This window comes from Citrobacter sp. CK180 (assembly GCF_030333655.1).
GTDB classification, from domain to species: domain Bacteria; phylum Pseudomonadota; class Gammaproteobacteria; order Enterobacterales; family Enterobacteriaceae; genus Citrobacter_B; species Citrobacter_B koseri.
In genome coordinates this window covers 56,699-172,041 of sequence record NZ_JAOWFM010000056.1, presented here as the reverse complement: position 1 = coordinate 172,041, position 115,343 = coordinate 56,699, and the positions used below count along the sequence as shown (strand labels likewise).

Annotated in this window: 103 protein-coding genes and 1 riboswitch (1 of these 104 cut by a window edge); of the genes, 53 read left to right on the top strand and 50 right to left on the bottom strand. The window is 55.2% G+C overall.

Annotation, left to right across the window (positions count from 1 at the left end; all coding sequences use genetic code 11):
* Window positions 1–673, bottom strand: the 5' portion of a protein-coding gene (dacC, locus tag OGV50_RS21840; RefSeq protein ID WP_024130500.1) for a serine-type D-Ala-D-Ala carboxypeptidase. It extends 530 nt beyond the left edge of the window; the window shows 673 of its 1,203 coding nt (coding positions 1–673); its start codon is at window positions 671–673; its stop codon lies off the left edge, out of view.
* 244 nt (window positions 674–917) lie between these two features.
* On the opposite strand from dacC, the gene OGV50_RS21835 reads away from it, so the two are divergent.
* Window positions 918–1,544, top strand: coding sequence for a glutathione S-transferase family protein (locus OGV50_RS21835; RefSeq protein ID WP_049008548.1), 627 nt, complete (start codon window positions 918–920; stop codon window positions 1,542–1,544).
* Here the strand turns inward: OGV50_RS21835 and OGV50_RS21830 are convergent.
* Window positions 1,541–2,656 (bottom strand): PQQ-dependent sugar dehydrogenase, encoded by a 1,116-nt coding sequence (locus OGV50_RS21830; protein ID WP_286488770.1) that lies wholly within the window; start codon window positions 2,654–2,656, stop codon window positions 1,541–1,543. The genes OGV50_RS21835 and OGV50_RS21830 overlap by 4 nt on opposite strands.
* Window positions 2,657–2,759: 103 nt before the next feature.
* Window positions 2,760–3,143, bottom strand: coding sequence for a biofilm formation regulator BssR (bssR, locus tag OGV50_RS21825; protein WP_024130501.1), 384 nt, complete (start codon window positions 3,141–3,143; stop codon window positions 2,760–2,762).
* A gap of 231 nt (window positions 3,144–3,374) precedes the next feature.
* Here bssR and rimO point away from each other — a divergent pair, with 231 nt between their 5' ends.
* The gene (gene rimO / locus OGV50_RS21820; RefSeq protein ID WP_286488768.1) at window positions 3,375–4,700 is read left to right on the top strand and encodes a 30S ribosomal protein S12 methylthiotransferase RimO; all 1,326 of its coding nucleotides are present in this window, start codon (window positions 3,375–3,377) and stop codon (window positions 4,698–4,700) included.
* Between the two features lie 111 nt (window positions 4,701–4,811).
* Here rimO and gsiD read toward each other — a convergent pair whose 3' ends face one another.
* The 5 genes from gsiD to iaaA all read right to left on the bottom strand — a co-directional run bounded on the left by gsiD (window position 4,812) and on the right by iaaA (window position 11,149).
* Complete coding sequence (gene gsiD, locus OGV50_RS21815) at window positions 4,812–5,723, bottom strand: glutathione ABC transporter permease GsiD (RefSeq protein WP_012133126.1); 912 nt, start codon at window positions 5,721–5,723, stop codon at window positions 4,812–4,814.
* Between the two features lie 2 nt (window positions 5,724–5,725).
* Window positions 5,726–6,646 (bottom strand): glutathione ABC transporter permease GsiC, encoded by a 921-nt coding sequence (gene gsiC, locus OGV50_RS21810; protein ID WP_049010826.1) that lies wholly within the window; start codon window positions 6,644–6,646, stop codon window positions 5,726–5,728.
* Window positions 6,647–6,751: 105 nt separating this feature from the next.
* A complete protein-coding gene (gene gsiB, locus OGV50_RS21805; protein ID WP_286488767.1) occupies window positions 6,752–8,290 on the bottom strand; it encodes a glutathione ABC transporter substrate-binding protein GsiB in 1,539 nt (512 codons plus the stop codon).
* A 35-nt stretch (window positions 8,291–8,325) separates the two neighbouring features.
* Window positions 8,326–10,197, bottom strand: a complete 1,872-nt coding sequence (gene gsiA, locus OGV50_RS21800) for a glutathione ABC transporter ATP-binding protein GsiA (RefSeq protein ID WP_024130503.1) — start codon at window positions 10,195–10,197, stop codon at window positions 8,326–8,328.
* 10 nt (window positions 10,198–10,207) lie between these two features.
* Window positions 10,208–11,149 carry a beta-aspartyl-peptidase gene (iaaA, locus tag OGV50_RS21795; protein WP_012133130.1) on the bottom strand — a complete coding sequence of 314 codons (942 nt, stop codon included), beginning with the start codon at window positions 11,147–11,149 and terminating at the stop codon, window positions 10,208–10,210.
* Window positions 11,150–11,354: 205 nt separating this feature from the next.
* On the opposite strand from iaaA, the gene moeA reads away from it, so the two are divergent.
* On the top strand, window positions 11,355–12,590 hold the full coding sequence (gene moeA, locus OGV50_RS21790) for a molybdopterin molybdotransferase MoeA (protein ID WP_286488765.1): 1,236 nt from the start codon (window positions 11,355–11,357) through the stop codon (window positions 12,588–12,590).
* Window positions 12,590–13,351, top strand: a complete 762-nt coding sequence (gene moeB, locus OGV50_RS21785) for a molybdopterin-synthase adenylyltransferase MoeB (RefSeq protein WP_049009968.1) — start codon at window positions 12,590–12,592, stop codon at window positions 13,349–13,351. The genes moeA and moeB overlap by 1 nt, the downstream gene beginning before the upstream one ends.
* A 133-nt stretch (window positions 13,352–13,484) precedes the next feature.
* On the opposite strand, the gene fsa is transcribed toward moeB, so the two are convergent.
* A complete protein-coding gene (gene fsa / locus OGV50_RS21780) occupies window positions 13,485–14,147 on the bottom strand; it encodes a fructose-6-phosphate aldolase (RefSeq protein ID WP_286488764.1) in 663 nt (220 codons plus the stop codon).
* Between the two features lie 135 nt (window positions 14,148–14,282).
* On the opposite strand from fsa, the gene OGV50_RS21775 reads away from it, so the two are divergent.
* The 7 genes from OGV50_RS21775 (at window position 14,283) to OGV50_RS21745 (ending at window position 23,560) form a co-directional block, all read left to right on the top strand.
* Window positions 14,283–15,182 (top strand): glycyl-radical enzyme activating protein, encoded by a 900-nt coding sequence (locus OGV50_RS21775; protein ID WP_012133135.1) that lies wholly within the window; start codon window positions 14,283–14,285, stop codon window positions 15,180–15,182.
* Window positions 15,183–15,186: 4 nt separating this feature from the next.
* Complete coding sequence (locus OGV50_RS21770; RefSeq protein WP_012133136.1) at window positions 15,187–17,619, top strand: glycyl radical protein; 2,433 nt, start codon at window positions 15,187–15,189, stop codon at window positions 17,617–17,619.
* A gap of 225 nt (window positions 17,620–17,844) precedes the next feature.
* Window positions 17,845–19,830, top strand: coding sequence for an Hcp family type VI secretion system effector (locus tag OGV50_RS21765; RefSeq protein ID WP_200092224.1), 1,986 nt, complete (start codon window positions 17,845–17,847; stop codon window positions 19,828–19,830).
* Entirely contained in the window at window positions 19,827–20,507 is a 681-nt protein-coding gene (locus OGV50_RS21760) for a DUF2931 family protein (RefSeq protein WP_200092221.1), read from the top strand. Before OGV50_RS21765 ends, OGV50_RS21760 begins: the two co-directional genes overlap by 4 nt.
* A gap of 5 nt (window positions 20,508–20,512) precedes the next feature.
* A complete protein-coding gene (locus OGV50_RS21755) occupies window positions 20,513–21,193 on the top strand; it encodes a DUF2931 family protein (RefSeq protein ID WP_115614928.1) in 681 nt (226 codons plus the stop codon).
* Window positions 21,194–21,331: 138 nt separating this feature from the next.
* Entirely contained in the window at window positions 21,332–22,147 is an 816-nt protein-coding gene (locus OGV50_RS21750; protein WP_049010113.1) for a Cof-type HAD-IIB family hydrolase, read from the top strand.
* Between the two features lie 150 nt (window positions 22,148–22,297).
* Window positions 22,298–23,560 (top strand): DUF1479 domain-containing protein, encoded by a 1,263-nt coding sequence (locus tag OGV50_RS21745; RefSeq protein ID WP_049010115.1) that lies wholly within the window; start codon window positions 22,298–22,300, stop codon window positions 23,558–23,560.
* On the opposite strand, the gene OGV50_RS21740 is transcribed toward OGV50_RS21745, so the two are convergent.
* Window positions 23,557–24,630, bottom strand: coding sequence for a LacI family DNA-binding transcriptional regulator (locus OGV50_RS21740; RefSeq protein WP_286488763.1), 1,074 nt, complete (start codon window positions 24,628–24,630; stop codon window positions 23,557–23,559). The genes OGV50_RS21745 and OGV50_RS21740 overlap by 4 nt on opposite strands.
* Window positions 24,631–24,922: 292 nt before the next feature.
* Here OGV50_RS21740 and OGV50_RS21735 point away from each other — a divergent pair, with 292 nt between their 5' ends.
* Both OGV50_RS21735 and OGV50_RS21730 read left to right on the top strand, forming a co-directional pair.
* Window positions 24,923–26,224: an MFS transporter gene (locus OGV50_RS21735; protein WP_012133145.1), complete on the top strand. Its 1,302-nt coding sequence runs from the start codon at window positions 24,923–24,925 to the stop codon at window positions 26,222–26,224.
* A gap of 17 nt (window positions 26,225–26,241) precedes the next feature.
* Window positions 26,242–28,605, top strand: a complete 2,364-nt coding sequence (locus OGV50_RS21730; RefSeq protein ID WP_200092218.1) for a glycoside hydrolase family 31 protein — start codon at window positions 26,242–26,244, stop codon at window positions 28,603–28,605.
* Between the two features lie 82 nt (window positions 28,606–28,687).
* Here the strand turns inward: OGV50_RS21730 and OGV50_RS21725 are convergent, their stop codons facing one another.
* Entirely contained in the window at window positions 28,688–30,283 is a 1,596-nt protein-coding gene (locus OGV50_RS21725) for an ABC-F family ATPase (RefSeq protein ID WP_047457942.1), read from the bottom strand.
* Between the two features lie 218 nt (window positions 30,284–30,501).
* On the opposite strand from OGV50_RS21725, the gene ldtB reads away from it, so the two are divergent.
* Window positions 30,502–31,422 (top strand): L,D-transpeptidase, encoded by a 921-nt coding sequence (gene ldtB / locus OGV50_RS21720; RefSeq protein WP_012133148.1) that lies wholly within the window; start codon window positions 30,502–30,504, stop codon window positions 31,420–31,422.
* An 80-nt stretch (window positions 31,423–31,502) separates the two neighbouring features.
* Here ldtB and OGV50_RS21715 read toward each other — a convergent pair whose 3' ends face one another.
* Together OGV50_RS21715 and mntR are read right to left on the bottom strand one after the other, a co-directional pair.
* On the bottom strand, window positions 31,503–32,612 hold the full coding sequence (locus tag OGV50_RS21715; protein ID WP_047457947.1) for an anion transporter: 1,110 nt from the start codon (window positions 32,610–32,612) through the stop codon (window positions 31,503–31,505).
* On the bottom strand, window positions 32,609–33,082 hold the full coding sequence (gene mntR, locus OGV50_RS21710; protein WP_012133150.1) for a manganese-binding transcriptional regulator MntR: 474 nt from the start codon (window positions 33,080–33,082) through the stop codon (window positions 32,609–32,611). The genes OGV50_RS21715 and mntR overlap by 4 nt, the downstream gene beginning before the upstream one ends.
* Before the next feature lie 186 nt (window positions 33,083–33,268).
* On the opposite strand from mntR, the gene mntS reads away from it, so the two are divergent.
* Together mntS and OGV50_RS21700 are read left to right on the top strand one after the other, a co-directional pair.
* On the top strand, window positions 33,269–33,397 hold the full coding sequence (gene mntS, locus OGV50_RS21705; protein ID WP_047457949.1) for a manganase accumulation protein MntS: 129 nt from the start codon (window positions 33,269–33,271) through the stop codon (window positions 33,395–33,397).
* A 287-nt stretch (window positions 33,398–33,684) separates the two neighbouring features.
* The gene (locus tag OGV50_RS21700) at window positions 33,685–35,271 is read left to right on the top strand and encodes a phosphoethanolamine transferase (RefSeq protein WP_200092215.1); all 1,587 of its coding nucleotides are present in this window, start codon (window positions 33,685–33,687) and stop codon (window positions 35,269–35,271) included.
* A gap of 134 nt (window positions 35,272–35,405) precedes the next feature.
* On the opposite strand, the gene ompX is transcribed toward OGV50_RS21700, so the two are convergent.
* The gene (gene ompX / locus OGV50_RS21695; RefSeq protein WP_012133153.1) at window positions 35,406–35,921 is read right to left on the bottom strand and encodes an outer membrane protein OmpX; all 516 of its coding nucleotides are present in this window, start codon (window positions 35,919–35,921) and stop codon (window positions 35,406–35,408) included.
* Between the two features lie 353 nt (window positions 35,922–36,274).
* Here ompX and rhtA point away from each other — a divergent pair, with 353 nt between their 5' ends.
* The 6 genes from rhtA (at window position 36,275) to ybiO (ending at window position 42,906) form a co-directional block, all read left to right on the top strand.
* Entirely contained in the window at window positions 36,275–37,159 is an 885-nt protein-coding gene (rhtA, locus tag OGV50_RS21690; protein ID WP_012133156.1) for a threonine/homoserine exporter RhtA, read from the top strand.
* A gap of 305 nt (window positions 37,160–37,464) precedes the next feature.
* Window positions 37,465–37,968, top strand: a complete 504-nt coding sequence (dps, locus tag OGV50_RS21685) for a DNA starvation/stationary phase protection protein Dps (RefSeq protein WP_012133159.1) — start codon at window positions 37,465–37,467, stop codon at window positions 37,966–37,968.
* Between the two features lie 364 nt (window positions 37,969–38,332).
* A complete protein-coding gene (gene glnH, locus OGV50_RS21680) occupies window positions 38,333–39,079 on the top strand; it encodes a glutamine ABC transporter substrate-binding protein GlnH (RefSeq protein ID WP_012133160.1) in 747 nt (248 codons plus the stop codon).
* Window positions 39,080–39,174: 95 nt separating this feature from the next.
* Window positions 39,175–39,834, top strand: a complete 660-nt coding sequence (gene glnP, locus OGV50_RS21675) for a glutamine ABC transporter permease GlnP (RefSeq protein ID WP_012133162.1) — start codon at window positions 39,175–39,177, stop codon at window positions 39,832–39,834.
* Window positions 39,831–40,553 (top strand): glutamine ABC transporter ATP-binding protein GlnQ, encoded by a 723-nt coding sequence (glnQ, locus tag OGV50_RS21670; protein ID WP_012133163.1) that lies wholly within the window; start codon window positions 39,831–39,833, stop codon window positions 40,551–40,553. The genes glnP and glnQ overlap by 4 nt, the downstream gene beginning before the upstream one ends.
* A 118-nt stretch (window positions 40,554–40,671) precedes the next feature.
* Window positions 40,672–42,906, top strand: a complete 2,235-nt coding sequence (gene ybiO, locus OGV50_RS21665) for a mechanosensitive channel protein (protein ID WP_200092212.1) — start codon at window positions 40,672–40,674, stop codon at window positions 42,904–42,906.
* Here the strand turns inward: ybiO and rlmF are convergent.
* A complete protein-coding gene (gene rlmF, locus OGV50_RS21660; RefSeq protein ID WP_047457955.1) occupies window positions 42,903–43,829 on the bottom strand; it encodes a 23S rRNA (adenine(1618)-N(6))-methyltransferase RlmF in 927 nt (308 codons plus the stop codon). The genes ybiO and rlmF overlap by 4 nt on opposite strands.
* A 287-nt stretch (window positions 43,830–44,116) precedes the next feature.
* Between rlmF and mcbA the strand changes: the two genes are divergently transcribed.
* From mcbA to ybiJ, 3 genes are all read left to right on the top strand, one after another.
* Window positions 44,117–44,377 carry a DUF1471 family periplasmic protein McbA gene (gene mcbA / locus OGV50_RS21655; protein WP_012133167.1) on the top strand — a complete coding sequence of 87 codons (261 nt, stop codon included), beginning with the start codon at window positions 44,117–44,119 and terminating at the stop codon, window positions 44,375–44,377.
* Window positions 44,378–44,569: 192 nt separating this feature from the next.
* Window positions 44,570–44,836: a DksA/TraR family C4-type zinc finger protein gene (locus OGV50_RS21650; protein WP_047457957.1), complete on the top strand. Its 267-nt coding sequence runs from the start codon at window positions 44,570–44,572 to the stop codon at window positions 44,834–44,836.
* Window positions 44,837–45,123: 287 nt separating this feature from the next.
* Window positions 45,124–45,384 carry a DUF1471 family protein YbiJ gene (ybiJ, locus tag OGV50_RS21645; protein WP_012133170.1) on the top strand — a complete coding sequence of 87 codons (261 nt, stop codon included), beginning with the start codon at window positions 45,124–45,126 and terminating at the stop codon, window positions 45,382–45,384.
* Window positions 45,385–45,505: 121 nt separating this feature from the next.
* On the opposite strand, the gene ybiB is transcribed toward ybiJ, so the two are convergent.
* Complete coding sequence (gene ybiB / locus OGV50_RS21640) at window positions 45,506–46,474, bottom strand: DNA-binding protein YbiB (RefSeq protein ID WP_286488762.1); 969 nt, start codon at window positions 46,472–46,474, stop codon at window positions 45,506–45,508.
* Window positions 46,475–46,727: 253 nt separating this feature from the next.
* Between ybiB and OGV50_RS21635 the strand changes: the two genes are divergently transcribed.
* From OGV50_RS21635 to OGV50_RS21615, 5 genes are all read left to right on the top strand, one after another.
* Window positions 46,728–47,264, top strand: coding sequence for a fimbrial protein (locus tag OGV50_RS21635; protein ID WP_047457960.1), 537 nt, complete (start codon window positions 46,728–46,730; stop codon window positions 47,262–47,264).
* Window positions 47,265–47,333: 69 nt separating this feature from the next.
* Window positions 47,334–48,008, top strand: coding sequence for a fimbrial biogenesis chaperone (locus OGV50_RS21630; protein ID WP_199971389.1), 675 nt, complete (start codon window positions 47,334–47,336; stop codon window positions 48,006–48,008).
* 30 nt (window positions 48,009–48,038) lie between these two features.
* Window positions 48,039–50,582 (top strand): fimbria/pilus outer membrane usher protein, encoded by a 2,544-nt coding sequence (locus OGV50_RS21625; protein ID WP_286488760.1) that lies wholly within the window; start codon window positions 48,039–48,041, stop codon window positions 50,580–50,582.
* A gap of 22 nt (window positions 50,583–50,604) precedes the next feature.
* Window positions 50,605–51,594: a fimbrial protein gene (locus tag OGV50_RS21620; RefSeq protein ID WP_049011137.1), complete on the top strand. Its 990-nt coding sequence runs from the start codon at window positions 50,605–50,607 to the stop codon at window positions 51,592–51,594.
* Between the two features lie 5 nt (window positions 51,595–51,599).
* Window positions 51,600–52,103: a fimbrial protein gene (locus tag OGV50_RS21615; protein WP_115615344.1), complete on the top strand. Its 504-nt coding sequence runs from the start codon at window positions 51,600–51,602 to the stop codon at window positions 52,101–52,103.
* Here OGV50_RS21615 and dinG read toward each other — a convergent pair.
* The gene (gene dinG / locus OGV50_RS21610; protein ID WP_200092207.1) at window positions 52,090–54,267 is read right to left on the bottom strand and encodes an ATP-dependent DNA helicase DinG; all 2,178 of its coding nucleotides are present in this window, start codon (window positions 54,265–54,267) and stop codon (window positions 52,090–52,092) included. The two genes, OGV50_RS21615 and dinG, sit on opposite strands and share 14 nt — an antisense overlap.
* Before the next feature lie 96 nt (window positions 54,268–54,363).
* A complete protein-coding gene (gene rhlE, locus OGV50_RS21605; protein ID WP_286488759.1) occupies window positions 54,364–55,731 on the bottom strand; it encodes an ATP-dependent RNA helicase RhlE in 1,368 nt (455 codons plus the stop codon).
* A gap of 229 nt (window positions 55,732–55,960) precedes the next feature.
* Here rhlE and cecR point away from each other — a divergent pair, with 229 nt between their 5' ends.
* The 5 genes from cecR to OGV50_RS21580 all read left to right on the top strand — a co-directional run bounded on the left by cecR (window position 55,961) and on the right by OGV50_RS21580 (window position 61,698).
* On the top strand, window positions 55,961–56,638 hold the full coding sequence (gene cecR / locus OGV50_RS21600) for a transcriptional regulator CecR (protein WP_071259642.1): 678 nt from the start codon (window positions 55,961–55,963) through the stop codon (window positions 56,636–56,638).
* Window positions 56,635–57,630, top strand: coding sequence for a secretion protein HlyD (gene hlyD, locus OGV50_RS21595; protein ID WP_200092205.1), 996 nt, complete (start codon window positions 56,635–56,637; stop codon window positions 57,628–57,630). The genes cecR and hlyD overlap by 4 nt, the downstream gene beginning before the upstream one ends.
* A complete protein-coding gene (locus OGV50_RS21590) occupies window positions 57,623–59,359 on the top strand; it encodes an ATP-binding cassette domain-containing protein (protein WP_112002203.1) in 1,737 nt (578 codons plus the stop codon). The genes hlyD and OGV50_RS21590 overlap by 8 nt, the downstream gene beginning before the upstream one ends.
* The gene (locus tag OGV50_RS21585; protein ID WP_012133183.1) at window positions 59,352–60,485 is read left to right on the top strand and encodes an ABC transporter permease; all 1,134 of its coding nucleotides are present in this window, start codon (window positions 59,352–59,354) and stop codon (window positions 60,483–60,485) included. The genes OGV50_RS21590 and OGV50_RS21585 overlap by 8 nt, the downstream gene beginning before the upstream one ends.
* Window positions 60,486–60,591: 106 nt before the next feature.
* The gene (locus tag OGV50_RS21580; RefSeq protein ID WP_112002202.1) at window positions 60,592–61,698 is read left to right on the top strand and encodes an ABC transporter permease; all 1,107 of its coding nucleotides are present in this window, start codon (window positions 60,592–60,594) and stop codon (window positions 61,696–61,698) included.
* On the opposite strand, the gene OGV50_RS21575 is transcribed toward OGV50_RS21580, so the two are convergent.
* Window positions 61,660–62,070 (bottom strand): YbhQ family protein, encoded by a 411-nt coding sequence (locus OGV50_RS21575; RefSeq protein WP_024130510.1) that lies wholly within the window; start codon window positions 62,068–62,070, stop codon window positions 61,660–61,662. The two genes, OGV50_RS21580 and OGV50_RS21575, sit on opposite strands and share 39 nt — an antisense overlap.
* A gap of 133 nt (window positions 62,071–62,203) precedes the next feature.
* On the opposite strand from OGV50_RS21575, the gene OGV50_RS21570 reads away from it, so the two are divergent.
* The 3 genes from OGV50_RS21570 to OGV50_RS21560 are packed head-to-tail and all read left to right on the top strand — an operon-like array spanning window position 62,204 to window position 65,165.
* Window positions 62,204–62,965: an endonuclease/exonuclease/phosphatase family protein gene (locus tag OGV50_RS21570; RefSeq protein ID WP_012133186.1), complete on the top strand. Its 762-nt coding sequence runs from the start codon at window positions 62,204–62,206 to the stop codon at window positions 62,963–62,965.
* On the top strand, window positions 62,962–64,203 hold the full coding sequence (clsB, locus tag OGV50_RS21565; protein ID WP_286488757.1) for a cardiolipin synthase ClsB: 1,242 nt from the start codon (window positions 62,962–62,964) through the stop codon (window positions 64,201–64,203). The genes OGV50_RS21570 and clsB overlap by 4 nt, the downstream gene beginning before the upstream one ends.
* Window positions 64,203–65,165, top strand: coding sequence for a lysylphosphatidylglycerol synthase domain-containing protein (locus OGV50_RS21560; protein WP_047457979.1), 963 nt, complete (start codon window positions 64,203–64,205; stop codon window positions 65,163–65,165). The genes clsB and OGV50_RS21560 overlap by 1 nt, the downstream gene beginning before the upstream one ends.
* A gap of 69 nt (window positions 65,166–65,234) precedes the next feature.
* On the opposite strand, the gene OGV50_RS21555 is transcribed toward OGV50_RS21560, so the two are convergent.
* From OGV50_RS21555 to moaA, 6 genes are all read right to left on the bottom strand, one after another.
* Window positions 65,235–65,939: a Bax inhibitor-1/YccA family protein gene (locus OGV50_RS21555; protein WP_024130511.1), complete on the bottom strand. Its 705-nt coding sequence runs from the start codon at window positions 65,937–65,939 to the stop codon at window positions 65,235–65,237.
* A gap of 51 nt (window positions 65,940–65,990) precedes the next feature.
* Complete coding sequence (moaE, locus tag OGV50_RS21550; RefSeq protein WP_058668823.1) at window positions 65,991–66,443, bottom strand: molybdopterin synthase catalytic subunit MoaE; 453 nt, start codon at window positions 66,441–66,443, stop codon at window positions 65,991–65,993.
* 1 nt (window position 66,444) lies between these two features.
* Window positions 66,445–66,690: a molybdopterin synthase sulfur carrier subunit gene (gene moaD, locus OGV50_RS21545; RefSeq protein ID WP_286488756.1), complete on the bottom strand. Its 246-nt coding sequence runs from the start codon at window positions 66,688–66,690 to the stop codon at window positions 66,445–66,447.
* Window positions 66,683–67,168, bottom strand: coding sequence for a cyclic pyranopterin monophosphate synthase MoaC (gene moaC / locus OGV50_RS21540; protein WP_012133192.1), 486 nt, complete (start codon window positions 67,166–67,168; stop codon window positions 66,683–66,685). The genes moaD and moaC overlap by 8 nt, the downstream gene beginning before the upstream one ends.
* A 2-nt stretch (window positions 67,169–67,170) precedes the next feature.
* Entirely contained in the window at window positions 67,171–67,683 is a 513-nt protein-coding gene (gene moaB / locus OGV50_RS21535; RefSeq protein WP_047457988.1) for a molybdenum cofactor biosynthesis protein B, read from the bottom strand.
* 24 nt (window positions 67,684–67,707) lie between these two features.
* Window positions 67,708–68,697 (bottom strand): GTP 3',8-cyclase MoaA, encoded by a 990-nt coding sequence (gene moaA, locus OGV50_RS21530; protein ID WP_024130512.1) that lies wholly within the window; start codon window positions 68,695–68,697, stop codon window positions 67,708–67,710.
* Window positions 68,685–68,831, bottom strand: a riboswitch (molybdenum cofactor riboswitch). It overlaps the preceding gene by 13 nt.
* Before the next feature lie 286 nt (window positions 68,832–69,117).
* On the opposite strand from moaA, the gene yvcK reads away from it, so the two are divergent.
* Window positions 69,118–70,026 carry a uridine diphosphate-N-acetylglucosamine-binding protein YvcK gene (yvcK, locus tag OGV50_RS21525; RefSeq protein ID WP_024130513.1) on the top strand — a complete coding sequence of 303 codons (909 nt, stop codon included), beginning with the start codon at window positions 69,118–69,120 and terminating at the stop codon, window positions 70,024–70,026.
* Between the two features lie 102 nt (window positions 70,027–70,128).
* On the opposite strand, the gene uvrB is transcribed toward yvcK, so the two are convergent.
* The 5 genes from uvrB to bioB all read right to left on the bottom strand — a co-directional run bounded on the left by uvrB (window position 70,129) and on the right by bioB (window position 76,330).
* On the bottom strand, window positions 70,129–72,150 hold the full coding sequence (gene uvrB / locus OGV50_RS21520) for an excinuclease ABC subunit UvrB (RefSeq protein ID WP_047457991.1): 2,022 nt from the start codon (window positions 72,148–72,150) through the stop codon (window positions 70,129–70,131).
* 567 nt (window positions 72,151–72,717) lie between these two features.
* On the bottom strand, window positions 72,718–73,404 hold the full coding sequence (gene bioD, locus OGV50_RS21515; protein ID WP_286488755.1) for a dethiobiotin synthase: 687 nt from the start codon (window positions 73,402–73,404) through the stop codon (window positions 72,718–72,720).
* Window positions 73,397–74,152, bottom strand: a complete 756-nt coding sequence (gene bioC / locus OGV50_RS21510; RefSeq protein ID WP_286488754.1) for a malonyl-ACP O-methyltransferase BioC — start codon at window positions 74,150–74,152, stop codon at window positions 73,397–73,399. The genes bioD and bioC overlap by 8 nt, the downstream gene beginning before the upstream one ends.
* A complete protein-coding gene (gene bioF, locus OGV50_RS21505; protein WP_286488753.1) occupies window positions 74,139–75,293 on the bottom strand; it encodes an 8-amino-7-oxononanoate synthase in 1,155 nt (384 codons plus the stop codon). Before bioF ends, bioC begins: the two co-directional genes overlap by 14 nt.
* Window positions 75,290–76,330, bottom strand: coding sequence for a biotin synthase BioB (gene bioB / locus OGV50_RS21500; RefSeq protein ID WP_286488752.1), 1,041 nt, complete (start codon window positions 76,328–76,330; stop codon window positions 75,290–75,292). The genes bioF and bioB overlap by 4 nt, the downstream gene beginning before the upstream one ends.
* Window positions 76,331–76,416: 86 nt before the next feature.
* On the opposite strand from bioB, the gene bioA reads away from it, so the two are divergent.
* Together bioA and OGV50_RS21490 are read left to right on the top strand one after the other, a co-directional pair.
* Window positions 76,417–77,706: an adenosylmethionine--8-amino-7-oxononanoate transaminase gene (gene bioA / locus OGV50_RS21495; protein WP_200031535.1), complete on the top strand. Its 1,290-nt coding sequence runs from the start codon at window positions 76,417–76,419 to the stop codon at window positions 77,704–77,706.
* A 65-nt stretch (window positions 77,707–77,771) separates the two neighbouring features.
* Window positions 77,772–78,248: a kinase inhibitor gene (locus tag OGV50_RS21490; protein ID WP_047458005.1), complete on the top strand. Its 477-nt coding sequence runs from the start codon at window positions 77,772–77,774 to the stop codon at window positions 78,246–78,248.
* Between the two features lie 42 nt (window positions 78,249–78,290).
* Here the strand turns inward: OGV50_RS21490 and hutH are convergent, their stop codons facing one another.
* From hutH to hutI, 5 genes are all read right to left on the bottom strand, one after another.
* The gene (gene hutH / locus OGV50_RS21485) at window positions 78,291–79,811 is read right to left on the bottom strand and encodes a histidine ammonia-lyase (protein WP_012133205.1); all 1,521 of its coding nucleotides are present in this window, start codon (window positions 79,809–79,811) and stop codon (window positions 78,291–78,293) included.
* A 1-nt stretch (window position 79,812) separates the two neighbouring features.
* Complete coding sequence (hutU, locus tag OGV50_RS21480) at window positions 79,813–81,498, bottom strand: urocanate hydratase (protein ID WP_012133206.1); 1,686 nt, start codon at window positions 81,496–81,498, stop codon at window positions 79,813–79,815.
* Between the two features lie 139 nt (window positions 81,499–81,637).
* The gene (locus OGV50_RS21475; protein ID WP_012133207.1) at window positions 81,638–82,357 is read right to left on the bottom strand and encodes a histidine utilization repressor; all 720 of its coding nucleotides are present in this window, start codon (window positions 82,355–82,357) and stop codon (window positions 81,638–81,640) included.
* 88 nt (window positions 82,358–82,445) lie between these two features.
* Window positions 82,446–83,387 (bottom strand): formimidoylglutamase, encoded by a 942-nt coding sequence (gene hutG, locus OGV50_RS21470; RefSeq protein ID WP_012133208.1) that lies wholly within the window; start codon window positions 83,385–83,387, stop codon window positions 82,446–82,448.
* Entirely contained in the window at window positions 83,384–84,607 is a 1,224-nt protein-coding gene (gene hutI, locus OGV50_RS21465; protein WP_024130514.1) for an imidazolonepropionase, read from the bottom strand. Before hutI ends, hutG begins: the two co-directional genes overlap by 4 nt.
* 231 nt (window positions 84,608–84,838) lie before the next feature.
* Here hutI and OGV50_RS21460 point away from each other — a divergent pair, with 231 nt between their 5' ends.
* On the top strand, window positions 84,839–86,122 hold the full coding sequence (locus OGV50_RS21460) for a putative acyl-CoA thioester hydrolase (protein WP_012133211.1): 1,284 nt from the start codon (window positions 84,839–84,841) through the stop codon (window positions 86,120–86,122).
* Window positions 86,123–86,194: 72 nt separating this feature from the next.
* On the opposite strand, the gene OGV50_RS21455 is transcribed toward OGV50_RS21460, so the two are convergent.
* The 3 genes from OGV50_RS21455 to OGV50_RS21445 form a co-directional block, all read right to left on the bottom strand.
* Window positions 86,195–88,453 carry a hydratase gene (locus OGV50_RS21455; protein ID WP_286488751.1) on the bottom strand — a complete coding sequence of 753 codons (2,259 nt, stop codon included), beginning with the start codon at window positions 88,451–88,453 and terminating at the stop codon, window positions 86,195–86,197.
* A gap of 84 nt (window positions 88,454–88,537) precedes the next feature.
* Window positions 88,538–89,971 (bottom strand): anion permease, encoded by a 1,434-nt coding sequence (locus OGV50_RS21450; RefSeq protein WP_071259654.1) that lies wholly within the window; start codon window positions 89,969–89,971, stop codon window positions 88,538–88,540.
* A gap of 84 nt (window positions 89,972–90,055) precedes the next feature.
* Window positions 90,056–91,111, bottom strand: coding sequence for a 4-oxalomesaconate tautomerase (locus OGV50_RS21445; protein ID WP_130028166.1), 1,056 nt, complete (start codon window positions 91,109–91,111; stop codon window positions 90,056–90,058).
* 198 nt (window positions 91,112–91,309) lie between these two features.
* Between OGV50_RS21445 and OGV50_RS21440 the strand changes: the two genes are divergently transcribed.
* Window positions 91,310–92,248, top strand: coding sequence for a LysR family transcriptional regulator (locus tag OGV50_RS21440; protein WP_047458020.1), 939 nt, complete (start codon window positions 91,310–91,312; stop codon window positions 92,246–92,248).
* 59 nt (window positions 92,249–92,307) lie between these two features.
* Here the strand turns inward: OGV50_RS21440 and pgl are convergent, their stop codons facing one another.
* On the bottom strand, window positions 92,308–93,303 hold the full coding sequence (gene pgl / locus OGV50_RS21435; protein WP_024130516.1) for a 6-phosphogluconolactonase: 996 nt from the start codon (window positions 93,301–93,303) through the stop codon (window positions 92,308–92,310).
* Between the two features lie 163 nt (window positions 93,304–93,466).
* Between pgl and OGV50_RS21430 the strand changes: the two genes are divergently transcribed.
* On the top strand, window positions 93,467–94,285 hold the full coding sequence (locus OGV50_RS21430; RefSeq protein WP_049009608.1) for a pyridoxal phosphatase: 819 nt from the start codon (window positions 93,467–93,469) through the stop codon (window positions 94,283–94,285).
* Here OGV50_RS21430 and modC read toward each other — a convergent pair whose 3' ends face one another.
* The 4 genes from modC to OGV50_RS21410 all read right to left on the bottom strand — a co-directional run bounded on the left by modC (window position 94,286) and on the right by OGV50_RS21410 (window position 97,199).
* On the bottom strand, window positions 94,286–95,344 hold the full coding sequence (modC, locus tag OGV50_RS21425; protein WP_012133219.1) for a molybdenum ABC transporter ATP-binding protein ModC: 1,059 nt from the start codon (window positions 95,342–95,344) through the stop codon (window positions 94,286–94,288).
* Between the two features lie 2 nt (window positions 95,345–95,346).
* Window positions 95,347–96,036, bottom strand: a complete 690-nt coding sequence (gene modB / locus OGV50_RS21420; protein ID WP_047458025.1) for a molybdate ABC transporter permease subunit — start codon at window positions 96,034–96,036, stop codon at window positions 95,347–95,349.
* Window positions 96,036–96,809, bottom strand: coding sequence for a molybdate ABC transporter substrate-binding protein (modA, locus tag OGV50_RS21415; RefSeq protein ID WP_012133221.1), 774 nt, complete (start codon window positions 96,807–96,809; stop codon window positions 96,036–96,038). Before modA ends, modB begins: the two co-directional genes overlap by 1 nt.
* A 240-nt stretch (window positions 96,810–97,049) precedes the next feature.
* A complete protein-coding gene (locus tag OGV50_RS21410) occupies window positions 97,050–97,199 on the bottom strand; it encodes an AcrZ family multidrug efflux pump-associated protein (RefSeq protein ID WP_024130518.1) in 150 nt (49 codons plus the stop codon).
* 128 nt (window positions 97,200–97,327) lie between these two features.
* On the opposite strand from OGV50_RS21410, the gene modE reads away from it, so the two are divergent.
* The 7 genes from modE to gpmA all read left to right on the top strand — a co-directional run bounded on the left by modE (window position 97,328) and on the right by gpmA (window position 105,107).
* Window positions 97,328–98,116: a molybdenum-dependent transcriptional regulator gene (modE, locus tag OGV50_RS21405; RefSeq protein ID WP_012133223.1), complete on the top strand. Its 789-nt coding sequence runs from the start codon at window positions 97,328–97,330 to the stop codon at window positions 98,114–98,116.
* A gap of 67 nt (window positions 98,117–98,183) precedes the next feature.
* A complete protein-coding gene (gene modF, locus OGV50_RS21400) occupies window positions 98,184–99,656 on the top strand; it encodes a molybdate ABC transporter ATP-binding protein ModF (protein ID WP_115614944.1) in 1,473 nt (490 codons plus the stop codon).
* Between the two features lie 218 nt (window positions 99,657–99,874).
* On the top strand, window positions 99,875–100,891 hold the full coding sequence (gene galE, locus OGV50_RS21395) for a UDP-glucose 4-epimerase GalE (protein WP_024130520.1): 1,017 nt from the start codon (window positions 99,875–99,877) through the stop codon (window positions 100,889–100,891).
* 9 nt (window positions 100,892–100,900) lie between these two features.
* Window positions 100,901–101,947, top strand: a complete 1,047-nt coding sequence (gene galT, locus OGV50_RS21390) for a galactose-1-phosphate uridylyltransferase (RefSeq protein ID WP_049010127.1) — start codon at window positions 100,901–100,903, stop codon at window positions 101,945–101,947.
* Window positions 101,948–101,950: 3 nt separating this feature from the next.
* Window positions 101,951–103,099, top strand: a complete 1,149-nt coding sequence (galK, locus tag OGV50_RS21385; protein ID WP_286488750.1) for a galactokinase — start codon at window positions 101,951–101,953, stop codon at window positions 103,097–103,099.
* Window positions 103,093–104,133, top strand: a complete 1,041-nt coding sequence (gene galM / locus OGV50_RS21380; protein ID WP_200092177.1) for a galactose-1-epimerase — start codon at window positions 103,093–103,095, stop codon at window positions 104,131–104,133. Before galK ends, galM begins: the two co-directional genes overlap by 7 nt.
* Window positions 104,134–104,354: 221 nt before the next feature.
* A complete protein-coding gene (gene gpmA, locus OGV50_RS21375; RefSeq protein ID WP_012133230.1) occupies window positions 104,355–105,107 on the top strand; it encodes a 2,3-diphosphoglycerate-dependent phosphoglycerate mutase in 753 nt (250 codons plus the stop codon).
* 102 nt (window positions 105,108–105,209) lie between these two features.
* Here gpmA and OGV50_RS21370 read toward each other — a convergent pair whose 3' ends face one another.
* From OGV50_RS21370 to aroG, 5 genes are all read right to left on the bottom strand, one after another.
* Window positions 105,210–105,986 (bottom strand): ABC transporter ATP-binding protein, encoded by a 777-nt coding sequence (locus tag OGV50_RS21370; protein ID WP_286488749.1) that lies wholly within the window; start codon window positions 105,984–105,986, stop codon window positions 105,210–105,212.
* Window positions 105,983–107,065 (bottom strand): FecCD family ABC transporter permease, encoded by a 1,083-nt coding sequence (locus OGV50_RS21365; protein ID WP_052194398.1) that lies wholly within the window; start codon window positions 107,063–107,065, stop codon window positions 105,983–105,985. The genes OGV50_RS21370 and OGV50_RS21365 overlap by 4 nt, the downstream gene beginning before the upstream one ends.
* Entirely contained in the window at window positions 107,062–108,048 is a 987-nt protein-coding gene (locus OGV50_RS21360; protein ID WP_286488748.1) for an ABC transporter substrate-binding protein, read from the bottom strand. The genes OGV50_RS21365 and OGV50_RS21360 overlap by 4 nt, the downstream gene beginning before the upstream one ends.
* Before the next feature lie 11 nt (window positions 108,049–108,059).
* Window positions 108,060–110,228: a TonB-dependent receptor gene (locus OGV50_RS21355; RefSeq protein WP_200092169.1), complete on the bottom strand. Its 2,169-nt coding sequence runs from the start codon at window positions 110,226–110,228 to the stop codon at window positions 108,060–108,062.
* Window positions 110,229–110,411: 183 nt separating this feature from the next.
* Window positions 110,412–111,464, bottom strand: coding sequence for a 3-deoxy-7-phosphoheptulonate synthase AroG (gene aroG / locus OGV50_RS21350; RefSeq protein ID WP_286488747.1), 1,053 nt, complete (start codon window positions 111,462–111,464; stop codon window positions 110,412–110,414).
* 315 nt (window positions 111,465–111,779) lie between these two features.
* Here aroG and OGV50_RS21345 point away from each other — a divergent pair, with 315 nt between their 5' ends.
* Together OGV50_RS21345 and zitB are read left to right on the top strand one after the other, a co-directional pair.
* Window positions 111,780–112,154: a YbgS-like family protein gene (locus OGV50_RS21345; RefSeq protein WP_012133236.1), complete on the top strand. Its 375-nt coding sequence runs from the start codon at window positions 111,780–111,782 to the stop codon at window positions 112,152–112,154.
* 112 nt (window positions 112,155–112,266) lie between these two features.
* On the top strand, window positions 112,267–113,208 hold the full coding sequence (gene zitB, locus OGV50_RS21340) for a CDF family zinc transporter ZitB (protein WP_104868906.1): 942 nt from the start codon (window positions 112,267–112,269) through the stop codon (window positions 113,206–113,208).
* Here the strand turns inward: zitB and pnuC are convergent.
* Together pnuC and nadA are read right to left on the bottom strand one after the other, a co-directional pair.
* Complete coding sequence (gene pnuC / locus OGV50_RS21335) at window positions 113,205–113,924, bottom strand: nicotinamide riboside transporter PnuC (RefSeq protein ID WP_047458055.1); 720 nt, start codon at window positions 113,922–113,924, stop codon at window positions 113,205–113,207. The genes zitB and pnuC overlap by 4 nt on opposite strands.
* Before the next feature lie 24 nt (window positions 113,925–113,948).
* Window positions 113,949–114,992, bottom strand: coding sequence for a quinolinate synthase NadA (gene nadA, locus OGV50_RS21330; protein ID WP_024130522.1), 1,044 nt, complete (start codon window positions 114,990–114,992; stop codon window positions 113,949–113,951).
* Window positions 114,993–115,343 lie beyond the last annotated feature (351 nt).

Here is a 115,343-nt window from a genome sequence, read left to right as displayed (position 1 = left end):
ACAGCAGGCGGTTACGGTTCGGCTGGCGAATCTTGTTGAAAGTGAACTCTTTTTCTTTGTGAATGGCGTACTCTTCCGGCACATCATGGATCAGCGCTTTGCCCAGCAGCGCCATATCACGCGCGGTACTAAACTGCCCCGGCGCATCCAGGCCGTGAACCGTCTGGAACGTTGTGTTGGTCAGCCCCAGTTTTTTCGCGTAACCATTCATCAAACCAATGAACGACTCCTGGCTCCCGGCAACATAATCCGCAAGCGCAATACAGGCGTCGTTACCCGACTGAATAATCACACCCTTGTTGAGATCGGATACCGAGACCTGATCTCCGGGTTTAAGGAACATGACCGACGAACCGCGCAGAGCCGGGTTGCCCGTGGCCCAGGCGTCTTTTCCTACCGTCACCATATCCGTAAGCTGAATTTTTCCGGCCTTCAGCGCCTGCCCGACGACGTAACTGGTCATAATTTTGGTCAGGCTGGCAGGGTCCAGTTTCTCGTCGGCGTTGCCTTCCGCCAGCACCTTGCCGCTGGAATAGTCCATTAAAATCCACGCGCGCGCATCAACGCTCGGCGGCGCCGTTGTCTGCTCAGCCGCCTGTAACGTCGGCGCAAAAAGGAATAAGAGTGCTGAACCCGCAGCAAGACTACGAAGGGAAGAAGAGTATTGCGTCATAAATGCCACCCGAGTATCCATTCCAAAAAAACACGCCATACCACCGTGTTATAAGTGCGGTGAGTAATAACGCACTAACGAACTTAAAGAAACCGTAAGTTGGTAAAGTTTTTAAAGTTTATGCAATAACGCCACGCTGCGCTGCCTCCGTGAGGATTTTTTTGCAAGCTGTTGCGTAAATGTTAGCTTTATCCCACCATGGGACGAGTTGGATACCGATTGCAGAACAATTTGAGGGGTAACTATGATTACGCTGTGGGGACGGAATAACTCAACCAACGTCAAAAAAGTGCGATGGACGCTCGACGAACTGGAGCTGCCTTATACGCAAATTCTGGCAGGCGGGCAGTTCGGGCTGAATCATGACGCTGACTATCTGGCGATGAACCCGAATGGCCTGGTGCCGTTGCTGCGCGATGATGAAACGGACGTTTTGCTCTGGGAGTCCAATACCATCGTCCGCTATCTGGCGGCGCAGTATGGGCAAAAGCGTCTGTGGGTAGACTCTCCGGCGCGACGGGCAGAAGGGGAAAAGTGGATGGACTGGGCAAACCAGACGTTAAGCCCGGCGCATCGCGTGATCCTGATGGGTTTAGTCCGCACCCCGCCGGAGCAGCGCGACCAGGCGGCGATCGACGCCGGCGCCAACGTCTGCGACGGCCTGTTTGGCATTCTTGATGAGGCACTGGCCAGCCAGACCTGGTTCTCCGGCGCGGAGTTCGGCACGGCGGATATCGCGATCGCCCCCTTCGTCTACAACCTGTTTAACGTTGGCCTGAGCTGGACGCCGCGCCCTCACCTTGAGCGCTGGTATCAGCAACTTACCGAACGCCCGGCGTTTCGTAAAACGGTGATGATCCCGGTCAGCTAAGCGCGTGGGCTGACTTTCAGCAGTTCTCCGTCGGACTCGTCGGTTAAGACATATAAATAACCGTCGGGTCCTGCGCGCACATCGCGAATACGTTTCCCTCTGTCGCCCAGAATCCGTCCGTCCTCCGTCACCTTATTGCCGTTAACGCTCAGGACAATCACATCCTGCTCTTTCAGCGCGCCGATAAACAGTTTCTGCTTCCATTGAGGGAACGTGTCGCTGTTATAAAACGCCATACCGCTGACCGCTGGCGATTTTTTCCAGTAGAAGATCGGCTGTTCCGTTCCCTCGACAATTTCACCTTTCGCTTCCGGGATTTTAAAGCCGCTGTAGTTGATGCCCCAGGTTGCCAGCGGCCAGCCATAATTTTTACCTTTTTCGGGGATATTGATTTCATCGCCGCCGCGCGGGCCATGCTCATTCAACCACAACGCATCGCTCCACGGGTTTATCGCCATACCCTGCGGGTTACGTATGCCGTACGACCAGATCTCAGGGCGCGCGCCGGTCTGATTCACAAAGGGATTATCCGGCGGCATGCTCCCCTGGTCGGTCAGGCGCACCACTTTGCCCTGCAACTTGTCCAGATCCTGTGCGGTAGGGCGCTGATTATTTTCGCCAAGCCCGATAAACAGATGGCCTTTGCCATCAAAAACCAGTCGTCCGCCGAAATGATTACCGGTTGAGAGTTTCGGCATCTGACGAAAAACGGTCTGGAATTCCTCCAGATGCTTCAGGTCATCGCTGAGTCGCCCGAAGCCTACCGCCGTTCCGGCTTTCCCCTCGCGATCGGCCTCAGAAAAACTGAGCCAGACGCGGCGAGACTGCTCAAAATCAGGCGCGAGCGCCACGTCCAGTAATCCCCCCTGCCCGTTCGCCCAGACCTTCGGCACGCCCGTTATCGGATCGGAAAGCCCTTTATCCGCCTGCCAGTGACGAAGCTGGCCGCCTCTGAGAGTTATCAACATACCGCGATTATCCGGCAGAAAAGCCAGCGCCCAGGGGTGATCAAGTTTGGTCTGCAAAACCTCCACCTTCACCGCCGGGGTTTCTGCATTCACGAAGGGAGAAAACAGTGCCAATAAGGCAACAGAGAAAAGTGTCCGACGCATACCGCCTCCTGTATGACCCTGCGTTAAAGCGTAGTCAGCAAGGGACAGCGCGGAATGATTTTTACAAAAACTTAACGAAAAGGGGGAGTCGCCTCCCCCTGACTTAGACCTGTTCAAGCGGTGATTGCGCTTTCAGGCTCTGGATACTCAGCGTCAATGTTGTCAGACAGTTTTCAAGTTTCTCTGCGTTGACGGCGATAAACGTCGGACAGTCATGGTGTCCGCTCATGAGACATACTGCGGCGGCTGCCAGTGCGCCTTCAGCACGATGTAAAGCATTCCATTCTTCCTGATCCAGATGCAGACCTTGCAGCAGTGATTTATCGTGAAGCCCACGATTCAGTTCAAAAAAGTTGTCACGCAGATGATCACTTTCGCTGACTGACATATAGCCTTTCGCCTTTCTTAACTGCAAATAAGCGGCGAGATCGATTCGGGCGTTTATCAGCTTGTTAAGTAGCTCGGTTCTTAGTCTGTCAACGACCATACCTTGTTCCTCCTCTTTCCAACCATACTGCAACTTAATAGTATGGTCATTTTTTGAACAAAGTGCTGCCTGAGATCAATAATTCACTCGGTATTAACATACTTTACATATTTGCTATAAACCCCGTGGCGCGCTTACCCGCACAGGCGATGAGATAGCGATACATTTTTTGCCCGGATCTCTGTAGAATCCCTGCCCTGACCATTCCAATAACTGAACAATTTTTAAGCTATGAGCAATGTAACCCACCAGCCGAAAATCGGCTTCGTTTCCTTGGGCTGCCCGAAAAACCTGGTTGATTCGGAGCGAATCCTGACTGAACTGCGTACCGAAGGCTATGACGTCGTACCGAGCTACGACGACGCCGACATGGTGATCGTCAATACCTGTGGCTTTATCGACAGCGCCGTACAGGAGTCTCTGGAAGCGATTGGTGAAGCGCTGACTGAAAATGGTAAGGTGATTGTCACCGGCTGCCTGGGCGCGAAAGTCGATCAGATCCGTGAAGTGCACCCTAAAGTGCTGGAAATCACCGGGCCGCATAGCTATGAGCAGGTTCTGGAACACGTTCACCATTACGTACCAAAACCAAAGCACAACCCGTTCCTGAGCCTGGTGCCGGAACAGGGCGTTAAGCTGACCCCGCGTCACTACGCCTACCTGAAGATTTCTGAAGGCTGCAACCATCGCTGCACCTTCTGCATTATTCCGTCCATGCGCGGCGATCTGGTCAGCCGTCCGATTGGCGAAGTGTTAAGCGAGGCCAAACGTCTGGTCGATGCGGGCGTGAAAGAGATCCTCGTCATCTCCCAGGATACCTCCGCTTACGGCGTGGATGTGAAGCACCGCACCGGTTTCCACAACGGCGAGCCGGTAAAAACGAGCATGGTCGACCTTTGCGAGCAGTTGTCAAAACTGGGCATCTGGACGCGCCTGCACTACGTCTACCCTTATCCGCACGTTGATGACGTGATCCCGCTGATGGCAGAAGGCAAAATCCTGCCGTATCTGGATATCCCCCTGCAACATGCCAGCCCGCGCATTCTCAAACTGATGAAGCGTCCGGGCGCTGTCGATCGCCAGCTGGCGCGCATCAAACAGTGGCGTGAGATTTGCCCGGAGCTGACCCTGCGTTCGACCTTTATCGTCGGTTTCCCTGGCGAGACGGAAGACGATTTCCAGATGCTGCTCGACTTCCTCAAAGAGGCGCGCCTGGATCGCGTCGGCTGCTTCAAGTACAGCCCGGTCGAAGGCGCTGGTGCGAACGCGCTGCCAGATCAGGTGCCGGAAGAGGTGAAAGAAGAGCGCTGGAACCGCTTTATGCAGCTGCAACAGCAGATCTCCGCAGAACGTCTGCAAGAGAAAGTGGGTCGCGAAATCCTGGTCATTATCGACGAGGTTGACAAAGAAGGCGCGATTGGCCGCAGCATGGCTGACGCACCGGAAATCGACGGCGCGGTCTACCTCAACGGTGAAACCAACGTTAAACCCGGCGACGTTATCCGCGTGAAAGTTGATAACGCCGACGAATATGACCTGTGGGGCAGCCGCGTTTAATTCGCCCAAATTATTGTAAAACCCGTAGGCCGGATAAGACGCTTCAGCGTCGCCATCAGGCATTGCGCCGGATGGCGGCATAAATGCCTTATCCGGCCTACGGTTCTACATTCACCCCTTAATCTTCGGGTCCAGCGCGTCGCGCAGCCCGTCGCCCAGCAGGTTAAACGCCAGCACCGTCAGGAAAATCGCCACCGCCGGAAAAATCGCCACATGCGGCGCGATGACCATATCCGCCCGCGCTTCATTGAGCATTGCCCCCCACTCCGGCGTTGGCGGCTGCGCGCCTAACCCCAGAAACGACAGGCTTGCCGCAGAAATAATCGACGTCCCGATGCGCATAGTGAAAAAGACCACGATCGACGAGACCGTGCCGGGCAAAATATGGTTGAACAAAATCGTCGCATCGCTGGCGCCAATACTGCGCGCCGACTCAATAAACGTCTGCTGTTTCAGCACTAATGTGTTTCCGCGCACCAGACGGGCAAACGCGGGGATAGAAAAGATAGCGACGGCGATAATCACATTCGCAATACCGCTACCGAGCACCGCCACGACCGCAATCGCTAACAGAATGCCCGGAAACGCGAACAGCACATCGCAAATACGCATAATCAGCCGGTCCCACCAGCCTTCATAATAGCCCGCAACCAGCCCAAGCACCGTGCCGAGCGCCGCGCCGATAAAGACGGCGAAAACGCCTGCCGCCAGCGAAATTTGCGCCCCGACCAGTACGCGGCTGAAAATATCCCGCCCCAGCGAGTCCACGCCAAACCAATGCGCCGCCGAAGGGCCGTCATTCAGGCGATCGTAATCAAAGTAATTTTCCGCATCGAAAGGCGTTAGCCAGCGGGCGAATATTGCCACCAGGATCAGCAACAGCACAAATATCCCTGCGATCATCGCCACATGCTGACGGCGAAAACGCCGCCAGAATTCATGCCACGGCGTACGCACCCGGTCGGGTTTGACCAGCGGCATGGCATCTAAAACCGCCTGACGGCGCCAGTTAAATAATCGCATCCTTACTTGTACCTGATAGCCGGGTTAATGGCGGCATAGAGCACATCCACCACTAAATTGATAAGAATAAACTCCAGGGAAAACAGCAGCACTTCAGCCTGAATCACCGGGTAGTCGCGCATTTCCACTGAATCAACCAGCAACCGCCCCAGTCCGGGCCAGTTAAAGACCTTCTCGACGACAATCGAACCGCCGAGCAGAAAGCCAAACTGCAACCCCATCATGGTCACAACCGGGATCATGGCGTTACGCAGACCGTGTTTCAGCACCACCCAGGTTTCGCTGACCCCTTTCGCGCGCGCGGTGCGCATATAGTCTTCACTGAGGACATCCACAAACGACGCTCGGGTAAAGCGCGCCATCACGGCCGCAACGGCGGCGCCAAGCGTGATGGAGGGAAGAATATAGTGCTGCCAGCTATCTGCGCCCACGGTCGGCAACCACCCCAGCTCAACGGAGAATATCTGCATCAGCAGCATCCCCAGCGCGAACGCCGGGAACGAAATCCCGGTTACCGCCAGCGTCATGCTGAGCCTGTCCGGCCAGCGATTACGCCAGACGGCGGCGATAATCCCGGCGGTCATCCCGAACAGTACCGCCCATACCATACTGGTGATGGTCAACCACAGCGTCGGCATAAAGCGGCTGGCAATCTCTGCCGATACCGGACGACGAGACACCATCGACGTGCCGAAATCACCCTGCAACACGTTAGTCATGTAATGCCAGAACTGGACATGCAACGGCCGATCGAGACCAAGCTGCTGGCGCACCAGTTCAATCACCTGCGCGTCAGCCTCCGGCCCGGCAATCAGCCGCGCCGGATCGCCAGGCAACAGATGAACAAATAAAAACACCAGCACCGCCACAATAAACAGAGTCGGAATCAACCCCAGCAGGCGCTTAAGCACATAATTAAGCATCAGGCTCCCTTTACAAACCTTTTGCCGGATGGCGATGTAAATCCCTTATCCGACCTGCAACGAACTGCGTCTGCAAGCCGGATAAAACCATCGGGCGCGCGTTGCTTACTGCAAATCCGCGTCATCAAAACTGAAGCCAGTGTCCGGCATGATCCAGAAACTCGTCAAATTTTTACTGTGGGCTGAGACCAGTTTCTCCACCACCAGCGGAATCCAGGGGGACTCTTTCCAGAGGGTGTCCTGCGCCTCTTTATACAGGCGCGCTTTCTCCTGCGGATCGTTGGTTTTCAGCGCTGCCGCTAAGTCGTCATCAACCTGCTTGTTGCTGTAGAACGCAGTATTGAACAGCGTTGGCGGCCAGTTTTGCGAGGCAAACAGCGGTGACAACGCCCAGTCCGCCTCCCCCGTGGAAGCCGACCAGCCGGTGTAGAACATTCTCACACCGCTCTCTTTCTGCCCCTTGCCTTCCACTTCTGCCGCACGCTGCCCGGCGTCCATCGCCGTTACCTGCGCCTTAATACCGACCTGCGCCAGCTGCTGTTGCGTAAATTGCAGCACTTTCTGCGCGGTGCTGTGGTTATGAGACGACCACAGCGTGGTGCTAAACCCATTCGGATAGCCCGCCTCTTTCAGCAGTTCGCGCGCTTTCGCCGGATCGTAAGGCCACGGCGCGTAGCTCTGCGCATACGCAATGGCTGGCGGCACCACGCCCGTGGCAGGCGTCGCATAACCGGCAAAGGCCACTTTGACCAGCGCCTGACGGTTGATGGCGTAGTTCAGCGCTTCCCGCACCTTCGGATTATCGAACGGTTTTTGCGTCACATTCATGCTGATGTAACGCTGCATGATCGACGGGCTGGCAACCAACTGTAGGTTTTTGTTTTTCCCCAGAATTGTCGCCTGCTCGTAAGGGATCGGGAACGCAAATTGCGCTTCCCCGGTTTGCAGCATTGCCGCGCGGGTGTTGTTGTCCGTTACCGGACGCCAGGTGATCGTATCCAGTTTAGGTAAACCTTTCTGCCAGTAATCCGCAAATTTCTTCACTTTCACGAAATCAGTCTGGTTCCAGGTATCCAGCTGATACGGCCCGGTGCCGACCGGATGGAAGCCAATGTCCTTACCGTATTTTTCCAACGCGGCCGGAGAGATCATCGCCGTCGCCGGGTGCGCCAGAATATTGATAAACGCCGAGAACGGTTGTTTCAGCGTAATTTTTACCGTCGTCGGATCGACCGCTTCGGTTTTATCGATGTTTTTATACAGGTTGTAGCGTTTGAGATGGTTTTCTGGATCGCTCGCGCGATCGAGGTTGGCCTTCACCGCCGCCGCGTTAAAGTCGGTGCCGTCCTGGAATTTTACCCCCTGGCGCAGCTTCAGGGTGTAGATCAGGCCATCGTCGGAAACGGTGTAGCTTTCAGCCAGCACATTTTTTAGCTTCATGTCTTTATCAAGACCAAACAGCCCCTGATAAAACGACTTCGCCACCGCCTGCGATAAAGTGTCGTTCGCATCGTACGGATCGAGCGTGGTGAAATTAGAGCCTACCGCTACCACCACATCTTTAGCAGCAAACGCCGGAGATGCCGCCAGTGCAGAAGCGACGCCCAGCGCAACCAGCCAATTACGGGTTACAAATGTTGTCATATTATTCTCCTGAACCCTGCCTGTTTTATGAGATGTTATAAACGCGATAACGCATTTTCTGCCTGCGGGCGCGCGACATAATGCCCTGGCCCGACTAACTGCAATGGAGCGGGCGCGATCTCCTCCCCACGTTTACGGATGTTGCTGGGGATATCGTCCGACAGCAGCACACGCTGCGGCCTGTGCCGGGAAGGATCGGCCACCGGTACTGCCGCCATTAATTTACGGGTATAGGGATGCTGCGGATTTTCAAACACCGCCCGGCGGGGGCCGATTTCCACAATCTGCCCCAGATACATCACCGCCACGCGATGGCTGATGCGCTCCACTACCGCCATATCGTGTGAAATAAACAGATACGCGATGCCCATTTCCCGCTGCAAATCGAGCAACAGATTAATGATCTGCCCGCGAATCGAGACATCCAGCGCGGAAACTGACTCATCGGCGATAATCACTTTTGGATTCAGCGCCAGCGCGCGGGCGATGCAGATACGCTGACGCTGGCCGCCAGAAAACTCATGCGGATAGCGCCACGCATGTTCCGGGCGCAATCCTACACGCTCAAGCAACCACGCCACCCGCGACGCGGCCGCCTCGCCTTCCAGCAAACCATGCACCCGCAATGGTTCCATTATGGAGTAACCCACCGTCTGGCGCGGGTCGAGCGAAGCGTAAGGGTCCTGAAAAATAAACTGAATATCTCGCCGTAGCGGCTGTAACTTACCGGCAGGAAGCGTGTCGATCCGCCGCCCGTTGAAGGTAATTTCGCCAGCCTGCGACTCCACCAGCCGCAGCAACGCCCGCCCGGTGGTCGATTTACCACAGCCGGATTCCCCCACCAGCGAGAGCGTTTCGCCAGGCCAGAGATCAAAGCTGACGTTTTCCACCGCATGCACTTCACGGGTCACGCGGTTAAGAATGCCGCTACGCAGCGGAAAACGCGTCACCAGGTTGCGCACTTGCAGGATCGGATCGCCTGCCACCACCGTGTCCTGCTCGGTTTGCGGTTCCACACGATCGGGATCGTTCAGTGAAATCAGCGGAAAGCGGCGCGGCAGATCGTGTCCGCTCATCTCGCCTAACTGCGGCACGGCGGCCAGCAGCGCTTTGGTATAAGGGTGCTGCGGCGCGTGGAAAATTTGCTCAACGCTGCCGGTCTCCACCGCTTCGCCCTGATACATCACCAGGACGCGATCGGCAATATCGGCCACCACGCCCATGTCATGGGTGATAAAAATCACCCCCATCGACATATCCTGTTGCAGCACTTTGATCAGTTGCAGGATCTGCGCCTGAATCGTGACGTCCAGCGCGGTGGTCGGTTCATCGGCAATCAGCACCGCCGGGCGGCACGACAACGCCATCGCGATCATCACCCGCTGGCGCATCCCGCCGGAAAGCTGATGCGGGTAACGCGATAAGATGGCCTGCGACTCAGGAATGCGCACCTGGTCAAGCATCCGTTTCGCTTCCGCCATTGCCTCTTCGCGGCTCGCCCCCTGATGCAGACGAATGGACTCGGCAATCTGCTCGCCCACGGTAAATACCGGGTTAAGCGAGGTCATCGGCTCCTGAAATATCATGGCGATATCCGCGCCGCGCACGCGCTGCATCTGCGCATCGCTTTGCTCTCCCAGTTCAATGACCTGGCGATTACGCCGCCGAAGCAGCATCTGATCGCAGTGAACGTCGCCGCCCGCCTGCTCGATCAGGCGCATCAACGATAACGCCGTAACGGATTTCCCCGATCCCGATTCGCCGACAATCGCCAGCGTTTCGCCTCGCTGAAGCCGAAACGACACATTGCGCACCGCGCTGACGCGTTGCTGCTCCTGCTCGAACGCAATGTTCAAATTTTTGACCGCCAGTACGTCGCTGGCGTCTAATTCGTGACTGTGTGGCACCTGTTGCTCCTCACTCCCGGTAGATCCCCGTCGTTGGCGTATCTCCGGCATATCCCCAGGCGCGATACATGCCTTCGCTGTTAAAAGGTAGGGCGACGTTGCCTTCATGATCGACGGCAATCAGCCCACCGCTGCCGCCCAGCGCAGGCAATTTCTCCATGACCACACGCTCGCAGGCTTCCGCCAGGCTGAGTCCGCCGTAATCCATCAGCGCGGCGATATCGTAAGCCGCCAATGCACGGATAAACACCTCGCCCGTTCCGGTACAGGAAACCGCCGCGCTGGCGTTGTTGGCGTAACACCCAGCCCCGACCAGCGGGCTGTCGCCTACGCGACCAGGCAGTTTATTCGTCATGCCGCCCGTCGACGTGGCCGCCGCCAGATTACCAAACCGATCCCGCGCCACCGCGCCCACGGTGCCCATTTTGGTGGTTTCATCCAACGGCGCGCCGCTATGGTCGAGCACCGTTTCTCCGGCGTCACGCGCCGCCAGCAGTTGCGCATAGCGCTCAGGCGTGGAGAAAAGATCGGCAGAAACGCGCTCCATCCCCCTGGAAGCCGCAAACGCTTCCGCCCCGTCCCCCACCATCAGCACATGCGGGCTTTGCTCCATCACCAGCCTGGCGGCCAGCACCGGGTTGCGTAAATGGCGAACGCCAGCGACAGCGCCTGCGTTAAGCGTATTGCCGTCCATGACGCAGGCATCCAGCTCGTGGGTGGCGTCGCGCGTGTAAACCGCGCCGATCCCGGCATTAAATAATGGGCACTCTTCCAGCAAACGCACCGCTTCCGTCACCACATCCAGCGCGCTTTCGCCCGCCTCCAGCATTTTCTGTCCTGTTTCGACGATGTCCGACAGCGCCTGAATATAGCGCTGTTCCTGCTCCTGGCTCATCTGTGCGCGCGTAATTGCGCCTGCGCCGCCGTGAATAGCAATGACTGCTTTGCCCATTATTTGTCGTCCGTTAGCGGTGGCACACAACTTTCCCTATAAATATCAGAATTGTTGTGAGTTATTGATTCGATTTTTGAATATAGAAAGATGCAGGCGGCATGTAAAGGTAAAGGGCCAGCCCCTAAGTCTGAGGTGGCATACAGCCTGCCCGCATTTTCTGACATAATAGACGGATTCGATTTTGCCTCGCAGGAGTGTTTTCATGGAATTTACCGCCGGACTGATGCCGCTTGAAGCGGCGCTCACCCAGATGTTGTCGCGCATTACGCCACTCACGGCATTCGAAACCCTGCCGCTGGTTCACTGTGTTGGCCGCATCCTGGCAAACGATGTGGTCTCCCCGCTGGACGTTCCGGGATTCGATAACGCCGCAATGGACGGTTACGCGGTGCGTTTGGCGGATCTGACCGCCGGTCAACCGCTGCCGGTGGCGGGGAAAGCCTTTGCCGGGCAACCGTTCCAGGGGGAATGGCCTGCTGGCGCCTGTATCCGCATTATGACCGGCGCGCCGGTGCCTGCGGGGTGTGAGGCGGTGGTCATGCAGGAACAGACGGAGCAAACCGACGAAGGCATCCGCTTTACCGCTGACGTTCGTAACGGACAAAACATCCGCCGCCGTGGGGAAGACATCACCCATGACGCCGTGGTTTTCCCGGCGGGGACTCGCCTGACCACCGCAGAACTGCCGGTACTGGCTTCGCTGGGCATCGCCGAAGCGCAGGTCGTGCGCAAAGTGCGCGTGGCGCTGTTCTCCACCGGCGATGAGCTGCAATTGCCGGGTCAGCCGCTGGGCGACGGGCAAATTTATGACACCAACCGCTTAACCGTACACTTGATGCTTGAACAGTTAGGCTGCGAGGTGATCAATCTCGGGATCATTCGCGATAACCCGCAGCAGCTACGCGCCGCCTTTATCGAAGCCGACAGCCAGGCCGATGTGGTTATCAGCTCTGGCGGCGTTTCAGTGGGCGAGGCGGATTACACCAAAACGATCCTCGAAGAGCTGGGAGAAATCGCGTTCTGGAAACTGGCGATTAAACCGGGCAAACCGTTCGCCTTCGGTAAACTGAGCAACAGTTGGTTCTGCGGTCTGCCGGGCAACCCGGTCTCTGCGGCGCTGACGTTCTATCAGCTCGTGCAGCCGTTGCTGGCGAAACTTAGCGGCAATATCGCCAGCGGTCTGCCAGCGCGCCAGCGCGTGCGTACCGCTTCACGGCTGAAGAAAACGCCGGGCCGTCTTGATTTTCAGCGCGGCATTCTGCAACGCACGGCTGACGGCGAACTGGAAGTCACCACCACGGGACACCAGGGTTCGCATATTTTCAGCTCCTTTAGCATGGGTAACTGTTTTATTGTGCTGGAACGCGATCGCGGTAACGTTGACGCGGGCGAATGGGTGGAAGTCGAGCCGTTTAACGCGCTGTTTGGAGGCCTGTAATGGCGGAACTCAGCGACCAGGAGATGATGCGCTACAACCGGCAAATCATTCTGCGAGGGTTCGATTTTGAAGGACAGGAAGCGCTAAAGGATGCGCGGGTGCTGGTCGTTGGCCTGGGTGGACTCGGGTGTGCGGCAACGCAGTACCTCGCGGGCGCGGGCGTTGGGCAGCTCACGCTGCTCGACTTTGACACCGTTTCAGTGTCGAACCTGCAACGCCAGACGCTGCACAGCGATGCCACCGTCGGGCAGCCGAAGGTGGATTCGGCGCGCGAGGCGCTGGCACGCATTAACCCTTATATCACCCTTACACCGATCAACGCCCTGCTGGACGAACCGGCGCTGAATGCGCTTATCGCCGGGCACGATCTGGTGCTGGACTGTACTGACAATGTTGCCATCCGTAATCAGCTTAATGCCGGATGTTTCGCCGCCAAAGTGCCGCTGGTTTCCGGCGCCGCCATCCGTATGGAAGGACAGATCACCGTCTTTACCTGGCAGGAAGGCGAACCCTGCTACCGCTGTCTGAGCCGTCTGTTTGGCGAGAACGCCCTCACCTGCGTGGAAGCGGGCGTTATGGCGCCGCTGATAGGGGTGATCGGTTCATTGCAGGCGATGGAAGCCATCAAATTGCTGGCGCATTACGGCCAACCCGCATCCGGCAAAATTGTGATGTACGACGCGATGACCTGTCAGTTCCGCGAAATGAAATTAATGCGCAATCCGGGTTGCGAGGTATGCGGAGCACAGGTGCCGGCCTGATAAGACGCAAACGCGTCGCCATCAGGTATACGGGTGCCGGATGGCGGCTGACGCCTTATCCGGCCTACGATGGTTTGTAGGCCCGGCAAGCGCAGCGCCCCGGGCATGTTGCCAGATGGCGTCTACGCGTCGCTCAAAGTGACGTTCGTCCGAACGCGCCCTGCCAGTCGTGCTCAAACTTCGCTACTGCGGCATCGACAGCCGGGTAGCTGATAAGCTGCTGCGCAACATCCAGCGGCAGGGTGATGGATTCACACCCGGCCAACAGGCAGTCCAGCGCCTGACGCGGCGTTTTAAAACTGGCCGCCAGCACTTTGGCGTGCGGGGCGTGCATTTTCAGTAGCTGCTGCAAATCATTAACCGTCTGAATACCGTTCCCGCCCTGTGCGTCCACGCGGTTAACGTAAGGCGCAACGTAGTCGGCACCTGCCAGCGCGGATAACAACCCTTGCGCCGCGCCGTAAACCGCCGTCCCCAGCGTCGGAATACCTTCCACTTTCAACAATTTAATCGCTGCCAGTCCTTCGGCTGTAACCGGCACTTTTACCACGATATCAGGAATAATCGCCCGCAGCTTACGCGCATCGCTGACCATTCCTTGCGCCGTGCTCGCCATCACCTGAGCGAATAAACACCCCTGCCCGCCCATCGCGTCGTACAATTCCGGGAGTAACACCTCCAACGGTTTTTTACCTGCCGCCACGATACTGGGATTCGTCGTCACCCCTGCCAGCGGGAATATACGCGCCAGCGATTTCACGGCCTCAATGTCAGACGTATCCAGATAGAGTTCCATAACCATTCCTCAAACTGTGAGATTTTGCATAGTTTAAGACTATCACGACAAAACCTCTCTGAGAGTTGACCTGCGTCAACATAACTTTCATTCGAAAGTTATTTAATCTTTATACGAAAGAAAGAGAGGCCGTTTATGATTTTCAATATTCAGCGCTATTCTACCCATGATGGCCCCGGCATTCGCACCGTTGTCTTCCTGAAAGGCTGCTCGCTGGGCTGCCGCTGGTGCCAGAACCCGGAAAGCCGCGCACGCGCCAGAGATCTCTTATACGATGCGCGCCTGTGCCTTGACGGGTGCACGCTGTGCGCGCAAGCCGCGCCAGAGGTGATCGAACGCGCGCTGAACGGCCTGCTTATTCATCGCGAAAAACTGACCGATGCGCATATGGATGCCCTCACCCACTGCTGCCCTACTCAGGCGTTAACCGTCTGCGGCGAAACAAAGCGCGTGGAAGAGATCATGGACACCGTACTGCGCGACAAGCCGTTTTACGATCGCAGCGGCGGCGGTATAACGCTCTCCGGCGGCGAGCCCTTTATGCAGCCGGAACTGGCCGCCGCGTTGTTCAAAGCCAGCCATGATGCGGGTATCCATACCGCGGTCGAAACCTGTCTGCACGTACCGTGGAAATATATCGAACCGTCCCTGCCGAATGTCGATCTGTTCCTCGCCGATTTAAAACACGTTGCCGAGGCGCCGTTTAAGCAGTGGACCGATGGCAGCGCTTCTCGCGTACTGGAAAACCTGAAAAAGCTCGCTGCCGCCGGTAAAAAAATGATCATCCGCGTGCCGCTCATTCAGGGTTTTAACGCCGATGAAGAGGCGATCAAAGCCATTACCGATTTTGCCGCCGACGAACTGCACGTCGGTGAGATCCATTTTCTGCCCTATCACACGCTGGGCATCAATAAATACCACTTACTCAGTCAGCCCTACTATGCCCCGGACAAACCACTTGATGCGCCCGCGTTGCTTGATTTTGCGCAGCAGTACGCCAGCAGCAAAGGTTTAACCGCGACTTTACGAGGATAATCCCATGACCACACTGAAACTGGATACGCTCAGCGACCGCATCAAAGCGCATAAAACCGCGCTGGTGCACATTGTGAAGCCGCCCGTATGTACGGAGCGCGCGCAGCACTACACCGAGATGTATCAGCAACATCTGGATAAGCCGATTCCGGTTCGTCGCGCGCTGGCGCTGGCGCACCATCTGGCGGAACGCACTATCTGGATCAAACATGACGAACTGATTATCGGCAACCAGGCAAGCGAAGTGCGCGCCGCGCCGATCTTCCCGGAATACACCGTCTCGTGGATTGAAAAAGAGATCGACGATCTGGCCGATCGCCCTGGCGCCGGTTTTGCGGTCAGCGAAGAGAACAAACGCGTTTTACACGCCGTGTGCCCGTGGTGGCGTGGTCAGACGGTACAGGACCGCTGCTACGGCATGTTTACCGATGAGCAAAAAGGTCTGCTGGAAACCGGCATCATTAAAGCCGAGGGCAACATGACCTCCGGCGACGCGCATCTGGCGGTAAACTTCCCGTTGCTGCTGGAAAAAGGTCTTGATGGTCTGCGTGACAAGGTGGCGGAACGCCGTTCGCGCATTAACCTGACCGTACTGGAAGACCTGCACGGCGAGCAGTTCCTGAAAGCGATTGATATCGTGCTGGAGGCGGTCAGCCTGCACATCAAACGTTTTGCCGACCTGGCGCGTCAGATGGCGGCGACAGAAAGCCGTGAAAGTCGCCGTGACGAACTGCTGGCGATGGCGGAGAACTGCGATCTCATCGCCCATCAGCCGCCGCAGACGTTCTGGCAGGCGCTGCAACTGTGCTATTTCATCCAGTTAATTTTGCAAATCGAGTCTAACGGCCACTCCGTCTCGTTTGGACGTATGGATCAGTATCTCTGGCCGTATTACCGTCGTGATGTGGAGCAAAACCAGACGCTGGATCGCGAACACGCGATTGAACTGCTGCACAGCTGCTGGCTGAAGCTGCTGGAAGTGAACAAGATCCGCTCCGGCTCTCACTCCAAAGCCTCTGCGGGCAGCCCGCTGTATCAGAACGTCACCATTGGCGGTCAGAGTCTGGTCAACGGTCAGCCGGTGGATGCGGTCAATCCGCTCTCTTACGCTATTCTGGAGTCCTGCGGCCGCCTGCGTTCCACCCAGCCGAACCTCAGCGTGCGCTATCACGCCGGAATGAGCAACGACTTCCTCGATGCCTGCGTGCAGGTTATTCGCTGCGGCTTTGGGATGCCCGCGTTCAATAACGACGAAATCGTTATCCCGGAATTTATTAAACTCGGTATCGACCCACAAGACGCTTACGACTACGCGGCCATCGGCTGTATCGAAACCGCCGTGGGTGGCAAATGGGGCTACCGCTGCACCGGCATGAGCTTCATTAACTTTGCCCGCGTGATGCTGGCAGCGCTGGAAGGCGGTCGCGACGCCACCAGCGGTAAGGTCTTCCTGCCGCAGGAAAAGGCGCTCTCCGCCGGTAACTTCACCAGCTTCGATGAAGTGATGGACGCCTGGGATACGCAGATTCGCTACTACACGCGCAAATCGATCGAAATCGAGTACGTGGTTGACACCATGCTGGAAGAGAACGTCCATGACATTCTCTGCTCGGCGCTGGTGGATGATTGCATCGAACGCGCGAAGAGCATCAAGCAAGGCGGCGCGAAATATGACTGGGTTTCCGGTTTGCAGGTCGGTATCGCTAACCTCGGCAACAGCCTGGCGGCGGTGAAAAAACTGGTCTTTGAACAGGGGGCTATCGGCCAACAGCAGCTTGCCGCCGCACTGGCCGATGACTTTGAAGGCCTCACTCATGAACAGTTACGCCAGCGACTGATCAACGGCGCGCCAAAATACGGTAACGACGATGACACCGTCGATACCCTGCTGGCCCGCGCTTATCAGACCTATATCGACGAGCTGAAGCAGTATCACAACCCGCGTTACGGTCGCGGCCCGACGGGCGGCAACTATTACGCCGGAACCTCGTCCATCTCTGCAAACGTACCGTTTGGCGCGGCAACGATGGCGACGCCGGATGGCCGTAAAGCGCATACCCCGCTGGCGGAAGGGGCAAGCCCGGCTTCCGGTACTGACCATCTCGGTCCAACGGCGGTTATTGGCTCCGTCGGCAAACTGCCTACCGGCTCAATTCTCGGCGGCGTGTTGCTCAACCAGAAGCTGAACCCGGCGACGCTGGAGAACGAATCCGACAAGCAGAAGCTGATGATACTGCTGCGCACTTTCTTCGAAGTGCATAAAGGCTGGCATATTCAGTACAACATCGTGTCGCGCGAAACGCTGCTGGACGCGAAGAAGCACCCGGATCAGTATCGCGATCTGGTGGTCAGGGTGGCCGGTTATTCCGCCTTCTTTACCGCGCTGTCGCCGGATGCGCAGGACGATATCATCGCCCGTACTGAACATACACTTTAATTTGTAGACACAAATCCCCGGCATACATTGCTGGGGATTTTTTGCATATGACTACGCTGATAATAAGATACTTCTTTCCGTACTCACTATAATTTAACATGTTAGTTATTCCTTTTACGTTTAAATAATGGCCACTTTTTCCGTTTAATTTGATTAATAACAGGTTAACACCTCAGTTTTATCATTAGGCTTATTCCTGATTAAACACCCCACTCAGGAAAGCAAATGAGTAACATTATTTATTTAACGCTGGAGGGTGATATTCAGGGAAAGATTTCTGCAGGTTGTGGTTCACAGGCCTCTGTTGGTAACCGCTATCAGCTGGGACACGAAAATGAAATCTTTGTCTTCAGCCTGACGCAGGCAGTGGACGGCGTTAACGGACGTATCCATCACCACGTTCTGCAATTTTGCAAACTCCTGGATAAAAGCTCTCCATTACTCAATAATGCCATTAATAATAATGAACGTCTAAAACTGACGTTTGATATTTACCGTACTAATAAACACGGACACATGGAAAAGTTTTATCTTATCGAACTTCGCGGGGCAACAATACGATCTGTTAATCAGTTAGCTAAAATGAACGATATGCACTATGAATATATATCGGTGGATTATGATTATATTCTGAGTCGTCATCTCATCGCCGGTACCGAATTCGATTACCTGCTGACGCCGGAGAATTATGGTCGTCTTTTCCCGGTGATGCAGAAGGTCACGCTTCCCAAAGAGCCGCCGGAGCGTAAGGTAACGCTGGTGCTGGGGGTATTCTTTGATGGCACGGGTAATAATGCGGTGAATACCCGGAACATGCTTGAGGCGCTAACGGCGCAGCACTTTGATATCAACAGCCCGGATGCGACAACCATTCTCGCCAAGAATGCTTCGGAAAAGATGGGGATTAGCGGGATTGGGGCGGGTAGTTATCTGGGGTATTATACGAACATTCATTGGTTGAATGAGTTATATAAACAAACCTTTCCACCTGACGGCAACTATATGCAAGGTGCTGTCTATGTTGAGGGCATTGGCACACGCGCTGGCGAGCCTGATAACCCGATAGGCCTGGGGCTGGGCACCGCAGAAACCGGGATTATCGCCAAAACTGACGATGCGGTGGCGCAACTTGAAGCCGGAATAAAGAAAACACGATCTCGTTTAAACGGTAAGTATGTTGTCGATACCCTGCTGTTTGATATCTTCGGTTTCAGTCGCGGTGCAGCCGCTGCCCGCCACTTTGCCAACCGCGTCCAGTCAGCAGATCCCGCTATTGCCAATGCAATTTCGGCAGGCATGGGCAAAGTGAGCTATAGCGGTGCATCATCGGGCAAAACCCGCTTTCTCGGCATTATGGACACCGTGGCGGCAGTGGGTACGGTGGCTAACGGCCTTAACCCGCACAACGCAGATACCGGAAACGTCAACATCCGCCTGCGCCCCGGCGTGGCGCAAAAGGTGTTTCACATTATCGCCCAACACGAGTGCCGCTATAACTTCGCCCTCAACAGCGTTGCCCCGGTCTGGCCGGAGCTGTCGCTTCCCGGCGCCCATTCCGATATCGGCGGCGGGTATCTGCCGCAGCTGTGGGAAGACCTCTTTCTCACCCGCCCGCTGGTGGAAACCCTGCCTCATAATCAACCAAGCGCGCAATCTCACGTTTACCGGCAGACGATGGCGCAGCTGCGCGTGCTGGAGCATTCGCCGGCCATCATGCCCGTCATTCGTACCAACGCTATTACCCCGGAAGTATGGGAGGACGATTTAGCGCCAGCGGATCGCTACAGCCAGCCGCAAAAACGCACCTTTGCCGCGCTGACGTTGCGCCATCGCACGGTCAGCTATGACTGGTCGAAGGTTGCTCTACGGGTAATGGTCGATGCCGCAGTCGAAGCTGGGGCGTTGTTTGCTGACGTAGACAAAACCAGAGGACATGCGCTGCCTGATGAACTGAAACCGTTATGCGAACATGCCCGTGAGATGGGAAAAGCAGCTCGCCGGCATGCAGCCGTCAACGGTTTTTCGCCTGAAGACGTGGATTTGATTGCCCAAAACTATATCCACTGCTCGGCCCACTGGAACGCCGTAGATCTCAGACAGAACGGGGAATTACAGGGTGGCGCTTCAGCCTGCGAAACCATCAGCTTTGTGAACCGGCCGGACGAGGACTGGCTAAGAACGATTTACAACATGGACGGAAAAAAACGATGAAAAGGCATTACGTACTGACACTTACACTATTACTGTCAATCACTGGCTGCAGCCCACAGAAACCTCACCCTTTGCAGTCAAAACAGGCCGCCAGTGGTGACTGGACGCTGCCTTATGGCGAGTGGAGTTTTTCCTTTATCACGCCCTATGAGCTACCAGCGGAAACGCTTCATGCCCGGGTGATAGACACGGATGGTTATCTGTATACCTTTAATACGCTTGACCCGACGTCCCGCGACTCAGAATCCGTGGACAAATGGACTGATGTGGCCTTTGGCGGTAGCGTCGTTTTCAACAAAGTCAAAAAACCGCCTCAGTACATTGTCTTCTGCTGGGAATCCTATACCGACAAACAAACTTACGAGACCAGCGCCGTGTTCGGACCGGAAACCTGGCTACGGATGAAAACCCCTGCCGATCATACCTGGGACGGGGATGCCGTCTGGTACGACAATATAACTTTCGGCCTGTCCCCTGGTGGCAAAGTCAACGTCTGGTTCCCCGATGTCGCCGGGCGTCCCAGCCTTCCCGTAAAACCGCTGAAAATGTGGACCCTCGCAGGCAACGAGATGACGCTCTGCAAAGACTACGTCGTTCCCGGCGGCACGTTTAATTTCATTCAGTCGACGCAGGATTTCATTAAAGGCAAAACCTACCCGTACGGCGACTGGGAATAACGCGGATGAATATAAACAAACTGCTTTTAATCCCACTGCTGATAATCGCCTCTGGCTGCAGCCCGCAGAAACCTGAACCTTTGCAGTCAAAACAGGCCGCCAGCGGCGACTGGACGCTGCCTTATGGCGAGTGGAGTTTTTCTTTTGTCACCCCTTCTGAACTACCCGCAGAAGTCCTTCATGCCCGGGTTATTGATACGGATGGTTATCTGTATACCTTCAATACACTTGACCAAACTGCTCAGGCTCCGGATTCCATCGATAAATGGGCCCCGACTGTCTATGGCCCCAGCGTCATTTTCAACAAAGTCAAAAAACCGCCTCAGTACATTGTCTTCTGCTGGGAATCCTATATCGACAAACAAACTTACGAGACCAGCGCCGTGTTCGGACCAGAAACCTGGCTACGGATGAAAACCCCTGCCGATCATACCTGGGACGGGGATGCCGTCTGGTACGATAATCTTCTCTTCGGCCTGTCCCCTGGTGGCAAAGTCGACGTCTGGTTCCCCGATGTCGCCGGGCGTCCCAGCCTTCCCGTAAAACCGCTGAAAATGTGGACCCTCGCAGGCAACGAGATGACGCTCTGCAAAGACTACGTCGTCCCCGGCGGCACGTTTAATTTCATTCAGTCAACGCAGGATTTCATTAAAGGCAAAACCTACCCGTATGGAAACTGGGATTAACAATATCCTTGCCCGACAGGCAACTACAAATACGGCGACTTCAGTTGCCGTTTCACTTTCGAATGAAATTAAATTTGTGCTCCCCGTCACCTTGTTATTAGAATGTTTCTGGTCGCAGTTTTGAGCCAGGAGCAATGTATGACCGTTAAAGTTATCGTCACTGATATGGACGGAACTTTTCTCGACGACGCCAAAAAGTACGATCACGCACGATTTATGGCGCAGTATCAGGAACTAAAAAAACGCGGCATCGAATTTGTCGTCGCCAGCGGCAATCAGTATTACCAACTCATTTCCTTTTTCCCCGAGCTGAAAGACGAAATTTCCTTCGTCGCGGAAAATGGCGCGCTGGTTTATGAGCATGGCAAGCAGCTGTTTCATGGCGAACTGACCCGGCATGAATCCCGTATTGTGATTGGCGAGCTGTTAAAAGATAAGCAGCTTAATTTTGTCGCCTGCGGCCTGAAAAGCGCTTATGTCAGCAAACATGCGCCGGAATCTTTTGTGGCGCTGATGTCGAAGCACTACCACCGCCTGCAACCCGTGAAAGATTACCAGGACATTGACGATGTTCTGTTTAAGTTTTCACTGAACCTGCCAGACCAGCAGATCCCCTTCGTGGTTGATGCGCTGCATACGTCGCTGGACGGCATTATGAAACCCGTGACCAGCGGCTTCGGCTTCATCGACTTAATCATACCGGGATTACACAAAGCGAACGGCATCAGCCGTCTGTTGAAACGCTGGGATCTTTCGCCGCAAAACGTGGTGGCGATTGGCGACAGCGACAACGATGCGGAAATGCTGAAAATGGCGCGGTACGCTTTCGCGATGGCGAACGCCGCAGACAACATCAAAGCCCTCAGCCGTTATCATACCGATGATAACAACCATCAGGGGGCGTTAAACGTGATTCAGGCCGTACTGGATAACGCCCCGCCTTTTAACGTCTGATTCCAGATACCGGAGCGCTGCTCCGGTTTCCTCCTGCTTTTCCATTCTGCGTACCGCATCAAGTTTTTAAACTTGCATTAACTTATTTATAACTTATATTGTCATTTGTAATTAATTTAAGTTTCGAATGAAAGTCAATGCGAGGTGGTTATGGCTTTAACCTTCACAAGCGATACATTACCGGCCGATCATAAAGCGGCGATCCGGCAGATGAAGCAGGCGTTGCGGGCGCAGCTCGGTGATGTGCAGGGAGTTTTTGACAGGCTCAGCAAGGTGATTGCCACACGCGTGGCGGAAATCAATACGCTCAAAGCGCAGGGCGATGCCGTCTGGCCTGCGCTGTCTTACGCGGATATCCAGTCCGGCGCCATCACGGTAGCGCAGCGTGAACAGATCAAGCGGCGTGGATGCGCGGTCATTAAGGGCCATTTTCCGCGGGAACAGGCGCTGGCATGGGATCAATCCATGCTGGATTATCTGGATCGCAACCATTTTGATGAGGTGTACAAAGGTCCCGGCGATAACTTCTTCGGTACATTAACCGCCTCCCGCCCTGAAATTTATCCGATTTACTGGTCGCAGGCGCAGATGCAGGCTCGTCAGAGCGAAGAGATGGCGAACGTTCAGTCTTTCCTTAATCGGCTGTGGACATTTGAAAGCGACGGCAGACAGTGGTTCAACCCGGATATCAGCGTGATCTACCCGGATCGCATCCGCCGCCGCCCGCCCGGCACCACCTCAAAAGGTCTGGGGGCGCATACCGATTCCGGCGCACTGGAACGCTGGCTGCTGCCCGCCTATCAACGGGTTTTCGCCAGTATCTTTAACGGCGAACTGGAGAAGTACGATCCCTGGCATGCCGCCTACCGTACCGAAGTCGAAGAGTATACGGTCGATAACACCACCAAATGCTCGGTTTTCCGCACCTTCCAGGGGTGGACGGCGCTGTCAGATATGCTGCCGGGCCAGGGCTTGCTGCATGTGGTGCCGATTCCAGAAGCGATGGCGTATATCCTGTTACGCCCCCTGCTGGATGACGTTCCTGAAGATGAACTGTGCGGCGTTGCGCCAGGCCGGGTGCTGCCGGTTTCGCAACAATGGCATCCGCTGCTGATTGAGGCATTGACCAGTATTCCGCAACTGGAGGCCGGGGACTCCGTCTGGTGGCATTGCGATGTGATCCACTCCGTCGCGCCGGTGGAAAATCAGCAAGGCTGGGGGAACGTGATGTACATCCCCGCCGCGCCGATGTGTGAGAAAAACCTGGCTTACGCGCACAAGGTCAAAGCCGCGCTGGAAACGGGCGCATCGCCAGGCGATTTCCCGCGTGAAGATTACGAAACAAACTGGGAAGGCCGTTTTACGCTGAGCGATCTGAACGTTCACGGAAAACGCGCGCTGGGCATGAGCTAAGCGTCATACAGCCCTTCCCGCTCTACGGCGGTGCGTCGTTTCCCTGGACGTATCCGCCGCACCGACTCCCGCACCGTCAACGTGCCGTTCAGCAACAGCGTACCGATTGGCGCATTCGGACGAACCAGACGTTGTTGCAGCATATGTACCGCCTCCGTCCCCAGCTCATCGCGCGGCACATGCACTGCCGTTAACGGCACATCCTGAATTTCCGCCAGATTAAAGCCGTCAATACTCATCACTGACACATCCTGCGGCACGCGAAGGCCGCGCTTTTGCAACGCGCTGATGACGCCCGCCGCCATAAAATCACCGCCGACCAAAAACGCCGTCGGCAACGCCTTATCCGGCGTATTCGCCAGCCATTCGCTGACCCGCTGCTCCGCCTCTTTCGCACTGAAACTCGGCGATACCAGTAAATCCCGCTTATCGTTAAATTTCAGATTATGGGTTTGCCAGGCGTCGCGAATGCCGGCCAGACGCAGCTCCATCGTGTAGCGACGCAGACAGAGCACCGTCATCACGTCGCGATGCCCCATTGAAAAAAGATAATCAGCGGCAAGTTCGCCAATGGCGCGGTGATCGGGCGAAACGGCTGGCAAACGCATTCGCTGATCGCGGCAATTAATCAGTACGCAGGGTTTCCCCACGTCCACCGCCAAATCGTGAATATGCGGATCGTCAATCCCTAACAAAATCGCCGCCTGCGTTTCCGCTTCGTTCATCCGCGCGAGGAAAAGCTGCGTGTCACTGTCCAGTTCCTCAAGCGCGCAATAACGCAGCCGTACTTCATACGCCGTCAGCCCTTTACTCACGTTCTGAATCACGCGGTAGTAAAAGATGTCGGACCGCTCATCAAACGCCCGCTGCGGCGCAAAGACCACCAGACTATTCAGCAACAGCCTGCCTGCCGCCATCCCGTCCATGACGCCCAGCTCCCGCGCGCACTCCAGCACTTTGTTGCGCGCTTTTTCACTGGTATTTGCCTTCCCCGCCAGCACGCGGGAGACGGTGCTGACGGAAAGCTGCGTCCGCGCGGCAATTTCGCTGATTTTGAGCCTTTTATCCATTTTGTGATCTTGCTCCATTTGCTAAATGAAAAAATTTTCATAACGCACAAACAGGGAAATAACTGGCTTAACGTCCATCTTGCCAGAGCGATACCGTTAGTAATGAGAAAACTTGCACAAAATCCACTATTGCCCGCCCATTTTCTCACTTAACCTGAACTTGTCACACAACTTACATACTAGTTGTATAGCAACTAAGAATAAATAAAAAGATAACTTTCAATGAGATAACAAAATTTGTGTGACACCCAAACGTTTATTTCCCCTACCGTCCGTCTTGTGGAGAAAAGAAATGAGTCAGGACATCAATAACACTGTCGCCGCGAGTAAAACCCGCCGCGTCATCAAAAATTTGCGCTGGTATGTGCTGGTGCTGTTCTTACTGGGTGTGACCGTTAACTACATCACGCGTAACTCGCTGGGTATCCTGGCGCCGGAGCTAAAAGAGAGTCTGGGGATCACCACCGAGCAATACTCCTGGATTGTCGGCGCGTTCCAGATTGCCTACACCATTTTCCAGCCCCTGTGCGGCTGGCTGATCGATGTGATTGGCCTGAAGATTGGCTTTATGGTCTGCGCCGGGATCTGGGCGCTGATGTGTATCTTCCATGCGGGCGCCGGAAGCTGGCTGCATCTGGCGATTTTGCGCTTCTTTATGGGCGCATCTGAAGCGGCCGCTACGCCAGCCAACGCCAAAACCATCGGCGAATGGTTCCCGAAATCAGAGCGTCCGGTCGCGGCGGGCTGGGCGGGCGTCGGCTTCTCAATTGGCGCCATGCTGGCGCCGCCAATCATCTACTTCGCGCACGCCTCATTCGGCTGGCAGGGCGCATTTATGTTTACCGGCGTGCTGGCGCTGCTGTGGGTGATCCTGTGGTGGGCGTTCTACCATAACCCGGAACAGCACCCGAACCTGAGTGAAGAGGAACTGGAGTATATCAAGCAGGATAACGAGCCTCCGGCCGTGAAACTGCCCTTCCTGACCGCGCTGAAAACCGTGTCGAAAAATAAACGTTTCTACGGTATCGCGATCCCGGCTTTTATGGCAGAACCGGCCTGGGCGGTGCTGAGCTTCTGGGTGCCGCTGTATCTGGCGAAGGAACACGGCATGGACTTGAAGCAGATCGCCATGTTTGCCTGGCTGCCGTTCCTCGCCGCCGATCTCGGCAGCGTGGCGAGCGGCTATCTCACCCGCCTGTATACCCGTCTGTTTGGCTGCTCTCGCGTTAACTCCGTGGTGGCAAGCTCCGTGACCGGCGCGTTTCTGATGATTTCTCTCGGCATCGTGGCCATTACCCGCGATCCGTATATCACCATCGTGCTGATCTCCATCGGCGGCTTCGGTCATCAGATCATCTCCTGCATGCTAAGCGCGCTGGTCGTGGAGTCGTTTGATAAAGGCCAGATGGCGACCGTCAACGGAATGCGCGGCTCTGCGGCGTGGATCGCCAGCTTCCTCTTCTCTCTGTTAATTGGCGTTACCGCCGACAAAATCGGCTTTAACCCGCTCTTTATCGCCATGGGGTTCTTTGACCTGATTGGCGCTGTTTTCCTGGTGGCATTTATTGCTGAACGTCGCGCCAAGCGCGCCTGATAGTGGATGTATTGCGTATGAAAACCCTGAAAAACTGGATTGTAGAGAAACAGTCGGCCCATCATCTGGAACTGCTGGTCGATGGTCAACACCATCTGTGCCTGTACGTACTGGAAGAAAATCTGTTTCGCGTGCTGATCAAACGTAAAGGCGAACTGGCATTAGACAGAACCTGGAGTATCGCCCCGGCGCAGGATGTGCCGTGGGCAGGCCGCAGCCGTGAGGATGTCAGCGGCTTTAGCTGCCCGGCCTGGCAACTGACGCAGCAGGATGGCGCACTGATTGTCGCCACTGAGCAACTGCGCGTGACCGTCCACCAGCCGCTGTGGCTGGAGTGGCACTATCGCGATGAGGGGGGCGACTGGCAGCCGCTGGTCAACGACCGCCCCACCAGCGCCTATCTGCTGAACGCTCACGGCGACGGCGTGGCGCACTATTTAAGCCGCCGTAAAGATGAACGTTTTTACGGTCTGGGCGAGAAAGCGGGCGACCTGCAACGCAACGGCCAACGCTATGAGATGCGCAACCTTGACGCGATGGGCTATAACGCGGTCAGCACCGATCCGCTGTACAAACATATTCCATTCACCATCGCCCGCCGCGATGACGTCAGCTACGGTCTGTTTTACGACAACCTGAGCAGCTGCTGGCTGGATCTGGGCAATGAAATCGACAACTATCACACCGCCTATCGCCGCTGGCAGGCGGAAGCGGGCGATATCGATTACTACATCTTTACCGGCAAGCGTGTGCTGGATGTCACCAAAGCCTTTGTGCGCCTGACGGGGAAAACCCTGTTCGGGCCGAAGTGGAGCCTGGGTTACAGCGGCTCGACCATGCATTACACCGATGCGCCGGACGCGCAAAACCAGCTGATGAACTTTATCCGTCTGTGCAATGAACACGCGATTCCGTGCGATTCGTTCCAGCTTTCATCTGGCTACACCTCCATTAACGGCAAACGCTACGTCTTTAACTGGAACTACGACAAGGTGCCGCAGCCGAAAGTGATGACCCAGGCATTCCACGATGCGGGGTTGAAGCTGGCAGCCAACATTAAACCGTGTCTGTTGCAGGATCACCCGCGCTACAACGAAGTCGCGGAAAGAGGGTTATTTATTCGTGATTCGGAAACCGACGCGCCGGAACGTTCAAGTTTCTGGGATGACGAAGGTTCTAACCTTGATTTCACCAATCCGCAAACCGTCGCCTGGTGGCAGGAAGGCGTCACCACGCAGTTGCTGGAGATGGGGATCGACTCCACCTGGAACGACAACAACGAGTTCGAAGTGTGGGATGGCGAAGCCCGCTGCCACGGCTTTGGCCGCGAAATCGCCATCAAACATATTCGCCCGGTCATGCCGCTGTTGATGATGCGCGCCTCGCTGGAAGCGCAGCAGCGCTTTGCGCCGGAAAAACGCCCATACCTGATCTCCCGTTCCGGCTGCGCCGGGATGCAGCGTTACGTGCAAACCTGGAGCGGCGATAACCGCACCAGCTGGGATACCCTGCGCTACAACACCCGCATGGGGCTGGGGATGAGTCTGTCCGGGCTGTATAACGTGGGTCACGACGTCGGCGGTTTCTCTGGCGATAAACCGGATGCGGAGCTGTTCGTGCGCTGGGTACAGAACGGCGTGATGCACCCTCGCTTTACCATCCACTCATGGAATGACGATCATACGGTGAATGAGCCGTGGATGTACCCGGGCGTGACGCCGGCGATTCGTAGCGCGATTGAGCTACGTTACCGTCTGCTGCCCTACTTCTACACGCTGCTGTGGCAGGCGCACGCCGACGACGAGCCGATGCTGCGCCCCACTTTCCTCGACCACGAGCACGACGCGCAAACCTTCGCAGAGTGCGACGACTTCCTGCTTGGCCGCGATATTCTGGTGGCGAGCGTGGTGGAACCTGGTCAACGTGAACGCCGCGTCTGGCTGCCGGATAACGAAACCGGCTGGTACGATTTCGATAGCCACGAATGGTTCTCTGGCGGCCAGTGGATCACGCTGAACGCGCCGCTGGAAAAACTGCCGCTGCTGGTACGCGCCGGTGCAGGTCTGCCGCTGAGCGAACGGATCACCCATGTCAGCGCTGAACGCGACGATACCCGCGAGCTGAAACTGTTCCCGGTCAAAGGCGTGGGGGCAACGTCCGGTCTGCTGTTTGAAGACGATGGCGAAAGCTGGGGTTATCAGACAGGCAATGCCCTGTGGGTGGAGTGGGAGATGGTGTGCGATGGGGCGACCGTCAACCTGAAGATCAACGCGCGTGGCGACTATCGTCCGGCATGGAACACGTTGAAGGTATCGTTACCGGTAGGGGAAAAACGTACGCTGCGGGTGAATGGCGTTGAAGGGAGTGAGTGGGTGCTCTGAAAATTGCCGGGTGGCGGCTTCGCCTTACCCGGCCTACAAACTGTAGCGTAGGCCCGGTAAGCGTAGCGCCACCGGGCTTTTTTTAGCCATCGATCCCTTTACTACGCAGATAATCTTCGTAGTTGCCGCTGAAGTCCACCACACGCTGCGGCGTAATTTCCAGCACGCGCGTCGCCAGCGAGCTAACAAACTCACGGTCGTGAGAAACGAAAATCAGGGTGCCCTGATACATCTCCAGCGCCATGTTCAGCGATTCGATCGATTCCATATCCAGGTGGTTGGTCGGTTCGTCCATCACCAGGATATTCGGTTTCTGCATCATCAGCTTACCGAACAACATACGCCCTTTTTCACCACCGGAGAGCACCTTCGCCGGTTTTCTGATATCGTCCTGGCTGAACAACAGACGGCCAAGAATGCTGCGTACAGCCTGCTCGTCATCGCCTTCCTGCTTCCACTGACTCATCCATTCAAACACCGTCAGGTCATTTTCGAACTCATATTCGTGATCCTGCGCGTAATACCCAATGCGCGCGTTCTCTGACCACTTCACGGTGCCGTTATCCGGCGCCAGATCGCCCACCAGCGTTTTCAGCAACGTGGATTTACCCACGCCGTTAGTCCCGAGTACCGCAAGTTTTTCGCCCACTTCCAGCAGCAGATTAACGCCCTTGAACAGCGGGCCGTTATCAAAGCCTTTCGCGAGCGCTTCCACTTCCAGCGCGTTACGGAACAGCTTCTTATCCTGTTCAAAACGGATGAACGGGTTCTGACGGCTGGAGGCCTTCACCTCATCAAGCTTAATTTTATCAATCTGACGGGCACGAGACGTTGCCTGGCGAGACTTAGACGCGTTAGCGCTAAAGCGGCTGACGAAAGATTGCAGGTCTGCAATCTGCGCCTTTTTCTTGGCGTTATCGGCCAGCAGGCGTTCACGCGCCTGGGTGGCAGCAGTCATATACTCGTCGTAGTTACCCGGGTAAATGCGCAGTTCGCCGTAATCCAGATCCGCCATATGCGTACACACCATATTCAGGAAGTGACGGTCGTGCGAAATGATGATCATGGTGCTGTCACGTTCGTTCAGTACCTGCTCCAGCCAACGGATCGTGTCGATGTCGAGGTTGTTGGTCGGTTCATCAAGCAGCAGGATATCGGGGTCGGAAAACAGCGCCTGCGCCAGCAGGACACGCAGCTTCCAGCCTGGCGCGACTTCGCTCATCGGGCCGTAGTGCTGCTCAACCGGAATACCCACGCCCAGCAGCAGTTCGCCCGCGCGCGCTTCGGCAGAGTAACCATCCATTTCGCCGTATTTCACTTCCAGATCGGCCACTTTATAGCCATCTTCTTCGCTCATTTCCGGCAGCGCGTAGATGCGGTCGCGTTCCTGTTTCACTTCCCACAGTTCAACATGCCCCATGATCACCGTGTCGAGTACGCTGAACTCTTCGAAGGCAAACTGATCCTGGCGCAGCTTACCGATACGCTCGTTCGGATCGAGAGAGACGTTGCCCAGCGTCGGTTCGAGATCGCCGCCGAGGATTTTCATAAAGGTGGATTTACCGCTACCGTTGGCGCCAATCAGGCCGTAACGGTTGCCGCCGCCAAATTTGACGGAAATATTTTCAAACAGCGGCTTGCTGCCGAACTGCATGGTGACGTTGCTGGAAACTAACACTGGCGTATCCTGAAAAATATGTGACAAACCGCTTATTATGCCACAAGTCTTAAATAAGATCGCGCCTCACGGTAAGCCGCTAAAATTGTCCTCACGGGAAAAAAATGTGATTTCGTACACATCTGAATTCCCACTTAACGGGAATGCACATATAATGCGCTCCCAACATGACAGAATTCTCAACCCAATAGCCTGCCAGGCACTGAATCTCGCATAACATGAATATGAAATTAACAACGTTTTTCGCGGCGGCCCTCGCTGTAGTTGGCTTTTGCAGCACCGCCTCAGCGGTGACTTATCCTTTACCGACCGATGGCAGTCGCGTCGTTGGTCAAAACCAGGTGATCACTATCCCGGAAGGCAATACCCAACCACTGGAGTATTTTGCGGCTGAATACCAGATGGGGCTGTCTAACATGCTGGAAGCGAACCCGGGTGTTGATACCTTCCTGCCAAAAGGCGGTACGGTGCTGAACATTCCTCAGCAGCTGATCCTGCCGGACACCGTGCATGAAGGCATTGTCATTAACAGTGCGGAAATGCGTCTGTACTACTACCCGAAAGGCACCAACACGGTGATCGTCCTGCCGATTGGTATCGGTCAGTTAGGGAAAGACACGCCAATCAACTGGACAACGAAAGTTGAGCGTAAGAAAGCAGGCCCGACCTGGACGCCGACGGCGAAAATGCATGCCGAATACCGCGCGGCGGGCGAACCGCTGCCTGCCGTCGTACCGGCTGGCCCGGATAACCCGATGGGTCTGTACGCGCTGTACATTGGTCGTCTGTATGCGATTCATGGCACCAACGCTAACTTCGGTATCGGCCTGCGCGTCAGCCACGGCTGCGTCCGTCTGCGTAACGACGACATCAAGTTCCTGTTTGAAAATGTGCCGGTCGGCACCCGCGTACAGTTTATCGACGAGCCGGTGAAAGCGACCACTGAGCCAGATGGCAGCCGTTACATTGAAGTCCATAACCCTCTGTCTACCACTGAAGCACAGTTCGAAGGCGGCGAGATCGTACCGATTAACCTGAACAAAAGCGTTCAGAGCGTCACCAGCCAGCCTGATGTCGATCAGTCTGTGGTTGAGCAGGCCGTTCAGAACCGTTCCGGTATGCCGGTTCGTCTGAACTGATCAAAGCAATGTGCCGGGTGGCGACTCTCGCCTTACCCGGCCTACCGCGTCGGCCCGATAAGCATAGCGCCATCGGGCCATCACTTCAGCAGCAACAATCCATATCCCACCAGCGCCGCCCAGAGCAGCATCGGCAACGAATACCAATGAAACCGCCACCAGATACGCCGATCATTTGCCATCCGCAATGCAATCAGATTCGCCAGCGATCCCGGTAGCAAACCAAAACCACCGATATTAACCGCCCAGGCCAGCAACGCGGTCGGTGGAACGTAGTTGAGCAATAAAATCGTGGCGGGCACATTGCTGATAAACTGCGACAGACCGAGCGCAGTCAGCCAAAGCCCCGGCGCAGAGAGCGTTTCAACATGGCGCAGTACGCCCTGTAACACCGGTAGCTGTATCAATAAATGCACGTCGATAAACATCGCCATAAACACCAGCAGCAACGTCCAGTCGACGCTCAGTACCACGCGGCGCGCCAGGACGATGAACCCTGCCGCCACAATCGCCAGCCCCCAGAGTTCCTGCTTCAGTTCAAGCGCGGTCAGAAACACGATATACAACCCAGAGCAGCTCCACACCAGGCGCGGTTGCCACTCAGGGGCGCGCGTACCGGTATGGTATTGCAACGCCTGCCCCGGAAAACAAAGGCCGCACAGCACCAACAGCGTCAGCATCATCACGGCGGCAAGCGGCGCCATCTGCCAGACAAAAGCCGCAAATGAAAGGCCAGAACGCCCCCACAACAAAATATTTTGCGGATTGCCAATCGGCGTGAGCAGCGAACCGGCGTTGACCGCCAGCGCCTCAAAGATAATCAGCCGATTTACCGGAATCGCACACAGTCTTTTCAGGGTAATGGTCAGCGGAACGACGATAAACAGCGCCACATCGTTGGTCAGGAACGTTGACAGCACCGCCGCCGCCAGCACCATAAACATTGCCAGACGGCGTTCCGTTTTAAAACGACGAACCATTCTGCGGCCCAGCACATCAAAATATCCGCTCAGCTCAACGCCTTTGGTCAGCAGCATCAAACCGCTCAGCGTAATAATGGTGTGCCAGTCAATTGCACCCGGCCAGGTGCGGGGAGTAAACGGGACGAACAAACTGAGTCCGGCCCCGACAAGAAGTAATAACAGCAGGAAACGATCGCGTCTTAATGCCCGCAGAAAAGGAAAACTCATTCAGAAGGCGTTCCGTGCTTTTGCGTAAACAGGCGGAAAGCCTCAAGCGTTTCCTGGCTTACATGGTGCTCCATCCCTTCCGCATCGCGGCGTGCGATTTCCGGGCTGACGCCCAGCACCAGTAAAAAGTTTTCCACGATCTGGTGGCGTTCACGGCTTTCCTGCGCCAGCTTCTCGCCTTCTGCGGTCAGGAATACCCCGCGCCAGGGGATCATTTCGATAAGCCCTACCGACGCCAGACGCTTGAGCATCTTGGCGACCGTCGGCTGGGAAACGCCAAGTCGCGCCGCCATATCAACCTGACGCGCTTCACCGACCTCGATAATTAAATCGGAAATCAGCTCAACGTAGTCATCAATCAGTTCACGGCGATGCGCTTCCCTGACCTGGCGGAACCCTTCGACGTGTTCTTCGACATTCACTAATTGCGTCACTTTTTTTGTTGTTGGCGTACCTGCGCGACGACTCATTCTGCTTCCTCGTTACTGTGACGCGTTAATTGCATCTGGCTGGAGTGGGTCCATTGTAAACCAGAGTTGCACAGGCTCAAAAATTTAACGTTTTAGCAATAGCTATATAATATAGCCTGTGCTATATCTGTATGTAATGCAGGCATCCCTCACGGATTGATGGGATCGTAAAGTCAGGAGGTTTCTATGAACGAATTTAAGAGGTGTATGCGCGTGTTTAGCCACTCTCCCTTTAAAGTACGGTTAATGCTGCTGTCCATGCTGTGTGACATGATCAACGGCAAACCCGAGCAGGATCAGCCCTCGTCAAAATAACGCGGCGTCGCGGTACGCCGCTCCATTTTGACGCAATCTTCTCGCATCAAGGCGCGCTCGCGCTGGGTTTTATCTCAATACCCTTTCTTTTTGTCGGTTTTGCTGCCCCCTTCGCAAAACATTTTCCTTGTAGTAGTTGACCTTCTTATACACACGCTCTATCGTTGCGCAGCCCTGCATATATTGCGGCTCGCAGATGCGGACCCCATCCCCTCTTCACGCACTTTCCGGCAGGTATTGACCCTTAACGCCAGGGTGAGCACATGGCGTTTTTGCAATAGTGGCATATGAATTTAACCCTCAAAGACTCGCTTATTGCCCGCAGCAGGGCCATTAGCCCGTGGACTGGCTTCTACTTTTTACAGTCGCTGCTGATTAACCTCGCGTCGGGCTACCCGTTTAGCCTGTTCTATACAGCGGCCTTTACCTGCCTATTGCTGTTGTTCTGGCGCGCCGCGCCGCGCGCGCAAAAGGTGTTGATCGGGCTATGCTCGCTGATCGCCGCCATGTATTTCCCGTTCGGCCAGGCCTACGGCTCGCCAAACTTTAATACGCTGCTGGCGCTGCATTCGACCAACGTGGAAGAGTCCACCGAAATCCTGACCATCTTCCCGTGGTACAACTATCTGGTAGGCCTCTTTATCTTTGCACTGGGCGTGATTGCCGTTCGCCGTAAGCAAGAGACGGAGAAAAAAGCCTGGCGCGTTGTGGACAGCGTGTGTCTGCTGTTCAGCGTCATCGCCTTTTTTGTCGCGCCGGTGCAAAACCTGGCGTGGGGCGGCGTGTTTAAATTAAAAGACACCGGCTACCCGGTTTTTCGCTTCGTGAAGGATGTCATCGTCAACAACAATGAGGTGATTGAGGAGCAAGAGCGGATGGCGAAGCTATCCGGGATGAAGGATACCTGGACGGTCACTGCGGTTAAGCCCCGATACCATACCTACGTGGTGGTGATCGGTGAAAGCGCGCGGCGTGACGCAATGGGCGCATTCGGCGGTCACTGGGATAACACCCCGTTTTCCAGTACCGCCAATGGTTATTTTTTCATGGATTACGTTGCCGCCAGCGGCTCAACGCAAAAATCGCTCGGTTTAACGCTCAACCGCGTGGTCGACAACAAGCCGCAATTCCAGGATAACTTCGTGACGCTGGCCAACCGTGCCGGTTTCCAGACCTGGTGGTTCTCGAATCAGGGGCAAATCGGCGAATACGATACGGCTATCGCCAGCATCGCGAAACGAGCCGATGAAGCGCACTTCCTGAAAAGCGGAGACTTCGAAGCCGACAAGAATACGCGTGACGATGCGCTGTTAAAAATGACCGCTCAGGTACTGGAAACAGAACGCACGCAGCCGCAGTTAATCGTGCTGCACCTGATGGGCTCGCACCCGCAGGCCTGCGATCGCACGCAGGGAAAATACGACGTTTTCGTGCAGTCGAAAGAGACCTCTTGCTACCTGTACACTATGACCCAAACGGACGCGTTGCTGGGAAAACTGTACGCGCAGTTGCGTAACAGCGGCGACAGCTTCTCTATGGTCTACTTCTCGGATCATGGCCTCGCATTTAAAGAGCGCGGGAAAGAGGTGCAGTATCTGGCGCATGACGACAGGTATCAGCAGAATTTTCAGGTGCCGTTTATGGTACTTTCCAGCGATGACAAAGCGCATCGCGTGATTAAAGCGCGCCGCTCGGCAAATGATTTCTTAGGCTTTTTCTCGCAATGGACGGGGATCAGCGCGAAAGAGATTAAAACCAAATACCGTTTTATCTCTGAGCAGAAAGCCGGGCCGGTCTTCATCACCAACTTCAAGTTGCAGAAGGTGGATTACAACCATCTGGGTACGGATATTTTTAGTACCAAACAGCGCTAAACCTGTAGTCCTGATAAGACGCCTCAGCGTCGCCATCAGGCATTGCCGGATGGCGGCATAAATACCTTATCCGGCCTACACATCAGACAAAAAAATCCGCCCCGAGGGGCGGATTTTTCATATCACCGAAGTGATTAGAAGCGGTAACCAACACCGGCGATCCAGGTGCCGACGTCCACGTTACGGATACGGCTCTGCTCATAGGAGAAGTCCAGCGCAACGTTTTCGATCGGGTTGAACTGCAAACCGGCACCGTAGGAGAAACCGTAGTCGCTGGTGTCGTGTTTGTCAGCCGGGGTGGCAGCAGTCTGGAATTTACCGTAACCCACACCAACAACACCGTAGATGCTTGCCCAGTCGTTCAGACGGTAAGCAGGGCCGGCGGTGAGGCCGTAGTACTGAGTTTTGTTGTAATCGCCAGCACCGTTAGTACGATCTTTTTCTGTGTAGGTGAAGGAACCGATTACGCCCAGCGGGTTGTTGTCCTGCTCGTAGCGATACTTCAGGTTAAAACCGTTCATTTTGTTCGCTGCGCCCTGAGCATCGCTCTGAGCGTAACCACCCGTAACGGTAGAAGTAGCAGCTACAGCAGTACCTGCGGAAATAGCCAGAACAGCGGCCAGTGCTGAAAGACATGCAATTTTTTTCATAACCACCTCAAATGTGCTTCAAGTAAATCCTAAGTTATAAATATATCAAAAATTGATGAGAAACTCTTTGCGATTCGCGATGTCTAACGGGTCTTTTCGTGTAACAGAACATTTCCATAACCCGCTATCTCTTTCAAATAACATCACTTTTCCGGTGAAGTGCACCATTATTACGCGCACAATATGGTACATTCATCCAGATAATTCCTAATTACGCAGTTTATTAATCCATCAATTCATCGATATTTTACGGATTCTCCGGGATTTTTTTTCAACGAATACTCAACCGTCAGAGGTTATTTCTATTACACTGCCTTTTTTACTTCTATTGACATTAATTGACAGGAGAAAGGATGCCGGGGTCGTCACGTAAGCCAGTCTGGCTGCCTATTTTGGTTTTGCTCATTGCGATGTCCTCTATTCAGAGCGGAGCCTCGCTGGCGAAATCGCTGTTCCCTCTCGTCGGGGCGCCGGGCGTTACCGCACTGCGTCTGGCATTAGGCACGCTAATCCTGATTGCGTTCTTTAAGCCCTGGCGTCTGCGCTTTGCCAGAGAACAGCGGCTGCCGCTCCTGTTTTACGGTCTGTCGCTTGGCGGGATGAACTACCTGTTTTACCTGTCGATTCAGACAGTGCCGCTCGGCATCGCCGTTGCGCTGGAGTTCACCGGGCCGCTGGCGGTCGCGCTGTTCTCGTCCAGACGGCCTGTCGATTTCATCTGGGTTGTGCTGGCCGTGCTTGGACTCTGGTTCCTGTTGCCGCTTGGTCAGGGCGTATCGCATGTTGATTTAACGGGTGCCGCGCTGGCGCTCGGCGCAGGCGCCTGCTGGGCTATCTATATTCTGACCGGGCAGCGGGCGGGTGAAGAACACGGCCCCGCGACCGTGGCGGTAGGCTCGCTCATTGCGGCGATCGTTTTCGTTCCGGTTGGCGCGCTACAGGCGGGAGAGGCATTATGGCACTGGTCGATTCTCCCGCTGGGTCTGGCTGTCGCCGTGCTGTCAACGGCGCTGCCCTACTCGCTGGAAATGATCGCGCTGACGCGACTGCCCACGCGAACGTTTGGGACGCTGATGAGCATGGAGCCCGCGCTGGCTGCCGTTTCGGGGATGATTTTCCTGGGAGAAACGCTGACGCTGGTGCAGCTTCTGGCCCTGGCCGCCATCATTGCCGCCTCGATGGGGTCCACGCTCACCATCCGGCGGGAAACGAAAATTCAGCAAGTCGACATTAATTAACGTTACAATTCTGCATGATTTGCATAATCATGCAGAATATTGCTTTTATCCTTCTCATTATTATTATCTCCGCTATTTTTCTGCTGCCTGCAAACCTATTTATGTTTATCGCTCATAGTGAATGAGAATTATTAACATGCTGACGCTTAATTTAATAACGTATTGATTTTTAATCATTTTCAATATTAAACACTTTCTGCGCTATTAAAGTGATAGGCACAGACAGAAAAGCAAAATGAAAAACCGGTGCTATACTTAGTTTCGTTAATTACCTGGGACACAAAACATCAAGAGGATATGAGATTATGAGTACCGCTAAACTGGTAAAAACGAAAGCGTCTAATCTGCTTTATACCCGCAACGATGTATCAGACAGCGATAAGAAAGCGACGGTTGAGTTGCTGAATCGTCAGGTGATCCAGTTCATTGACCTGTCACTGATCACTAAGCAGGCTCACTGGAATATGCGCGGTGCTAACTTTATTGCCGTACATGAGATGCTGGATGGCTTCCGTACAGCGCTGACCGACCACCTTGATACCATGGCAGAGCGTGCCGTACAGCTGGGTGGCGTGGCATTAGGGACAACGCAAGTGATTAACAGCAAAACACCGCTGAAAAGCTATCCGCTGGATATCCATAGCGTTCAGGATCATCTGAAAGAGCTGGCGGATCGTTACTCTGTTGTCGCCAATGATGTTCGTAAAGCCATCAGCGAAGCCAAAGACGAAGACACTGCTGATATCTTTACCGCGGCTTCCCGCGACCTCGATAAATTCCTGTGGTTCATCGAAGCCAACATCGAATAAGCAGCATGATAAGTAAGACCTATGAACCCTCGCTTCGGCGGGGGTTTTGCACTTTTATAGTGCATCAAATTTCTTCCGCCCCGCCGTAAAGTAAAATATTTGTAATAATCACCTCACACAATCGTTAACGAGAGATTGTTTTAGCAACAATTTTTGCGCTAAATAGTCATACCGTTTGCACCTGATTCGGTCTGCACTAAATCAGTGCCCCAAAACGGTGCAATCCGTCAGTTTTGCCACGCTTATTGTGCATTAAAATGAAATGCCTTCTTTTTAAAACAATGAGTTGCATAATTGGCACGATTCTTTCATTACGCCATATGTTCTCGCAGGGGATCGCCCCGTGGATATAAAAGGAAATGCTATGAAGTCTGTATTAAAAGTTTCACTGGCTGCACTTACCCTGGCTTTTGCGGTGTCTTCTCACGCCGCGGATAAGAAACTCGTCGTGGCAACCGACACGGCGTTCGTTCCGTTTGAATTCAAACAGGGCGACAAATACGTTGGCTTTGATGTGGATCTGTGGGCCGCTGTCGCGAAAGAGCTGAATCTGGACTACACCCTGAAACCGATGGATTTCAGCGGCATCATCCCGGCGTTGCAAACCAAAAACGTCGACCTGGCGCTGGCAGGCATCACGATCACCGACGAACGTAAAAAAGCGATCGACTTCTCTGACGGCTATTACAAAAGCGGTCTGTTGGTCATGGTGAAAGCCAATAACAACGATGTGAAAAGCGTGAAAGACCTCGACGGCAAAGTGGTTGCGGTGAAGAGCGGCACCGGTTCTGTCGATTACGCGAAAGCAAACATCAAAACCAAAGATCTGCGTCAGTTCCCGAATATCGATAACGCCTACATGGAACTGGGCACCAACCGTGCGGACGCCGTTCTGCACGATACGCCAAACATCCTCTATTTCATCAAAACCGCGGGCAATGGTCAGTTCAAAGCGGTAGGTGAGTCTCTGGAAGCGCAGCAATACGGCATCGCCTTCCCGAAAGGCAGCGACGAACTGCGTGAGAAAGTGAACGGCGCGCTGAAAACGCTGCGTGAAAACGGCACCTATAACGAAATCTACAAAAAATGGTTCGGTACTGAACCTAAATAATAACGCTGTATTTTAGCTCGTTACGCCCGGTGGCGCTTGCGCTTACCGGGCGTACAGGCCTTTGAGTATTTTCACCACGGTAACAGGAACAATTTATGGAGTTTGACTGGAGTGCCATCTGGCCCGCCATCCCGCTATTGATTGAAGGCGCCAAAATGACCCTGTGGATTTCAATCCTTGGTCTGGCTGGCGGCCTGGTCATCGGGCTGCTTGCGGGTTTTGCACGCACCTTTGGTGGTTGGATCGCCAACCACGTTGCGCTGGTCTTTATCGAAGTGATTCGCGGTACGCCTATCGTTGTGCAGGTGATGTTTATCTACTTCGCGTTGCCGATGGCGTTTAACGATCTGCGAATTGATCCCTTCAGCGCCGCCGTTGTCACCATCATGATTAACTCGGGCGCGTACATTGCAGAAATCACGCGCGGTGCGGTGCTGTCTATCCACAAAGGTTTTCGCGAAGCGGGCCTGGCGTTAGGGCTGTCTCGCGGCGAAACCATTCGCCACGTTATTTTACCGCTCGCGCTGCGCCGTATGCTGCCGCCGCTCGGTAATCAGTGGATTATCAGCATCAAAGATACCTCGCTGTTTATTGTTATCGGCGTCGCCGAACTGACTCGTCAGGGGCAGGAAATCATCGCCGGTAACTTCCGCGCGCTGGAAATCTGGAGTGCCGTTGCGGTGTTCTATCTGATCATTACGCTGGTACTGAGCTTCATTCTGCGTCGTCTGGAAAGAAGGATGAAAATCCTGTGATTGAATTTAAAAACGTCTCCAAGCATTTTGGGCCAACCCAGGTGCTGCACAATATTGATCTGAACATCAAACAGGGTGAAGTGGTGGTCATCATCGGGCCATCCGGCTCCGGGAAGTCCACTCTGCTGCGCTGCATCAACAAACTGGAAGAGATCACGTCCGGCGAGTTGATTGTTGATGGTCTGAAAGTGAACGACCCGAAGGTGGATGAGCGGTTAATCCGTCAGGAAGCCGGCATGGTGTTCCAGCAGTTCTATCTCTTCCCGCATCTGACGGCGTTGGAAAACGTCATGTTCGGGCCACTGCGCGTGCGCGGCGCGAAGAAAGAAGATGCCGAAAAGCAGGCCAAAGAGTTATTAGCGAAAGTCGGGCTGGCAGAGCGCGCGCATCACTACCCTTCCGAACTTTCCGGCGGTCAGCAGCAGCGTGTGGCGATTGCCCGCGCGCTGGCGGTGAAGCCGAAAATGATGCTGTTTGATGAACCGACCTCCGCGCTGGACCCGGAACTGCGTCACGAAGTGCTGAAAGTCATGCAGGATCTGGCGGAAGAAGGGATGACAATGGTCATTGTGACCCACGAAATCGGCTTTGCCGAGAAAGTGGCCTCCCGTCTGATTTTCATCGATAAAGGGCGCATTGCGGAAGACGGTAATCCGCAAACCCTGATTGAAAATCCGCCCAGCCAGCGTTTGCAGGAGTTCTTGCAGCACGTTTCCTGAGGCATGCCCCTCCCTTCCGCCCGGAAGGGAGGATTTCCCCGGAATCCTCCCATTTCAAATCCCTCCCCTTTAAGCATCTATACTTATCTTTTTGCTTATATTTCTCACAGGAGGAGTCATGCGGCGGATCCTGTTCATCCTCTTTTTACTGCTGGGCGCCCCCGCGCATGCGGTCGCGATCCCCGGCGTCACAACGGACGCCTCAGGCAGTCAGGAGGCCGCGCCTGCGGCTGAACCCGATGTCGAACAAAAGAAAGCCGCCTACGCGGCGCTGGCGGATGTGCTGGAGAACGAGACCTCTCGCAAGGAGCTCATCGACCAGCTACGAAAAGTCGCCGCCACGCCGCCGCCAGAGCCCGTCCCCACGATAACGCCGCCCACGGTTACGGAAGAAAAAACGGTACTGGAAAATGTAACCGACATCAGCCGGCGTTACGGAGAAGCCCTCTCCGGGCGCTTTGCCCAGCTTTATCGTAACATCACCGACTCGCCGCATAAGCCGTTTAACACGCAGACATTTACCAATGCCCTGACCCACTTCCTGATGCTGGCAGCCTCGGTGTTTGTCTTTTACTGGCTGATACGACTTTGCGCACTGCCGCTGTATCGCGAAATGGGTCAGTGGGCGCGCAAAAAAAATCGCGACCGCAGCAACTGGCTACAGCTTCCCGCAATGATTATCGGCGCATTTATCATCGATCTGCTCCTGCTGGCGTTGACCCTGTTTGTCGGGCAGATACTGAGCGACAGAATGAACGCCGGCAGCCGAACCATCGCCTTTCAACAAAGTCTGTTCCTGAACGCGTTTGCCCTGATTGAGTTTTTCAAAGCCATTCTGCGCCTGATCTTTTGCTCTAACGTAGCGGAGTTGCGTCCGTTCACGATTCAGGACGCCAGCGCGCGCTACTGGAATCGCCGTCTGAGTTCGCTCAGTAGCCTGATCGGCTATGGTCTGATCGTCGCCGTACCGATCATCTCCAACCAGGTCAACGTCCAGGTCGGCGCGATGGCAAACGTCATCATCATGCTGTGCATTACGCTGTGGGCGCTGTATCTGATCTTCAAAAACAAAAAAGAGATCACCCAACATCTGCTGAATCTCGCGGAACGGTCGCTGGCCTTTTTCAGTCTGTTTATTCGCGCCTTCGCGCTGGTGTGGCACTGGCTGGCCAGCGCCTATTTTATCGTGCTGTTTTTCTTCTCATTGTTCGACCCGGGCAACAGCCTGAAGTTTATGATGGGCGCGACGGTACGCAGCCTGCTCATTATCGGTGTCGCCGCGTTTGTTTCCGGCATGTTCTCACGCTGGATAGCCAAAACCATTACGCTGTCGCCCCCTACGCAGCGCAACTATCCTGAGCTGCAAAAACGGCTGAACGGCTGGCTGTCAACCGCCCTGAAAGCCGCGCGAATCTTGACGGTTTGCGTGGCGATCATGCTGTTGCTCAACGCCTGGGGGTTATTCGACTTCTGGAACTGGCTGCACAACGGCGCGGGAGAAAAAACCGTCGATATTCTGATCCGCATTGCGCTGATCCTCTTTTTCTCTGCGGTCGGATGGACCATCCTCGCCAGCCTGATTGAGAACCGCCTGGCGTCAGATATTCACGGCCGCCCCTTGCCCAGCGCGCGTACCCGAACCCTGCTTACGCTGTTTCGTAACGCCCTGGCGGTGATCATCAGTACAATCACAATCATGATCGTGCTGTCAGAGATTGGCGTGAACATTGCCCCCTTACTGGCCGGCGCCGGGGCGCTGGGGCTGGCGATTTCGTTCGGTTCGCAAACGCTGGTGAAAGATATAATTACCGGCGTATTCATCCAGTTTGAAAATGGGATGAATACCGGCGATCTGGTGACTATCGGCCCGCTGACCGGTACGGTGGAACGAATGTCGATTCGCTCGGTAGGCGTGCGTCAGGATACCGGGGCGTACCACATTATTCCGTGGTCTTCGATTACTACCTTCGCGAACTTTGTGCGCGGCATTGGTTCGGTCGTGGCTAACTATGACGTGGATCGCCATGAAGATGCGGATAAAGCCAATCAGGCATTGAAGGACGCGGTGGCTGCGGTGATGGAGACGGAAGATATTCGCGGGTTGATTATCGGAGAACCGTCATTCTCCGGGATCGTCGGGCTGACCAATACCGCTTTTACGCTGCGGGTCTCCTTTACCACCTTGCCCTTAAAACAGTGGACGGTACGCTTCGCGCTCGACAGCCAGGTGAAAAAACATTTCGATCTGGCAGGCGTTCGCGCGCCGGTGCAAACGTATCAGGTACTGCCCGCACCGACGATCAGTCAGGCGCCAGCGACAGACCCCCTGCCGCCGAGCGAACCCACGCTTTAGCGCTTACGCGCCATAAAGCGGCGACGCTGATCGTCATCCATAAAGGTCCAGGCAATAAAGCGACTCTGCTTTTGCCCCTGGGCCATCTCCTTTTTGACCACTTTTACCGCCCCGACGTCCGTCAGCGCGCGGTACAGCGGCGGCAAATTTTCGCCGCGCGACACTAACGTGGTGAACCACATTACCTGGCGGCCAAAAGCCTGGCTTTCCGCGATCATCGTTTTGATAAACGCCACTTCCCCGCCTTCGCACCAGAGTTCCTGCTGCTGGCCGCCAAAATTCAGGGCATCGTTTTTATCCTGCCCCAGATTGCGACGTTTGCGCTCACTTCCCGCACGGGCAGAAGCCGCCGAATCGTGGAACGGCGGATTGCACAGCGTGGCGTCATACTGTTCATTCTTATGAATGATGCCGTTGAAGATTGCCGCAGGATCTTTCTGCCGACGCAGACGAATCGATCGGGTTAAGCCTGGGTTGCCGCTGATGATCGCCTGGGCGCTGGCCAGCGCCTGCGCATGGACTTCGCTGCCGGTAAAGCGCCAGCCGTATTCATGCACGCCGATAAGCGGGTAAATGCAGTTCGCTCCTGTCCCCACATCCAGCACGCTCGCATCCGCCGGAATCGCGCCTGTGGTTTCGCCCAGCAGATCCGCCAGATGGTGAATATAATCGGCGCGGCCTGGCACCGGCGGGCACAGAAAGCCTTCGGGAATATCCCAGTTTGCCACCTGATAAAAATACGCCAGCAGCGCTTTATTGAGCGCCTTGACTGCCAGAGGATTCGCGAAATCAACGCTTTGCTCACCCGCAGGCGTACGGGTAAGAAATTGCGCCAGTTCTGGCGTGACCTGGCATAACGTCGCGAGATCGTAACGATGATGATGGCGATTACGTGGGTGCAATCCCGGTTTCTGGGCAGACATGGCATTCTCCTTTTAGCAGCGGCGTAAGATACTCGCATAACGCAACGCGGTAAACAAACCTGACGGAGAAAGCCCGCTTATACCGCAGACGAACACGGGTCGCTCCGCAGCGCTTAGCGACAAAATCCTGGAAAATCAACAATCTGTATGTCATTGATTTGTCAATATTCGTCAAAAAATATCGTTCAAAAAACAAGCACATCATAATCAATTTTTTGCGTTAATTTTGCGTCATCAACGTCCTAAACTTATGAGGCACCACCTGTTGTTTCTAAGAGGATGCCGTTATGAAAAAATGCCTCACCGTACTGGCTGCTGCTCTGCTCACTGGCATGAGTTTTAGTGCATTCGCCGCGCAGCCGCTTAGCAGCTCAGAAGCAGGCCAGCTCAGACCCGCCGGGACCGTCTCGGCGACGGGCGCGACGACGCTGAGCGAACTTGAAAATAAACTGGCAGAAAAAGCGCGTGAACAAGGCGCCAAAGGTTTTGTCGTCAATTCTGCCGGTGGCGATAACCAAATGTATGGCACTGCCACTATCTACAAATAACCCCCTACCAGGTAACTGCATTCCCACCGAATGCAGTTTTCCTTAGCATGGAAAACGTCCCCCCGTCTTTTTCATTCACTGGTGTTTTTCGCTGACTGATGTACCGGCCTACTTCTGCGCTATTGACTGTACGATTTTTGACCCCATATTCACTACACTTACCGTGTGGAATAAAGGGGGAGGAACCGGTATATGGCATCCGGGTGGGCGAACGACGACGCCGTTAATGAACAAATCAACAATACTATTGAAGATGCTGTCGCCCGCGCTCGCGGCGAAATTCCTCAAGGCGAAAGCCTGTATGAATGTGAAGAGTGCGGCGATCCTATCCCGGAAGCGCGGCGTAAAGCCGTTCCGGGAGTGAGGCTATGCATTGCCTGCCAGCAGGAGAAAGATTTACATAACGCAACATTCTCAGGATATAATCGCAGAGGATCGAAAGATAGCCAGTTACGCTAACTTTTCTTTACGTAAAACAACAGCGTAAGCATGTTCTTTTACTCTCATGCTTTTTCACCTTCTGCGTGGCAAAATGTGCCGTTACTCTCTCTTCTGTAAAGTGAAACGGCAAGAAGCGTAAATCCATGTTTTGAATTTATTAATAATCAATAAGTTATTTGTCATTCAAATTATTTGATGGATGACGTCAATTCTATTCGATTTTATCTCCCGCAAAAAACCGTGATACTTATCACATCGACGGAACAACGTCTTACTACACAAGAATAACCTGCGAGAGATTAATCATGAAAAATATCAAATATGCTGTTGCTGCTATCGCTCTGTCTACCCTTTCATTTGGCGTTTTCGCTGCCGAGCCGGTAACGGCTTCCCAGGCGCAAAGCATGAATAAAATCGGTGTTGTTTCTGCGGAAGGCGCCACCACTCTGGATGGCCTGGAAGCGAAACTGGCTGAGAAAGCGGCAGCTGCCGGCGCAACCGGTTATAGCATCACTTCCGCAACCAACAACAACAAAATGAGCGGCACCGCTGTTATCTACAAATAATTTCACGTGTTTCTGTTATACCCGTCTGTTTGCCGACAGACACACTGCTCCAACCCTCATTGAACCTGTGTTACCCTTGTTCGCCCGTCCGCCACTGGACGGGCTTTTTTTTGCCTGACGTTTAAAAATGCTGCGCTACCCGCGCAAGCCCTTCCGTTAACGTCGCCGCTTCTCCCGTAGCCACCAGGCAGCACGCCATCTGAATTTTCAGGGAAGCCGGGATCGGCTCGCTTCCCGCCAGGCAGCGCTCAATCCAGCGGGCGGTGGTTTCCGGGTCTTTTGCCGCAGGCAGCGGCACCGGCTCGTCGGGCATCTCGCTCTGGCGATCCTGAAGCACCTGCACGCCGGAACGGTCGATCAGGCTGATTTGCGGGCAACGCTGTGGATTGGCATACACCTCCCCTTCCGTGCCGTGCATCAGCAAAGCGCGCCCGCCGATGTCGGCAAAAAATTTCGCGACGCGCGGAACGTACTCCGGGTGCGAGACGCTGGACAACCGCAAGGCGGCATCTTCCGCAAACGGCGTCGCTAACTTCGCCAGCGTGTGCGCGCTGTTACGCACGCCCAGCCGCCAGCGCATTGCCAGCTGTTTTTCCAGCGGCGGGCACAGCGTACCGACAGGAATAAACACCGGCTCGTGCCCATCCAGCTTCGCCTGAGCCTGACCGGCGTGCAGCGTCGGCGCAATCCCCATCAGTTCGAAAATGGTCTCCGTCAGTACGCGCGTCGGATCTTCGCTTACGCCATGTACCACCACCGGAAAGCCCAGTTTATGCAGCAGAATCGCCAGCAACGGCGTCAGGTTCGCCTGTTTGCGCGCCCCGTTGTAACTGGGGATGACAATCGGCATCGGTTTGGCGACCGGCGGCGTAAGCGTAATCGTGTGGTTCTGCATGGCTTCATAAAAGCCCAGCATCTCCGCTTCGCCTTCCCCTTTAATACGCAACGCGATCAACACGCCGCCCATTTCCAGTTCGGGCACATCGCCATTCAACATATGGGTATACAGGCCGCGCGCGGTATCCTGATCCAGGTCGCGGGCATGATTTTTACCTCGGCCGACCTCTTTGATGATTTTGCGATAATCCATGACATTCTCCACTGCGACATTTTTTTAACAATATAGCCCCTCTGGAGACCCGGCCGTTAGTTTTTTATCTCAGCCATCAATCACCTGTTTTTGTAGTAATTATTAAAACGCAAGCATTAGTTCAAATATTTGTGATTTTTATACACGATTCTAATCCGTAAACAATCTGATTAAATATCTGGCGAAGAGTTATTGAAGGTCCACGGTGAAAACGTCCAGGCTGGTTTTCACCACTTATACACCAGGATTTATGATGAACAAGGTTGCTTTAGGTTTATTCATCGCTGCAACAGTAGGATGTTCCGCATCCGCATTTGCGGCAACAAATGGCGAAGGTCAGATTAACTTTACGGGTGAAATCATTGACTCCGCTTGTCAGGTCGTTAATGGGTTAAGTAATCCGCTAAATGTCGAGTTGGGCAGAGTGTCTAAAACCGTATTTTCTGGCGCAGGCTCTACCAGCACACCAACGAAATTCGATATTCAGCTAAAAGACTGCCCGGAAACGGTGACCTCTGCCGCCATTAATTTTGGCGGTACGCCGGATACGGATAACAGCACGACCCTGGCATTAACGCCAGACACGGAGACGGCTACCGGTGTGGCAATTCAGTTGCTCGACTCGTCAGAGCAACCCGTCAGCTTATATACCCCTTCCCGTCAATATCCACTGACGGCAGGAAGCACGGTAAACGATCTGGAATTTGCAGCGCGTTATATTCAGACTCAGGCTGCCGTTACGGCCGGCCCGGCAAATTCCGTATCTACCTTTACCGTTATCTATAACTGATATTATCCATCCGAAGATATTAGCCCTTTCTTCAGGGCTAATATCTTTTATTCATGCTGAGAAATATTTATGCGTCACGGTTATTTACTGAGCACTCTTTTTCTGGTAGCAGCGACAGCGCATGCTGGCGTTATTATTAACGGCACCCGTCTTGTTTACCAGGGAGACAAAAAGGAATCCTCGCTTGGTCTTTCAAACCCAGATTCAACGGACTATCTGGTACAATCCTGGGTCGATTCCGGCAGTAAAAATCCGGGCAACACCCCCTTTCTGATTACGCCGCCGCTGTTTCGCCTGAATGCGAAAGAAGACAACGTTCTGCGGGTTATTCGCACAGGCGGCAATCTGCCTGAGGATCGTGAATCGCTGTACTGGCTGAATATCAAGGCTATTCCATCCTCAAAACACGTTGAGGGGGTAAATACCCTGCAAATCGCGATCAACACGCGTATTAAATTATTGTATCGCCCATCCTCCGTGAAAGGTAAGCCAGAAGAGGTTGCTGACAAACTGGAATGGCATCGTGAAGGTCACGATCTGGTCGTCAATAACCCGACGCCGTTTTATATGAATTTCCAGAGCGTGATGATTAATGGTCATAAAATCAGTAAAGCGACCTGGGCAGTACCTGAAACGGCAACCCACATGGCTCTGCCCGCCAATACTGACGGTGACACCGTGACCTATTCCATTATTACTGATTACGGCAGCATCAGCCGAACCTGGTCTAAGCCTGTCCATTAAGATAACGGCGCACAGGCAATTAAAATAATCATGTACCGCGATAAGAAGCCGTTTTCCTGCAAATTATTCACACTGCTGCCCCTGCTATGTGGCCTGGCAGTGTTCTGTTTTGCGCAGCAAACGCGAGCAGATGATTATTTTAACCCGGCGCTCCTGGATATTGATAATCCCCGACAGGAAAAAACCGATTTATCGGTATATGAAAAAGGTCCAGGACAAGCACCAGGAAAATACCAGGTATCAATCTTTATTGATAATAATAAAGTCGACACCCGCGATGTCACATTTAAATTACAGAAAGATGTTAAGGGCAACCGTTCACTCCAGCCCTGTTTCAGCCTGGATGATTTAAAGAGTCTCGGCATTAAAACGAAGGCGTTTCCGAAGCTCATGGCACAAGGAAAATGTGCAGATTTAAGCGCCATCCCCGCCGCCTCCGCCACGTTTCGCGTGCGCAACCAGCAGCTATTGCTCAGTATTCCTCAGTCAGCGCTGGGCCAGATTCCGCGCGGTTATATCGACCCAAAAACGTTCGATGAAGGCATTACCGCCGGTCTACTGAACTACAGCGCCAACGCCAGTCAGAGCGACGTCCGCCGACAGGGTGAACAGGATAACAGCAGCCAGTATGTCAACCTGCGTCCCGGGTTCAACATCGGCGCCTGGCGCGTGCGCAATTACTCAACCTGGAATCGTAACGTCACGGGCCATGACGAACAGCAGAAATTCTCGTCTGTTTATACCTACGCGCAGCGCGATATCGTGGCGATGAAAAGCGATCTCACGGTAGGGCAAAGCGCCTCTCCGGCGGACGTGTTCGACAGCGTGCCTTATACCGGCATACAACTCAATTCCGACAGCGACATGCTGCCGGATAGCGAAAAAGGCTATGCGCCGATTATCCGTGGCACCGCACACAGTAACGCCCTGGTGATGGTTCGTCAGAACGGCTACGTCATTTATCAGAACACCGTAGCGCCAGGCGCATTTGAAATTAACGATCTCTACCCGACGGGCAGCAGCGGCGACTTGCAGGTCACCGTCAAAGAGACGGACGGCAGCGAAAGCCATTTCGTGGTGCCCTACGCCTCCGTACCCGTGTTGCAGCGTGAAAAAAACCTGCGCTATAGCGTAACTGCCGGTCGCTATCGCGCCTATGACAAAGACGTCGAGCAAACTCCATTTGCTCAGGGGAGCGCAATCTATGGCCTACCTTATGGTTTTACCGCCTATGGCGGCGTACAGCAAAGCCGCCATTACCAGTCGCAGGCGATCGGCACCGGGAAAAACCTGGGGGATTTAGGCGCGTTTTCTGTCGACGTCACGCGGGCCAAAGCATTGCTGAAACAGCAGCAGGCCAGCACAGGGCAGTCATGGCGCGTGCGTTACAGCAAAGATTTTGCAGGCGCCGGCACCAACTTTTCCCTGGCCGGGTATCGCTATAACAGTAAGGGTTTTTACACCCTGGAAGACACAATGGAGTCCTATACCCGCGCCAGCGACTGGTCCGCCCCGCAGCAGCGCCGAGCGCGTACCGAAGCCACTGTCGATCAGACGCTCGGCGAGAGCTGGGGGTCTTTTACGCTGAGTCTGGTCAAAGAGACCTACTGGAGCCAGCGCCAGGATATGACCTCCATGAGCCTCAGCTACAACAACAGCTGGCATGGCGTGAGCTATAGCCTGAGTTACAGCATGAACAAAAACACCAGCGACAGCGATGAAAACGGTGAGTCCGTTACCCATGACAACCAGTTCGCGCTGAGCGTTTCGGTTCCACTCGACCACTGGATGCACAACACCTGGGCGACGTACAACCTGAACAACAGTCAAGACGGCACCACGCAAAACATTGGCCTTAACGGTACTGCTCTGGCCGAAGACAACCTGAACTGGAATATCCAGGAAGGCGTGAGCAATACCGGAAGCGGCAACTCAACCAGTATGAATGCCGATTACAAAGGAACCTATGGCGAAGTGAGCGGCGGCGTCAGCCAGGACAGCCATCAACGGAGCGTTAATGTGGGTCTGCAAGGCGGCGTTGTGGCGCACGCCAACGGCATCACTCTGACGCAACCGCTCGGTGAAACCATCGCGCTGGTGAAAGCACCGGGAACACATGGCACGCACATTACCAATCAGACCGGCGTCAAAACCGATTTTCGCGGCTATACCGTTGTGCCATTTGTATCAGCCTACCGCCACAACACGATTGCCCTGGACACAGAAACACTGCCAGACGATGCCGACGTAACCCATGCCGCGCGAATAGTAACCCCAACGCGCGGCGCGGTAGTCCGCGCCAGCTTTAACACCCGCGTGGGCAGCAGGGTTTTAATGATGCTCACGCAAAACGGTAAGCCGTTGCCCTTTGGCGCAACCGTCACCACCGACGATAAAGACAGCGAGTTTATTGTTGACAACGGCGGTCAGACTTATCTCTCCGGTTTACCTCAGCACGGAACGCTCTTCGTGTCGTGGGGTCAGGATGCCAGCGAACACTGCGTCGCAGAGTACACGCTAACGGATGAGAGACATAAAACCAGCATCATTAACGCTGCCGCGCAGTGTCATTGATTCACCATGCAGACTCAACATTATGCAAATGATTAAACAGTGTTTTTTCCTCCTGATTTTGGCCAGCGCAGCCTTGTTTATGCCGCATGCAAAGGCGGCCTGCACAACGCCGGATATGCCCAAAATGATCAACGTGGCATCTGTTTCCGTACCGACGACGCTGGCGATTGGTGAGACCATTCCAGGAACAGAGCAAACCGTACACGTTGCCGGACAGTGCGATCAAAGTATTGATAGCGGTCTGGAAATTGTCTCCTGCTATTATGGAACAGGCGCTGAGATACCAGGCCTGAGAGGGGTGTACGACTCCGGGGTGCCCGGCGTTGGCATCGCGCTGATGAACGAGCAAGGCCAGCGGATCAGCGGCGCAGGCGGCGTACAGTGCGATTCACGCGGCACGCCGATCGGTTATGTATCCAGCGATGGGCAGCAGTCATTTAACTTCAACGTCACGCTTGAGCTGGTGAAAACCGGCAGTGACGTGACCTCCGGTACACTGGTGCAGGCGCAAACAGAGTTTGGGATTGGCGTGTTTGGTCACGAAGGTATCGGGAGTCCTAACCACATTGCCTATGCCGGCAATGTGGATCTCGAAACCGTAACCTGCTCCGTGTTACCGAAAAACCTGACCGTCAATCTGGGCGACTTTCCGATCAGTGATTTTATGGGAGTAGGCACCCTCTCGATGCCAGCACAGAATTTTAACGTTACGGTCAACTGTAATTCCACCGTACAGCCTGAAGTGAAGATCACCAGTGCGAATGGCTACGAATCGGGTTTTGCCGGCGTGATGAAACTGACTCAGCAAAGTGGGATGGCGACCGGCGTCGGCGTCAGAATGCTGTTTGATGGCAATATCGCCACCTTCGACAACTACGTCAACACGCAAAGCGAGGCAAAAGCCAACGAAACGCTGGATATTCCGTTCCAGGTCCGCTATGAGCAAATCAGCGACGACGTTACGCCAGGCCCGGCAAATACCGTCGCCACGATTACGCTGGCCTATAAGTGATCGCAATGAAAAAAATGGTTTTCTTACTCACCGCAGGTCTGATGACGTATGCCTGCGCAGATGATATCCAGGTGCAAATGGTGGGTAATATCTATGCCAACACCTGCTCCGTGGACAGCGCCAGTAAAGATTTAACCGTCGATTTAGGGCAGGCGTCATCGAGTGATTTCAAAGACGTAGGCGATACCGGCGAATGGAAAGCGTTTTCCCTGGAAGTAACGCATTGCCCAAAAACACTCACGCTGGCCAACGCGTTTTTTTACGGACAGGCCGATAGCGTACACCCGACCAAATTTGCCAACAGCGGCAGCGCGAAAGGGCTTGCGCTGGAGTTGACCGATCGGCAGGACAATATTCTCATCGCCCCGCAGGCAAGCTTTAACGTGCTGATAAACCAAAGCGATCACACGGCCACTTTCCCGTTAGCCGCCCGCTATTACGCCACGTCCATGCCCGTCAGCGCGGGCTCGTTCGATAGCGTTATACAGGTCACGTTTACCTATCAGTAGGAGCGCGCCTCTTCGCACGGATGCTTTTTTTACGCCCGGCAACCACTTTTGTCGGGCGTTTTTTTACCTCCGGCACTTCCGGGCGTTCAATCGGAAATACCGGGAGCGCATTCAGCAAACGCTGCCCGTAGCTTTTGGTTAACAGACGCTTGTCGTAAATCACCACCTCTCCCCAGCAGCCGTGGCTACGAATCAAACGGCCCACCTGCTGGATCAGGTTAAACGACGCGCTTGGCAGGCTCTGCACTTCAAACGGGTAGCGATTCAGGCTTTTCAGCCACTCGCCTTCGGTGATCACCACCGGGCTGTCGATGGGAGGAAACGCAATCTTGTGAATATGCACCTGAGTCAGCAGGTCGCCTTTCAGATCCAACCCCTCGGCAAAAGATTGCAGGCCAATCAGCACGCTGCGCTCGCCGTTCGCCACCCGCTTACGGTGCAGTTCCACCAGGCGATAGCGCGGCTGATCGCCCTGAACCAGCAGCAAAAGACGCAAATCGGTCACATGCTCCAGAAAGCGCTGCATCGCCCGTCCGCTGGCAAACAAAACCAACATGCCGTGGTGTTTTTTGCTTTCCAGCGCCTGACGGAAATAGGCCGCCATCTCCGCAATATGCTGCTCTTCGTTATCAATCAACGGTTCATAGCGCATTTGCGGAATGACAATTTTACCCTGCTCCACATGATTAAAGGGGGAGTCCAGCGCCACAAAGCGATCGCCCGCTTTCTCCTTCAGGCCGCTCATCTCCTGCAAGCGCGAGAAGCTGTTAAGCGAACGCAGGGTCGCCGATGTTACAATAATATGCGGCACGCTGCGCCAGAGCAGCCTTTCAAGCTGATCGCTGACGCGAATGCCCACACAGTGGAACCAGACGTGTATCTGCCCATCGCGCGCCTCCCGCGTGGCCCACTTAGAGACCGGCGCACCGGAAGACTGCGCCAGCGACGCCAGCCGCCAGAGCTTGCTTTGCGCCTCAAACATGCCCAGCGCGCGGTTCATCTGCAAAATCACCCGGTGCAGGCGCACAATATCGTGCGAGCCGGTTTTCTCGCTGAGATCGTTAAGGAACAGCTCCGCCAGCCCACGCAGCATTTCCGTCAGCTTCGCCAGCCGCTGGCAGATCGCCATGATCTCATCCGGTAACTCGCCCATCACAAAGCGGTGCTCAGCGTCCTGCGTCGCGGGCATATACAGATTCAGGATGTTGTTGAGCGAGGTAATCAGTTCGTACAACTCTTCGCAGTGCGCATTCAGGCGCTCAGGATTCGCCAGCGGCGGCGTGGTTTTCGGGCGGAACTGTTCCAGGCAGGTCGCCACCAGCTTAGTGAACAGATCCAGTTGCAGGCGATACCAGGGGGCGGAGATCTCAGCGCTCATCTCCAGCGCGTCGCGCGCGACATCCGGCAGATGGTGGCCTTCGTCCAGCACCAGCAGAAGATTTTTCGGCTCCGGCAGCACCGCTTCGCTCTCCATCGCCGCCATCACCAGCGCATGGTTCGCCACCACCACTTCAGCTTCCTGGATTTCCCGTCGGGCGACAAAAAAAGGGCATTCGCGGTAGTAATGGCAATTGCGGTTCAGGCAACTGGCTTTATCGGTGCTCAGGCGCTTCCAGAGCGCGTCGTCAATGGCGATATCGGTATGATCGCGCAACCCGTCCCATTTGTAGCTGTCAAGATCGCCCTTTAGCCTGGCGCAGCGCTTTTGCTCTTCCTGGTTATTCGGCGTCAGTTCGTCATCCAGAAACGCGAGCAGATCCTGTTGATTCGGTTCGCTGCTGGCCAACGCCGCCAGATTACGCGGGCAAACATAGCGCCCACGACCAAACGCGGCGGTAAACCGCAAGTCAGGAATGATTTTGCGCAACAGCGGGAGATCTTTGCTGTAGATCTGATCCTGCAACGCCACGTTGGCGGTGCTCACCACCAGCGTTTTTTGTTCTTCGCGGGCAATGGCGATACCGGGAATAAGGTAAGAGAGGGTTTTCCCGACCCCGGTCGGCGCCTCAATCGCCAGATGACGCCCTTCTTCACCCGCCAGCGTTTTGGCGACATCGGCAATCATCTGCCGCTGCGGCGCACGGGGGATAAAGTCGGGGATCTGCTCCTGAAGCGCCTTATACCAGGCGGCGATTTGCGCTTTAAGCGCAGCGGTCAATGCCATGAGAAAACCTGAAATACTGTATAAACAGCCACTATTGTGGCACTTTCTGGCGCGGGTCGCAAAAAGAAAAGCCCGACCTTTCGGCCGGGCTCGCAATTAATCCGCCAGTCTGCGCGGGCGGCGCGGGCGGCGCGGCGGACGCGGTTTATCGCCGCCTGGCTTACCTTCTCCGCTGCGCGGTTTGGCTTTCGGCGCCCCGCCATCATTGCGACGCGGTTGCTGGGCACGGCCTGCTCCGCCCTGTCCCTGACCCTGGCCTCGGCCGCGACCACCGCCGCCACGCTGCTGCTGGCGACCGTTCTGAATCGGCTCCGCTTTAATTGACGGGTCCGGTTCATAACCCGGCGTGGTGATGCGCGGGATCTCTTTTTTCAGCAGCTTCTCGATATCGCGCAGCAGTTTGTGTTCATCAACGCAGACCAGCGATAACGCTTCGCCGGTCGCGGCGGCACGACCGGTACGGCCGATACGGTGCACGTAATCTTCCGGGACGTTTGGCAGCTCATAGTTCACCACATGCGGCAGCTCTTCGATATCCAGCCCGCGCGCCGCGATGTCGGTCGCCACCAGGACGCGGATATCGCCGGATTTGAAATCAGCCAGTGCGCGGGTACGCGCGCCCTGAGATTTATTACCGTGGATCGCCGCACTGCGAATGCCGTCTTTATTCAGCTGTTCCGCCAGATGGTTGGCGCCGTGTTTGGTACGGGTAAAGACCAGCACCTGCTGCCAGTTGCCTTTGCCAATCATCTGCGACAACAGTTCGCGCTTGCGTTTTTTATCCACGAAATGAACGTGCTGGGTCACCTGCTCAGAAGCGGTATTACGGCGCGCCACTTCAATTTCCAGCGGGTTATGCAACAGCTTTTCAGCAAGCGCTTTAATGTCATCGGAGAATGTGGCGGAGAACAGCAGGTTCTGGCGCTTCGGCGGCAGTTTTGCCAGCACGCGGCGAATATCGTGGATAAAGCCCATGTCGAGCATACGGTCAGCTTCATCCAGCACCAGAATCTCAATCTGATCCAGCTTCACCGCGTTTTGATGTTCCAGGTCGAGCAAACGCCCCGGTGTTGCCACCAGCACGTCAACGCCGCCGCGCAGTTTCATCATCTGCGGGTTAATGCTGACGCCGCCAAACACGACCAGAGAGCGAATGTTCAGGTATTTACTGTAATCCCGGACGTTTTCGCCAATTTGCGCCGCCAGCTCACGGGTCGGCGTCAGAATCAACGCGCGTACCGGGCGACGGCCCTTCGCGTGCGGCTGCTGCGTGATCAGATGTTGTAACAGCGGCAGCGTAAAACCGGCTGTTTTACCCGTCCCCGTCTGGGCGCTGGCCATCAGGTCGCGGCCTTCCAGCACCGCAGGGATCGCCTGCTGCTGAATAGGGGTAGGTTCACGGTAACCCTGCTCGGCAATCGCGCGCAAAATATCAGGATTCAACCCAAGGGAATCAAAAGACATAACTACTCCGAACCGCCCCGACCGTTACCGGTGTAGTTTTCAGGGAGATACTCACAAGAGGGATGACAAAAACCACAATGTCATGAAGGGGCGGAGTGTAGCAGTTTTTGTGACATACCGCATAAATTATCCCCGTGACTGGAAAAAACAAAATAAACCACCACACTGGACAAGAACAATTATCGGTCATAATCTTAATCAATCGATTGATTAAGAATTGGGTTGCGCGATGAATACCCCAACCATGACGACGAAAGGCGAACAGGCCAAAAGCCAGCTTATCGCCGCTGCGCTGGCGCAGTTTGGCGAATACGGCCTCCATGCCACCACGCGCGACATTGCCGCCCAGGCCGGACAAAATATCGCCGCCATCACTTACTATTTTGGCTCCAAAGAGGATTTATACCTCGCCTGCGCCCAGTGGATAGCCGATTTCATCGGCGCCCAGTTTCGCCCTCATGCCGAGGAAGCGGAACGACTGTTCGCCCAGCCGCAGCCCGATCGCGCCGCAATGCGTGAGCTGATCCTGCGCGCCTGCAAAAATATGATCATGCTGTTAACCCAGGACGACACGGTCAACCTGAGCAAATTTATTTCGCGCGAGCAGCTCTCCCCGACGGCGGCTTATCAACGGGTACACGATCAGGTTCTCAACCCCCTTCACACGCATCTGACGCGCCTGATTGCGGGGTATACCGGCCGCGATCCGGGAGATACGCAAACCATTCTCCACACGCACGCGCTGCTGGGCGAAGTGCTGGCCTTCCGCCTGGGAAAAGAAACCATTTTGCTGCGTACCGGCTGGTCAACGTTTGATGAAGAGAAAACAGAACAGATTTACCAGACGATCACCTGTCATATCGATCTCATTCTGCAAGGCTTAACGCAAAGGAGTCAGGAGCAATGAAAAAACCTGTCGTTATCGCACTGGCTGTCGCGGCGCTGGCCGCCGTGCTTGCCGGAGGTACATGGTGGTATCAGAGTCGGCAGGATAACGGGCTGACGCTCTACGGCAATGTGGATATTCGCACCGTCAATATGAGTTTTCGCGTCGGAGGCCGGCTGGCTTCGCTGGCCGTTGACGAAGGCGACGCCATTACGTCCGGGCAGGTATTGGGCGTGCTGGATAAAGTCCCGTACGAGAACGCGTTGATGCAGGCTAAAGCAGGCGTCTCCGTCGCCCAGGCGCAGTATGATCTGATGCTCGCGGGGTATCGCGATGAAGAGATAGCCCAGGCCGCTGCCGCCGTAAAACAGGCGCAGGCCGCATTTGATTATGCGCAGAACTTTTATCAGCGCCAGCAGGGATTGTGGAAAAGCCGCACGATCTCCGCCAACGACCTGGAAAACGCCCGATCGTCCCGCGATCAGGCGCAGGCGCAGCTGAAATCCGCACAGGACAAATTGAGCCAGTACCGTACCGGTAACCGCCAGCAGGATATCGCCCAGGCAAAAGCCAGCCTCGAACAGGCGCAGGCGCAGCTGGCGCAATCAGAACTCGATTTACAGGATACAACGCTGATCGCCCCCTCTGACGGTACGCTGTTAACCCGCGCGGTAGAGCCCGGCAGTATGCTCAACGCAGGCAGCACCGTGCTGACGCTGTCGCTGACTCGTCCGGTATGGGTTCGCGCCTACGTGGATGAACGCAACCTCAGCCAGGCGCAGCCCGGCCGCGAAATTTTACTCTACACCGATGGCCGCCCTGACAAGCCTTACCACGGCAAAATCGGCTTCGTATCGCCGACCGCTGAATTCACCCCGAAAACCGTTGAAACGCCGGATCTGCGCACAGACCTGGTCTATCGACTGCGCATTGTGGTGACTGACGCGGACGATGCGCTGCGCCAGGGAATGCCGGTGACGCTGACGTTCAGCGACGAGGCACGGCATGAATGACGCCGTCATTACGTTAAACGGCCTGGTGAAGCGCTTCGCCGGAATGGAAAAACCGGCGGTCGCCCCGCTCGACTGTACGATCCACGCCGGTTATGTCACGGGTCTGGTCGGGCCGGATGGCGCAGGCAAAACCACGTTGATGCGGATGCTGGCAGGGCTGCTCAAGCCCGATAGCGGCAGCGCGTCGGTGATCGGGTTCGATCCGATCAAAAACGACAGTGAATTGCATGCAGTGCTCGGTTACATGCCGCAAAAATTTGGTCTGTATGAAGATCTGACCGTGATGGAGAATCTCAATCTCTATGCGGATTTACGCAGCGTAACGGGCGAAGAACGGCAAAAAACGTTTGCCCGTCTGCTGGAATTTACCGCCCTCGGCCCCTTCACCAAACGGCTGGCAGGCAAGCTCTCGGGCGGGATGAAACAAAAACTCGGGCTGGCCTGTACGCTGGTCGGCGAGCCGAAAGTGCTGCTGCTTGACGAACCGGGCGTCGGCGTTGACCCCATCTCCCGTCGCGAACTGTGGCAAATGGTGCATGAACTGGCGGGTGACGGCATGCTTATCCTGTGGAGTACGTCATACCTGGACGAAGCCGAACAATGTCGCGACGTGCTGCTGATGAACGAAGGAGAGTTGCTGTATCAGGGCGAACCGACTAAGCTAACGCAGACCATGGCAGGACGCAGTTTCTTAATGAGCAGCCCGCAGGAGAATAACCGCAAGCTCCTGCAACGCGCGTTGAAACTGCCGCAGGTCAGCGACGGTATGATTCAGGGGAAATCGGTACGGCTGATCCTGAAAAAAGAGGCTACCGCAGAGGATATCCGCCGGGCCGAAGGGATGCCGGAGATAACGATTAACGACACCACGCCGCGCTTTGAAGATGCTTTTATCGACCTGCTTGGCGGCGCGGGTACGTCGGAGTCTCCGCTCGGCGCGATCCTGCATACCGTTGACGGCACGCCGGGTGAGACGGTCATTGAGGCCAAAGAACTGACCAAAAAATTCGGCGACTTCGCCGCCACCGACCACGTTAACTTCGCCGTTGAGCGCGGAGAAATCTTCGGTCTGCTCGGCCCCAACGGCGCGGGGAAATCCACCACGTTCAAGATGATGTGCGGTTTGCTGGTGCCAACTTCCGGCAAAGCGCTGGTGCTGGATATGGATTTGAAAGTCAGCTCCGGCAAGGCGCGCCAGCATTTAGGGTATATGGCGCAAAAATTTTCCCTGTACGGCAACCTGACGGTAGAGCAAAACCTGCGTTTTTTTTCCGGGGTTTATGGCCTGCGAGGCCGGGCGCAAAACGAAAAAATCACCCGCATGAGCGAAGCCTTCGGCCTGAAAAGCATCGCCTCTCATGCGACGGATGCGCTGCCGCTCGGTTTTAAACAGCGTCTGGCGCTGGCCTGTTCGCTGATGCATGAGCCCGACATTCTGTTTCTCGACGAACCCACCTCCGGCGTCGATCCCCTCACCCGCCGTGAGTTCTGGCTGCACATCAACAGCATGGTAGAAAAAGGGGTCACGGTGATGGTCACCACCCACTTTATGGACGAAGCGGAATACTGCGACCGTATCGGGCTGGTTTATCGCGGCAAGCTGATCGCCAGCGGGACGCCGGACGATCTGAAAGCGCAGGCGGCAGACGACGACACGCCGGACCCGACGATGGAGCAGGCCTTTATCACGCTCATTCACGACTGGGATAAGGAGCATGCTCATGAGTAACGCCCTGCTCTCCTGGCGGCGCGTACGCGCGCTGTGCGTGAAAGAGACGCGTCAGATTATCCGCGATCCCAGTAGCTGGCTGATCGCCGTGGTGATCCCGCTGCTGTTGCTGTTTATTTTTGGCTACGGGATTAACCTTGACTCCAGCAAGCTGCGGGTCGGCATTCTGCTCGAACAACAGAGCGAGGAGGCGCTGGATTTCACCCACGCCATGACCGGTTCGCCGTATATCGACGCCACCATCAGCGATAGCCGCCATGAGCTTATTGAGAAAATGCAGGCCGGGCGCATTCGCGGGCTGGTGGTGATCCCGGTCGATTTTGCGCAAAAAATGGCGCGAGAGAATGACACCGCGCCGATACAGGTTATCACCGACGGCAGCGAACCGAACACCGCCAACTTCGTGCAGGGTTACGTGGAGGGGGTCTGGCAGATCTGGCAAATGCAGCGAGCTGAAGATCGTGGGGAGGAATTTGAACCGCTGATCGACGTGCAGACCCGCTACTGGTTTAACCCGGCGGCCATCAGCCAGCACTTTATCATTCCCGGCGCGGTCACCATTATCATGACGGTGATTGGCGCCATTCTCACTTCGCTGGTGGTTGCGCGCGAGTGGGAACGCGGAACGATGGAGGCCCTGCTCTCGACCGAGGTGACGCGCGCAGAGTTGTTGCTGTGCAAACTGATCCCCTACTACTTCCTCGGTATGCTGGCGATGCTGCTGTGTATGCTGGTGTCGGTGTTTATTCTTGGCGTGCCCTGGCGCGGCTCGCTGGTGATTCTGTTTCTTATCACCAGCCTGTTTCTGCTCAGTACGCTGGGAATGGGACTGCTGATTTCCACCATTACCCGTAACCAGTTTAACGCCGCGCAGGTCGCGCTGAACGCCGCTTTTTTACCGTCGATTATGCTGTCAGGCTTTATTTTCCAGATAGACAGTATGCCTGCCGTCATCCGCGCGGTGACTTACATTATTCCGGCGCGCTATTTCGTCAGCACCCTGCAAAGCCTGTTTCTGGCGGGGAACATCCCCATTGTGTTGATCGTTAATACGTTATTTTTAATCGCTTCGGCAGCCATGTTTATCGGCCTGACGTGGATGAAGACCAAACGCCGGTTGGATTAAGTTTTCTGCCTGATGGCGCTTCGCTTATCAGGCCTACGACCACATATTTTGTAGGCCGGATAAGGCGCCGCCGTCATCCGGCATGGCATGCATAAGGGAGAGAAACATGTTTCATCGCCTGTGGACATTAATCCGCAAAGAGCTGCAATCGCTGTTACGCGAGCCGCAGACCCGCGCGATCCTGATCTTACCGGTGCTGATCCAGGTGCTGCTGTTTCCCTTTGCCGCCACGCTGGAAGTGACCAATGCCACCATTGCCATTTATAACGAAGATAATGGCAAACATGCCGTCGAGCTGACGCAACGGTTCGCGCGCGCCAAAGCGTTTACCCATATCCTGCTGCTAAAAAGCCCGCAGGAAATCCAGCCGACGATCGACACGCAAAAAGCGCTGCTGCTGGTGCGCTTTCCGGCCGATTTTTCCCGTCACCTGGATAACCTCCAGCCCGCGCCGCTACAGCTCATTCTTGATGGCCGTAACTCCAACAGCGCGCAAATCTCCGCCAATTATCTCCAGCAGATCGTCAAGGATTATCAGCAGGAGCTGATAGAGGGCAAACCCAAGCCCAACAACAGTGAGCTGGTGGTACGCAACTGGTACAACCCGAATCTGGACTATAAGTGGTTTGTGGTGCCGTCCCTGATCGCCATGATCACCACAATAGGCGTCATGATCGTCACCTCGCTTTCCGTTGCCCGCGAGCGTGAACAGGGTACGCTGGATCAACTGCTGGTTTCCCCTCTCACCACCTGGCAAATTTTCATCGGTAAAGCGGTGCCCGCGCTGATTGTCGCCACTTTTCAGGCCACGATCGTACTGGCTATTGGCATCTGGGCGTACCACATCCCCTTTGCCGGTTCGCTGGCGCTGTTCTACTTCACAATGGTGATTTACGGGCTGTCGCTGGTTGGATTTGGCTTGTTAATCTCGTCACTCTGCTCCACCCAACAGCAGGCTTTCATCGGCGTATTCGTCTTTATGATGCCTGCTATCCTGCTATCGGGATATGTTTCTCCGGTCGAGAACATGCCGGTATGGCTACAAAATCTGACGTGGATAAACCCTATCCGCCATTTTACGGACATCACCAAGCAGATTTATTTGAAAGATGCGAGTCTGAAGATCGTCTGGGGGAGTTTGTGGCCGCTACTGGTGATCACGGCCACAACGGGGTCAGCGGCGTATGCGATGTTTAGACGCAAAGTGATGTAGCTTTTTCTCCTTCGCCAGCAGCGAAACCACAGCAGGCCCGGCAAGGATCGCCAGCCCAGCCAGCGCCAACAGCAGGTTGTTGTGCAGTACGCGGGACAGCAGCCACAGGGCAATCATCGCGGCGCCGAAATACCAGGTGGTCGTCAGCTCTTCCAGCACATCCGCAACGTCGCGCCAGCGCTGTTCGTGGTGGCGTTGTAACGCCAGCATCAGCAGCACCGTCACGCCATAAAGCACGCATAATCCCAGGCCGACACGGACTAAAGCGCCGCTCATCCAGCCCATTACCAGCAGCGCCACTACCAGTAAATGCAACATTATCTGCCAGCAACTAAGACCCGTTGCGACACGAACACGTTGTTGCCACCTCATGGCTTTTTCTCCTGAAGGATTTTTATCTAATTATTCAGAGTACCGAACTTTACGGAAAATTCCGTAAGACCGCATCTTTTTGTGACGACGACTACACTATTTCAATCAGGATAGTGACGCGGACAGGAAGAAAATGATCCAACAAACGCGAAATTTTTCATTCAAAGTGCTCACAATTAACACGCATAAGGGTTTTACCGCCTTTAATAAGCGCTTTATTCTGCCGGAGCTGCGCGACGCCGTCAGAACCGTCAGCGCGGATATTGTCTGCCTCCAGGAAGTGATGGGCGCGCATGAAGTTCATCCGCTGCACGTCGAGAACTGGCCTGATACCACCCATTACGAATTTCTTGCCGACACCATGTGGAGCGATTTCGCCTATGGTCGTAATGCCGTCTACCCGGAAGGGCATCACGGCAACGCGGTACTGTCGCGCTATCCGATTGAACACTATGAAAATCGCGATGTCTCCGTCGGCGGCAGTGAAAAACGCGGCGTGCTGTATTGCCGTATTGTTCCGCCGATGCTGGCTCAGCCAATTCATGTGATGTGCGTGCATCTCGGCTTACGGGAAGGCCACCGCCAGGCGCAGTTGGATATGCTGGTTGAATGGGTTAACGCCCTTCCCGAATCCGAACCCGTGGTGGTCGCCGGGGATTTCAACGACTGGCGGCAGAAAGCCAACTATCCGTTAAAAGCGTCTGCGGGGCTGGAGGAGATCTTCACCCGCGCGCATGGCCGCCCGGCGCGCACCTTTCCGGTCAGGCTGCCGATACTGCGACTCGATCGTATATACGTCAAGAATGCCAATGCCAGCTCTCCTGCGGCGTTGCCGTTGCGTAACTGGCGACATTTATCTGACCATGCCCCTCTTAGCGCGGAGATACATCTATGAAATGCGGATGGCGTGAAGGCAATCAGATTCAGCTACTGGAAAACGGCGACCAGTTCTATCCCGCCGTGTTTGACGCCATCGCGCAGGCACAGCAGAGGATCATCCTGGAAACCTTCATCTGGTTTGAAGATGACGTAGGTAAGCAGCTACACGCGGCGCTGCTTAAAGCGGCCAGACGCGGCGTAAAAGCGGAAGTGCTGTTAGACGGCTACGGCTCACCCGACCTCAGCGAGGCGTTTGTCGGGGAGCTGACCGCAGCGGGGGTAATCTTCCGCTATTACGATCCGCGTCCTCCCCTGTTCGGCATGCGCACCAACCTCTTTCGCCGTATGCACCGTAAAATCGTGGTTATTGACGATCGGGTCGCGTTTGTCGGCGGGCTGAATTACTCCGCAGAACATATGTCCGATTACGGCCCGGAAGCCAAACAGGATTACGCCGTTCGCGTCGAAGGGCCGGTCGTGGAGGATATTTTGCAGTTTGAGCTGGAAAACTTGCCGGGGCAAAGCGCCGCACGCCGCTGGTGGCGACGCCATCATCGCGCCGAAGAAAACCGGAAACCCGGCGAAGCGCAGGTGCTGTTTATCTGGCGCGATAATGATGAACATCACAACGATATTGAACGTCACTATCTGAAGATGCTTACGCAGGCGAAACGTGAAGTGATTATCGCCAATGCCTATTTCTTTCCCGGCTATCGCCTGCTGCATGCCATGCGCAAAGCCGCCCGACGCGGCGTGCGGGTAAAACTGGTGATCCAGGGGGAACCCGATATGCCCATCGTCAAAGTCGGCGCGCGTCTGCTGTACAACTATCTGGTGAAAGGCGGCGTCCATGTCTATGAATATCGCCGTCGCCCGCTGCACGGCAAAGTGGCGTTGATGGACGATCACTGGGCGACCGTCGGCTCCAGCAACCTCGATCCGCTCAGTCTGTCGCTTAACCTTGAAGCAAACGTCATTATTCATGACCGCACGTTTAACCAGACGCTGCGCGACAACCTGAACGCCATTATCGCCAATGATTGCAAGCAGGTGGACGAGTCTATGCTGCCGAAGCGCACCTGGTGGAATCTGAGCAAAAGCGTGCTGGCGTTCCACTTCCTGCGCCACTTCCCGGCGCTGGTCGGTTGGCTGCCGGCGCACACGCCGCATCTGGCGCAGGTTGAACCGCCCGCCCAACCGACGATGGAAACGCAGGATCGGGTCGAAGCGGAAAACACGGGGGTGAAGCCCTGATGTCAACATCACACCCGCGATGGCGGCTGGCGAAAAAGATCCTCACCTGGCTGTTTTTTATCGCGGTGATTGTCCTGCTGGTCATTTATGCCGGAAAGGTCAACTGGGAAGATGTCTGGACGGTGATCCGGGATTACAACCGGATTGCGCTGTTGAGCGCGGTTGGGCTGGTGATTGTCAGCTACCTTCTTTACGGTTGCTACGATCTGCTGGGACGTTTTTACTGCGGCCACAAGCTGGCGAAGCGGCAGGTCATGCTGGTGTCGTTTATCTGTTACGCCTTCAATCTGACGTTAAGCACCTGGGTCGGCGGAATCGGTATGCGCTACCGTCTGTACTCCCGCCTCGGCTTACCGGGGAGCACCATCACGCGTATTTTTTCGCTGAGCATTACCACCAACTGGCTGGGCTATATTCTGCTGGGCGGAATTATTTTTACCTTCGGCGTCGTGCAACTCCCGGCCCACTGGTATATCGATGAAAATACGCTGCGCATTCTCGGTATTGTGTTGTTGCTGGTGATTGCCGTCTACCTGTGGTTTTGCGCCTTTGCGAAACGGCGTCATATCACGATTAAAGGCCAAAAGCTGATGCTTCCGTCATGGAAATTCGCCCTCGCGCAGATGGGGATTTCCAGCGCTAACTGGATGGTGATGGGCGCCATTATCTGGCTGCTGATGGGGCAAGACGTTAATTATTTCTTTGTACTTGGCGTGCTGCTGGTGAGCAGTATTGCCGGAGTGATCGTGCATATCCCGGCCGGGATCGGCGTTCTGGAGGCTGTGTTTATGGCGCTGCTGGCGGGTGAGCATACGTCGCAAGGCACCATTATCGCCGCCCTGCTCGCATGGCGTGTGCTCTATTATTTTATTCCGCTATTGCTGGCGTTGATTTGCTATCTGCTGCTGGAAAGTCGGGCAAAGAAGCTGCGGGCGAAAAACGAGAAAGCCTTAGCGAAGTGACGGGTTATTTGCTGCTTATCAGGTGTATTACCGGCCTAACCTGTAGGCCGGATACAGCGTTCACGCCAATTAACGGCGATTACCGAAAATACGCAGCAGCATCAGGAACAGGTTGATGAAGTCCAGATACAGCGTTAACGCGCCGAGAATCGAGTATTTCCGCAGCGTCGAGCTGTCACGAACATCAATCTGCTCGCCAATGTTTTTCAGCTTCTGCGTGTCATAGGCGGTCAGGCCGACAAAGACAACCACCCCGATATAGGTCACCGCCCACATCAACGCTTCGCTTTTGAGCCAGAAGTTGACCAACGATGCCAGAATGATACCGATCAGCGCCATAAACAGCATGCTGCCCCAGCCGCTGAGATCGCGTTTCGTGGTGTAGCCATACAGGCTCATCACGCCAAACATCCCGCCGGTCACGACAAACGTGCTGGCGATAGACGAATAGGTATAAACGATAAAAATGCTCGACAGCGTCAGGCCCGTCAGTGCCGAATAGAGCATAAACAGCGTGGTCGCCATCCCGGCGCTAAGTTTTTGCACCATTGCCGACAGCGCAATAACCAGCGCAAGCTGGGCGATAATCAAGCCAAAGAAGGTGATTTTGCTGGAAAAGACAAACATCATCACCGCAGGCGTATTCGCCGCATACCAGGCGATAAATGCGGTCAGCAGCAGCCCAACCGTCATCCAGCCATATACCTGCGCCATATACGTTTGCAGGCCGGAACGGGTCTGTACGATAGAATCGGATCGTGGGAATCGGTCCATGATGATCTCCTGATTAAAAGTGATACCCCTGAATAAGGGTATCACATTCTGCTACCAGCGTTTTGCCGCCTGCCGATCGCTATCGCGCGCTTCCACCCAGCGCTCGCCTTCCGGCGTCGCTTCACGCTTCCAGAACGGCGCGCGGGTTTTCAGATAATCCATAATGAATTGCCCGGCCTCGAACGCGCTGCTGCGGTGCGCGCTGGTTACGCCGACAAAGACAATCTCATCGCCCGGCCACAGTTCACCAATGCGATGGATCACCGTCACGCGCCCCAGCGGCCAGCGCGAACGCGCCTCGTCCACGATATCCGCCAGCGCTTTTTCCGTCATCCCCGGGTAATGTTCCAGCGTCAGCGCTTTAACGCTGTCGCCCAGATTATGATTGCGGACTTTACCGGTAAAGGTCACGACTGCGCCATCTTCATCACGCTCCGCCAGCCAGGGGTACTCCTCCCCGACGCTGAACGGCGCATGGCCAACGATCACTCGCGTTTCAGCCATCTCAGCCTCCTGTCACCGGTGGGAAAAAGGCCACTTCATCACCCGCCGCCAGCGGATGTTCAAAACTGACCAGCGTCTGATTGACGGCGGTCAGCAGCTTGCCGTCTTCCAGCGCCAGCGCCCAGCGATCGCTTTGCGCCGCCAGATGCTGACGCAGCGCTTCTACGGTTGGGAAATCGGCGGCGACCTCTAACGCATCCGTTCCCACCAGTTCACGCACCTGAGCGAAAAACAGAACCTTAATCATGCGCATCCACCTTAAAATCGCCAGACTTACCGCCGCTTTTCGCCAGCAAGCGCACCGGGCCAATCACCATATCTTTTTGCACCGCTTTGCACATGTCGTAGATCGTCAATGCCGCCACGGAAGCGGCAGTCAGCGCTTCCATCTCCACGCCGGTTTTCCCCGTCAGGCGACACAGCGATTCAATGCGTACCCGGTTGTGTTCGGGTTCCGCCTGCAATTGCACTTCGACCTTACTCAACAACAGCGGATGGCACAGCGGGATCAGCTCCCAGGTACGTTTAGCCGCCTGAATACCGGCGATACGCGCGGTCGCGAAAACATCGCCCTTATGGTGGCTACCGTCGATAATCATCGCCAGCGTTTCACTGCGCATCGTCACAAACGCTTCGGCGCGCGCCTCACGTACGGTTTCCGCTTTGGCGGAGACGTCCACCATGTGCGCTTCGCCAGCGGCATTAATATGGGTCAGTTGCGACATACTTATTTCTTCAAATGTGGGTGGAAGTTACACGGGCGTGTGCGAGCATCAAGCTGCGGCGCGATGATGTTGTCCCAGGCGGTGCGGCACGCTTTTGTGGAGCCCGGCATCGCAAAAATCAGCGTCTTGTTGGCAACGCCGGCCACCGCGCGAGATTGCAGGGTCGATGTGCCAATCTCTTCAAACGACAACATGCGGAACACTTCGCCAAACCCTTCGACTTCGCGATCAAAGAGCGGCAGTAACGCTTCCGGCGCCTGATCGCCATCGGTCAGCCCGGTGCCGCCGGTGATGAGCACCACCTGAACGTCATCGCTGGCGATCCACGCGGAAACCTGCGCGCGAATGGCGTAGCGGTTCTCTTTAACGATGGCTTTGTCCACGACCTGATGCCCCGCTTCCAGCGCGGCGTCGCGCAGAAAATGACCGGAAGTGTCGTCTTCTTCGCCGCGACGACTGGAAACCGTAAGAATAGCAATGCGGGTAGGGATAAACTCAGCGCTTACCTGACTCATAAAAACTCCTTTTCCGTTAAGGCGTTAACCGCCTATGTACGATAGATTTTGCGTAATACCGGTATTGTTCTGGTGCAGGAAGTGGGTCTGCTTTTTCTCCAGCAGCGCGGCTGAAATGCGTTCTTCCAGCGCATGTTGCTGTGCATCGTCTTCCAGCAGGTCGCGCAGGCTTACGCCGCCTTCGCCAAACAGGCAAAGATGGAGTTTACCGACCGAGGAAACGCGCAGACGGTTGCAGGTGGCGCAGAAATCTTTTTCATACGGCATGATGAGACCGATTTCACCGGCATAGTCAGGATGACAAAAAACCTGCGCCGGGCCGTCGCTGCGCTGGCGCAGCTGATGAATCCAACCGCGACGCAGCAGTTCATCACGCAGCACCTGTCCAGAAATATGGTGTTTACGAAAGAGTTCGCTCCCCTCTCCCGTCTCCATCAGTTCAATGAAGCGCAGTTGAATGGGGCGTGCCTGAATCCAGGCGAGAAAGGTGTCCAGTTGATGATGGTTCACATCGCGCATCAACACGGTGTTCACTTTGACCTTTGCGAAACCGGCGTCAAACGCGGCGTCAATGCCCGCCATCACCTGCTGGAATTTATCCTGCCCGGTAATGGCGTGAAACTGACGGGCGTCGAGGCTATCGACGCTGACGTTGATTCCCGTCAGACCCGCGTCGCGCCAGTTCGCCGCATCACGCGCCAGACGATACCCATTAGTGGTCACCGCAATCTGGCGAATCGCGTCGTTTTCACGCACGGCGGCAATGATGTCGGTAAAGTCGCGACGCAGCGACGGTTCACCGCCGGTAAGGCGCACTTTTTCGGTGCCCAGACTGGCAAACGCGCGCGTCACACGGCGAATTTCATCGACGGTCAGAAAGCCGTTATTGGTGACACCGCCAGGCTTGTAGCCATCCGGCAGGCAGTATGTGCAACGAAAGTTACACACATCAGTAATCGACAGACGTAAGTAATAAAACTTACGTGCGAAAGCATCGGTAAGTTGTGAGGCCATGTACACCTTTCCAAATACGGGAGGCGGAGTCATTTCTTCCTGCGCCCTGGTGGCAAACTCTTTCGAGGCTTGTCACGGCCAAAACACCATATCAATTTGACACAGGCGTAGAGGCTAGAGTGTCTTTTTAAGCATCGCTTAAAAAGGTGGTTATGCCGATACTAGCGTGTAAATAGCATTTTTGCCATTCCCACTTTACGCTATATAATCATGTATATAGCGTCATGATCGTGCTATTTCGCTACAGAATAAGCAAAAATCACACTTTTGCATTGATATACATCAGTTAGCCATCAGGCTAACCCTATCCGAAAGAGGTAGAGGGGATGGATTTATTTTCCATCGTTGTTCGTTGGCTAATTGCTGAAAAGGCGCTATTTGCGCTACTGTAGCGCAGTACCTCTGATATTAGGAATTTGTATGCGCAATCGTACGCTGGCAGACCTGGATCGTGTTGTCGCTCTCGGCGGAGGGCATGGATTAGGACGCGTTCTCTCTTCACTTTCTTCATTAGGCTCACGCCTGACCGGTATTGTCACCACTACCGATAACGGGGGTTCCACAGGCCGTATTCGCCGCTCTGAAGGGGGCATCGCCTGGGGCGATATGCGCAACTGTCTGAACCAGTTAATTACCGAACCCAGCGTCGCGTCGGCGATGTTTGAGTACCGTTTTGGCGGTAATGGTGAACTTTCCGGCCATAACCTCGGAAATCTGATGTTAAAGGCGCTGGATCACCTGAGCGTGCGGCCTCTCGAAGCGATAAATTTAATTCGCAATTTGTTGAAGGTGGATGCGCATTTAATCCCTATGTCGGAGCTGCCGGTAGACCTGATGGCCATCGACGATCAGGGGCATGAAGTATACGGCGAGGTGAATATCGATCAACTGGCGACGCCGCCGCAGGAGCTGATGCTGTCACCGAAAGTCCCCACCACCCGGGAAGCGGTGCAGGCCATTAGCGAAGCCGATTTGATTCTGATTGGCCCCGGAAGTTTCTACACCAGTTTGATGCCGATTCTGCTGCTTGATGAGCTGGCGCAGGCGCTGCGCCGTACTCCGGCGCCGATGGTCTATATCGGTAATCTGGGACGCGAATTGAGTCTGCCCGCCGCCAGCTTAACGCTTGTCGACAAACTGGCGATTATGGAGCAATACGTCGGGAAACAGGTTATCGACGCCATTGTGGTTGGCCCGAAAGTGGATGCCTCGGCGGTGACGGGCCGGATTGTGATTCAGGAAGTGCTGGAAGCCAGCGATATTCCGTATCGCCATGACCGACAGCTGCTGCATAACGCGCTGGAGAAAGCGATACAGGCGTTGGGGTAAACGTTCAGATTTGCCCGGTGGCGCTTCGCTTACCGGGCCTACACACAACAGGCGGCACAACCGTAGGCCGGATAAGACGCTTTGCGTCGCCATCCGCCATCGTCAGGACGCCGCGATAAACAGCTCACGTAGCTGATGCAACTGGTCGCGGATCTCTGCGGCTTCTTCAAACTCCAGGTTTTGCGCATGCTGCATCATCTGACCTTCCAGCTCATGAATTTTCTGCTGCAACGCTTTCGGCGTCATATCCATCTCAACCACACCCGATTTCGCCGCTGCGCGGGACTTCCCTTTGCCCTTCGCTTTAGTTTTCGCGATGTTCTGACCCAGCGCCAGAATATCGACCACTTTCTTATTCAGCCCCTGCGGAACGATACCGTGTTCTTCGTTGTATAACTGCTGTTTCTCGCGACGACGTTCGGTTTCGCCTATCGCTTTCGCCATCGACGGGGTGATCTTATCGCCATAGAGGATCGCCTTCCCGTTGACGTTACGCGCCGCACGGCCGATGGTCTGAATCAGCGAACGCTCTGAGCGCAGGAACCCTTCTTTGTCTGCGTCCAGAATCGCCACCAGCGAGACCTCAGGCATGTCCAGCCCTTCTCGCAACAGGTTGATCCCCACCAGCACGTCAAACTCGCCCAGACGCAAATCACGAATGATTTCCATACGCTCAACGGTATCGATGTCCGAGTGCAGGTAACGTACGCGCTCGCCGTGTTCTTCGAGATATTCGGTAAGATCTTCCGCCATTCGCTTGGTCAGCGTCGTCACCAGCACACGTTCGTTAATCGCCGCCCGCAGGCGGATCTCAGAGAGCAGATCATCAACCTGCGTCGCCACCGGCCGAACTTCAATGATCGGGTCCAGCAGCCCGGTAGGACGCACCACCTGATCCACCACCTCGCCGCCGGATTTCTCCAGCTCATAGTTGCCCGGCGTGGCGGAAACGTAGATGGTTTGCGGGGCCAGCGCTTCAAACTCTTCAAATTTTAGCGGACGGTTATCCAGCGCTGACGGCAGACGGAAACCGTACTCCACCAGCGTCTCTTTGCGCGCCCTGTCCCCACGAAACATCCCGCCGATTTGCGGAATCGTGACGTGAGATTCATCCACGACTAACAGGCCATCGGCTGGCAGATAATCAAACAGCGTCGGCGGCGGCTCGCCAGGCCCGCGCCCGGAAAGGTAGCGGGAGTAGTTTTCAATCCCCGAGCAATATCCCAGCTCGTTCATCATTTCCAGATCGAACTGCGTACGCTGGGTTAAGCGCTGTTCTTCCAGCAGCTTATTGTTTTCCAGCATGATCCTGCGTCTGTCCACCAGTTCGTCTTTGATCTCCTCCATCGCCTGTACGATGCGCTCGCGCGGCGTAACGTAGTGCGTTTTCGGGTAGATGGTGTAGCGCTGGATAGTCGATTCAACCTGCCCGGTCAGCGGGTCAAACAGCGACAGACGTTCAACCTCTTCGTCAAACAACTCAACCCGCAGCGCAATATCGTCAGACTCCGCCGGGAAGATGTCGATGACCTCGCCGCGTACGCGGAAAGTGCCGCGCTGGAAGGCCTGATCGTTGCGGGTATATTGCAACTCCGCCAGACGGCGCAGGATAGCGCGCTGATCGATAATCATCCCCACCGTCAGGTGCAGCATCATCTTCAGGTATAAATCGGGATCGCCCAGACCGTAGATAGCGGAAACCGAAGCCACGACCACAACGTCCCGCCGCTCAAGCAGCGCCTTGGTCGCCGACAGTCGCATCTGTTCTATGTGTTCGTTCACCGACGCATCTTTTTCGATAAAGGTGTCGGAGCTGGGCACATACGCCTCTGGCTGATAGTAGTCATAGTAAGAGACGAAATATTCCACCGCGTTGTCAGGGAAGAACTCTTTCATTTCGCCGTATAACTGGGCCGCCAGCGTTTTATTGGGCGCAAGCACCATCGTCGGGCGCTGTAAATCGGCAATCACATTGGCGATGGTGAACGTTTTCCCTGACCCCGTTACGCCCAACAGCGTCTGGTGCGCCAGACCATCTTCAAGACCTTCCTCCAGACGACGTATCGCCTCCGGCTGATCGCCTGAGGGTTTAAAAGCGGAATTCAGTTTGAACGGTTTACTCATGGGCAGCTACCTGAAGGAATGGGCGGGCAGGACACTAATTTTACCCGGAGCCGCTAATATTGCCAGCAAAATATACTGGATGAAAAAACAGTGTCGACTTGAGGTATTACTCAAATAAGGGATAACACCCGGCATTGCGACGTAAAATGTAGACCCTGACGAGATAAAAAACCAGTGAGATGCGGTTATCCCCAAACCAAAGACTTTTTTAACACTTGTCAAGATGTGTGATGAAAGATTTGTGGCAACCCGTGACACTTTCCTTACAGCCATTGCTTTTATCTAACAAATTGTTTCATAAGCACTATTTACTTAAGACGCCTTTCGCATCAATTTAGTCGCAGGCCGCGTCTTCTCTCGCTTACGTTGTGTTTTCTAACTCTAATACACAAGGTTATCCACAGGAATGGTGGATAACTGCGTCCAGCCCGTATGGACTGCCGCCTGGCAAAATCGCGCGGACGCCCCTTGATGAGGGGCTAAAAAAAAATTATCGCTTGTTTTTGATTTTTATCAGCTAACGAAACGCGGGCGGCAGGCGAGATCCTGCTCGCATTTTCACCCGTTTTACACCGCCTTCAGGCGCGTCAGGTCGAGATATTGTCCTGTCGATGCGCTTTCCGCCTTCCCGGAAAGCCAGGGGATTTCGCCCAGCAGAGGAGCCGTAATCACCCGCGTTAGCGTCGCCATGTATTCCGCATGGCGCTTTCCGGGCGGCGTCACGTCATTGGCTACCCACCCGGCAAGCGTCAGCCCGGCTTGCTGCACGGCCTGCGCCGTCAGCATGGCATGATTGATACACCCCAGCTTCACGCCCACCACCAGAATCACCGACAGGTGCTCCGCCGCGACCCAGTCGGCAAACGTCAGCGTTTCGCCAAGCGGAGTAAACCAGCCGCCCGCCCCTTCCACTAGCACCCAGTCGGCCTGCCGTTCCAGCGTGCGTAAACCGGCGGACATCACCGAGGCCTGAACGGGTCTCCCCTCCTCTGCGCTCACAATGTGCGGCGAGGTCGGTTCCGCAAAGGTGTAGGGATTGATCGCTTCATAGGCCAGCGTCAGCGTGCTGTTGCGCTGTAACGCCAGGGCATCGCTATTGCGCAGCCCCTGCGCCGTCATCTCGCTGCCCGACGCCACGGGCTTGTAGCCTGCCGTCCGAAAGCCGCTCTGCGCGGCAGCCTGTAACAGGGCGCAACTGGCGACCGTTTTTCCGACTTCAGTGTCCGTCCCGGTGACAAAATACCGTTTAATCACGTTCAATGACTCCCAAAAAAAGCTGATACGTCAGCGGATATTTCCCTTGCTGCTGCGGCCAGGCCAACTGCAACTGTCGCAGCTGCGAACGCGTTAACACGCGCGGTTCACGCCCCTCGTGCAGATGCGTCGCCCCAATACCTTTAAGCGAACGCATCGCGCTGAGCGCATCATCAAACCACAGGGTGATCGCCTGGATCTGCTGACGGACGCGCCAGCCGTGCATTGCATTGCTGATCGTCTCCGGCGACAAAAAGTGGTTGGCATGCCCCCGGTTATCTACCGCCTGCCAGGCCTGACGCAGTTCCGACAGCGATCCGTGCGCCAGCGAGGTAAACGCCACCACGCCGCCAGGACGCACCACGCGATACAGTTCGCTTAGCGCGCCGCGCAAGTCGCCGCACCACTGCACCGCCAGGTTGCTCCATGCCAAATCAAACCGCGCCGCCGCCAGCGGGATGGCTTCGATATCCGCCGCAAGGTAATGGTGAGCAGCCTGCTGACGACGCGCCTCATCCAGCATTTGCGCCGAGAGATCGAGCGCCGTGACCTCGCATCCCTGCTCTCGCCAGAAGCGACTCATCCGCCCTGGCCCGCAACCGGCGTCCAGAACGTGCGCACATTCGCGCCCTGCCAGCAGCGCCAGCAGCGCGTCCGCACTCTGGCGTTGCAGTTCAGCGTGCTGCTCATAATGCGACGCGGCGCGCCCAAACGCGGCCGCAATCGCCTGCTTATCAACCTGCGCCATCCAGCACCTCCAGTAAGCGATCAATATCCTGCGTTTCGTGCGCCTGAGTGAGCGTCAGGCGCAACCGGGCAGTACCGGCCGGAACGGTAGGCGGTCGGATCGCGCTCACCCAGCATCCCTGTTCCCGCAGAGTATCCGCCAGCCGTAACGCGCGCGCATTGTCTCCGACAATCAGCGGCTGAATCGCACTGTGCGAATTTGCCAGCGTAAAATCGCTGGCCTTAACGCCCGAACGGAAGCGCTGAATTAACGCAGCCAGTTTCTCCCGGCGATCTGCGCCTTCCGGGCTTCGGATCACCGCCAGCGCCGCGCTCAGCGCCTGCGCCTGCGCCGGCGGCATACTGGTGCTGTAGATCAGATGGCGGGCAAACTGCAACAGATAATCCGCAACGCTTTCAGAGCAGAGAATCGCCGCCCCGCTGACGCCAAAGCCTTTGCCAAACGTCACAATCAGCAGCTCAGGTTTGACCTGCTGTCGCCAGCAGCTTCCGCGCCCCTCATCACCCGTAACGCCAATACCGTGCGCATCATCCACCAGCAGCCAGGCGTTACGCTGCCGTGCGACACGGTGGATCTCCGCCAGCGGCGCGCCGTCGCCGTCCATACTGAATATGCCCTCTGTCACCACCAGCTGCTGCCCGCCGCACGGGGCGTCCAGCAGGTGCGCCAGGTGTTGAGGATCGTTGTGGGTAAAGCGGCGAAGCGTCGCCGGGCTGAGGTTTGCCGCTTCCAGCAATGAGGCGTGGCTGAGACGGTCCGCGACAATCCGATCGTCTTTCGCCATCAGCGCGGCGATAACCGCCTGATTCGCCGCAAAGCCAGAGATAAACAGCAGCGCCCGCGAATAGCCAAGCCAGCCTGCCAGCGCCTCTTCAAGCGCCTGATGCGCCACGGAGTAGCCGCTGACGTGGCCGGAGCCGCCGCTGCCGACGCCAAAGCGCTCCGCACCCTGTTGCCAGGCGCGAATAATCTGCGGATGGTGACTTAAACCGAGATAGTCATTGCTGGAGAAATTCAGATACTGGCGTTCGTTAGCCACCAGCCAACGCCCTGCCCCCTGCGCCACCGCACAGCGGCGACGCAACGCATCGGCAGAACGACGCGCCATAAGCGCATCGTCGATTTTTTGCTGCCAGGTCATACTGCTGCCGCGTTGTAATAGTCGTCTGTATCCGGGGTCATCAGCGCCTGTTCCAGACGCTGTTGCTGTTCGTTGTCGCCAGCCAGCACCGACGTTTGCTGCGGATTCAGCCCCAGTTTGCGGAACAGCTGGAGATCTTTGTCTTCTTCCGGGTTCGGCGTGGTCAGCAGCTTGCAGCCGTAGAAGATGGAGTTCGCCCCCGCCATAAAGCACATCGCCTGCGTCTGTTCGTTCATCTGTTCGCGACCCGCAGAAAGACGCACGTAGGAGGTTGGCATCATAATCCGCGCGACAGCGATCGTGCGGATGAAATCAAACGCATCCACATCCTCATTATCCGCCAGCGGCGTACCTTTGACCTTCACCAGCATGTTGATGGGCACGCTCTCCGGCGGAGTCGGCAAATTCGCCAGTTGCAACAGCAGCCCGGCGCGATCTTTGACCGTTTCGCCTAAGCCAACGATACCGCCAGAGCAGACTTTAATCCCTGCTTCACGCACTCTGTCCAGCGTATCAAGACGTTCCTGATACGAGCGGGTCGTGATGATGTTGCCGTAAAATTCCGGGGAGGTATCCAGGTTGTGGTTGTAGTAGTCCAGCCCGGCGTTGGCGAGGCGCTGCGCCTGAGATTCATTGAGCGTGCCGAGGGTCATACAGGCTTCCAGCCCCATCGCCTTCACGCCCTGCACCATCTGTTCCAGATACGGCATATCGCGCTCGTGCGGGTTTTTCCATGCCGCGCCCATGCAGAAACGGGTTGAACCGGCGTTCTTCGCTTTGCGCGCGGAGTCCAGCACCTGTTCCACTTCCATCAGACGCTCCGCTTCCAGCCCCGTCTTATAGCGGGAACTCTGCGGGCAATATTTGCAGTCTTCCGGGCAGGCGCCGGTTTTAATCGACAGCAGCGTGCTGACCTGCACCTGTTGCGGATCGAAATGCTGACGATGGATTTGCTGCGCGTCAAACAGCAGATCCAGCAGCGGTTTATTAAATAATTCGGTAACTTGCGACAATGTCCAGCGTGGGTGGTGAGCCATAGGGCCTCTCCAAAGGGTGTTGTTAATTCTTGATTCGGTGTAGACTCGTAAACCTAAATGTTTTTAATTTGGTTTACAAGTCGATTATGACAACGGACGATCTTGCCTTTGACCAACGCCATATCTGGCATCCCTATACCTCCATGACCTCCCCACTCCCGGTTTATCCGGTTGCGCGCGCCGAGGGTTGCGAACTGATTTTGGCCAACGGCGACCGTCTGATCGACGGCATGTCGTCATGGTGGGCGGCGATCCACGGTTACAGCCATCCACAGCTCAACGCCGCGATGAAAACGCAAATTGACGCCATGTCGCATGTGATGTTTGGCGGCATTACCCATGCCCCTGCGGTCAACCTGTGTCGCAAGCTGGTGGCGATGACGCCGCAAGCGCTGGAGTGCGTGTTCCTGGCGGACTCCGGTTCGGTAGCGGTGGAAGTGGCGATGAAAATGGCGCTGCAATACTGGCAGGCGAAAGGCGAGTCTCGTCAGCGTTTTCTGACCTTTCGCAACGGCTATCACGGGGACACCTTCGGCGCGATGTCGGTATGCGATCCAGATAACTCAATGCACAGCCTGTGGAAGGGCTATCTGCCGGAAAACCTCTTTGCCCCCGCCCCGCAAAGCCGGATGGATGGCGAATGGGACGAGCGGGATATGGTGGCCTTTGCCCGCCTGATGGCGGCGCACCGGCATGAGATTGCGGCGGTGATTCTGGAACCCATTGTCCAGGGCGCAGGCGGGATGCGGATGTATCACCCGGAGTGGCTTCGCCGCATCCGCAAGATGTGCGATCGCGAAGGGATTCTGCTGATTGCCGATGAGATCGCCACCGGATTTGGCCGCACAGGTAAACTGTTTGCCTGCGAACATGCAGACATTACGCCGGATATCTTGTGTCTCGGTAAGGCCATCACCGGCGGTACGATGACGCTTTCCGCCACGTTAACCACCCGTCTGGTCGCTGAAACCATCAGCAACGGCGAAGCCGGTTGCTTTATGCATGGCCCGACTTTTATGGGCAATCCGCTGGCGTGCGCCGTGGCTTGCGCCAGTCTTTCCCTGCTGGAAACGGGCGAGTGGCAGCAGCAGGTGGCGGCGATTGACGCGCAGTTACGCCGCGAATTAGCGCCCGCACGCGCATCGTCCTGGGTCGCTGACGTGCGCGTACTCGGCGCCATCGGCGTCGTGGAAACCACGCACCCGGTCAATATGGCGGCGTTGCAGCGTTTCTTTGTCGGGCAAGGCGTCTGGGTGCGCCCGTTCGGTAAACTGATCTACCTGATGCCGCCCTATATCATCCAGCCGGAACAATTGCATCGTCTGACGCAGGCGGTGAACGACGCTGTGCGCAATGAAACATTTTTTATCCATTAATCAGCGGTAAGCTGTAGCGGTTCTGGCTACACTTCCTTGCTAATCAGTAGATTAATGGAGGCGGTATGAAACTTATCAGCAACGACCTGCGCGACGGGGAAAAACTGCCCCATCGCCATGTGTTTAACGGCATGGGCTATGACGGGGACAACATCTCCCCGCACCTGGCCTGGGACGAGGTGCCCGCCGGTACGAAAAGCTTTGTCGTGACCTGCTACGATCCCGATGCGCCAACCGGCTCAGGCTGGTGGCACTGGATTGTCGCCAACCTGCCAGCCGATACCCGCGTACTGCCGCAAGGGTTTGGTTCCGGCCTGGTGGCGATGCCGGAAGGGACTCTCCAGACGCGCACCGATTTTGGTAAAGCAGGCTACGGCGGCGCAGCTCCGCCGAAAGGGGAAACGCACCGCTACATCTTTACCGTTCACGCGCTGGATGTGGAACGCATTGATGTCGATGCAGGCGCCAGCGGCGCGATGGTGGGCTTTAACGTCCATTTCCATGCGCTCGCCAGCGCGTCGATTACCGCAATGTTCAGCTAAGTGCCGTAGGCCGGATAAGCGTCAGCGCCATCCGGCATTTTTTTACAAGAAATCAGGTAATAACCGGAACAAGTCCCCACGCGCCAGCAGTTCGGTCGCGCACTCAATATCCGGCGCGAAGAAACGGTCCTGAGTATAATGCGGCACCTGCTCGCGCAGCGCTTTTCGCGCCTGCTCCAGCAGCGGGCTTGAGGTTAACCCTTCCCGGAGGTCGATACCCTGACAGGCCGCCAGCCACTCTACCGCAATGACCCCACGCGTGTTTGCCGCCATTTCCCATAGTCGCCGACCCGCAGCGGGCGCCATCGACACATGATCTTCCTGATTGGCCGACGTCGGCAGGCTGTCCACGCTGTGCGGATGCGCCAGCGCTTTGTTCTCGCTGGCCAGCGCCGCAGCAGTCACCTGCGCAATCATAAAACCGGAGTTGACGCCGCCGTTTTTCACCAGGAAAGGCGGCAACTGCGACATATGTTTATCCATCATCAGCGCGATACGCCTTTCCGACAGCGCGCCGATTTCCGCAATCGCCAGCGCCAGATTATCCGCCGCCATCGCCACCGGTTCGGCATGGAAGTTACCGCCGGAAATCACATCCCCCTCTTCGGCAAACACCAGCGGGTTATCCGAAACGGCGTTGGCTTCAACGAGCAGCACCTCCATCGCCTGACGCAGTTGTGTGAGGCACGCGCCCATCACCTGCGGCTGACAGCGCAGCGAGTACGGGTCCTGCACCTTTTCACAGTTATGGTGCGACTGTGCTATCGCGCTGGTCTCCGTCAGAACGTGGCGGAACAGCCCGGCGGCGTCAATCTGCCCACGCTGACCGCGCGCGGCATGAATGCGCGCATCAAACGGTCGGCGCGACCCCAGAACGGCTTCAGTGGTTAACGCCCCGCAGACCACCGCAGAGGCGAACAGCGCCTGTGCTTCGAACAGCCCACGCAGCGCAAAGGCGGTGGAGGCCTGGGTGCCATTCAGCAGCGCCAGCCCCTCTTTCGCCGCCAGCGTGATCGGTTCCAGTCCGGCCTTTTTCAACGCCTCTTTCGCCGGAAGCCACTCCCCCTGCCAGCGGGCTTTCCCTTCGCCAAGCAGCGTCAACGACATATGCGCCAGCGGTGCCAGATCGCCCGATGCCCCTACAGAACCTTTCGCCGGGATCAGCGGCCAGACCTCTGCGTTGACCAGCGCAATCAGCGCTTCAATCACACTCAGGCGAATGCCCGAGAAACCACGCGCCAGGCTATTGATTTTCAGCACCATGATCAGACGCACCATCGCGTCGTCCAGCGGCTCGCCAATACCCGCCGCGTGGGAGAGCACCAGCGAACGTTGCAGGTTTTGCAGATCCTCCGTGGCGATGCGCGTCTGCGCCAGCAGACCAAAACCGGTATTGATACCGTAGGCCGTGCGCCCCTCGGCGACGATATTGTTCACGCAGTCGACGCTGGCATTAATACCGTCAACCGCGCTGCTATCAAGACGCAGTTGCACTGGCTGCTGCCAGACGGCGCGAAGCTGCGCAAAACTCAGATGACCCGGCGTTAACGTAAGCGTATTCATATCAGCGTTTTCCTTGAGTAGCCGCGATCATCGGCAAGTTCAGCCCTTGTTCTGCGGCGCATTCAACCGCAATCTCATACCCGGCGTCAGCATGACGCATCACGCCTGTCGCCGGATCGTTATGCAACACTCTGGCGATACGCGCTGCCGCCTCGTCGGTGCCGTCGCAGACAATCACCATTCCGGCATGTTGCGAGAACCCCATGCCGACGCCGCCGCCATGATGCAGCGAAACCCAGGTCGCACCGCTGGCGGTATTGAGCAGCGCGTTCAGTAACGGCCAGTCGGATACCGCATCAGAGCCGTCGCGCATCGCTTCCGTCTCCCGGTTTGGACTGGCGACGGAGCCGGAATCCAGATGATCGCGGCCAATGACGATCGGCGCGGAGACCTCTCCACGGCGTACCATTTCGTTAAACGCCAGACCCAGTTTTTGCCGCCACGCCAGCCCCACCCAGCAAATACGCGCCGGTAAGCCCTGGAAGTTAATACGTTCGCGCGCCATATCCAGCCAGTGATGCAGATGTTTGTCATCCGCCACAATCTCTTTGACTTTGGCATCGGTTTTATAAATATCTTCTGGATCGCCGGAAAGCGCCACCCAACGGAATGGGCCGATCCCCCGACAAAAAAGCGGGCGGATATAGGCCGGAACGAACCCAGGAAAATCAAAGGCGTTCTCTACGCCCATCTCTTTCGCCATCTGGCGGATATTGTTGCCGTAATCGAAGGTCGGGACGCCCATTTCACTGAACGCCAGCATCGCCTGTACGTGCTTCGCCATTGAGCGTTTCGCCGCCTGTACCGTGCCCTGTGGATCTGACGCCGCTTTCGCCTGATACTCCTCCCAACGCCAGCCAGAGGGCAGATAACCGTGCAGCGGATCGTGCGCGCTGGTCTGGTCGGTCACCAGATCCGGGCGAACGCCGCGTTTTACCAGTTCCGGCACGACGTCCGCCGCGTTGGCGCACAGCGCAACGGAGACGGCTTTACCTTCGCGGGTATATTTTTCAATTCGCGCCAGCGCGTCGTCCAGCGAGGTGGCCTGTTCATCGACGTAGCGGGTACGCAGACGGAAATCGATACGGCTTTGCTGGCATTCGATATTCAGCGAGCACGCCCCCGCCAGCGTCGCGGCCAGCGGCTGTGCGCCGCCCATACCGCCAAGCCCGGCGGTCAGCACCCAGCGCCCGGACAAATTCCCCTGATAGTGCTGCCGTCCTGCTTCAACGAAGGTTTCATAGGTACCCTGCACGATGCCCTGACTGCCGATGTAGATCCAGCTTCCGGCGGTCATCTGGCCGTACATCGCCAGCCCTTTGGCGTCCAGTTCATTGAAATGTTCCCAGGTCGCCCAGTGCGGCACCAGGTTGGAGTTAGCGATCAGGACACGTGGCGCGTTTTCGTGGGTCTTAAACACGCCGACCGGTTTACCGGACTGCACCAGCAGGGTTTCATCGGCCTCCAGTTTGGTCAACGCATTGATGATGGCGTCATAGCACTCCCAGTCGCGCGCCGCGCGGCCAATGCCGCCATAAACCACCAGTTCATGCGGATTCTCGGCAACATCGGGATCGAGGTTGTTCATTAACATGCGCAGCGGCGCTTCGGTTAACCAGCTTTTTGCCGTCAGGGTTGTTCCCCTCGGGGCGCGGATATCCTGCTGACGATACTTGCTTTGAGGCATGACACCAGACTCCTTACGATGATCGGACAGATAAGTAACATATACTTGTCTATACAACTTGTCGCAAGGCTGATTTTAACAACTGAGATACATTTTTGTTATATTGCGTCAGCAATCACGCTTTTTATCGCGCCGTCATTCAGGACATAAAATGGCCCTGCAACCGGTAGCGAGAACCGGGGAAAAGCAGGCGAGCGTGAGAAACAATGTGCGACGCAGACCAGGTGCGCCGATGAATTAACAGGCAGGGATCGTGCTCCTTAATGTTCAGCAGCGCGCACTCTTCCGCCGTGGCGCGCACGGCTTCCACAATGTGCTCCCCTTCCGTTAGCGGGGCGATCAGCGACAGGTATGCATGAGGCGTGGTCTGGCTGTAATCCTGCGCCAGATAATCCGGTACAACGCCGGCATTCACACAGCGATCCTCAATCTGCACCGGCAGATCGTTTTCATAGTGCACCATCACCGAATGAAAAATCAGCGTGCCTTCACGCACATTCAGGGCCGTGGCCTGAAGCGCATTCGCCTGCGTCTGTTCCAGCGTCAGCACCTCACAGCGGTGCTGATGGTGACGGGCGGCGATTTCATCGGCAATGCTGCGAATTTCAAACAGTGCGGACTGCCCTTTCGGTTCCGCCACAAATGTGCCGACGCCCTGTAAACGCACCAGCAGCCCTTCATCCGTTAATTCCCGCAACGCCCGGTTGATTGTCATCCGGCTGAAGCCAAATTGCGCCACCAGTTCCGCTTCCGAGGGAATACGGTCATGCGGGCGCCAGACGCCGCTGGCAATGTTGTCGCTGATCGTCTGTTTGACCTTTTCATAGAAAGGCACAGGGGCAGAACGGGATGGGAGCATGCGTAAGCCTTCCTTAAGCGTATGATTTTATTTGCCGGATGGCATTATCCGGCCTGTAACGCGATTCTGGGCCGGACAAACATCGCGATTAACGCCACCCGTGTGCGATTTGCCAGCCGAGGCGTGCCGCAACACGCGCGGCGTTGCCATCATCGTCAAAGCGCGGATTAAATTCAACCATATCCACCGCCTGTAGCTTACCGCTGCGACAAACGGCATCGACAAGCCGCATCACCGTCGCCAACGGCACACCGAGCGCTGCGGGCGCAGACACTGCGGGCATCTCCCAGGCGGGCAGCACATCAAGATCGATGGTCAGGTAGATCTTATCCACGCTGTCGATAACCTGCGCCAACGGCGCCTGAGCGGTATCACAATCCACGTCTTCTACGATGGTCACTCCGCGTTGTTGCGCCTCATCCCATAACGCCTGCGTATTTGCCGCCCGACTGACGCCAAAGCAGGCGTAATGAAACTCACGCTGTTGTTCATCGCATAATTGCGCCAACTGGCGAAACGGCGTACCGGAGGTGGCGTGGTCAGCCCGACGCAGATCCAGATGCGCATCAAGATTAATAATGCCGACTCTGGCATGCGGGAACGCATCGAGCAGTCCCGCGCCATGCCCAAACGCCGTTTCATGTCCGCCGCCTAGCACAAACGTGCGCATATCCGCCTGCTGGCAGCGCCGTACCGCATCGCGAAGCGCCTGCTGCGCGCCTTCCAGATCGGGGGCTTGCGCAATAATGTTGCCTAAATCCACCAGCCGATCGTGGCCGTGGTGAGAGGCCAGGTTCGCCAGCGCCCGGCGCAGGGCATCCGGCGCGCCAGCGGCGCCAGGCCGCCCCTGGTTTCGCTTCACGCCTTCGTCACAGGCAAAGCCGAGCAAGGCGATTTTTTCACGATACATTTCGGGAGAAAACGTCGGGCTGCGCGTCACCGTCTGAAAGAGACGCAGCGCGTTAGCCGCCTCGGCGCTGTCATCACGCCCCTGCCAGAGCGTGGGAGATGCGGGTTGCCATTGCGTCATGTTACTTCTCCTCTGAATACACGGTGACAGAGCGGGTTACGCCCCGGTTCATAAAGGATTTCAACCGGAAGCTCAGCGTCCCATACGGCAAAGTCAGCGACATATCCCGCTTTCAATTGCCCATGCGTCGTCTGCCGCCCCAACGCGCGCGCAGCATGCCGCGTCACGCCCGCCCACGCCTCTTCCGGCGTTAAGCCAAACTGTACGCAGGCCATGTTCATCGCCAGATGCAAACTGATAAACGGACTGGTGCCGGGGTTAAAGTCCGTTGCAACCGCCATTGGCACGCCATAGTGGCGGAGCAACGCCACCGGCGGGCGCTGCGTCTCTTTGAGGAAATAAAACGCCCCCGGCAGCAGAACGCCCACGGTGCCGCTGCGACTCATCGCCGCCACGCCAGCCTCATCCAGATACTCAATATGGTCGGCGGATAGCCCCTGATAACGACTCACCAGTTGCGCGCCCCCCAGCAAGGAGAGTTGCTCAACGTGCCCTTTTACCGGAATGCCCAACGCCTGAGCGGCCTGAAATACCCGCTCACTCTGCGCCAGGTTAAACCCCACGCTTTCACAGAAAAGATCCACCGACTCAAACAGCCCTTTTGCCCATAATCCGGGCAGAATACTTTCGCAAACTAGCGTGATATAGCCGTCGGGATCGTCGCGGTATTCTGCTGGCGTCGCATGTGCCGCCAGCAGGGTAGGACTGATTTCCACCCTGTTTTCATGCGCCAGCGCAGCGGCAACGCGCAACATTTTCTCTTCCGTGGCGAAATTCAGGCCATAGCCGGATTTCACCTCCAGCAACGTAACGCCTTCTTGCAGCAATCGCGCCATACGCGCACGCGCAACGGCTAAAAGTTCATCTTCAGAGGCCGTCCGGGTCGCAGCGACGGTCGCGTTGATACCGCCGCCCTGCGCGCTGATCTGCTGGTACGACACGCCGTTAAGCCGCTGCTCCCACTCCCCGGCGCGCGTGCCGCCAAAAATCAGGTGGGTGTGACAGTCAATCAGTCCGGGCGTGACCAGTCGGCCTTGCAGATCCACGGTATTGCGGTGCGCGGCGTTGAGCGACGACGCAGGCACAATATCCAGTATCCGGCCCTGGCGGACGACAAGCGCATGATCGTCCACCATCCCATAAGGGCTACCGCGTTCAGGGTCCATCGTCGCCAGTCGGCCATTCCGCCAGATCGTGTCATCAGGTAAAAGTTGCGCCATTGGGTTCATCACTTGTCATGGGTTGTCTATACATTTATTTTTTATTCTGCCGGGGTTGTCAATCTTACAGGCCATGAATGTTATTTATTTGTGATGTACTTGCCTGGAACATCAGGTGCGCGGCGTCTAAAAAAGAACTTTTTACCTTTTCACCTTCCCGTTTCGCTCAACTTAGTATAAAAAAGCAGGCTTCAATGGAATTAATTTAACTTTCAAAGCCCGGAGCAACCTGTGAACACATTTTCGGTTTCCCGTCTGGCGCTGGCACTGGCTTTTGGCGTGACGCTGACCGCCTGTAGCTCTACGCCGCCCGATCAAATCCCATCCGATCAGACCGCGCCAGGCACCTCCTCGCGTCCGATCCTGTCGGCGAACGAAGCGCAGAATTTCGTTGCTGCACACTATTTCTCGTCACTGACGCCGAATACGGCGCCGTGGACGCCTTCCGCTATTACGCTGCCTGCGCAACCTGACTTCGTTGTCGGCCCGGCTGGCACGCCTGGCGTGACGCACACCACCATTCAGGCGGCGGTAGATGCAGCAATTACGCAGCGCAGCAGCAAGCGTCTGTACATCGCCATTATGCCGGGCGAGTATCAGGGAACCGTGTATATCCCGGCGGCGCCTGGCAGCCTGACGCTGTACGGCACGGGCGAGAACGCGATTGATGTGAAAATCGGCCAGGCGATTGACGGCGAAATGAGCACGACCGACTGGCGTCGTTCAGTGAACCCGGGCGGTAAATACATGCCGGGCAAACCTGCGTGGTATATGTTTGATAACTGCCAGAGCAAACGCGGCGCCAGCATTGGCGTGATGTGTTCTGCGGTAGTCTGGTCACAAAATGACGGCTTGCAGTTACAAAATCTGACCATCGAAAACAATCTCGGTGACAGCGTTGACGCGGGCAACCATCCGGCAGTGGCCTTACGTACTGACGGCGACAAAGTGCAGATTAATAAAGTGAACATTCTGGGTCGCCAGAATACGTTCTTCGTGACCAACAGCGGCGTGCAGAACCGTCTGCAAAACGATCGCCAACCACGCACGCTGGTGACGAACAGTTACATTGAAGGGGATGTGGATATGGTTTCCGGTCGCGGCGCAGTGGTGTTCGATAACACCGATTTCCGCGTAGTGAACTCCCGTACCCAGCAGGAAGCGTATGTTTTCGCTCCGGCAACGCTGTCGAATATTTATTACGGTTTCCTCGCCACCAACAGCCGCTTTACCGCCGCAGGTGATGGCGTCGCGCAACTGGGTCGTTCGCTGGATGTGGATGCCAACACCAACGGTCAGGTCGTTATCCGCGATAGCGTGATTAACGAAGGGTTCAATATGGCGAAACCGTGGGCTGACGCCGTTATCTCCAAACGTCCTTTTGCCGGGAATACTGGCGCGAAGGACGATAAAGACGAGGTCCAGCGTAACCTGAACGACACGAACTTTAACCGGATGTGGGAATACAACAACCGGGGTTTAGGCAGTAAAGTGGTTGCCGAACCGAAGCAATAATATCTGCTGACGATTATTCTTCAGGCCAGATAAAAGAGAAAAGGTCGTCACGCCAAGCGTGACGACCTTTTTTTACATCTGACGGTTTTTATTGAAATTAATCAGACTTCCCGCTTTGATAATTTCACGTTCCTCGGCGGTCAGGCTTTCCAGATACAGACTGATTTCCGTGATTTCATCGTCATGAATCACATAGCCTTTTAAGGTGGTTGCGCATTGATCCAGCGCCGTACGGACGCCAGGAATGTAAATATAATCCCCGACGTCAAACCCAGGCTCACCCGCCATTTGCAGCGGCAACATTCCCCAGTTGATCACATTCGAACGGTAGCGTTTCGTCGCATACTCCTGGGCTATATTCGCCAGACCGCCAATCACGCGCTGACAGCTTGCCGCCTGTTCACGCGCGGAACCGTCTCCCGGCTTAACGGCATAAATCATGCTGCCAATCCCGGTGGCTAACGGATCGGTGTTTTCCTGGCCCGCAATAGTGCGAATACGGGCAAAGACCGGCTCCAGCTCACTCACCTCGCCTGCCAGACGCTGTTTTTCCAGCGTCGCGATTGCTTTGCTTCGGCCAACATAGTCTGGATCGCGGCGTGACAGGGTGAACTCCGCCAGACCAACCGGGTTTGAGCGAAAAGACGAGGTCTCCCCGGACGGGATCAGCTCATCCGTCGTTGTGACTTCATCAAGAATTTTTGACGCCACCTTGAGCAGAATATTTTCCGTCAGCGCCCCCAGCACCGGCCAGTCTTTAATATTCGGGCCATAGATGAGCGATTGCTGCGTCGCCCCTTTAACAAAACCCTGATAGACACGGTTTTTGTACGGAGTGGGATCAAACGCATAGTCAGGAACGTTTTCCCAGCAGTCCAGTTCAGCGGCGGAGGTCAGATAGCCCCCATTTATTGCCGTCGCCGCAATAGAACGCGCATCCATCAGCGCAACCGCGGACATTTGACCATTACCCGGTTTCGAACCCTCACGGTTCGGGAAGTTACGGGTGGTGTGGCGAATGCTCAGCCCGTTGTTAACGGGCGTATCGCCAGCGCCAAAGCATGGGCCGCAGAAAGCGGTTCTGATGATTGCGCCCGCGCCAGTTAAATCGGCCACCACGCCTTTTTTCGCCAGATCCATAAATACAGGCTGTGAAGAGGGGTAAACCGCGAGTGAGAACGTCTCATTACCACACGATTTACCGCGCAACGCATTCGCCGCCGCAATGACGTTCTCATAGTTACCGCCTGAGCATCCGGCAATGATTCCCTGCTGAACCTTTAATCTCCCCTTTTCAACTTTATCCAGCAGTGAGATTTTGGCTTTCCCACGGGCAATGCGCGCAGACTCAATTTCTACCTGGTGCAGAATATCCGTCAAATTCTCATTTAATGTGTCGATTTCATACACATTACTCGGATGGAAAGGTAGCGCGATCATCGGTTTAATTGTGCTCAAATCAACATAAATACAGCCATCGTACCAGGCCATTGGCTGCGGATTCAGCTGTCGATAGTCCGGTTCACGGCCATGTAACGCCAGCCAGCTACGGGTCTCATCATCCGTTTGCCACACCGAACTCAGGCAGGTCGTCTCCGTGGTCATGACATCAACACTGTTACGGAAGTCCGTGGACATTGCGCTAATGCCCGGCCCCACAAATTCCATGACCTTATTTTTGACATAGCCATTTTTAAATACGGCGCCAATGATGGCTAACGCCACATCCTGCGGGCCAACGCCTGGCGCCAGTTTTCCCGTCAGATATACCGCCACGACGCCCGGATAATCGATATCCCAGCTATCATTCAACAGTTGTTTGACGAGTTCACCTCCGCCCTCCCCTACGGCCATCGTCCCCAGCGCGCCATAGCGCGTGTGGCTGTCTGAGCCTAAAATCATTTTTCCACCGCCCGCCATCATCTCGCGCATATATTGGTGGATGACCGCAATATGGGGCGGCACATAAATACCGCCATAGCGCTGCGCGGCGGAGAGTCCAAAAAGATGATCATCGCCATTAATGGTTCCACCAACGGCGCATAATGAGTTATGACAGTTTGTGAGAACATAAGGTAATGGAAAACGCGCCATCCCGGACGCTTTCGCGGTCTGAATTATGCCTACATAGGTAATATCGTGGGAGGTTAACGAATCAAACTTGATTTTAAGTTTATCCATATTTCCTGACGTATTATGAGACGCAAGAATGGACCATGCTATGGTGCCTTTTTTGGCTTCCTCTTTTTGTACATTACCGCAATACTGTTCTTCTGCAATTATCTCATTGTTACCGGAGAGATAAATCCCTTTGTCATATAACTTAATCATTCATTACTCCACATTGCCGTGCATGTTTCCATGCACGGACAACAGACCATGTCATTAATAATAAAAATGAACGCTGACGGTTGATTACAGCATGTTCCAGTCAATCAACATGTTCCACCACCAGATACCAACCGTGATATGTACCAGGAACGTTAAAATGGTCAGAACCGCGCCGACGAGCCACCAGGACTTAATATCGTTATAACCGACCCCGAAAATAACCGGGCCAGCGGCACCGCCATAGTGCGTGACCATTCCGCCATAAGAGTTGGAGAATAATAAGGCCAGCGCGGTTAGCATTAATGGCGCGCCAGAGACATTCGCCAGCATGGCGAATACCGGCATCATCGCCACAATATAAGCGCTACCGGAGGCAAAGAAATAACGGACAATAATACTCAGGAACAAAATGACGAAGAACGCCACGTTACCATGATTATCAAAAGAGAGATTGTTTTTAAACAGTTCAGCCAGCCAGTCAAAAAACTTCACTTTCGATAATAAAGAGCTTAAGCCAATGATACCGCCGTACCAGATTAATGTATTCCAGCCGCCTTTATTTTTAACGACATCATCCCAGCTCACCACGCCCAGTAACAACATCGCGCCCATCACCACAATCGCAACGGTTGATTCATCCACGCCAAGCTGTTTACTGAAAATCCAGCCTGACAGCGCGAGGACAAAAATACCCAGCAGTAATTTCTCACGGCCTTTCATTGGCCCGAGATCCTGAAGCCCGGCTTTCGCGATCGTCTTATTATCAACCTTTTTAATTTCCGGCGGGTACATGGTATAAATCACCAGCGGCGTCACCAGCAACATAATGATACCCGGCACCATTGCTGCCAGCGCCCATCCTCCCCAGCTTAATTGCAGATGGCAAATATCGTTGATCATTTTCAGCGCCAGTATGTTCCCTGCCATTGCGGTAAAAAACATATAACTGGTCGTTTTCGTGACCATATACACGGACATCATTAAGTAATGACCGACACGACGGGGGCTTTTTTCAGGCTCAGAACCCAGCGCGACGGCCACACTGTTGATAATAGGTAAAACAATGCCGCCTGCGCGCGCCGTGTTTGACGGCGTTGCCGGAGAGAGAACCAGATCGAGAAAAACCGTGACGTAGCCCAGCCCCAGCGTGGTATTCCCAATCTTACCAATCAGAATATACGCAATGCGTTTGCCAAGGCCAGTAGTGACAAACGCGGCGCTTAACGTAAACGCAGAAAATACCAGCCACGTCGTTCCAGAGGCATAACCGCTGAGCACGCTGGTCGTTTTAAACGCCCCTTCACTTAAATTTCCGACCACGACCATCGATGCCGCGACGGCAATCAATAATACAACGGGTTCGGGAAACGGTTTTATCACCAGCCCCACGATTGCCGCAAGATAGATGCCAAAGAGAACCCAGGCGAGTTCACTCAGACCGGCTGGCGCGGGAATTAAGCCAATAATACACGGGATCGCTAATATAATAATTAGCTTCCATATGGATTTTTTATTCATTTTTTGCACCCTGATTTATCTGTATTCGTTATACAGAAAAGGCATTGTTTAATTTTCCTTAATCACAGCGAAATGAGATCAACATCATTCAGGAATATAAACTTCACCTGCAAAAATCTTTCTTGCTGTGCGAATAACAGAAGCACGTATTGAAGAAGGCTCATTACCTTCATTTGTTAAATGAATATCAAGGCACCCGCCCGGGTGTTCGATATTTATATCGCCATAGTCCGTCAATTGCGTCATCCGGTGGGCGACCGTCCCTTCTGTCGCACAACTACTGGCAAGCGCGATAGCACCAGTAATCGCCAGCGCCTTATGGCAGGAGTGCGGCATAAAATAGCGCACATTGATCGTCCCGCCCCGTCTGGCCGGGGAAATAAGCACCGGTTTAGGAATAACCATATTGCTGACGTCGCCTAACCCCATCGCTTTACCCGCCTGCAAACGGATGGATTCAATGCGGCGCAATAATTCAGTATCGGCATCAAGTTCCGCAGGGGATTCATAACCCGTTTTACCGACATCTTCGGCAGCGATAATAACCACCGGCATCGCCATATCAATACAGGTGACGGCAACGGAATCAAAATGATCGACACGATGACCGGTCGGAAAAATTTGCCCGGTTTTGGCGCCAGCAGCGTTCAAAAACGTGAGTGCCACGGGCGCGGCCGTTCCCGGTACGCCATCGATTTTTGCCTGGCCTTCGTACTCAACGGCGCCGTCCGGCGTCTGCACGTCCGCTTCGATATACGTATTTGTATTTACATTACGTATACGCACGCGCGTGACGGGCGGCGTAGTCTCAATTAAGCCATGTTCAATCGCAAATGCGCCTACCGCGGAAAGCATATTTCCACAGTTCGGCGTGGTATCAACGCGGTGTTCATGTACCAGAACCTGAGCAAATAAATAGTCGATATCTGCTTTTGAGTCATCCGAACGACGGATAATGGCCACTTTACTGGTCAACGGATTACCGCCGCCAATGCCATCTATTTCCAGCTCATTCCCCGATCCCATAATTGCCATCAATATGGCATCGCGCCGCTGTCTCTCCTCAGGAAGGTGTTCTGCTAATAAAAATGCCCCTCTGGATGTTCCCCCTCGCATCAACGTGCAGGGAATTTTTTTCATAACATTGCCCTCAATTAAAAAACATTAGCGTTAATGAGGACATGGTTGCACGCGCAGAATAGAGAGGCTAATGACTTTAAATTTATGATTGATAATTTATTTGCATTAATCAAGACGGATAATTTACATATAAACTACGTTTTTCTCTCCTGGGGCAGCAAATCAGGGAATCCCTGGATTCTATTTTCTGGAGTTATGATGAAACACGAATTATCAAGTATGAAGGCATTTGTCACACTGGCAGAAGCAGGATCATTTAACAAAGCCGCTAAATTACTTAACATTACGCAACCTGCATTAACTCGCAGAATAAAAAAGATGGAAGATGATTTACATACCCTGCTTTTTGAGAGAACAACACGTAAAGTAGAATTAACAAAAGCGGGGAGGATGCTGTTACCGGAAGCCAGAGAATTAATAAGAAAACTGGATGAAGCTCTTTTTAATGTTCGCGAAATGAATGCTTATCACCACGGCACGATCACATTGTCCTGTATTCCGACCGCTGTTTTCTATTTTCTACCCCTTGCTATCGGAAAATTTAATGAGTTGTACCCCAATATCAAAATACGAATTCTTGAAAAAGGTACGAACAACTGCATGGAATCGGTGTTGGGTAACGAAGCTGATTTCGGCATAAATATGAACAGCATCACAAATTCTGCTATTGACTTCACCCCGCTGGTGAATGAACCGTTTGTTCTGGCCTGTCGACGAAACCATCCCTTAGCCAGTAAGCAACTGGTCGAATGGCAGGAGTTGGTGGGCTACAAATTGATTGGCGTGCGGTCATCCAGCGGTAACAGGCTGCTTATTGAGCACAATCTGGCGGATAAACCCTGGAAGCTGGACTGGTTTTACGAGGTTCGTCATTTATCAACCTCGCTTGGCCTGGTTGAGGCCGGGCTGGGTATTTCTGCGCTGCCGGGGCTGGCAATGCCTCAGACAGTGCATCCCACGCTTATCGGAATCCCGTTGATCGAACCCGTGATCAGACGCACGTTAGGGATTATCCGGCGCAAAGACGCCGTTCTCTCTCCTCCGGCAGAGCGTTTTTTCTCTCTACTTTTAAATGTCTGGGCTGATGATAAAGACACGCTGTGGACGCCCTTTGCTGAACCACAGCGGCAACAATAACGCCGTATCCGGCCGACGGCCCGGTAAGCGAGCGCCACCGGGCACAACGTCACGGAATATTAATACGCGTTAACCACGACCCACATTGGCCCCTGGCCTACCGCATAACGGCCTTTCTCCGTCAGCAGCCCCTGCTCACCGGCAATGGCATACACCGCAATATGGTGTGACTTCTGCCCGGCGGCAATCAGATACTTACCGCTATGATCGACGTTAAAGCCGCGCGGCTGCGTTTCGGTCGGCTGGAAGCCCTCTTTCGTCAGTACGCTGCCGTCTTCAGAAACGCTAAAAACGGTAATCAGGCTGGCGGTACGGTCGCAGGCATACAGATGACGGCCATCCGGCGTAATATGGATATCCGCCGCCCAACGCGTGTCAGAAAAATCGGCAGGCATCATATCCAGCGTCTGCACGCATTCAATATTGCCGTGCGGATCTTTCAGCTCCCAGACATCAACAGAGCTGTTCAGTTCATTCACACAGTAGGCATATTGCTGGTTCGGGTGGAACGCCATATGGCGCGGCCCGGCCCCTTCAACGGTGGTAACTTCCGCCGGTTCCTGGGCGACCAGTTTGCCGTCGTCGCTGAGCGTAAACAGGCAAATGCGATCCTGCTTCAGCGCAGGCACCCACAGCGTCCGGTTATCCGGCGAGATATTCGCTGAGTGGCACCCTTCCAGCCCTTCAACGACATCCACCACGCCAGCCGGCAGGCCATCATCCAGACGGGTCACGCTGACGTTACCGGCATTGTACGAGCCAACAAACACAAAACGGCCCTGATGATCGGTAGAGATATGGGTTGGGCTACCCGGCAGAGCGGACTCCGCCGCGAAGGTCAGCGCGCCGTCATCCGGCGCAATACGGTAAGCCAGCACGCGGAACTCAGGACGGACGCCAACATAGAGATAGCGCTTATCAGGGCTGACCACCATCGGCTGAACCTGCCCCGGCACATCAACCACCTGCACCAGCTTCAGCGAGCCGTCATGATTCAGGCTCCAGACGTGAATTTGCTGGCTCTCAGGGCTGGCGGTATAAACGGTTTGCTTCATGACTACTCCTTCCTTATGGCAACTGTCTGCAATTGCGGAATACAGCTTAACGTAGACGCTTTTAACGGTGAATGCTGAATTAACGCTCAGAATTTTGTCCGGCCAACCGTCTCGGTGTACCATTCCCACAGGCAAAATTCTCAACCTTAATCTGGAACTCCCTATGACCGCTCGTGTGATTGCCCTGGATTTAGACGGCACCTTACTGACACCGAAAAAAACATTGCTCCCCTCCTCGCTTGAGGCGCTTTCTCGCGCCAGAGAGGCAGGCTACCAACTTATCATCGTCACTGGCCGTCATCACGTTGCGATTCATCCTTTTTATCAGGCACTGGCGCTGGATACACCTGCAATTTGCTGTAATGGCACTTACTTGTATGATTATCAAGCAAAAAATGTTCTTGAAGCCGATCCGCTGCCTGTCGATCAGGCATTGCAACTGATTGATTTGCTGGATGCGCATCAGATTCACGGTCTGATGTACGTTGATGACGCGATGGTTTATGAACGCCCGACCGGCCATGTGATCCGTACCGCTAACTGGGCGCAGACGCTGCCGCCGGAACAGCGCCCGACCTTTACTCAGGTGCCGTCGCTGGCGCAGTCGGCACGCGACGTCAACGCCGTCTGGAAATTCGCGCTGACCGATGAAAATCTGCCAAAACTGCAACAGTTCGTGCAGCAGGTTGAGCATCAGCTGGGTCTGGAGTGCGAATGGTCCTGGCACGATCAGGTGGATATCGCGCGTAAAGGGAACAGCAAAGGGAAGCGCCTTACCCAGTGGATTGAAGCGCAGGGCTGGTCGATGGAGAATGTGGTGGCGTTTGGCGATAACTACAATGATATCAGTATGCTGGAAGCGGCAGGCACCGGCGTCGCGATGGGCAATGCTGACGACGCGGTGAAAGCGCGGGCGAATATCGTGATCGGCGATAACACCACGGACAGCATTGCGAAGTTTATTTATACCCACCTACTGTAATCAGGCGGTAATTGAAACACTCTTGATTTGCGCGTACAGCCACAGGCCAGGTTTGATGCCCAGCTCATCCCTGGCCCACGGGCTGATTCTCGCCCACAGCGTTTTCCCGCCGACTTCAAGCTGGACTTCCACCTGCCCATTATCGTCATAACAGTTTGCCACTTTTGCCCGCAGGATATTACGGATACTGGTTTGCATCGGTGGTTGTAATACCAGCGACACGTCCGAGGCCTGAATACGAATACGCAGCACGGTTTGCAGCGGCTCTTCCAGTTTGTTGACCCACAGGTGCTGATCGCCCAGCGCCAGCGCGGTCATTGCATAATGCGGATGATGCTCCAGCACGCTCACTTTCAGGATGCTGCTCTGCTGCTCTTTCGGCAGCCACGGGTGCATCACACTGCTGCCCCAGACCTCTTCCAGCGCGCCAAACGCTTTCACCTGCCCGTTTTCCAGCACCATGACTCTGTCTGCCAGATGTAAAATCTCGTCCAGCGAGTGGCTGACGTACAGCAGGGGGATATTAATTTCGCGCGCCAGGCGTTGCAGATACGGCAGCAGTTCGCGTTTGCGCGGAATATCCAGCGAAGCCAGCGGCTCATCAAGCAACAGTAGCTCCGGCGCGGTCAGCAACGCGCGGCCAATCGCCACACGCTGTTTTTCCCCGCCGGAAAGGCTGCCAGGCAAACGCTCCAGCAAAGGTTCGATACCGAGCAGATCCACCAGCTTGTCGAACTGTCCGGCCATGCTTTTCGCCATGCCATAGCGCAGATTGCCGCGCACTTTGTAATGCGGAAACAGTCGGGCATCCTGGAACACATAACCGACGCGCCGTTTTTCCGGCGTCAGGCAGATGCCATTTTCAACATCATTAAGCACGCGACCATTGAGCACAATGCGCCCTTTTTGCGGGCGCGTCAGTCCGCTGATGGCATTGATCAGCGATGTTTTCCCGGCGCCGGAAACGCCAAAAATAGCGGTGATCCCATTGGCAGGTAGCGTTTCGTTGAGCGTCAGACAGTGGGTGCCCAGCGTCTGGGAGAAATTGAGTTCCAGCATGTTTATCTCCCCGCGCGCTCACGGCTGATACGCGCCAGCCATTCCGAAATCAACAATGAGATCAGCGCCAGCACAATAGAAATAATGCACAATCTCGCCGCCGCGCTTTCGCCGCCAGGGGTCTGGATCAGGGTATACATCGCGGAAGGAATGGTGCGGGTTTCACCCGGAATGTTAGACACGAAAGTGATGGTAGCGCCGAACTCGCCGAGCGAACGGGCAAACGCCAGCACGGTCCCGACGATGATGCCAGGCAATGTCAGCGGTAGCGTAATGGTGAGGAAAACACGCCAGCGTCCTGCGCCCAGCGTTCTGGCGGCCTGCTCCAGCTTAATGTCGACCCCTTCAAGCGCCAGACGAATAGCGCGAACCATTAACGGGAAAGACATCACCGCCGCCGCCAGCACGGCGCCTCGCCAGCTAAAGGCAAAGGTAATGCCGAACCAGTCATAAAGCCACTGACCAATAAATCCGCGTCGGCCCATCGCGACAAGCAGCAGATAACCGACCACCACGGGCGGTAAAACCAGCGGCAGATGCAGTACGCTGTCAAGCAACGCTTTGCCTGGAAACTTGCATCGCACAAGTAACCAGGCAAAAAAGATCCCAAACGGCAGACTAAACAACACGGCCAGGGAAGAAACTTTCAGGCTCAGTAGAACGGCCTGCCATTCTGGATCAGTCAGTATCATTACTTCGTCGTAAATCCATAACGTTTAAAGATTTCGGAAGCCTGCGGTCCTTTCAGGTAGTCATAGAACGCGCTGACCGTTGCGTTTTTGTGTCCATCAACAATCGCGATCGGGTATTCCACTTTCTTATGGGAATCTTCCGGGAACGTGCCAACCACTTTCACGCCTTTGCTGGCAACGGCATCAGAACCGTAAACGATGCCCAGCGGCGCTTCGCTACGCTCCACCAGCGCCAGTGCGCCACGCACGTCTTCCGCAGGAGCCAGTTTCGGCGCCAGGGTATCCCATGCGCCCAGTTTTTGCAGCGCTTCTTTTGCATAAATGCCAGCCGGAACGTGTTCCGGGTCGCCCACCGCCAGACGGCCGCCATTCAGCAGAGTCGTCCAGTTGGTTTTGCTGTCGATGGTGATGTCTTTCTGTTCACTGGCTTTTGGCGCGACCACAACCAGGCTGTTGCCAAGCAGCGTTTCACGCGTTGCGGTATCAATCGCTTTTTTGTCTACCGCGTAATCCATCCATTTCTGGTCAGCAGAGATAAACAGATCCGCTGGCGCTCCCGCTTCAATCTGGCGAGCCAGCGTAGAAGAAGAGGCAAATGAAGAGACAACGTCAACGTTCTTCTCTTTTTTGTATTCAACCGCAATATCCTGCATTGCGTTGGTCAGCGAAGCCGCCGCGAATACGGTGATTTTCCCTTCATCCGCCAGCGCATGTCCGGCAACAGTCAGAGATAATGTTGCCCCAGCAAACAGGCGTAACCATGTACGTGCCATCTGTAACTCCTTTGAGTGTCGTTATGTAGGCGCAAATATAGCGAGAAAATAAGGTTTTTCCCAGAAGTTATTGATACCCAATTGAGGTTACGCAAAGAAAATATCGGCAGAAAAAGCAGGATCTTGAGGGGCGCTACCCAATGGATTTTGAGTTGCGCTGAGACTCACAGGCACAGCCAACAAAAATGCGGCCTGAAAGTCGAAGAAAGTAAAACGCCCGACTGAGCGGGCGTTTAAAAATCAATGGTTCTGTCTGGACTGGTCTTTCTGACCGATACCGGAGAAAATGTTGAACACTTCACCCAGACCGTAAATCAGCCCCAGAATGATGGCCATGACCACCGGAACCATGACTACGGCGAATACCAGACTTTTCAATAACTCTAACATGGTCAACTCCAGATAGGATTCTTTTGATATTCTAACTGCATAAATGAGAAAAGCACTCCCCTTTTGTGCGGTCGACTTTGCGCGGAAGCGGTTTTCCGTCACAATAACCCTTTTGCCAGGATCTTGTTATGCAGGCCGAAATCCTCCTTACACTCAAACTTCAACAAAAATTGTTTGCGGACCCCCGCCGCATTTCGCTGCTCAAGCATATCGCGCTTTCCGGCTCCATCAGCCAGGGGGCAAAAGATGCGGGCATCAGCTACAAAAGCGCCTGGGATGCCATTAACGAGATGAACCAACTCAGCGAGCAGACGCTCGTCGAGCGCGCAACGGGCGGCAAAGGCGGCGGCGGCGCGATACTGACCCGCTACGGTCAGCGCCTGATCCAGCTTTACGATTTGCTCGCCCAGATTCAGCAAAAAGCGTTCGACGTGCTGAGCGACGACGACGCCCTGCCGCTCGACAGCCTGCTGGCCGCCATTTCCCGTTTTTCTTTGCAAACCAGCGCCCGTAACCAGTGGTTCGGCACCATTACCGCACGCGATCACGATCAGGTTCAACAGCATGTCGATGTGCTGCTGGCCGACGGCGAAACGCGACTGAAGGTCGCCATCACTGCGCAAAGCGGCGAGCGTCTTGGCCTTGATGAAGGTAAAGAAGTCCTGATCCTGCTGAAAGCGCCGTGGGTTGGCATTACCCAGGACGAGGCGATTGCCCGGGCTGCCGACAACCAGCTTCAGGGAACCATCAGCCATATTGAACGCGGCGCCGAGCAGTGCGAAGTCCTCATGACATTACCTGACGGCCAGACGTTGTGTGCCACCCTGCCCGTTGAAGAGACCGCCACGCTGGAAGAAGGTGCTAACGTGACGGCATATTTTAATGCTGACAGAGTGATTATCGCTACGTTGTGCTAAGTGCATTGACATCTGTTCTTTGAACACGTATCCCTGTCATTCATCGCTGCAAAAAATGGGATACAAAATGTCATCGTTGCATATTTCGCAAGGCACGTTTCGCCTGAGCGACACAAAAACGCTTCAGTTAAATGCGCTGACGTTGCAGGCGGGGGATAGCTGGGCTTTTGTCGGCACCAATGGAAGCGGGAAATCAGCGCTGGCCCGCGCGCTGGCGGGAGAACTGACGTTACTGAAAGGCGAGCGCCAGTCTCAGTTCGCGCGCGTCACCCGCCTCTCATTCGAACAGTTGCAAAAACTGGTCAGCGATGAATGGCAGCGCAATAACACCGACCTGCTCAGCCCTGGCGAAGACGACACCGGACGAACTACGGCAGAAATCATTCAGGATGAGGTGAGCGATCCCGCCCGCTGTGCCGAACTGGCGCAGCAGTTTGGCATTTCTTCTCTGCTCGACAGACGTTTTAAATACCTTTCTACGGGCGAAACGCGCAAAACGCTGCTTTGTCAGGCGCTGATGTCAGAGCCGGATTTATTAATCCTCGATGAGCCGTTTGACGGGCTGGATGTCGCCTCCCGCCAGCAACTGGCGAATCTTCTCGCCACGCTGCACCAGTCGGGCTACACGCTGGTGCTGGTGTTAAACCGCTTTGATGAGATCCCCGAATTCGTTCAGTATGCGGGAGTCCTTGCCGACTGCACGTTAACGGAAACGGGGGAAAAAGCGGATTTGCTCCAGCGGGCGCTGATTGCCCAACTCGCGCATAGCGAACGACTGGAAGGCGTAAAGTTGCCCGAGCCGGATGAGCCTTCTGCCCGCCACGCCCTGCCGGACGGCGCGGCGCGCATTATTCTCAACGATGGCGTCGTCTCCTATAACGACCGCCCTATTCTTAATCATCTGAGCTGGCAGGTGAATCCGGGTGAACACTGGCAGATTGTCGGGCCTAACGGCGCGGGAAAATCCACCCTGTTAAGTTTAATCACCGGCGACCATCCGCAGGGATACAGCAACGACCTGACGCTGTTTGGCCGCCGTCGCGGGAGTGGTGAAACAATCTGGGATATCAAAAAACATATCGGCTATGTCAGCAGCAGCCTGCATCTGGATTATCGCGTCAGCACCACGGTGCGTAATGTCATTCTCTCCGGTTACTTTGACTCGATTGGCATCTACCAGGCGGTTTCCGACAGGCAGCACAAGCTGGCGCAGCAATGGCTGGATATTCTGGGAATGGACAAACGCACTGCGGATGCGCCTTTCCACAGCCTGTCCTGGGGGCAACAACGGCTGGCGCTGATCGCCCGTGCGCTGGTCAAACACCCTACGCTGCTGATTCTTGATGAGCCATTACAAGGCCTGGATCCGCTGAATCGTCAACTCGTTCGCCGCTTTGTCGATGTACTGATTAGCGAGGGAGAAACGCAGTTGCTGTTTGTCTCCCATCACGCGGAAGACGCCCCAGGCTGCATTACCCATCGGCTGGAGTTTGTACCGGAAGGCGAGAGTTACCGCTATCAACAGACGACGCTGCGTTAGCGGTTCACTGGGGGCGTGCGACCACGCCCCTTTTTTCACTGCTTTTTCAGATAAAAGGCGCAATCATTCTTAAAGCATATGATTTATCATTAAATAACAGTCGTTGGCGGGTGAAAAAACCGAAGTGTAAACGATTCCACTAATATATTCCATGTCACACTTTTCGCATCTTTGTTATGCTATGGTTATTCCATACCATAGGCTTAACGGAGCGAATTATGAGAGTACTGGTCACCGGTGGTAGCGGTTACATTGGAAGTCATACTTGTGTACAGTTACTGAAAAACGGTCACGATGTCATCATCCTTGATAACCTCTGCAACAGTAAGCGCAGCGTACTGCCTGTTATCGAGCGATTAAGTGGTAAGCACCCAACTTTCGTTGAAGGCGATATTCGTAACGAAGCGCTGATGACTGAAATTCTGCATGACCACGCGATTGACGCCGTCATTCACTTTGCCGGTCTGAAAGCCGTGGGCGAATCTGTCGCCAAACCGCTGGAATACTATGACAACAACGTCAACGGTACGCTGCGTTTAATCAGCGCCATGCGCGCCGCCAATGTCAAAAACTTCATCTTCAGCTCCTCCGCCACCGTCTACGGCGATCAGCCCAAAATTCCTTATGTCGAAAGCTTCCCGACCGGCACGCCGCAGAGCCCATATGGCAAAAGTAAACTGATGGTCGAACAGATCCTGACCGACCTGCAAAAAGCGCAGCCGGACTGGAGCATCGCCCTGCTGCGCTACTTCAACCCGGTCGGCGCGCATCCGTCAGGTGATATGGGCGAAGATCCGCAGGGCATTCCTAACAACCTGATGCCGTACATCGCCCAGGTCGCCGTTGGCCGTCGCGAATCGCTCGCGGTCTTTGGCAACGACTACCCTACCGAAGACGGCACCGGCGTGCGCGATTACATCCATGTGATGGATCTTGCCGACGGCCACGTAACCGCGATGGAAAAACTGGCTGGCAAACAAGGCGTGCATATTTACAACCTTGGCGCCGGTGTTGGCAACAGCGTGCTGGATGTGGTTAACGCCTTCAGCAAAGCCTGCGGTAAACCCGTTGCTTATCATTTTGCCCCACGCCGTGAAGGCGACCTTCCGGCCTACTGGGCGGACGCCAGCAAAGCCGACCGCGAACTGGACTGGCGCGTAACCCGCACACTTGACGAAATGGCACAGGACACCTGGCGTTGGCAGTCACGCCATCCGCAGGGATATCCAGACTAAGGACATGTCATGACGCAATTTAATCCTGTCGATCATCCACATCGCCGTTTTAACCCGCTAACCGGACAGTGGATTCTGGTTTCACCGCATCGCGCAAAGCGCCCCTGGCAGGGGGCGCAGGAAACGCCATCTCAGCAGGCGCTTCCCGCCCATGACCCGGACTGCTTCCTGTGCGCGGGCAATACGCGCGTAACCGGAGATAAAAACCCGGATTACACCGGCACCTATGTCTTTACAAATGACTTTGCCGCGCTGATGTCTGACACCCCGGACGCGCCGGACAGCCATGACCCGTTGATGCGTTGCCAGAGCGCCCGCGGCACCAGCCGCGTGATCTGCTTTTCTCCCGATCACAGCAAGACGCTGCCGGAACTGAGCCTCCCCGCGCTGACCGACATCATCAAAACCTGGCAAGAACAGACTGCCGATCTGGGAAAAACCTACCCCTGGGTGCAGGTTTTTGAGAATAAAGGCGCGGCGATGGGCTGCTCCAACCCGCATCCGCACGGCCAGATTTGGGCCAACAGCTTCCTGCCGAACGAAGCCGAGCGTGAAGATCGTTTGCAAAAAGCCTACTTCGCCGAGCAGCACTCCCCAATGCTGGTGGATTATGCGCAGCGCGAACTGGCGGACGGCAGCCGTACGGTGGTTGAAACCGAGCACTGGCTGGCGGTCGTGCCTTACTGGGCAGCCTGGCCGTTTGAAACGCTGCTGCTGCCCAAAGCGCATGTGCTGCGCATTACCGATTTGACCGACGATCAGCGCGACTCCCTGGCGCTGGCGCTGAAAAAGCTGACCAGTCGTTATGACAACCTGTTCCAGTGCTCCTTCCCCTACTCCATGGGCTGGCACGGCGCGCCGTTTAACGGTGAAGAGAACGGGCACTGGCAGCTGCACGCGCACTTTTATCCACCGCTGCTACGTTCCGCGACCGTCCGTAAATTTATGGTCGGTTATGAAATGCTGGCGGAGACCCAGCGCGATCTGACGGCAGAACAAGCGGCGGAGCGTCTGCGCGCGGTCAGCGACATTCATTTTCGCGAATCAGGAGTTTAAATAATGAGTCTGAAAGAGAAAACACAATCTCTGTTTGCAGAAATTTTCAGCTACCCTGCTACCCACACCATTCAGACGCCTGGTCGCGTCAATCTGATCGGCGAGCACACCGATTACAACGACGGCTTCGTGCTGCCTTGCGCTATCGACTACCAGACGGTGATTAGCTGCGCCACGCGTGACGATCGCAAAGTGCGCGTGATTGCGGCTGACTACGACAACCAGGTTGATGAATTCTCCCTTGATGCGCCGATCGTTACCCACGACAGCCAGCAGTGGTCAAACTACGTGCGCGGCGTGGTGAAGCATCTGCAAAAACGAAATAACGCATTTGGCGGCGCGGATCTGGTTATCAGCGGCAATGTGCCGCAGGGCGCGGGACTCAGTTCTTCTGCGTCGCTGGAAGTCGCGGTCGGCACCGTATTCCAGCAGTTGTACCACCTGCCGCTGGATGGCGCGCAAATCGCGCTCAACGGCCAGGAAGCGGAGAATCAGTTCGTCGGCTGCAACTGCGGCATTATGGATCAGCTGATCTCCGCGCTGGGTAAAAAAGATCATGCCCTGCTGATTGACTGCCGCACGCTGGGTACGAAAGCGGTTTCCATGCCGGAAGGCGTGGCGGTGGTGATCATCAACAGTAACTTTAAACGTACGCTGGTGGGCAGCGAGTACAATACCCGCCGCGAGCAGTGTGAAACGGGCGCGCGTTTCTTCCAGCAACCGGCGTTGCGCGATGTCAGCCTTGCGGCGTTCAACGCGGTGGCCAACGAGCTGGACCCGATTGTCGCCAAACGTGTTCGCCACGTACTGACCGAAAACGCCCGTACCGTTGAAGCCGCCAGCGCGCTGGAGAAAGGCGACCTGAAACGCATGGGTGAATTGATGGCGGAATCTCACGCCTCAATGCGCGATGACTTCGAAATCACCGTCCCGCAGATCGACACGCTGGTCGAAATTGTGAAAGCGACCATCGGCGATAAAGGCGGCGTACGCATGACCGGCGGCGGCTTCGGCGGCTGCGTCGTCGCGTTGATCCCGGAAGCGCTGGTTCCTGCCGTACAGCAGGCCGTGGCCACGCAGTATGAAGCGAAAACCGGAATCAAAGAAACGTTTTACGTATGCAAACCCTCACAAGGAGCCGGACAGTGCTAAACGAAACGCCCGCACTGGCGCCCGATGGTCAGCCGTACCGCCTGCTCACCCTGCGCAACGATGCAGGGATGGTGGTCACTCTGATGGACTGGGGCGCCACACTACTTTCCGCCCGTATCCCGCTAACCGATGGCAGCGTCCGTGAAGCGTTGCTGGGGTGCGCCAGCCCGGAATATTACCAGGATCAGGCCGCCTTTCTTGGCGCATCGATTGGCCGCTACGCCAATCGCATTGCCAACAGCCGTTACACCTGGGCGGGCGAAACCGTCATTCTGCTGCCGAGCCAGGGTGAAAACCAACTGCACGGCGGGCCGGACGGCTTTGACAAACGTCGCTGGCAGATAGTCAACCAGAACGATCGTCAGGTGCTGTTCGCACTGACGTCTGACGATGGCGATCAGGGCTTCCCCGGCCATCTCTGCGCCACCGCGCAGTATCGTCTCACCAACGATAACCGAATCTCCATTACCTATCGAGCGACGGTAGATAAGCCCTGCCCGGTGAACCTGACCAACCACGTTTACTTTAACCTGGACGGCGAGCAGTCAGACGTACGCCAGCACAAGCTACAGATTCTGGCTGATACGTACCTGCCGGTTGATGAAAGCGGTATTCCACGCGACGGGCTGAAATCCGTTGCCGGAACCTCGTTCGACTTCCGCAGCGCAAAAACCATCGCCAGCGCGTTTCTTGCCGATGACGATCAGCGCAAGGTAAAAGGTTACGATCACGCCTTTTTATTGCAGACCAAAGGCGATGCCAGCCAGCCAGTCGCACATCTGTGGTCGCAGGATGAGAAATTGCAGATGAAGGTTTATACCTCCGCTCCGGCGCTGCAATTCTATTCCGGCAACTATCTGGGCGGCACGCCGTCGCGCGGGCCTGAACCTTATGCCGACTGGCAAGGCCTGGCGCTGGAAAGCGAATTTCTGCCAGACAGCCCGAACCACCCGGAATGGCCGCAACCTGACTGCGTGTTGCATCCCGGCGACGAGTACGCCAGCCTGACGGAATATCAGTTTATTCCGGCCTGACGATGAGCCATAACAGGCCCGATGGTGCCAGCTATCGGGCCTGTGGCGCGTCGCTTTGCTCAAATCCCCACCACTCAAAGACAAAATCGCAACTCCGGGTTCACAAGAACCTTACACTGCGTCACTATTTTCGCTATGGTTATGCGTAAGCGTTGCCGCTGACCTGTCACGGCAATATAATGAGAATTATTATCATTCAATAAAGCTTGAGGAGTGAGAGTATGGCTGTAACTAAGCTGGTTCTGGTACGTCACGGCGAAAGTCAGTGGAACAACGAAAACCGCTTCACCGGTTGGTACGATGTTGACCTGTCCGAGAAAGGCGTGGGTGAAGCAAAAGCGGCAGGTAAACTGCTGAAAGAGGAAGGCTATAGCTTCGATTTTGCTTATACCTCCGTGCTGAAACGTGCCATCCACACGCTGTGGAACGTCCTGGACGAACTGGATCAGGCCTGGCTGCCGGTTGAAAAATCCTGGAAGCTGAACGAACGTCACTACGGCGCACTACAGGGTCTGAACAAAGCGGAAACCGCTGAAAAATACGGTGATGAGCAGGTTAAACAGTGGCGTCGTGGTTTTGCCGTGACCCCGCCGGAGCTGACCAAAGATGACGAGCGTTATCCGGGCCACGATCCGCGTTATGCGCAACTGACCGAGAAAGAGCTGCCGCTGACTGAAAGCCTGGCGCTGACTATCGATCGCGTGATCCCTTACTGGAACGAAACCATTCTGCCGCGCATGAAAAGCGGTGAGCGCATCATCATCGCCGCTCACGGTAACTCTCTGCGTGCGCTGGTGAAATACCTGGATAACATGAGCGAAGAAGAGATTCTCGAACTGAACATCCCGACCGGTGTACCGCTGGTGTACGAGTTCGACGAAAACTTCAAACCGATCAAACATTACTATCTGGGTAACGCTGACGAGATCGCGGCAAAAGCGGCGGCCGTAGCGAACCAGGGTAAAGCGAAGTAATCTGATTTGCCTGATGGCGCTTCGCTTATCGGGCCTACGGGTTGGCAATATGCGTCCTGTAGGCCGGATAAGGCGTAAGCCGTCATCCGGCAATACATGCACTTAAACCCCGATAACCCCGTCGAGCACCACCTGCGCCCTGCCCTGTGAACAACGTTCCACACGACCCCGAACGTTATACACTTCCGCCAGGCTTTCTGCGGTAATAACCGCTTCCGGCGTGCCGCTGGCCACCAGTTTGCCCTCCTTCAGCATCAGCACATGTTCGCTGTGACGTAGCGCGATATTAATGTCATGCACCACCACAACCGTCACCATATTGCGCGCCCGCGTTTCCCGCGCGATCAGATCCATAACGTGAAACTGATAGTTCAGATCCAGCGCGCTAAGCGGCTCGTCCAGCAACAAAAGTTCCGGGTAGCGAATCAGCGACTGCGCCAGCCCCACCAGTTGCCGCTGGCCGCCGGAAAGCTGGTCAAGATAGTGCAGCGCCAGATGCGCAATGCCGAGTTGATCCAGGATTGCCAGCACCTGCGAGTGGCTGTTCGCGCCATCCCGCCCGCCGGACGCCCGCTGCGCCACGATAATTGACTCCAGCACATGCAGATGTACGCCCTGCGGCAGCGACTGAGGTAAAAACACCACCTTTTCCGCACGCCGGGCAAACGGCAGCGACATCAGGTTCTCACCGTCCAGCATGACCTCGCCACGGGCTTTATTCAGCCCGGCCAGCGCGCGTAATAACGTTGATTTCCCGCAGCCGTTCGGCCCCAGCAGAACGGTAATTTTACCGCGCGGCAGCTCAGGCACGCTGAGATCGTGAATAACCGGATGTTTCGGATAACCGGCGCTTATTCCCTTGAGGATCAACCCGCTCATGACATGCTCCCCCGGTGGCGCAAAATAATGCTCAGGAAGAATGGCACACCCACCAGCGACGTTACGATGCCTACCGGGATGATCACCCCAGGAACAATATTCTTCGACGCGATCGAGGCCAGCGACAGCACCAGCCCCCCCGTCAACACGCTGCCCGGCAGATAGAACCGGTGATCTTCACCAAACAGCATTCGCGCAATGTGCGGCGCGACCAGACCGATAAAACCGATTGGCCCGACAAACGCCACCGACAGCGCCGATAGCAGGCTGATGCGCAGCAGCGATGACAGGCGCAGGCGCCGCACGTCAATGCCAAAACTCATCGCCCGATCTTCCCCCAACCGTAGCGCCGTCAATTGCCAGGCGCTACGCATCGACCACGGCAGCACAATGGCAAACACCAACGCCAGCACGCCGAGCTTTTCCCACGACGCGCGCGCCAGGCTGCCCATCGTCCAGAACACCAGCCCCTGTAGCGTGTCCTCATCGGCAACGAACTGCATCATCGACACCAGCGCATTAAAGGTAAACACCAGCGCGATACCGAACAGCACCACGCCAGAGGTCGCCACGCGCGTCCAGCGAGTAATCCCGTCCAGCAGCAGGGCGGACAGCAGCGCAAAAGCAAAGGCATTCGCGGGAATAAACCAGGCGGCAGGAACGCCGGGAATGCCGATACCCAACACGATCGCCAGCGCAGCGCCAAAGGCCGCTGCGGAAGAAACGCCCAGCGTGAACGGACTCGCCAGCGGGTTGTTCAGGATTGTCTGCATTTCGGCGCCCGCCAGCCCCAAAGCCATTCCCACCAGTAACGCCATCAGCGCATAGGGTAAACGGATATCCCAGACGATAACGCGCGTCCCCGCATTAACGCTTGCCGGGTGCAGCAGCGTTTGCCAGAGCTCGCCGAGCGACAGACCAGACGGGCCAAGCGTAGAGTCCAGCACCAGCGAGGCGACTATCGCCGCAATAATCAGCAGCGCCAGCATCAACCGCTTGCGTACCACAAGACGGTAGCGATCGTCGATCGACGGAGCATTAGCGGATAGCGACATAACGTTCCTTACCTGTAGAGTCATTTCGGCGGATTGAGCACATCGCTAATCTGCGCGTCGCTGAGTGTAATGCCAAAGAAGTCTTGGTAAAAGCGGCGGGTCTCCTTGCGCATATCCACATCGGCAAAGCGCTGCGGGTAGAGCGTTTTTGCCAGCCAGAGGAATTGTAACGCCTCTTCGCTGGTCTCCCGACACCACCAGAACATCCCTTTCGGGTTCACATACACGCGATGATGAATCACGGCGTCCACCTGCGCCCACTGGGGAGAAGTCAGGATGGCATCCGCATCCCGCTTATTCATGGCGACAATCACCGCCGGATTTGCCGCGACGATCTGCTCAAGAGCGACTTCCCCCGTCCGGTTTTGCTTGTGGCTAAACCAGCGCTCGGCGACGTTTTTTGCACCGGCCAGATCCATCCAGTCCTGATTAAGCGACGGCCTGCCGGAAGTGGTCAGCGGATTGCCCATGCTGTGATAGAGGGTCATTCGCTGATCTTCAGGAAGATCGCTTAAGCGCGCCTTTACCCGCGCCACATTGCGGTCAAAATACTGCTGATACCGCTGCGCTTTATCCTGCGCATCCGGCCCCAGCACCTCCGCTGTTTTATGCACCCGGGCGGTCAGCGCCTGCATGGAGTTCGCCTCAAACGCCAGTACGCGCACCCCTGCCTGCTGGAGCAGCGACGCCCTCGGCACCATCATCGATTTCGGCACAAACAGCAGTTGCGTACCGAGCGAGATGATCTGCTCCGGGTCCAGTTCGTGACCGCTGTTGACGCTGACAACGGCGACATTCTCAATACGCGGCAGACTCTGGCGAAAAAGCGGAATCGTCTTTGCAATCATCGACGTGCCAACAATATTATCGCCATACCCCAGCATGGTGATGATGGTGTTTTGCGCTGGCCACGGCGAAGCGATGCGCACATCGCTGTGCGGCTGCGCGGCAAACAGGCTCCCCGCCACCAGCCAGGCCAGCGCGGGGAAAATGCGGGTTAGCGTCATGACTCCATCCTTTAAAAATCAAACGTGACGGAGGCGCGAACTTCACGCCCGCTGCCGATAAAGGCGCTGGGTGAACCGTTATCGCCATCGGTGCCTGACGGGAAGATTGATGCCCAGTAGTGCTTATCGAACACGTTGTTAACCACCACGCGGAAGGTGGTCGGCACGCTGCTGATTTTCGTGGTGTAGCGGGTGCCCAGGTCCCAGGTGGTGTAGCTGCTGGCCCATGCGGTGTTGGTATCGTTGGCGGCACGCTTGCCGGTATAGTGAACGTTAGCGCTGTATACCCATTCCGGCATCGACGGTAAGCTGTACTCCGCCAGCACGTTCGCCTGTACTTTCGGTACGCCTACCACCCGTTTATCGCTGGTGGTATCGCTCACCGTATCTTTCAGTTTCGGATCGAGGAGCGTCACGCCGCTGTAGATATTCAGCCCTTGCCAGACATTACCGGAGGCCGTCAGCTCCAGACCGTTATTGACCTGGTTCCCCTGTTCCTTATAGACGTTATCGCCGGGATCGACATAGGCAAATGGACGCTCAAGACGGAACAACGCCGCCCCCAGATTCATCCCGGAGACATCGGCTTTTAGCCCCATCTCATATTGTTTGCTGCGATACGGGTCGAGGGTTTGCCCGGCATTTTTCACGTCGCTATTGGTTGGCGCCGTCCCGCCCTGTTCCAGCGACTCCGCATAGCTGACGTAGGCCATCACATTCGGGGTGATTTTATACATCAACGCCGCATTCGGGCTTAAACCGTTCTCATCAATCTGGCCGGTTTTATGACCGCTTTTATTGTAGTTCTGCGACTGAATCCAGCTCTGGCTCAAGTAGAACATCGCCGACCATTTCGGCGTGAAAGTCACGGTATCCCCAAGGGTAATGCTCTGTTGCGTGTTGACGCTGGATTTATAACGATCCCCACCGGTTATGATTTTGCCATCGCCCTTTTCGTACATCTCAGAGGGGTGGTACATATTGGTGGTGTCCCAGCTATAAGACGGCCCCGTCCCTTTCGCACTGTACAGCGACCAGACATAACCGGTGGTCGAGAGCGCAATATCATGCCCGACAGAACCGGTATCAACATGACCGTTAAGCGTGGCGGTATTGCTCAGTACGCGAAAACGTCCTGCGGCAGTAGAGTCTTTCAGCGAACGGCTGATATCGCCCTGGTTATTGATAATTTTGCTGGATACGTTACGCATCGCACGATCCGCCTGCTGCCAGCCAACGCCCGCCGTTACGGACCAGTCATCATTGAGATAATGAATAAGACGCGTGCTCACCGTGTCGGTTGTCAGATCGTTCCCGGCCGTGCTGAGCGCCAGATTTTTATCTTTGGGATCGGGTGCGGAAGGTAATTTAATGTTCGGGCCATAGCTGAAGCTACCCGGATAGCCTTTTTGAATAAACTCATAGTGGCTGGCATCCAGCTGCAATTGCGTGCCTGGCTGAATATTCCAGTCCAGCGCCACGGAAAGCAACTTACGGCGCAGCGTACTGTCATCCAGATTCCCCTCACCTTCCTGATCCAGCACATTCACGCGATAGCCAAAACGGTTGTCATCATCAATGTGTCCGCCCAAATCGACATGCCCGGTGAAGGCGCTCCGGCTTTGATAACCCAGAGTGACTTTGCGCAGCGTCTCTTCCGTTGGGCGTTTGGCGACAAAATTAAACTGCCCGGCCGGACTTGCCGGGCCGTACAGCGCGCCGGTCAGGCTGTTGAGCACATCCAGGCGTTCCAGCATCTCAACGGGGAAAGCGGTGGTTGAGACGATGTTCAACCCATCCAGGCGGCTGTTGGCAACCACGCTACCCTGCATCCCCCGGCTCTGCGGTCTGCCGACATCCATGCCGCCGCGCGCCTGCATTTGTGTGCTGGGCGAGTATTTCAGCAGTTCGCTCACGCTTTGCGCCTGCTGGTTCTCAATCATCTCTTTGGTGACGGTCGTGGTCGAATACGGTGTATCAACCCAGGCTTTATTGCCCAGCGGCCCGACATCGATATCATTGGTTTTGAATCCAGCGCCGGAAGCGGCATGCGTGGTATCGGCAGAAGGCTGGCTGGTGACGATAATTTCATCTTCAGAGGTGTTTGCCGCATGTGCGCTGTGCGGCGCCAGGGAAATGAGAAGAGGCAACAGCGTTGCCAGTTGAGTGGGCTTATTCATTTGTATTATCAATCGTTATGTAAAAATTTATATTACGACCGATATAAGTGTAAAAAGTTGATCACGATCACATCAAAACTTTTAAACAAAGAACTAACTCTTTTGGATTACAAACAGTTAGTAGAAAAAAACCGGCCTGATTTGCCGGTTTTTCAATTGCGCAACGTGCGTTGGCAGGAGGAATTATCCGCGACGGGCTTTCACCGCATTCGACAACTGACGCAGCAGCGCATCCGTATCTTCCCAGCCGATGCAGGCGTCGGTAACGCTCTTACCGTAGATCAGCGGTTCGCCGCTTTCCAGGCTCTGATTACCTTCCACCAGATGGCTTTCCACCATCACGCCAATGATCGCGTTTTCGCCACGCGCAATCTGCTGGCAAACATCCGCACAAACGTCCATCTGCTTTTTAAACTGTTTGGAGGAGTTCGCATGGCTGAAATCGATCATAACCTGCGGCGCAAGCCCCGCTTTAGCAAGACCTTCTTTTACTTCTGCCACATGTTGCGCGCTGTAGTTTGGCTCTTTGCCTCCACGCAGAATAATGTGGCAGTCGCCGTTGCCGCTGGTATTCACAATGGCGGAGTGCCCCCACTTAGTGACGGAGAGGAAGCAGTGAGGCGCACCGGCGGCATTGATAGCGTCAATCGCCACTTTAATGGTGCCGTCAGTGCCATTTTTAAAGCCGACCGGGCAGGAAAGACCAGAGGCCAGCTCGCGGTGTACCTGAGACTCCGTGGTACGTGCGCCAATCGCGCCCCAGCTCATCAGATCCGCCAGATATTGCGGGGTGATCATATCAAGGAACTCACCCGCAGCAGGTAATCCGCTGTCGTTAATGTCGAGCAATAGCTTGCGGGCAATACGCAGGCCATCGTTAATCTGGAAGCTGTTATCCATATGCGGATCGTTGATCAGCCCTTTCCAGCCCACCGTGGTGCGCGGTTTTTCAAAATAGACGCGCATGACAATTTCAAGCTCGCCTTTTAGCTCTTCACGCAGCGTCATTAAACGAGCGGCATACTCTTTGGCGGCAACCGGATCATGAATTGAGCACGGCCCAATCACCACCAGCAGGCGATCGTCATTCCCTTTCAGGATTTTATGAATCGCTTTGCGGGCATGGGCAACGGTGTTTGCTGCATTCTCTGTAGCGGGAAATTTTTCAAGGAGTGCGACTGGCGGTAATAACTCGTTGATCTCTTTAATACGTAAATCGTCGTTCTGATAATTCATGATTATTCCAGTGTTGCCATACTTATCTAATTAAATGCAATCCCTTCAATCTATCTCTTTGGCTAAAAAGTGTAAACTGACTTTTACACTTCGAACGGACTAATCCTGGAATTAGGAAAAAAAACGCCAGAAAGTAGCGAAAAACGAGATCTAACCTACAATTTTTAACTGCAAACACTCTTTTTGTGAGTTTTTTCAAGATTCTCTGCTGGGCTAAATCGCCAGTGCGGGATCTTTAACCCCTCTCTGAGATTTTACTGGCACATGCACTGTTGGAAGAGTTATCCGACATATCGACCATAACAGGAGCATCTTATGAAAATGACAAAACTGGCCACACTTTTTCTTACTGCCATACTCAGCCTTGCCAGTGGCGCAGCGTTGGCCACCGACGCGAATACGCAGTCCAACAACGGACAGGCAAACTCTTCGGCGGATGCCGGACAGGTCGCCCCTGACGCCCGCGAAAACATCGCGCCAAACAATGTGGACAACAGCCAGATTAATTCCGGCGGCACCATGCTTCACCCGGATGGCTCATCAATGAACCACGACGACATGACCTCCGATGAAGTGCATAAAAACACCATGTGTAAGGACGGCCGCTGCCCGGACGTGAATAAGAAAGTGGAGACCGGCGACGGCATCAACAACGACGTTGATACTAAAACCGATGGCACCACGCAGTAAGCCTGAAAAAAGGCCAGGTAACGGGAGAGCTGACGCTCTCCTTTTTATTTTGTCAGCCCAAAACTTGTATGATGTCATACAGTAATAATGAAAATAACAAAGGGATGACACGATGGCACATTCACACTCTCATACTGCTTCGCATCTGCCGGAAGATAAGAACGCGCGTCGGTTGCTGTTCGCATTTTGTGTCACCGCCGGATTTATGCTGGTTGAAGTGGTGGGCGGCATTCTTTCAGGATCGCTGGCGCTGCTGGCCGATGCCGGGCATATGCTTACCGATGCCGCAGCCCTGTTGTTCGCTCTGATGGCCGTACAGTTTTCCCGTCGTCCTCCAACCATTCGCCACACTTTCGGCTGGCTGAGACTGACAACGCTGGCCGCGTTTGTTAACGCCATCGCATTAGTGGTGATTACTCTTTTAATCGTCTGGGAAGCCATTCAGCGCTTCTATACGCCACGCCCTGTCGCAGGCGGCATGATGATGACTATCGCAGTGGCAGGCTTGCTCGCCAACGTGTTTGCGTTCTGGCTCCTGCACCGGGGGAATGAAGAAAAAAACCTCAATGTGCGTGCCGCCGCGCTGCATGTGATGGGGGATTTACTGGGATCGGTCGGCGCCATTTTTGCCGCACTGATTATCATCTGGACAGGCTGGACGCCAGCGGATCCGATTCTCTCGATCCTGGTTTCCATACTGGTGTTACGCAGCGCCTGGCGTCTGTTAAAAGACAGCGTGAATGAATTACTGGAAGGCGCGCCGGTTTCGCTGGATATCGCGGCGTTGCGTCGCCATCTCAGCCGGGGTATTCCCGAAGTACGCAATGTGCATCACGTCCATGTCTGGATGATAGGAGAAAAACCCGTGATGACGCTGCATGTGCAGGTGATCCCGCCGCACGATCATGACGCGTTGCTGGCGCGCATCCAGCATTTCCTGATTCACCATTACCAGATTGAGCACGCCACCATTCAGATGGAATATCAGCCGTGCAACGGGCCGGACTGCCACCTGAATCAGGGGCTATCCGGCCATTCGCATCATCACCACTAACTGGAAAGCGCGTGTGAGCCTCGTTCGCGCGCGCTGTTGATCCACATCCGGCTGCCATTCAGAGCGATGAAGGTCAGGATCAGATACTCCAGCGACATCGCATAGACGCCTTGCAGTGCGAAGATCACCACGCTTATCACGTTGATAATCACCCACAGCAGCCAGTTTTCGACATACTTGCGCGTCATCAGGATCATCGCCACAATCGACAGCACCATCATGCAGGAGTCCCAGAACGGGAAGGCATCAGGCTGCAATTCCGGTACGGCGACCGACAATCCCAGCGCCTGCATCAGGTTGACGGCGACGCGAGTCAGGAAAGCAAATACCGGATCGATATACGCGGTCATCAGACCTATCGCCACCACGCATACCGCCAGCCAGGCCAGCGCTTTTGGCAGCGGCAGCCAGCGAATTTTCAATTCAATCTCATGCTGGCTTGTTTTGCGGGACCAGGCATACCAGCCGTAAATATTGGCGGCAAAGAAAAATACCTGAAGCAACAGGCTGGCGTAGAGTTGGATCTGAAAAAAGATGATCGCGAATAGCGTCACGTTAATCAGGCCGAAAAAATAGTTGCTGATCTTTTCCAGGCTGGCAAGCCCGATACACAGCAACCCCGCAACGGTGCCAACAGCTTCAATCCATGACAGGTCGTAACCGCCAGCGCCAATTGGAATATGAACCAGAATGTTCTGTGTGCTAAAAAAATCCATCTTTCCCCCAGAGCGTTTTACGTTTTACGCTCGTAGTGTAGCCGCAAATTCCAGCATACGGTTGAGCGGCAGCAGCGCCCCTTCTCGCAGCGCCTGGTCAACGTGAATCTCATGGGCCTGCCCGCCCTGCTCTAACCCCTCAGCAATCGCCTTAAGGCCGTTCATCGCCATCCACGGACAATGCGCGCAGCTACGGCAGGTCGCCCCTTCTCCGGCTGTCGGCGCTTCAAGCAACTCTTTATCAGGCACCGCCTGCTGCATTTTATAGAAAATGCCCCGGTCGGTCGCCACAATAAGCTGCTTATGCGGCAGCGTGCGGGCGGCATTAATCAGCTGGCTGGTAGACCCGACGGCATCCGCCATATCGACAATCGATTGTGGCGACTCAGGATGCACCAGCACGGCGGCATCCGGGTACAAACCTTTCATCCGGGTCAACGCCTGGGTTTTAAATTCATCATGAACGATACAGGCTCCCTGCCAGCAGAGCACATCCGCGCCGGTCTGCTTTTGCACGTAATGTCCCAGGTGACGATCCGGCGCCCAGATAATTTTCTCGCCCAGACTGTCCAGATGTTCAATCAGTTCAACGGCGATACTGGAGGTAACAACCCAGTCAGCGCGGGCTTTGACGGCAGCAGACGTGTTGGCGTAAACCACTACCGTGCGATCCGGGTGGGCGTCGCAAAACGCGCTAAATTCGTCAATCGGACAACCCAGATCCAGCGAGCATTCCGCCTGTAGAGTCGGCATCAGGATGGTTTTTTCCGGGCTGAGAATTTTGGCCGTCTCGCCCATAAAACGGACGCCAGCGACCAGCAACGTGGAGGCAGGATGTTTCGCGCCAAATCGCGCCATCTCCAGCGAGTCGGAAATGCATCCTCCGGTTTCTTCAGCCAGTTGCTGGATTTCGGGATCGGTGTAATAGTGCGCCACCATGACGGCATCGCGCGCTTTCAGCAGACGTTTGATTTTCTCGCGGTAGAATTGCTTTTCATCCACGCTTAGCGGGGTCGGTTTCGGCGGAAACGGATAGATTGCGGCTTCCGGGTCAAACATTACGCTCATCATGCTTTCTCGTTTTACTGGCTTAACGAAATAACCGATATAAAGCGTAACCCACGCCACAATCGGTTAAATTTGTTTTATATGCTAAACAAGATAGCCGATTGGCTGGCAAAAGTCACAACAATTGCGCTTGATAATGCCGGATGGCGGCGCAAGCGCCTTATCCGGCCTACGGGTCGCCGACTGACATCTTATCCGACCTGGACGAGTGTATCGCTGTAGGCCTGATAAGCGCAGCGCCATCAGGCACAAATTCTGCGCATAGCAAAAAGGCGCCTTTAGGGCGCCTTTTTACATTGGTGGGTCGTGCAGGATTCGAACCTGCGACCAATTGATTAAAAGTCAACTGCT

Coding starts and splice junctions, on each gene's coding strand:
- OGV50_RS21835 (WP_049008548.1), top strand. CDS start 918: ATGATTACGCTGTGGGGACGGAATAACTCAACCAACGTCAAAAAAGTG.
- OGV50_RS21830 (WP_286488770.1), bottom strand. CDS start 2,656: ATGCGTCGGACACTTTTCTCTGTTGCCTTATTGGCACTGTTTTCTCCC.
- bssR (WP_024130501.1), bottom strand. CDS start 3,143: ATGGTCGTTGACAGACTAAGAACCGAGCTACTTAACAAGCTGATAAAC.
- rimO (WP_286488768.1), top strand. CDS start 3,375: ATGAGCAATGTAACCCACCAGCCGAAAATCGGCTTCGTTTCCTTGGGC.
- gsiD (WP_012133126.1), bottom strand. CDS start 5,723: ATGCGATTATTTAACTGGCGCCGTCAGGCGGTTTTAGATGCCATGCCG.
- gsiC (WP_049010826.1), bottom strand. CDS start 6,646: ATGCTTAATTATGTGCTTAAGCGCCTGCTGGGGTTGATTCCGACTCTG.
- gsiB (WP_286488767.1), bottom strand. CDS start 8,290: ATGACAACATTTGTAACCCGTAATTGGCTGGTTGCGCTGGGCGTCGCT.
- iaaA (WP_012133130.1), bottom strand. CDS start 11,149: ATGGGCAAAGCAGTCATTGCTATTCACGGCGGCGCAGGCGCAATTACG.
- moeA (WP_286488765.1), top strand. CDS start 11,355: ATGGAATTTACCGCCGGACTGATGCCGCTTGAAGCGGCGCTCACCCAG.
- moeB (WP_049009968.1), top strand. CDS start 12,590: ATGGCGGAACTCAGCGACCAGGAGATGATGCGCTACAACCGGCAAATC.
- fsa (WP_286488764.1), bottom strand. CDS start 14,147: ATGGAACTCTATCTGGATACGTCTGACATTGAGGCCGTGAAATCGCTG.
- OGV50_RS21775 (WP_012133135.1), top strand. CDS start 14,283: ATGATTTTCAATATTCAGCGCTATTCTACCCATGATGGCCCCGGCATT.
- OGV50_RS21770 (WP_012133136.1), top strand. CDS start 15,187: ATGACCACACTGAAACTGGATACGCTCAGCGACCGCATCAAAGCGCAT.
- OGV50_RS21765 (WP_200092224.1), top strand. CDS start 17,845: ATGAGTAACATTATTTATTTAACGCTGGAGGGTGATATTCAGGGAAAG.
- OGV50_RS21760 (WP_200092221.1), top strand. CDS start 19,827: ATGAAAAGGCATTACGTACTGACACTTACACTATTACTGTCAATCACT.
- OGV50_RS21755 (WP_115614928.1), top strand. CDS start 20,513: ATGAATATAAACAAACTGCTTTTAATCCCACTGCTGATAATCGCCTCT.
- OGV50_RS21750 (WP_049010113.1), top strand. CDS start 21,332: ATGACCGTTAAAGTTATCGTCACTGATATGGACGGAACTTTTCTCGAC.
- OGV50_RS21745 (WP_049010115.1), top strand. CDS start 22,298: ATGGCTTTAACCTTCACAAGCGATACATTACCGGCCGATCATAAAGCG.
- OGV50_RS21740 (WP_286488763.1), bottom strand. CDS start 24,630: ATGGATAAAAGGCTCAAAATCAGCGAAATTGCCGCGCGGACGCAGCTT.
- OGV50_RS21735 (WP_012133145.1), top strand. CDS start 24,923: ATGAGTCAGGACATCAATAACACTGTCGCCGCGAGTAAAACCCGCCGC.
- OGV50_RS21730 (WP_200092218.1), top strand. CDS start 26,242: ATGAAAACCCTGAAAAACTGGATTGTAGAGAAACAGTCGGCCCATCAT.
- ldtB (WP_012133148.1), top strand. CDS start 30,502: ATGAATATGAAATTAACAACGTTTTTCGCGGCGGCCCTCGCTGTAGTT.
- OGV50_RS21715 (WP_047457947.1), bottom strand. CDS start 32,612: ATGAGTTTTCCTTTTCTGCGGGCATTAAGACGCGATCGTTTCCTGCTG.
- mntR (WP_012133150.1), bottom strand. CDS start 33,082: ATGAGTCGTCGCGCAGGTACGCCAACAACAAAAAAAGTGACGCAATTA.
- mntS (WP_047457949.1), top strand. CDS start 33,269: ATGAACGAATTTAAGAGGTGTATGCGCGTGTTTAGCCACTCTCCCTTT.
- OGV50_RS21700 (WP_200092215.1), top strand. CDS start 33,685: ATGAATTTAACCCTCAAAGACTCGCTTATTGCCCGCAGCAGGGCCATT.
- ompX (WP_012133153.1), bottom strand. CDS start 35,921: ATGAAAAAAATTGCATGTCTTTCAGCACTGGCCGCTGTTCTGGCTATT.
- rhtA (WP_012133156.1), top strand. CDS start 36,275: ATGCCGGGGTCGTCACGTAAGCCAGTCTGGCTGCCTATTTTGGTTTTG.
- dps (WP_012133159.1), top strand. CDS start 37,465: ATGAGTACCGCTAAACTGGTAAAAACGAAAGCGTCTAATCTGCTTTAT.
- glnH (WP_012133160.1), top strand. CDS start 38,333: ATGAAGTCTGTATTAAAAGTTTCACTGGCTGCACTTACCCTGGCTTTT.
- glnP (WP_012133162.1), top strand. CDS start 39,175: ATGGAGTTTGACTGGAGTGCCATCTGGCCCGCCATCCCGCTATTGATT.
- ybiO (WP_200092212.1), top strand. CDS start 40,672: ATGCGGCGGATCCTGTTCATCCTCTTTTTACTGCTGGGCGCCCCCGCG.
- rlmF (WP_047457955.1), bottom strand. CDS start 43,829: ATGTCTGCCCAGAAACCGGGATTGCACCCACGTAATCGCCATCATCAT.
- mcbA (WP_012133167.1), top strand. CDS start 44,117: ATGAAAAAATGCCTCACCGTACTGGCTGCTGCTCTGCTCACTGGCATG.
- OGV50_RS21650 (WP_047457957.1), top strand. CDS start 44,570: ATGGCATCCGGGTGGGCGAACGACGACGCCGTTAATGAACAAATCAAC.
- ybiJ (WP_012133170.1), top strand. CDS start 45,124: ATGAAAAATATCAAATATGCTGTTGCTGCTATCGCTCTGTCTACCCTT.
- ybiB (WP_286488762.1), bottom strand. CDS start 46,474: ATGGATTATCGCAAAATCATCAAAGAGGTCGGCCGAGGTAAAAATCAT.
- OGV50_RS21635 (WP_047457960.1), top strand. CDS start 46,728: ATGAACAAGGTTGCTTTAGGTTTATTCATCGCTGCAACAGTAGGATGT.
- OGV50_RS21630 (WP_199971389.1), top strand. CDS start 47,334: ATGCGTCACGGTTATTTACTGAGCACTCTTTTTCTGGTAGCAGCGACA.
- OGV50_RS21625 (WP_286488760.1), top strand. CDS start 48,039: ATGTACCGCGATAAGAAGCCGTTTTCCTGCAAATTATTCACACTGCTG.
- OGV50_RS21620 (WP_049011137.1), top strand. CDS start 50,605: ATGCAAATGATTAAACAGTGTTTTTTCCTCCTGATTTTGGCCAGCGCA.
- OGV50_RS21615 (WP_115615344.1), top strand. CDS start 51,600: ATGAAAAAAATGGTTTTCTTACTCACCGCAGGTCTGATGACGTATGCC.
- dinG (WP_200092207.1), bottom strand. CDS start 54,267: ATGGCATTGACCGCTGCGCTTAAAGCGCAAATCGCCGCCTGGTATAAG.
- rhlE (WP_286488759.1), bottom strand. CDS start 55,731: ATGTCTTTTGATTCCCTTGGGTTGAATCCTGATATTTTGCGCGCGATT.
- cecR (WP_071259642.1), top strand. CDS start 55,961: ATGAATACCCCAACCATGACGACGAAAGGCGAACAGGCCAAAAGCCAG.
- hlyD (WP_200092205.1), top strand. CDS start 56,635: ATGAAAAAACCTGTCGTTATCGCACTGGCTGTCGCGGCGCTGGCCGCC.
- OGV50_RS21590 (WP_112002203.1), top strand. CDS start 57,623: ATGAATGACGCCGTCATTACGTTAAACGGCCTGGTGAAGCGCTTCGCC.
- OGV50_RS21585 (WP_012133183.1), top strand. CDS start 59,352: ATGAGTAACGCCCTGCTCTCCTGGCGGCGCGTACGCGCGCTGTGCGTG.
- OGV50_RS21580 (WP_112002202.1), top strand. CDS start 60,592: ATGTTTCATCGCCTGTGGACATTAATCCGCAAAGAGCTGCAATCGCTG.
- OGV50_RS21575 (WP_024130510.1), bottom strand. CDS start 62,070: ATGAGGTGGCAACAACGTGTTCGTGTCGCAACGGGTCTTAGTTGCTGG.
- OGV50_RS21570 (WP_012133186.1), top strand. CDS start 62,204: ATGATCCAACAAACGCGAAATTTTTCATTCAAAGTGCTCACAATTAAC.
- clsB (WP_286488757.1), top strand. CDS start 62,962: ATGAAATGCGGATGGCGTGAAGGCAATCAGATTCAGCTACTGGAAAAC.
- OGV50_RS21560 (WP_047457979.1), top strand. CDS start 64,203: ATGTCAACATCACACCCGCGATGGCGGCTGGCGAAAAAGATCCTCACC.
- OGV50_RS21555 (WP_024130511.1), bottom strand. CDS start 65,939: ATGGACCGATTCCCACGATCCGATTCTATCGTACAGACCCGTTCCGGC.
- moaE (WP_058668823.1), bottom strand. CDS start 66,443: ATGGCTGAAACGCGAGTGATCGTTGGCCATGCGCCGTTCAGCGTCGGG.
- moaD (WP_286488756.1), bottom strand. CDS start 66,690: ATGATTAAGGTTCTGTTTTTCGCTCAGGTGCGTGAACTGGTGGGAACG.
- moaC (WP_012133192.1), bottom strand. CDS start 67,168: ATGTCGCAACTGACCCATATTAATGCCGCTGGCGAAGCGCACATGGTG.
- moaB (WP_047457988.1), bottom strand. CDS start 67,683: ATGAGTCAGGTAAGCGCTGAGTTTATCCCTACCCGCATTGCTATTCTT.
- moaA (WP_024130512.1), bottom strand. CDS start 68,697: ATGGCCTCACAACTTACCGATGCTTTCGCACGTAAGTTTTATTACTTA.
- yvcK (WP_024130513.1), top strand. CDS start 69,118: ATGCGCAATCGTACGCTGGCAGACCTGGATCGTGTTGTCGCTCTCGGC.
- uvrB (WP_047457991.1), bottom strand. CDS start 72,150: ATGAGTAAACCGTTCAAACTGAATTCCGCTTTTAAACCCTCAGGCGAT.
- bioC (WP_286488754.1), bottom strand. CDS start 74,152: ATGGCGCAGGTTGATAAGCAGGCGATTGCGGCCGCGTTTGGGCGCGCC.
- bioF (WP_286488753.1), bottom strand. CDS start 75,293: ATGACCTGGCAGCAAAAAATCGACGATGCGCTTATGGCGCGTCGTTCT.
- bioB (WP_286488752.1), bottom strand. CDS start 76,330: ATGGCTCACCACCCACGCTGGACATTGTCGCAAGTTACCGAATTATTT.
- bioA (WP_200031535.1), top strand. CDS start 76,417: ATGACAACGGACGATCTTGCCTTTGACCAACGCCATATCTGGCATCCC.
- OGV50_RS21490 (WP_047458005.1), top strand. CDS start 77,772: ATGAAACTTATCAGCAACGACCTGCGCGACGGGGAAAAACTGCCCCAT.
- hutH (WP_012133205.1), bottom strand. CDS start 79,811: ATGAATACGCTTACGTTAACGCCGGGTCATCTGAGTTTTGCGCAGCTT.
- hutU (WP_012133206.1), bottom strand. CDS start 81,498: ATGCCTCAAAGCAAGTATCGTCAGCAGGATATCCGCGCCCCGAGGGGA.
- OGV50_RS21475 (WP_012133207.1), bottom strand. CDS start 82,357: ATGCTCCCATCCCGTTCTGCCCCTGTGCCTTTCTATGAAAAGGTCAAA.
- hutG (WP_012133208.1), bottom strand. CDS start 83,387: ATGACGCAATGGCAACCCGCATCTCCCACGCTCTGGCAGGGGCGTGAT.
- hutI (WP_024130514.1), bottom strand. CDS start 84,607: ATGGCGCAACTTTTACCTGATGACACGATCTGGCGGAATGGCCGACTG.
- OGV50_RS21455 (WP_286488751.1), bottom strand. CDS start 88,453: ATGATTAAGTTATATGACAAAGGGATTTATCTCTCCGGTAACAATGAG.
- OGV50_RS21450 (WP_071259654.1), bottom strand. CDS start 89,971: ATGAATAAAAAATCCATATGGAAGCTAATTATTATATTAGCGATCCCG.
- OGV50_RS21445 (WP_130028166.1), bottom strand. CDS start 91,111: ATGAAAAAAATTCCCTGCACGTTGATGCGAGGGGGAACATCCAGAGGG.
- OGV50_RS21440 (WP_047458020.1), top strand. CDS start 91,310: ATGAAACACGAATTATCAAGTATGAAGGCATTTGTCACACTGGCAGAA.
- pgl (WP_024130516.1), bottom strand. CDS start 93,303: ATGAAGCAAACCGTTTATACCGCCAGCCCTGAGAGCCAGCAAATTCAC.
- OGV50_RS21430 (WP_049009608.1), top strand. CDS start 93,467: ATGACCGCTCGTGTGATTGCCCTGGATTTAGACGGCACCTTACTGACA.
- modC (WP_012133219.1), bottom strand. CDS start 95,344: ATGCTGGAACTCAATTTCTCCCAGACGCTGGGCACCCACTGTCTGACG.
- modB (WP_047458025.1), bottom strand. CDS start 96,036: ATGATACTGACTGATCCAGAATGGCAGGCCGTTCTACTGAGCCTGAAA.
- modA (WP_012133221.1), bottom strand. CDS start 96,809: ATGGCACGTACATGGTTACGCCTGTTTGCTGGGGCAACATTATCTCTG.
- OGV50_RS21410 (WP_024130518.1), bottom strand. CDS start 97,199: ATGTTAGAGTTATTGAAAAGTCTGGTATTCGCCGTAGTCATGGTTCCG.
- modE (WP_012133223.1), top strand. CDS start 97,328: ATGCAGGCCGAAATCCTCCTTACACTCAAACTTCAACAAAAATTGTTT.
- modF (WP_115614944.1), top strand. CDS start 98,184: ATGTCATCGTTGCATATTTCGCAAGGCACGTTTCGCCTGAGCGACACA.
- galE (WP_024130520.1), top strand. CDS start 99,875: ATGAGAGTACTGGTCACCGGTGGTAGCGGTTACATTGGAAGTCATACT.
- galT (WP_049010127.1), top strand. CDS start 100,901: ATGACGCAATTTAATCCTGTCGATCATCCACATCGCCGTTTTAACCCG.
- galK (WP_286488750.1), top strand. CDS start 101,951: ATGAGTCTGAAAGAGAAAACACAATCTCTGTTTGCAGAAATTTTCAGC.
- gpmA (WP_012133230.1), top strand. CDS start 104,355: ATGGCTGTAACTAAGCTGGTTCTGGTACGTCACGGCGAAAGTCAGTGG.
- OGV50_RS21370 (WP_286488749.1), bottom strand. CDS start 105,986: ATGAGCGGGTTGATCCTCAAGGGAATAAGCGCCGGTTATCCGAAACAT.
- OGV50_RS21365 (WP_052194398.1), bottom strand. CDS start 107,065: ATGACTCTACAGGTAAGGAACGTTATGTCGCTATCCGCTAATGCTCCG.
- OGV50_RS21360 (WP_286488748.1), bottom strand. CDS start 108,048: ATGACGCTAACCCGCATTTTCCCCGCGCTGGCCTGGCTGGTGGCGGGG.
- OGV50_RS21355 (WP_200092169.1), bottom strand. CDS start 110,228: ATGAATAAGCCCACTCAACTGGCAACGCTGTTGCCTCTTCTCATTTCC.
- aroG (WP_286488747.1), bottom strand. CDS start 111,464: ATGAATTATCAGAACGACGATTTACGTATTAAAGAGATCAACGAGTTA.
- OGV50_RS21345 (WP_012133236.1), top strand. CDS start 111,780: ATGAAAATGACAAAACTGGCCACACTTTTTCTTACTGCCATACTCAGC.
- zitB (WP_104868906.1), top strand. CDS start 112,267: ATGGCACATTCACACTCTCATACTGCTTCGCATCTGCCGGAAGATAAG.
- pnuC (WP_047458055.1), bottom strand. CDS start 113,924: ATGGATTTTTTTAGCACACAGAACATTCTGGTTCATATTCCAATTGGC.
- nadA (WP_024130522.1), bottom strand. CDS start 114,992: ATGAGCGTAATGTTTGACCCGGAAGCCGCAATCTATCCGTTTCCGCCG.